111 protein-coding genes, 1 other RNA gene and 1 riboswitch (2 of these 113 only partly in view) are annotated in these 111,363 nt (G+C 65.5%); of the genes, 61 read left to right on the top strand and 51 right to left on the bottom strand.

Going from position 1 to position 111,363, the window contains the following annotated elements:
* From ettA to XH83_RS28800, 3 genes are all read left to right on the top strand, one after another.
* Positions 1–390: the end of an energy-dependent translational throttle protein EttA gene (ettA, locus tag XH83_RS28810; protein WP_194404007.1), read on the top strand. 1,260 nt of this gene lie to the left of the window's left edge; 390 of the gene's 1,650 nt are visible here — the last part of the coding sequence; its start codon lies beyond the left edge, outside the window; the stop codon is at positions 388–390.
* Between the two features lie 86 nt (positions 391–476).
* Positions 477–677 (top strand): hypothetical protein, encoded by a 201-nt coding sequence (locus XH83_RS28805; RefSeq protein ID WP_194404006.1) that lies wholly within the window; start codon positions 477–479, stop codon positions 675–677.
* Positions 678–718: 41 nt separating this feature from the next.
* On the top strand, positions 719–1,915 hold the full coding sequence (locus XH83_RS28800; protein ID WP_371746170.1) for a lytic murein transglycosylase: 1,197 nt from the start codon (positions 719–721) through the stop codon (positions 1,913–1,915).
* A gap of 92 nt (positions 1,916–2,007) precedes the next feature.
* Here the strand turns inward: XH83_RS28800 and XH83_RS28795 are convergent, their stop codons facing one another.
* Positions 2,008–2,289, bottom strand: a complete 282-nt coding sequence (locus XH83_RS28795; RefSeq protein WP_063201912.1) for a hypothetical protein — start codon at positions 2,287–2,289, stop codon at positions 2,008–2,010.
* A 226-nt stretch (positions 2,290–2,515) separates the two neighbouring features.
* Positions 2,516–2,839, bottom strand: a complete 324-nt coding sequence (locus tag XH83_RS28790; protein ID WP_194404005.1) for a hypothetical protein — start codon at positions 2,837–2,839, stop codon at positions 2,516–2,518.
* A gap of 133 nt (positions 2,840–2,972) precedes the next feature.
* On the opposite strand from XH83_RS28790, the gene XH83_RS28785 reads away from it, so the two are divergent.
* The 3 genes from XH83_RS28785 to bfr all read left to right on the top strand — a co-directional run bounded on the left by XH83_RS28785 (position 2,973) and on the right by bfr (position 4,331).
* Positions 2,973–3,275, top strand: a complete 303-nt coding sequence (locus tag XH83_RS28785) for a hypothetical protein (protein WP_194404004.1) — start codon at positions 2,973–2,975, stop codon at positions 3,273–3,275.
* A gap of 161 nt (positions 3,276–3,436) precedes the next feature.
* Positions 3,437–3,709, top strand: a complete 273-nt coding sequence (locus XH83_RS28780) for a bacterioferritin-associated ferredoxin (RefSeq protein WP_194404003.1) — start codon at positions 3,437–3,439, stop codon at positions 3,707–3,709.
* Between the two features lie 133 nt (positions 3,710–3,842).
* Positions 3,843–4,331 carry a bacterioferritin gene (bfr, locus tag XH83_RS28775; protein WP_024339472.1) on the top strand — a complete coding sequence of 163 codons (489 nt, stop codon included), beginning with the start codon at positions 3,843–3,845 and terminating at the stop codon, positions 4,329–4,331.
* A gap of 205 nt (positions 4,332–4,536) precedes the next feature.
* Here bfr and XH83_RS28770 read toward each other — a convergent pair whose 3' ends face one another.
* The 5 genes from XH83_RS28770 to XH83_RS28750 form a co-directional block, all read right to left on the bottom strand.
* Positions 4,537–5,139, bottom strand: coding sequence for an MSMEG_1061 family FMN-dependent PPOX-type flavoprotein (locus XH83_RS28770; protein WP_194404002.1), 603 nt, complete (start codon positions 5,137–5,139; stop codon positions 4,537–4,539).
* A gap of 50 nt (positions 5,140–5,189) precedes the next feature.
* On the bottom strand, positions 5,190–5,570 hold the full coding sequence (locus XH83_RS28765) for a DoxX family protein (RefSeq protein WP_246776345.1): 381 nt from the start codon (positions 5,568–5,570) through the stop codon (positions 5,190–5,192).
* A 75-nt stretch (positions 5,571–5,645) separates the two neighbouring features.
* Positions 5,646–5,999 carry a hypothetical protein gene (locus XH83_RS28760; protein WP_194404001.1) on the bottom strand — a complete coding sequence of 118 codons (354 nt, stop codon included), beginning with the start codon at positions 5,997–5,999 and terminating at the stop codon, positions 5,646–5,648.
* 149 nt (positions 6,000–6,148) lie between these two features.
* Positions 6,149–6,499, bottom strand: coding sequence for an MmcQ/YjbR family DNA-binding protein (locus tag XH83_RS28755; protein WP_194404000.1), 351 nt, complete (start codon positions 6,497–6,499; stop codon positions 6,149–6,151).
* Positions 6,500–6,517: 18 nt separating this feature from the next.
* Positions 6,518–7,594 carry an alpha/beta fold hydrolase gene (locus XH83_RS28750; RefSeq protein ID WP_194403999.1) on the bottom strand — a complete coding sequence of 359 codons (1,077 nt, stop codon included), beginning with the start codon at positions 7,592–7,594 and terminating at the stop codon, positions 6,518–6,520.
* A 129-nt stretch (positions 7,595–7,723) separates the two neighbouring features.
* Here XH83_RS28750 and XH83_RS28745 point away from each other — a divergent pair, with 129 nt between their 5' ends.
* Both XH83_RS28745 and XH83_RS28740 read left to right on the top strand, forming a co-directional pair.
* Positions 7,724–7,990, top strand: a complete 267-nt coding sequence (locus tag XH83_RS28745) for a DUF2277 domain-containing protein (RefSeq protein ID WP_194403998.1) — start codon at positions 7,724–7,726, stop codon at positions 7,988–7,990.
* A 98-nt stretch (positions 7,991–8,088) separates the two neighbouring features.
* Complete coding sequence (locus XH83_RS28740; protein ID WP_194403997.1) at positions 8,089–8,310, top strand: hypothetical protein; 222 nt, start codon at positions 8,089–8,091, stop codon at positions 8,308–8,310.
* 158 nt (positions 8,311–8,468) lie between these two features.
* Here XH83_RS28740 and XH83_RS28735 read toward each other — a convergent pair whose 3' ends face one another.
* From XH83_RS28735 to XH83_RS28725, 3 genes are all read right to left on the bottom strand, one after another.
* Positions 8,469–9,008 (bottom strand): collagen-like protein, encoded by a 540-nt coding sequence (locus tag XH83_RS28735; protein ID WP_194403996.1) that lies wholly within the window; start codon positions 9,006–9,008, stop codon positions 8,469–8,471.
* A gap of 67 nt (positions 9,009–9,075) precedes the next feature.
* Entirely contained in the window at positions 9,076–9,324 is a 249-nt protein-coding gene (locus XH83_RS28730) for a helix-turn-helix domain-containing protein (protein WP_128917339.1), read from the bottom strand.
* Positions 9,325–9,524: 200 nt separating this feature from the next.
* Entirely contained in the window at positions 9,525–10,292 is a 768-nt protein-coding gene (locus XH83_RS28725; RefSeq protein ID WP_194403995.1) for an SDR family NAD(P)-dependent oxidoreductase, read from the bottom strand.
* 111 nt (positions 10,293–10,403) lie between these two features.
* On the opposite strand from XH83_RS28725, the gene XH83_RS28720 reads away from it, so the two are divergent.
* On the top strand, positions 10,404–10,901 hold the full coding sequence (locus XH83_RS28720) for a J domain-containing protein (RefSeq protein ID WP_194403994.1): 498 nt from the start codon (positions 10,404–10,406) through the stop codon (positions 10,899–10,901).
* A 64-nt stretch (positions 10,902–10,965) separates the two neighbouring features.
* Here XH83_RS28720 and XH83_RS28715 read toward each other — a convergent pair whose 3' ends face one another.
* From XH83_RS28715 to XH83_RS28705, 3 genes are all read right to left on the bottom strand, one after another.
* Positions 10,966–11,217, bottom strand: a complete 252-nt coding sequence (locus XH83_RS28715) for a hypothetical protein (protein WP_194403993.1) — start codon at positions 11,215–11,217, stop codon at positions 10,966–10,968.
* Positions 11,218–11,457: 240 nt separating this feature from the next.
* Positions 11,458–11,718 (bottom strand): hypothetical protein, encoded by a 261-nt coding sequence (locus tag XH83_RS28710; protein WP_194403992.1) that lies wholly within the window; start codon positions 11,716–11,718, stop codon positions 11,458–11,460.
* A gap of 113 nt (positions 11,719–11,831) precedes the next feature.
* Entirely contained in the window at positions 11,832–12,218 is a 387-nt protein-coding gene (locus XH83_RS28705; protein ID WP_194403991.1) for a RidA family protein, read from the bottom strand.
* Positions 12,219–12,686: 468 nt separating this feature from the next.
* Here XH83_RS28705 and XH83_RS28700 point away from each other — a divergent pair, with 468 nt between their 5' ends.
* Positions 12,687–13,121: a hypothetical protein gene (locus tag XH83_RS28700; protein ID WP_194403990.1), complete on the top strand. Its 435-nt coding sequence runs from the start codon at positions 12,687–12,689 to the stop codon at positions 13,119–13,121.
* Between the two features lie 6 nt (positions 13,122–13,127).
* Here XH83_RS28700 and XH83_RS28695 read toward each other — a convergent pair whose 3' ends face one another.
* Both XH83_RS28695 and XH83_RS28690 read right to left on the bottom strand, forming a co-directional pair.
* Positions 13,128–13,778, bottom strand: coding sequence for a glutathione S-transferase family protein (locus XH83_RS28695; protein ID WP_194403989.1), 651 nt, complete (start codon positions 13,776–13,778; stop codon positions 13,128–13,130).
* 233 nt (positions 13,779–14,011) lie between these two features.
* Positions 14,012–14,527 carry a mismatch-specific DNA-glycosylase gene (locus XH83_RS28690; RefSeq protein ID WP_194403988.1) on the bottom strand — a complete coding sequence of 172 codons (516 nt, stop codon included), beginning with the start codon at positions 14,525–14,527 and terminating at the stop codon, positions 14,012–14,014.
* Between the two features lie 97 nt (positions 14,528–14,624).
* Here XH83_RS28690 and XH83_RS28685 point away from each other — a divergent pair, with 97 nt between their 5' ends.
* Entirely contained in the window at positions 14,625–15,110 is a 486-nt protein-coding gene (locus tag XH83_RS28685) for a DUF4262 domain-containing protein (RefSeq protein WP_194403987.1), read from the top strand.
* A gap of 81 nt (positions 15,111–15,191) precedes the next feature.
* Here XH83_RS28685 and thiC read toward each other — a convergent pair whose 3' ends face one another.
* The 6 genes from thiC to XH83_RS28655 all read right to left on the bottom strand — a co-directional run bounded on the left by thiC (position 15,192) and on the right by XH83_RS28655 (position 20,920).
* Positions 15,192–17,090, bottom strand: coding sequence for a phosphomethylpyrimidine synthase ThiC (thiC, locus tag XH83_RS28680; RefSeq protein ID WP_194403986.1), 1,899 nt, complete (start codon positions 17,088–17,090; stop codon positions 15,192–15,194).
* 182 nt (positions 17,091–17,272) lie between these two features.
* Positions 17,273–17,878, bottom strand: coding sequence for a thiamine phosphate synthase (locus XH83_RS28675; protein ID WP_194403985.1), 606 nt, complete (start codon positions 17,876–17,878; stop codon positions 17,273–17,275).
* Complete coding sequence (locus tag XH83_RS28670) at positions 17,865–18,647, bottom strand: thiazole synthase (protein WP_194403984.1); 783 nt, start codon at positions 18,645–18,647, stop codon at positions 17,865–17,867. Before XH83_RS28670 ends, XH83_RS28675 begins: the two co-directional genes overlap by 14 nt.
* Before the next feature lie 174 nt (positions 18,648–18,821).
* Positions 18,822–19,019, bottom strand: coding sequence for a sulfur carrier protein ThiS (gene thiS / locus XH83_RS28665; RefSeq protein WP_194403983.1), 198 nt, complete (start codon positions 19,017–19,019; stop codon positions 18,822–18,824).
* On the bottom strand, positions 19,010–20,032 hold the full coding sequence (locus XH83_RS28660; RefSeq protein WP_194403982.1) for an FAD-dependent oxidoreductase: 1,023 nt from the start codon (positions 20,030–20,032) through the stop codon (positions 19,010–19,012). Before XH83_RS28660 ends, thiS begins: the two co-directional genes overlap by 10 nt.
* A riboswitch (TPP riboswitch) is annotated at positions 20,020–20,160 on the bottom strand. It overlaps the preceding gene by 13 nt.
* Before the next feature lie 199 nt (positions 20,161–20,359).
* Complete coding sequence (locus tag XH83_RS28655) at positions 20,360–20,920, bottom strand: lytic transglycosylase domain-containing protein (RefSeq protein WP_194403981.1); 561 nt, start codon at positions 20,918–20,920, stop codon at positions 20,360–20,362.
* A 242-nt stretch (positions 20,921–21,162) separates the two neighbouring features.
* Between XH83_RS28655 and XH83_RS28650 the strand changes: the two genes are divergently transcribed.
* Positions 21,163–21,363 (top strand): hypothetical protein, encoded by a 201-nt coding sequence (locus tag XH83_RS28650; RefSeq protein WP_194403980.1) that lies wholly within the window; start codon positions 21,163–21,165, stop codon positions 21,361–21,363.
* A 9-nt stretch (positions 21,364–21,372) separates the two neighbouring features.
* Here the strand turns inward: XH83_RS28650 and XH83_RS28645 are convergent, their stop codons facing one another.
* Both XH83_RS28645 and XH83_RS28640 read right to left on the bottom strand, forming a co-directional pair.
* Positions 21,373–22,698, bottom strand: a complete 1,326-nt coding sequence (locus XH83_RS28645) for an ATP-binding protein (protein ID WP_194403979.1) — start codon at positions 22,696–22,698, stop codon at positions 21,373–21,375.
* A gap of 13 nt (positions 22,699–22,711) precedes the next feature.
* Complete coding sequence (locus tag XH83_RS28640) at positions 22,712–23,512, bottom strand: response regulator (RefSeq protein WP_194403978.1); 801 nt, start codon at positions 23,510–23,512, stop codon at positions 22,712–22,714.
* A gap of 180 nt (positions 23,513–23,692) precedes the next feature.
* Here XH83_RS28640 and XH83_RS28635 point away from each other — a divergent pair, with 180 nt between their 5' ends.
* On the top strand, positions 23,693–24,265 hold the full coding sequence (locus XH83_RS28635; RefSeq protein WP_194403977.1) for a hypothetical protein: 573 nt from the start codon (positions 23,693–23,695) through the stop codon (positions 24,263–24,265).
* Positions 24,266–24,492: 227 nt separating this feature from the next.
* Positions 24,493–25,017 carry a PRC-barrel domain-containing protein gene (locus tag XH83_RS28630; RefSeq protein WP_194403976.1) on the top strand — a complete coding sequence of 175 codons (525 nt, stop codon included), beginning with the start codon at positions 24,493–24,495 and terminating at the stop codon, positions 25,015–25,017.
* 111 nt (positions 25,018–25,128) lie between these two features.
* Here XH83_RS28630 and XH83_RS28625 read toward each other — a convergent pair whose 3' ends face one another.
* From XH83_RS28625 to XH83_RS28595, 7 genes are all read right to left on the bottom strand, one after another.
* The gene (locus XH83_RS28625) at positions 25,129–25,956 is read right to left on the bottom strand and encodes an ABC transporter permease (RefSeq protein ID WP_194403975.1); all 828 of its coding nucleotides are present in this window, start codon (positions 25,954–25,956) and stop codon (positions 25,129–25,131) included.
* Entirely contained in the window at positions 25,953–27,212 is a 1,260-nt protein-coding gene (locus XH83_RS28620; protein ID WP_194403974.1) for an ABC transporter permease, read from the bottom strand. Before XH83_RS28620 ends, XH83_RS28625 begins: the two co-directional genes overlap by 4 nt.
* A gap of 6 nt (positions 27,213–27,218) precedes the next feature.
* Positions 27,219–28,271: an ABC transporter substrate-binding protein gene (locus tag XH83_RS28615; RefSeq protein ID WP_194403973.1), complete on the bottom strand. Its 1,053-nt coding sequence runs from the start codon at positions 28,269–28,271 to the stop codon at positions 27,219–27,221.
* Between the two features lie 65 nt (positions 28,272–28,336).
* Positions 28,337–29,446, bottom strand: coding sequence for an ABC transporter ATP-binding protein (locus tag XH83_RS28610; protein ID WP_194403972.1), 1,110 nt, complete (start codon positions 29,444–29,446; stop codon positions 28,337–28,339).
* Between the two features lie 120 nt (positions 29,447–29,566).
* Positions 29,567–31,135, bottom strand: coding sequence for a DUF4403 family protein (locus XH83_RS28605; protein ID WP_194403971.1), 1,569 nt, complete (start codon positions 31,133–31,135; stop codon positions 29,567–29,569).
* Positions 31,136–31,224: 89 nt separating this feature from the next.
* On the bottom strand, positions 31,225–31,860 hold the full coding sequence (locus tag XH83_RS28600) for a DUF5074 domain-containing protein (protein WP_194403970.1): 636 nt from the start codon (positions 31,858–31,860) through the stop codon (positions 31,225–31,227).
* 30 nt (positions 31,861–31,890) lie between these two features.
* Positions 31,891–33,111, bottom strand: coding sequence for a helix-turn-helix domain-containing protein (locus XH83_RS28595; protein WP_194403969.1), 1,221 nt, complete (start codon positions 33,109–33,111; stop codon positions 31,891–31,893).
* A gap of 141 nt (positions 33,112–33,252) precedes the next feature.
* Between XH83_RS28595 and XH83_RS28590 the strand changes: the two genes are divergently transcribed.
* Positions 33,253–34,044 (top strand): DUF899 domain-containing protein, encoded by a 792-nt coding sequence (locus XH83_RS28590; protein WP_371746168.1) that lies wholly within the window; start codon positions 33,253–33,255, stop codon positions 34,042–34,044.
* Positions 34,037–34,330 carry a hypothetical protein gene (locus tag XH83_RS28585; protein WP_194403967.1) on the top strand — a complete coding sequence of 98 codons (294 nt, stop codon included), beginning with the start codon at positions 34,037–34,039 and terminating at the stop codon, positions 34,328–34,330. The genes XH83_RS28590 and XH83_RS28585 overlap by 8 nt, the downstream gene beginning before the upstream one ends.
* On the opposite strand, the gene XH83_RS28580 is transcribed toward XH83_RS28585, so the two are convergent.
* Positions 34,303–34,716 carry a cytochrome c family protein gene (locus tag XH83_RS28580; RefSeq protein ID WP_194403966.1) on the bottom strand — a complete coding sequence of 138 codons (414 nt, stop codon included), beginning with the start codon at positions 34,714–34,716 and terminating at the stop codon, positions 34,303–34,305. The two genes, XH83_RS28585 and XH83_RS28580, sit on opposite strands and share 28 nt — an antisense overlap.
* A 110-nt stretch (positions 34,717–34,826) precedes the next feature.
* A complete protein-coding gene (locus XH83_RS28575) occupies positions 34,827–35,534 on the bottom strand; it encodes a L,D-transpeptidase (protein ID WP_194403965.1) in 708 nt (235 codons plus the stop codon).
* Between the two features lie 274 nt (positions 35,535–35,808).
* On the opposite strand from XH83_RS28575, the gene XH83_RS28570 reads away from it, so the two are divergent.
* The 3 genes from XH83_RS28570 to XH83_RS28560 all read left to right on the top strand — a co-directional run bounded on the left by XH83_RS28570 (position 35,809) and on the right by XH83_RS28560 (position 38,363).
* On the top strand, positions 35,809–36,861 hold the full coding sequence (locus XH83_RS28570; RefSeq protein WP_194403964.1) for a glycosyltransferase family 1 protein: 1,053 nt from the start codon (positions 35,809–35,811) through the stop codon (positions 36,859–36,861).
* A 33-nt stretch (positions 36,862–36,894) separates the two neighbouring features.
* On the top strand, positions 36,895–37,584 hold the full coding sequence (locus XH83_RS28565) for a methyltransferase domain-containing protein (RefSeq protein WP_194403963.1): 690 nt from the start codon (positions 36,895–36,897) through the stop codon (positions 37,582–37,584).
* A 119-nt stretch (positions 37,585–37,703) separates the two neighbouring features.
* Positions 37,704–38,363, top strand: coding sequence for a hypothetical protein (locus XH83_RS28560; protein ID WP_194403962.1), 660 nt, complete (start codon positions 37,704–37,706; stop codon positions 38,361–38,363).
* A 170-nt stretch (positions 38,364–38,533) separates the two neighbouring features.
* Here the strand turns inward: XH83_RS28560 and XH83_RS28555 are convergent, their stop codons facing one another.
* Positions 38,534–40,198 carry an aminotransferase class III-fold pyridoxal phosphate-dependent enzyme gene (locus XH83_RS28555; RefSeq protein ID WP_194403961.1) on the bottom strand — a complete coding sequence of 555 codons (1,665 nt, stop codon included), beginning with the start codon at positions 40,196–40,198 and terminating at the stop codon, positions 38,534–38,536.
* Positions 40,199–40,233: 35 nt separating this feature from the next.
* Between XH83_RS28555 and asd the strand changes: the two genes are divergently transcribed.
* Both asd and XH83_RS28545 read left to right on the top strand, forming a co-directional pair.
* Complete coding sequence (gene asd / locus XH83_RS28550) at positions 40,234–41,097, top strand: archaetidylserine decarboxylase (protein ID WP_194403960.1); 864 nt, start codon at positions 40,234–40,236, stop codon at positions 41,095–41,097.
* A gap of 64 nt (positions 41,098–41,161) precedes the next feature.
* Positions 41,162–41,725, top strand: coding sequence for an NUDIX domain-containing protein (locus XH83_RS28545; RefSeq protein WP_194408430.1), 564 nt, complete (start codon positions 41,162–41,164; stop codon positions 41,723–41,725).
* Between the two features lie 130 nt (positions 41,726–41,855).
* On the opposite strand, the gene XH83_RS28540 is transcribed toward XH83_RS28545, so the two are convergent.
* Together XH83_RS28540 and XH83_RS28535 are read right to left on the bottom strand one after the other, a co-directional pair.
* Positions 41,856–43,310, bottom strand: coding sequence for a FecR domain-containing protein (locus XH83_RS28540; protein ID WP_194408429.1), 1,455 nt, complete (start codon positions 43,308–43,310; stop codon positions 41,856–41,858).
* 325 nt (positions 43,311–43,635) lie between these two features.
* On the bottom strand, positions 43,636–44,421 hold the full coding sequence (locus tag XH83_RS28535; RefSeq protein WP_194403959.1) for a DUF2147 domain-containing protein: 786 nt from the start codon (positions 44,419–44,421) through the stop codon (positions 43,636–43,638).
* A gap of 195 nt (positions 44,422–44,616) precedes the next feature.
* On the opposite strand from XH83_RS28535, the gene XH83_RS28530 reads away from it, so the two are divergent.
* From XH83_RS28530 to XH83_RS28500, 7 genes are all read left to right on the top strand, one after another.
* Entirely contained in the window at positions 44,617–45,492 is an 876-nt protein-coding gene (locus XH83_RS28530; protein WP_194403958.1) for a DUF2147 domain-containing protein, read from the top strand.
* Positions 45,493–45,845: 353 nt separating this feature from the next.
* The gene (locus XH83_RS28525; protein WP_194403957.1) at positions 45,846–47,060 is read left to right on the top strand and encodes an extensin family protein; all 1,215 of its coding nucleotides are present in this window, start codon (positions 45,846–45,848) and stop codon (positions 47,058–47,060) included.
* Between the two features lie 241 nt (positions 47,061–47,301).
* On the top strand, positions 47,302–48,600 hold the full coding sequence (locus tag XH83_RS28520; RefSeq protein ID WP_194403956.1) for a M20 family metallopeptidase: 1,299 nt from the start codon (positions 47,302–47,304) through the stop codon (positions 48,598–48,600).
* Positions 48,597–49,436, top strand: a complete 840-nt coding sequence (locus XH83_RS28515) for an ABC transporter permease (protein WP_194403955.1) — start codon at positions 48,597–48,599, stop codon at positions 49,434–49,436. The genes XH83_RS28520 and XH83_RS28515 overlap by 4 nt, the downstream gene beginning before the upstream one ends.
* A gap of 21 nt (positions 49,437–49,457) precedes the next feature.
* Positions 49,458–50,468: an aliphatic sulfonate ABC transporter substrate-binding protein gene (locus tag XH83_RS28510; RefSeq protein ID WP_194403954.1), complete on the top strand. Its 1,011-nt coding sequence runs from the start codon at positions 49,458–49,460 to the stop codon at positions 50,466–50,468.
* A gap of 49 nt (positions 50,469–50,517) precedes the next feature.
* Positions 50,518–51,873 (top strand): amidase family protein, encoded by a 1,356-nt coding sequence (locus tag XH83_RS28505; RefSeq protein ID WP_194403953.1) that lies wholly within the window; start codon positions 50,518–50,520, stop codon positions 51,871–51,873.
* 72 nt (positions 51,874–51,945) lie between these two features.
* Positions 51,946–52,674, top strand: a complete 729-nt coding sequence (locus XH83_RS28500; RefSeq protein WP_194403952.1) for a Crp/Fnr family transcriptional regulator — start codon at positions 51,946–51,948, stop codon at positions 52,672–52,674.
* A 6-nt stretch (positions 52,675–52,680) separates the two neighbouring features.
* On the opposite strand, the gene XH83_RS28495 is transcribed toward XH83_RS28500, so the two are convergent.
* Positions 52,681–53,022, bottom strand: a complete 342-nt coding sequence (locus XH83_RS28495; RefSeq protein WP_194403951.1) for a DUF6665 family protein — start codon at positions 53,020–53,022, stop codon at positions 52,681–52,683.
* Positions 53,023–53,065: 43 nt separating this feature from the next.
* Complete coding sequence (locus tag XH83_RS28490; protein ID WP_194403950.1) at positions 53,066–53,701, bottom strand: TetR/AcrR family transcriptional regulator; 636 nt, start codon at positions 53,699–53,701, stop codon at positions 53,066–53,068.
* Between the two features lie 197 nt (positions 53,702–53,898).
* Between XH83_RS28490 and XH83_RS28485 the strand changes: the two genes are divergently transcribed.
* The 5 genes from XH83_RS28485 (at position 53,899) to XH83_RS28465 (ending at position 61,863) form a co-directional block, all read left to right on the top strand.
* Positions 53,899–55,212 (top strand): HlyD family secretion protein, encoded by a 1,314-nt coding sequence (locus tag XH83_RS28485; RefSeq protein WP_194403949.1) that lies wholly within the window; start codon positions 53,899–53,901, stop codon positions 55,210–55,212.
* Between the two features lie 33 nt (positions 55,213–55,245).
* A complete protein-coding gene (locus tag XH83_RS28480; RefSeq protein WP_194403948.1) occupies positions 55,246–56,829 on the top strand; it encodes a DHA2 family efflux MFS transporter permease subunit in 1,584 nt (527 codons plus the stop codon).
* 413 nt (positions 56,830–57,242) lie between these two features.
* Complete coding sequence (locus XH83_RS28475; protein ID WP_194403947.1) at positions 57,243–59,042, top strand: ABC transporter ATP-binding protein; 1,800 nt, start codon at positions 57,243–57,245, stop codon at positions 59,040–59,042.
* A 68-nt stretch (positions 59,043–59,110) separates the two neighbouring features.
* A complete protein-coding gene (locus XH83_RS28470; protein ID WP_194403946.1) occupies positions 59,111–60,517 on the top strand; it encodes an MATE family efflux transporter in 1,407 nt (468 codons plus the stop codon).
* Between the two features lie 71 nt (positions 60,518–60,588).
* Positions 60,589–61,863 carry an O-antigen ligase gene (locus tag XH83_RS28465; RefSeq protein ID WP_194403945.1) on the top strand — a complete coding sequence of 425 codons (1,275 nt, stop codon included), beginning with the start codon at positions 60,589–60,591 and terminating at the stop codon, positions 61,861–61,863.
* Here XH83_RS28465 and XH83_RS28460 read toward each other — a convergent pair.
* Positions 61,860–62,603, bottom strand: a complete 744-nt coding sequence (locus XH83_RS28460) for a sulfite exporter TauE/SafE family protein (protein ID WP_194403944.1) — start codon at positions 62,601–62,603, stop codon at positions 61,860–61,862. The two genes, XH83_RS28465 and XH83_RS28460, sit on opposite strands and share 4 nt — an antisense overlap.
* Positions 62,604–62,821: 218 nt before the next feature.
* On the opposite strand from XH83_RS28460, the gene XH83_RS28455 reads away from it, so the two are divergent.
* Complete coding sequence (locus tag XH83_RS28455) at positions 62,822–63,088, top strand: hypothetical protein (protein WP_194403943.1); 267 nt, start codon at positions 62,822–62,824, stop codon at positions 63,086–63,088.
* A 97-nt stretch (positions 63,089–63,185) separates the two neighbouring features.
* Here XH83_RS28455 and XH83_RS28450 read toward each other — a convergent pair whose 3' ends face one another.
* Positions 63,186–64,556 carry a PLP-dependent aminotransferase family protein gene (locus tag XH83_RS28450; RefSeq protein WP_194403942.1) on the bottom strand — a complete coding sequence of 457 codons (1,371 nt, stop codon included), beginning with the start codon at positions 64,554–64,556 and terminating at the stop codon, positions 63,186–63,188.
* A 79-nt stretch (positions 64,557–64,635) separates the two neighbouring features.
* On the opposite strand from XH83_RS28450, the gene XH83_RS28445 reads away from it, so the two are divergent.
* Complete coding sequence (locus tag XH83_RS28445) at positions 64,636–65,076, top strand: DUF983 domain-containing protein (protein ID WP_194403941.1); 441 nt, start codon at positions 64,636–64,638, stop codon at positions 65,074–65,076.
* Positions 65,077–65,258: 182 nt separating this feature from the next.
* On the opposite strand, the gene rnpB is transcribed toward XH83_RS28445, so the two are convergent.
* Positions 65,259–65,684, bottom strand: an RNA gene (gene rnpB / locus XH83_RS28440) — RNase P RNA component class A.
* 149 nt (positions 65,685–65,833) lie between these two features.
* Here rnpB and XH83_RS28435 point away from each other — a divergent pair.
* Together XH83_RS28435 and XH83_RS28430 are read left to right on the top strand one after the other, a co-directional pair.
* Positions 65,834–66,187: a YciI family protein gene (locus XH83_RS28435; protein ID WP_194403940.1), complete on the top strand. Its 354-nt coding sequence runs from the start codon at positions 65,834–65,836 to the stop codon at positions 66,185–66,187.
* A gap of 22 nt (positions 66,188–66,209) precedes the next feature.
* Complete coding sequence (locus tag XH83_RS28430; protein WP_194403939.1) at positions 66,210–67,442, top strand: RNA polymerase sigma factor; 1,233 nt, start codon at positions 66,210–66,212, stop codon at positions 67,440–67,442.
* 171 nt (positions 67,443–67,613) lie between these two features.
* On the opposite strand, the gene XH83_RS28425 is transcribed toward XH83_RS28430, so the two are convergent.
* Positions 67,614–68,396: an N-acetylmuramoyl-L-alanine amidase gene (locus XH83_RS28425; RefSeq protein ID WP_194403938.1), complete on the bottom strand. Its 783-nt coding sequence runs from the start codon at positions 68,394–68,396 to the stop codon at positions 67,614–67,616.
* 554 nt (positions 68,397–68,950) lie between these two features.
* Here XH83_RS28425 and rsmH point away from each other — a divergent pair.
* From rsmH to ligA, 19 genes are all read left to right on the top strand, one after another.
* On the top strand, positions 68,951–69,940 hold the full coding sequence (rsmH, locus tag XH83_RS28420) for a 16S rRNA (cytosine(1402)-N(4))-methyltransferase RsmH (protein ID WP_194403937.1): 990 nt from the start codon (positions 68,951–68,953) through the stop codon (positions 69,938–69,940).
* A 3-nt stretch (positions 69,941–69,943) separates the two neighbouring features.
* A complete protein-coding gene (locus tag XH83_RS28415) occupies positions 69,944–70,336 on the top strand; it encodes a hypothetical protein (RefSeq protein WP_194403936.1) in 393 nt (130 codons plus the stop codon).
* The gene (locus XH83_RS28410) at positions 70,333–72,087 is read left to right on the top strand and encodes a penicillin-binding protein 2 (RefSeq protein WP_194403935.1); all 1,755 of its coding nucleotides are present in this window, start codon (positions 70,333–70,335) and stop codon (positions 72,085–72,087) included. Before XH83_RS28415 ends, XH83_RS28410 begins: the two co-directional genes overlap by 4 nt.
* Before the next feature lie 86 nt (positions 72,088–72,173).
* Positions 72,174–73,646, top strand: a complete 1,473-nt coding sequence (locus XH83_RS28405) for a UDP-N-acetylmuramoyl-L-alanyl-D-glutamate--2,6-diaminopimelate ligase (protein WP_194403934.1) — start codon at positions 72,174–72,176, stop codon at positions 73,644–73,646.
* Positions 73,643–75,022 carry a UDP-N-acetylmuramoyl-tripeptide--D-alanyl-D-alanine ligase gene (murF, locus tag XH83_RS28400; RefSeq protein WP_194403933.1) on the top strand — a complete coding sequence of 460 codons (1,380 nt, stop codon included), beginning with the start codon at positions 73,643–73,645 and terminating at the stop codon, positions 75,020–75,022. The genes XH83_RS28405 and murF overlap by 4 nt, the downstream gene beginning before the upstream one ends.
* A gap of 149 nt (positions 75,023–75,171) precedes the next feature.
* On the top strand, positions 75,172–76,275 hold the full coding sequence (gene mraY / locus XH83_RS28395) for a phospho-N-acetylmuramoyl-pentapeptide-transferase (RefSeq protein ID WP_194403932.1): 1,104 nt from the start codon (positions 75,172–75,174) through the stop codon (positions 76,273–76,275).
* Positions 76,276–76,282: 7 nt separating this feature from the next.
* Positions 76,283–77,680, top strand: a complete 1,398-nt coding sequence (murD, locus tag XH83_RS28390) for a UDP-N-acetylmuramoyl-L-alanine--D-glutamate ligase (protein WP_194403931.1) — start codon at positions 76,283–76,285, stop codon at positions 77,678–77,680.
* A 191-nt stretch (positions 77,681–77,871) separates the two neighbouring features.
* Positions 77,872–79,023 (top strand): putative lipid II flippase FtsW, encoded by a 1,152-nt coding sequence (ftsW, locus tag XH83_RS28385; protein WP_194403930.1) that lies wholly within the window; start codon positions 77,872–77,874, stop codon positions 79,021–79,023.
* A 172-nt stretch (positions 79,024–79,195) separates the two neighbouring features.
* Positions 79,196–80,296, top strand: a complete 1,101-nt coding sequence (gene murG, locus XH83_RS28380) for an undecaprenyldiphospho-muramoylpentapeptide beta-N-acetylglucosaminyltransferase (protein WP_194403929.1) — start codon at positions 79,196–79,198, stop codon at positions 80,294–80,296.
* Between the two features lie 124 nt (positions 80,297–80,420).
* Positions 80,421–81,824: a UDP-N-acetylmuramate--L-alanine ligase gene (gene murC / locus XH83_RS28375; RefSeq protein WP_194403928.1), complete on the top strand. Its 1,404-nt coding sequence runs from the start codon at positions 80,421–80,423 to the stop codon at positions 81,822–81,824.
* A gap of 4 nt (positions 81,825–81,828) precedes the next feature.
* Positions 81,829–82,749, top strand: coding sequence for a UDP-N-acetylmuramate dehydrogenase (murB, locus tag XH83_RS28370; protein WP_194403927.1), 921 nt, complete (start codon positions 81,829–81,831; stop codon positions 82,747–82,749).
* A 151-nt stretch (positions 82,750–82,900) separates the two neighbouring features.
* Complete coding sequence (locus XH83_RS28365) at positions 82,901–83,887, top strand: D-alanine--D-alanine ligase (RefSeq protein WP_194408428.1); 987 nt, start codon at positions 82,901–82,903, stop codon at positions 83,885–83,887.
* Between the two features lie 350 nt (positions 83,888–84,237).
* Positions 84,238–85,266 carry a cell division protein FtsQ/DivIB gene (locus tag XH83_RS28360; RefSeq protein ID WP_194403926.1) on the top strand — a complete coding sequence of 343 codons (1,029 nt, stop codon included), beginning with the start codon at positions 84,238–84,240 and terminating at the stop codon, positions 85,264–85,266.
* Positions 85,263–86,585, top strand: a complete 1,323-nt coding sequence (ftsA, locus tag XH83_RS28355; RefSeq protein WP_194403925.1) for a cell division protein FtsA — start codon at positions 85,263–85,265, stop codon at positions 86,583–86,585. The genes XH83_RS28360 and ftsA overlap by 4 nt, the downstream gene beginning before the upstream one ends.
* A 90-nt stretch (positions 86,586–86,675) precedes the next feature.
* Positions 86,676–88,478, top strand: coding sequence for a cell division protein FtsZ (gene ftsZ, locus XH83_RS28350; RefSeq protein WP_194403924.1), 1,803 nt, complete (start codon positions 86,676–86,678; stop codon positions 88,476–88,478).
* 364 nt (positions 88,479–88,842) lie between these two features.
* Positions 88,843–89,805, top strand: a complete 963-nt coding sequence (lpxC, locus tag XH83_RS28345; RefSeq protein WP_194403923.1) for a UDP-3-O-acyl-N-acetylglucosamine deacetylase — start codon at positions 88,843–88,845, stop codon at positions 89,803–89,805.
* A 245-nt stretch (positions 89,806–90,050) separates the two neighbouring features.
* A complete protein-coding gene (locus tag XH83_RS28340; protein WP_194403922.1) occupies positions 90,051–90,941 on the top strand; it encodes an outer membrane protein assembly factor BamD in 891 nt (296 codons plus the stop codon).
* Positions 90,942–90,954: 13 nt separating this feature from the next.
* Positions 90,955–92,625: a DNA repair protein RecN gene (gene recN, locus XH83_RS28335; RefSeq protein ID WP_194403921.1), complete on the top strand. Its 1,671-nt coding sequence runs from the start codon at positions 90,955–90,957 to the stop codon at positions 92,623–92,625.
* 196 nt (positions 92,626–92,821) lie between these two features.
* A complete protein-coding gene (gene ligA, locus XH83_RS28330) occupies positions 92,822–94,975 on the top strand; it encodes an NAD-dependent DNA ligase LigA (RefSeq protein ID WP_194403920.1) in 2,154 nt (717 codons plus the stop codon).
* A 161-nt stretch (positions 94,976–95,136) separates the two neighbouring features.
* Here ligA and XH83_RS28325 read toward each other — a convergent pair whose 3' ends face one another.
* Positions 95,137–96,411, bottom strand: coding sequence for a multidrug effflux MFS transporter (locus XH83_RS28325; protein WP_194403919.1), 1,275 nt, complete (start codon positions 96,409–96,411; stop codon positions 95,137–95,139).
* A 300-nt stretch (positions 96,412–96,711) separates the two neighbouring features.
* Complete coding sequence (locus tag XH83_RS28320; protein ID WP_194403918.1) at positions 96,712–98,541, bottom strand: aminopeptidase P family protein; 1,830 nt, start codon at positions 98,539–98,541, stop codon at positions 96,712–96,714.
* 185 nt (positions 98,542–98,726) lie between these two features.
* Here XH83_RS28320 and XH83_RS28315 point away from each other — a divergent pair, with 185 nt between their 5' ends.
* Positions 98,727–98,909, top strand: a complete 183-nt coding sequence (locus tag XH83_RS28315; RefSeq protein WP_194403917.1) for a hypothetical protein — start codon at positions 98,727–98,729, stop codon at positions 98,907–98,909.
* A gap of 17 nt (positions 98,910–98,926) precedes the next feature.
* Here the strand turns inward: XH83_RS28315 and XH83_RS28310 are convergent, their stop codons facing one another.
* Both XH83_RS28310 and XH83_RS28305 read right to left on the bottom strand, forming a co-directional pair.
* The gene (locus tag XH83_RS28310; protein WP_194403916.1) at positions 98,927–100,108 is read right to left on the bottom strand and encodes a hypothetical protein; all 1,182 of its coding nucleotides are present in this window, start codon (positions 100,106–100,108) and stop codon (positions 98,927–98,929) included.
* Positions 100,109–100,210: 102 nt separating this feature from the next.
* A complete protein-coding gene (locus XH83_RS28305; protein ID WP_194403915.1) occupies positions 100,211–101,104 on the bottom strand; it encodes a 50S ribosomal protein L11 methyltransferase in 894 nt (297 codons plus the stop codon).
* 163 nt (positions 101,105–101,267) lie between these two features.
* Here XH83_RS28305 and XH83_RS28300 point away from each other — a divergent pair, with 163 nt between their 5' ends.
* Entirely contained in the window at positions 101,268–101,423 is a 156-nt protein-coding gene (locus tag XH83_RS28300) for a Flp family type IVb pilin (protein ID WP_371746368.1), read from the top strand.
* A gap of 273 nt (positions 101,424–101,696) precedes the next feature.
* Here the strand turns inward: XH83_RS28300 and XH83_RS28295 are convergent, their stop codons facing one another.
* Positions 101,697–103,307: an NAD(P)/FAD-dependent oxidoreductase gene (locus XH83_RS28295; RefSeq protein WP_194403913.1), complete on the bottom strand. Its 1,611-nt coding sequence runs from the start codon at positions 103,305–103,307 to the stop codon at positions 101,697–101,699.
* A gap of 178 nt (positions 103,308–103,485) precedes the next feature.
* Here XH83_RS28295 and XH83_RS28290 point away from each other — a divergent pair, with 178 nt between their 5' ends.
* On the top strand, positions 103,486–105,765 hold the full coding sequence (locus XH83_RS28290) for a fused MFS/spermidine synthase (RefSeq protein ID WP_194403912.1): 2,280 nt from the start codon (positions 103,486–103,488) through the stop codon (positions 105,763–105,765).
* Between the two features lie 119 nt (positions 105,766–105,884).
* On the opposite strand, the gene XH83_RS28285 is transcribed toward XH83_RS28290, so the two are convergent.
* Positions 105,885–106,868 carry a glycerophosphodiester phosphodiesterase gene (locus tag XH83_RS28285; protein WP_194403911.1) on the bottom strand — a complete coding sequence of 328 codons (984 nt, stop codon included), beginning with the start codon at positions 106,866–106,868 and terminating at the stop codon, positions 105,885–105,887.
* Positions 106,869–106,930: 62 nt separating this feature from the next.
* Entirely contained in the window at positions 106,931–107,728 is a 798-nt protein-coding gene (locus XH83_RS28280) for a L,D-transpeptidase (RefSeq protein WP_194403910.1), read from the bottom strand.
* A gap of 315 nt (positions 107,729–108,043) precedes the next feature.
* Here XH83_RS28280 and XH83_RS28275 point away from each other — a divergent pair, with 315 nt between their 5' ends.
* Positions 108,044–108,367 carry a hypothetical protein gene (locus tag XH83_RS28275; protein WP_194403909.1) on the top strand — a complete coding sequence of 108 codons (324 nt, stop codon included), beginning with the start codon at positions 108,044–108,046 and terminating at the stop codon, positions 108,365–108,367.
* 53 nt (positions 108,368–108,420) lie between these two features.
* Here the strand turns inward: XH83_RS28275 and XH83_RS28270 are convergent, their stop codons facing one another.
* Positions 108,421–109,182, bottom strand: coding sequence for an ABC transporter permease (locus XH83_RS28270; protein ID WP_194403908.1), 762 nt, complete (start codon positions 109,180–109,182; stop codon positions 108,421–108,423).
* Positions 109,179–110,102 carry an ABC transporter ATP-binding protein gene (locus tag XH83_RS28265; protein WP_194403907.1) on the bottom strand — a complete coding sequence of 308 codons (924 nt, stop codon included), beginning with the start codon at positions 110,100–110,102 and terminating at the stop codon, positions 109,179–109,181. Before XH83_RS28265 ends, XH83_RS28270 begins: the two co-directional genes overlap by 4 nt.
* A 288-nt stretch (positions 110,103–110,390) precedes the next feature.
* Here XH83_RS28265 and XH83_RS28260 point away from each other — a divergent pair, with 288 nt between their 5' ends.
* Complete coding sequence (locus XH83_RS28260) at positions 110,391–111,110, top strand: hypothetical protein (protein WP_194403906.1); 720 nt, start codon at positions 110,391–110,393, stop codon at positions 111,108–111,110.
* Positions 111,111–111,198: 88 nt separating this feature from the next.
* On the opposite strand, the gene XH83_RS28255 is transcribed toward XH83_RS28260, so the two are convergent.
* Positions 111,199–111,363 carry the 3' end of an alpha/beta fold hydrolase gene (locus XH83_RS28255; RefSeq protein WP_194403905.1) on the bottom strand. 687 nt of this gene lie beyond the right edge of the window, so 165 of the gene's 852 nt are visible here — the last part of the coding sequence; its start codon lies off the right edge, out of view — the gene reads right to left on this strand; it ends in the stop codon at positions 111,199–111,201.

Below are 111,363 nucleotides of genomic sequence, written 5' to 3'. Positions count from 1 at the left end.
TATTGCTCCGCGTTCAACTTCAAGGGCGCCGACCAGCAGAAGAAGGTCGGCGCGCTCTCCGGCGGTGAGCGCAACCGCGTGCATCTCGCCAAGATGCTGAAGTCCGGCGCCAACGTCCTGCTGCTCGACGAGCCGACCAACGACCTCGACGTCGACACGCTGCGCGCGCTCGAAGAGGCGCTGGAGGATTTTGCCGGCTGCGCCGTCATCATCAGCCACGATCGCTGGTTCCTCGACCGTATCGCGACCCACATCCTGGCCTTCGAAGGCGACAGCCACGTCGAATGGTTCGAAGGCAACTTCCAGGACTACGAGAAGGACAAGATGCGCCGGCTCGGCCAGGACAGCATCATCCCGCACCGCGTGAAGTACAAGAAGCTGACGCGGTGATGGCTATTGGCGCCCGCGATTTGCCGCGGGCGCATCCCCGGCGGCCCAGCATTTTCATCCGATAGCCCCTGTGATAAGATGTCCGCATGGTCGAGCCTGACAGCATGGTTCTGGAGCTCTTGCGCCACATCCGCGCGGCGGTCGATGACGTGCGGGATGATATCCGCGAGATGAAGCAGCGCATCGGCAATCTGGAAAGCCAGTACGCGAACATGTCGAACCGGCTTGATCGCATGGATGTTCGCATCGAGCGGATTGAACGACGTCTCGATTTGGCTAACGCGTGAACGGACTGAGCCGACTGCTTGGGTGCGTCGTCGCTGCTCTATTGCTCGCGTCGATTCTCTGTCATTCCGCCCGCGCCGCCGACGCGGCCTTTACGCAATTCATCGCCTCGCTGTGGCCGGAAGCGCAGGCGGAAGGCGTCTCGCGCGCGGTGTTCGACGCGCAGACGCGCGGTCTCGAGCCTGATTACAAGCTGCCCGACCTGATCCTGCCCGGGCGCCCCGCGACCGGCGCGCCGTCGCAGGCCGAGTTCGTGCAGGTGCCTGCGGACTATGTCAGGGAGGCCTCGATCGCGCGGCTTGCTGGCGAGGGACAGCGGCTGCTGCAAAAATATCGCGCCGCGCTGAGCGAGATCGAAAAGAAGTCCGGCGTGCCGGCGACCGTGATGCTCGCGATCTGGGGCCGCGAGACCGATTACGGCCGCTACACCCTGCCTTACGATCTCGTCCGCGTGCTGGCGACGCAGGCCTATGTCGGACGCCGCAAGGATCAGTACCGCACCGAGTTCATCCTCGCGCTGAAAATCCTGGGCGAGGGCGTGGTGACGCGCAAGGACATGCGCTCGTCCTGGGCGGGCGCCACCGGGCTGACGCAATTCCTGCCGTCCGAATATTACAAGCACGGCGTCGATTTCGACGGCGACGGCCGCATCGACATCTGGCACTCGGTGCCGGATGCGCTGGCCTCGGCCGCGCAGCAGCTCGTCAACAAGGGCTGGCAGAGCGGCCTGCGCTGGGCCTATGAGGTGCAGGCGCCGGCCAAGGTCGATTGCAGCACAGGCGTGCCCGAGGTGACGAAGCCGATCGGCCAATGGCTGCGCGAGGGCTTCGTGCCGGTGCGCGGACAGAAGCTCAGCGCCGCCGAGCAGGCGCAGCCGGCTTCGCTGCTGCAGCCCGAGGGCATCTACGGCCCGTCATTCCTCACGACGAAGAACTATTTCGTCATCAAGGAATACAATTTCTCCGACCTCTATGTGCTGTTCGTCGGCCACCTTGCCGATCGCATGACGAGCCCGCTGCCGTTCGCAACGCCCTGGTCGGCCTCCAAGCAATTGCGCACCAAGGATGTCGAGACGATGCAGCGCGGCCTCACGCGGATCGGGCTCTACAAGGACAAGATCGACGGCAAGGCCGGCATGCAGACCCGCGCGGCGCTGGGCGCCTATCAGAAGTCGGCAGGCCTCAAGGTCGATTGCTGGCCGAGCGAAGAGGTGCTGCGTTCGATCCAGGCGGCGCGATAGCGGCTCGCGCTTCTCTGATCTCAAAGAAAAAGCCCGGCCGATGGTCTCGGCCGGGCTTCGATCGCGGCGCTGGCGAGCGCCATGCGATCAGATCAGTAGCAAACGCGAACCGGGCGAACGACCCAACCGTAGCCATCCCAATAACGCTGGCGCTGCCAGTAGCAGGGCGCGGGCGGCGGGGGCTCAGCGACGTAGACGGGGCCGCCATAGGCGGGACGGCTCGACGCGATGGCGCCGCCGACGATGGCGCCGCCGATCAGGCCGGCTGCGATGCCGGCGCCGACGCCGTCATGGGCCTTCGCGGACGGCGTGGCGGTCACCAGCGAACCGGCGACCGTCGCAACCGTGAGGGCGGCAACTAAAGTCTTCTTCATGCTCTTGGCTCTCCTGGGAGATGGGTTCCTCTTGTTAGAGGCGCCCGGGTTTCAAAGGTTCACGCACACGCTGAGGGAATTGGCCGTGCAGCTAGGAAGCGCGCAATTGGTCAACCCACGGTAAACGCACACGGAGCTGTGACGAGAAAAAGCGGTCTTTTTCAGGCCCCGAGATGAACGGCGCATCCGTAGTGAACCGGTCCACGCGAACCCTGCTTGCGGCGCCTCAGCCGCAGACTCTGACGCGGCGTACGCGCCAGCCATAGCCGTCCCAGAAGCGCTGCTTCTGCCAGACGCAGCCGCCGCCATAATAGCCGTCGGCGACGTAGCCGGGACCCGGCGCATAGTAGCGGCGCGGGTAATAGCCGGGTTCGTAATAGCCCGGGCCGGGTCCGTAATAATACGGAGACGCCAGCGCGCCGCCGACAATGGCGCCGCCGATGATCCCAGCCGCCACGCCTGCCGCGACACCGCGCTGGGCCTGGGCCGGTGTTACGGCCGCAACGGCCAGGGTGGCGACGGCCGCGACCGCCAGGAGCAACTTCTTCATTGGTTTGACCTTTCGCACAAACATGCTGGAACCCTTTGGGAGCAGAGTTCCATACTTCGTTTGAATGATCAATGAACGGCACCTTTGCCAGACCCGACCAATTCATGTGGACTGCGGCTCTGCCAGGGAGGCGATGATGGGCAACGCGATGATAAATGCACTGGTCGCTGCCGGAATCGTTTTTGCGATCGGCTATGGCTGGTTGACCCATCTCCAGAACCGCGGCCGGCGCTCGCGCGCCGGGGCTGGCGGCGACAGTGGAAGCAGCAGCACCGGCTCTGGAACCAGCGACGGCTTTTCGCTGGGGAGCTGGTTCTCAAGCGACAGTTCGGGCAGCTCGAACGACGGTGGCAGTTGCTCCAGCAACGATAGCGGCAGCAGTGGCGGTGATTGCGGAGGCAGCGGCGGCGACGGCGGGGGAGGCGGCGGCGATTAGATCCTCTCAAATCTTGATCCAGCGCAACGCCGTAATTTAGGGCCGTTCTAAGCTGCTTTCGGGCCAGTTTGGAATAGCTTCAAATACCGGTTTTTCCTTTTGCATCCGGCCGGCCCGTTAAATATCGATGATGACGCATCACCGAGGGGCCTGCTGCTTCCATGATCGTTTGTTCCTGTAACGTGCTGAGCGATGTCGACATCCGCGCCGCCGTCGCCGAGTCCGACGACGCCGTGCGCCACGCCAAACAAGTCTATGGATGCCTCGGCTGCAACGCCGAATGCGGCCGCTGTGCGCGAACGATCAAGACCATCATCGACGAAGCCCTTGGCCCCTGCGCCCAGTCCTGCTGTGCCGGCTGCCCGCACAGCCACACCGTGGCCGCCAACGACGAGACGGCGGAGCCCGCCCAGTTCGCCCTCGCGGCCTGCTAAAATCTTCCCTTCGGATTGGCTGCGCTTTTCCCCGGCTGCGTCCGCGTGGCCAGTTGCCCTCATCCGTAAACTGACTTAGAAGCGTTCTAAATTCGGTCGGGGCCGATTTGGAATGCAAGAGCTGGAGTGAACCATGCAGGGCGACGCAAAAGTTATCGACTATCTCAACAAGGCGCTGCGTCACGAACTGACTGCGATCAACCAGTACTGGCTGCACTACCGCTTCCTCGACAATTGGGGCCTGCTCGACATGGCCAAGGTCTGGCGCAAGGAGTCCATCGAGGAGATGGAGCATGCCGACAAGCTGACTGCGCGCATCCTGTTCCTCGACGGTTTCCCGAACATGCAGGTGCTCGATCCCCTGCGCATCGGCCAGAACGTCAAGGAGATCATCGAGTGCGATCTCGCCGCCGAGATGAGCGCGCGGGCGCTCTATCAGGAAGCGGCCACCTATTGCCACGGCGCCAAGGACTACGTCACGCGTGACCTGTTCGAGAAGCTGATGAGCGACGAGGAGCACCACATCGACTTCCTCGAAACCCAGCTCGACCTGATCGGCCGCATCGGCCTCGAGCTCTACACCCAGAAGCACGTCGGTGGGCTCGAGGGCGAGGGGCACTAAGCTCCGGCTTTCGCCGCATACTCCAGTGTCGTCCCCGCGAACGCGGGGATCTACACCGAGCGATCGATCTGCACGTGGCGGTGTTCGTACCGCCGGATAGGCTCTTCACTGCAAGTCCTCGCCAAACGCCTCTGCGGGGTTATGGGACCCGGCGTTCGCCCGGACGACACCGTGGCTGTTGCTCCACCGCTGAACTGAGCTTCAGCTACAACTGCGTCTTGTAGATTTCTTCCACGGTTTCCTGGCTGGCCGGCTCGCCGAGGCCGGTCTGGTCGTGAATGACCGTCACGATGCTCGGCATCACCGAGCGCTGCACCTTTTCCGACGACCACAGCTTCGAGCGCATCAGCGCCTTGCCGCAGTGGAAATAGACTTCGCTGACGGCAACGTTCAGCGCCGCGCGCGGCGGCTTGCCGAACTCCACCATGGAGGCAAGCAGATCCGGATCGGCCGACAGCGTGCCGCGACCGCCGACGCGCAGCGTCTCGTCGATCCCTGGGACGAAGAACAACAGCTGCACGAAGCCCGAGCCTTCGACGACGTTGCGGAAGCTGTCGATCCGGTTGTTGCCGGAGCGGTCGGGCATCAACAGCTGATTGGGGCCGGCGACGTGGACGAAGCCGATGCCGCCGCCGCGCGGCGAGGCATCGACGCTGCCGTCCGCTCCCGATGTCGCGAGCACGCAGAATGGCGACATCTCGATGAATTTCTTCGCGTGCGCGTCGATCGCGGGACGCGCCTTTGCGATCACGCGCGGGCTCGGCTTGGCATAGATGGTGGCGAGGTCTTCGGCGCAAAGCTGGGTCACGAAGGTCTCCTTGATTGACGTGCCGAGACTATCATTCTCCGGCCGCCCCGCTATCCCTTTTGTCGCCGCCATGGCCATGCGATCACGTCGGCGCAGTAGAGTGCCCACCAGATCAGCACGGGCTGAAGCGCCAGGCGCGGACCATGGTAAAGCCAGCTATTGGGGATGGGCGGAACGTCGATACCCTCCAGCGCGTGCTTGATGTTCGCAGGCCAAAGGCAAAGCGCATAGAGCGCGAGCGCCACGCCTGCCCACCAGCGCAGCGGCGTCATCAGCAATGCAATCGAGCCCGCAATCTCACAAATGCCGGTGACGAGAATGACCTCTATCGGGAAGGGAACCCAGGACGGCGCGATCGCGAGAAACTTGTCGGGGACGGCCAGATGCGCAAACCCCGCAGCGACGTAGAGTGCGGCAAGAGCGAAGCGCATCACCGCGCGCCTGCGGTCGGGTTCAGAAGCCATCGCTCGAACTACCACGCGCGGCACTGACGCGCCATCGCGCGGCTAGACCGCATCCGCCGGCACGAAGCAGCTGATGATGATGGCGCCACGGTGGTGGACGTACCACACCACGGCCTGGCCGACCGGATTGCCGCGGTCGCGGATGATGGCGCGGTCGGGCACCTCCATCCATTGTCCTTCGATCGGCACCCAATAGGCGCCGCCGCGCACATCATAGTCGGTGCGATGGCCGTCGGAGACGTCGCAGCAGGGCACGCCGTTCGGCGCGATGACGCTCTTGAACCAGGCGCGGATGTCGGGCGGGACGTGGTCGTATTGACCGTTGTCGAACCCGAGTGCGGCGCCGGTCAGCGCCGTCATCGCGATCAGCCAGACGCACAGTGCGAGCCTGTGCATGCGATCCCTCCTCGTCGTGGCCTGATCTTCGCGTGCGAGTCCTGCTCGCGTCGATTCCATCGTTGACGCGATTAAGCCCGAGCTATCGGCGCATTGCATGCCCAAATAATATGCGGCGCAGGGGGCGCCGCGCATGATGCGATGCGGTATCAGCTTCGCGATCGCGTCTCGATCGACGCGAGCAGCGATTTCGGTACAACGTTGCGCCAGGCCATATCAAGCGCGCTCCGCAACGTCGTCGGATCGATCTTCGCGAGTTTCACATTCGTGCTGCCGCTCTTGCCCCAGGCGCCAGGGACCGGACGAAACAGCTCCGGTTCGGCGTCGACGAGCATGGCCTGCTGGTCCGGCGTAAGCTTCACCATGCCCCATGTGTCATCGGGATAACCCAGCGTCGCGAACACGCGCTTGCCGATGCGGAAGTCGGCATGACCGTGATGTTCGCCCTCGATGACGCCGGGAAGCGCGAGTGCAGACTTGCGAAAGCGGGATTTCGACATGCCGTCTTGCTGCTCGCATTACATCGTCCGCTGCGGGGCGGTCTGCAACAATTGCCGGACCTGCTCGACGTAGAATTTGGCATTGCCCGTAGTGCCGTGGCCGCGCGTCTCGGTGCTTGCCGGGATGAGATACAGCTTGCCGTTCTTGACCCGCTTCATCGCTGCGTCGGTGATGCCAGTCTCCGGCGGATTGCGCTCGTCGTCGGCGGAATTGATCAGCAGCAGCGATGCTTCGATGGCTTCGAGTTTCTCGCCCGCATTGTAGTCGTGCGAGGACTCCCACTGGTAGACGAAGTCGTTGGCATCCGCCGTGATCGGCGTCGCCAGCCGGTCGTCGACCATCTTGTCGGCCTTGGCCGCGGTCGGCGCCTGCGCCTGATAAGCCAGTGTGCCGCCGATGCTGGCGATGCCGTAAGCGGTGGCTGCGTATTTCATCATGCGCGGCTGGCTGGTGTAGTTGCCGCCATTGTAGTCGGGATCGTTGCGGATGGTGTCGAGCATGATCCGCCGCATCATCCAATTGCGCGAGGCCATTTCGGTCGGCTGCGAGGCCATCGGGATCAGCGCGTCCATCGCCTTCGGATATTTCTCGCCCCACAGCCAGGTGTGCATGCCGCCCATCGAATTGCCGATGACGAGGCGGAGATGCTTGACGCCGAGGCCTTCCGTCACCAGGCGATATTGCGCCTCGACCATGTCGTCGTAATTGTATTTCGGGAAGCTGGTTTTCATTCCGTCCGACGGCTTCGATGATTTGCCGTGGCCGATCCCGTCGGGAATGATGATGTAATATTTGGAGGCGTCGAGCGGTTGCCCCGGGCCGAACAGCTCACCACCGAAGGAAGGCCCCAGCATGCCGGTGCCCGAGCCGCCCGTGCCATGCAGCACCAGCACCGGCTGGCCCGTGGGCTCGCCCACGGTGGTGTAATGCAGCTTCAGCTCCGGCATGGTCTCGCCGGTGTGGAACTTGAAGTCCTTGGCGATCCAGTCGCCTTGCTTGGGGGCCGGATGATCGGCGGCCGATATGGGTGTGGAGATGGCCGACATCGAAATCGACAGCAGAACGGCCGACAGCGCCGCGCAGAGCATCTTCATGTTGTTCTCCCCCGTTGCGGCTCATGGTCGGCGGCCGCGTTACGGCGGAACTTAGCAGAACTGCGAAGAAGGATGTAGGATTTCAGCTCCGCCGATCGTCTTCATGGAAACATCCGGAGAGAGGCCTGCATGTGCCGCAACATCAAGACGCTGTTCAACTTCGAGCCGCCGGCGACGGAGGATGAGATCCACGCCAGCGCGCTCCAGTTTGTGCGAAAATTGTCCGGCTTCAACAAGCCGTCGCAGGCCAACGAGGCGGCGTTCGACCGTGCCGTGGCGGAGGTTTCGGAGGCCGCGCGGAGACTCCTGAGCTCGCTGCACACCCATGCCCCGGCGCGCGACCGCGAGGTCGAGGCGGAGAGGGCCAAGGAACGCTCGCGGCTGCGCTTCGGCTAGCGATCGCTGACAAGCCCATTCCGTGATCTGGCTCACGGAAGAAAGCCTCCAGGTAAGCGATGGTGTTCGCCGGGGTTTTGACAGCCCGGAGCACGATCATGAACCGCCCCCTTCTTCCCCTGAAAGCAGGTGCCATTGTTTTCACGCTGCTATGGACGGCGTGGATGATGTGGTGGAGCGGCTCGTTCTCGAGCGCGAACGTGATCATCCTGGCGCTGTGCGGCGCGGCGGTCGGCTATCTCTGGTATCGCGCCATGCGCTGGCAGTTCGAGCGCATGGGCATGCTGCCGCACAAGGACGACGCGTCCGGTTCGTCTTGACCTGGCTGGTGTCCCGGACGCGGTGCGGCGGGAAGTGCCGCTCCGCAAAGCCGAGGCCCAAATGACCCGCACATCGCTTGGCGAGACGGGCCCTCGCTCAGCAGCGCAGCATTGCACGCCGCGCTGCGTCCAGGGCACTAAGCGCTCGGATGCGGCACTTAGTCCTTCTGGCCGTGCTTCTTCTTTTTCTTCTTCTTCCTGGGCCCGTCGCCTTCGCCGTCGTCGCTCTCGGTGTCGACGGTCGCTGCATCGGGCTCCTGCACGGCGGCCTCCAGCGCTTCGCGCTCGGCGGCTTCGCGCTCGCGCTGACGGCGCCGCTCGTCCCAGGCGTCGAACAGCTGATCGAGCCATGGCAGCACCTGTTCGATCGAGGGCAATTGACCGGCAGGTCCCGGCTCGCCGCGCGGGCCTTGCGGCCCCGCAGGTCCTTGCGGCCCCGCAGGTCCTTGCGGCCCTGCAGGACCCTGCACGCCGATGGCCCCGCGCGGGCCGGCCTCGCCTTGCTTGCCTTGCGGACCGGGCTTGCCCTGAGGTCCCGCCTTTCCGAGCGGCCCCGGCTTGCCCTGCGGACCCGGCTTGCCGCGCGCGCCGTCGGGGCCGCGCCGGCCCGGATGACCCTGCGGTCCCGGCCGTCCCGGCTCGCCCTGCCGTCCGCGCGGCCCTTGAGGTCCCTGCCGCCGTCCCTGATCGTCTGCCACGCCACTGCTCCCCTGTCACGGAAGCAAGCTACTTAGCGGCGTTTGACGACAGCAGCAATTCCGCGCGCTAATCCTGATAGGCGGGCACGTCGATGCCGGAGGCGGCGTAGAGCTTGATCTTGTTGCGCAGCGTGCGCACCGACAGGCCGAGCACGCGCGAGGCGCGCGTTCGGTTGCCGTCGCAGCGCGCCAGCGTCTGGAGCACGAGCTCGCGCTCGACCTCGTCGACGGTGGCGCCGATCAGAAGCGGAACGATCTGGTTAGGAGCAAGAAATTGCGCGCCCGGCTCGGACGCGGCGACATGAACAGTGGTCATCAACACACTCCCCGATCAACGCCCGCTTCCATCGTTGGAAGCGGATCGAGAACAAACGACCCCCAAGCCGTAGATCCACGGTGGTCGGGTTTGGTTAACGAAAGGTTAATTGGGGAGCATCGCACCAGATGACCTCGGGAATGCCGCGAAGCCGCCGCGATTGGCAGAAGATGCATATCAGTGCGGTCCGGTCTGCTCCCTCACACCGTCCGGTAGCCACCGTCCACCATCACGATCGTTCCCGTGACATAGGCCGACAGATCCGACGCGAGGAAGAGCGCGGGGCCGACGATATCCTCCGGTTTGCCGGTGCGCGCCAGCGGGGTGTGGTCGAGGAAGGCCTGCACCAGCGCCGGATTGGTGGCGCGCACATTGGCGTTGATGTTGGTCTCGATGAAGCCCGGCCCGATCGCGTTGACGCGCACGCCTTCCTTGCCGAGCTCAACCGCGAGCGCCTTGGTGAAGCCGAGCACGCCGTGCTTCGAGGTCGTATAGGCCGCCGAGCTCGGCGTGCGCAGATGCACGAAGGACTGGATCGAGCCGATATTGACGATGCGGCCCTTGCTCGCGCGCAAAGGCGCGAGGAAGGCCTGCGTCATGTTGAAGACGCCGTTGAGGTTGAGCGAGATGATGTCGTTCCAGTCCTTCGCCACCGTTTCGGCCTCCGCGGTGAAGGCGTTGCGGCGGGTGATGCCGGCATTGTTGACGAGGATCGAGACCTGCCCGACCTTGCCTTCGACCTGCTTTGCCAGCGCGAAGCAATCCTCGCGCCTGGTCACGTCGAGCGCAAAGCTCTCGGCCTTGCCACCCGCTTCTCGGATCTCCTGCGCGGCCTCCGCGACCGTGTCGGAATTGACGTCGAGCAGCACCACCCGCGCGCCCTCGCGCGCATAGCCGGCGGCGATCGCGCGGCCGATGCCGGAACCGGCCCCGGTGACGACGGCGATGTGGTTTGCGAGCAATGCCATGACATTTTCCTCCCGATTTCTTTTCGAAGTTTCACCAAACGCTAACTCGAAATTAAGGGGTCGGAAACGGCAGCCTTGGCATACTGATCTTGATTGCTAAACGTTGCACGCATGATGGAACGGCTCGACACTCGGCTGGACTCCTGGAAACTGGCTCTGGAACGCCTGCGGTCGGCGCAATCCGCCGACTTCGCCCAGGCGGGCCGGCTCGTGGCCGAGATCGCGCGGATGAGCGTCGACGTCACGCTGCGCCAGGCGGCGGAGCAGGCGCTGCCGGTGCTGCGCCAGGCGGTCGACAATGACGATGACGGCGTCACGCTGGCGGCGCAGCGCCGTCTCGGCGTGGTGCTCGAGGTCGTCCATGATTTGACCGCGCCGCGCTTCGGCCGCCGCAACGCCACGCCGAAGAAGCTCTCCAGCGAGGATCGCGCCCGCAAGATGCTCGGCCTGCCGCTCGCGGTGCAGCTCACCTGCGAGGACATCAACCAAGCCTATCGCCGCGCCGCCAAGGGCATGCATCCCGACCACGGCGGCAGCGCGCAAGCCTTCATCGACCTCGCCGCCGCGCGCGACGTCCTGATCCATCCCGGCGCGCACAAGGACGCGTGAAAAACAAAGCGGGCAAGGACGAGGTCTTCGTCCTTGCCCGGCTCTTCGTCCGCCGATCGAAATCCTACCAGGTGCAGTGGCCGTTCTTCAGCGCGGCATCCTTCGCCGCGAGGGCGTCGATGAAGGTCGGCATGCTCGCGCTGGCACGGTGATAGCCGGCCGGCCACGGCGTGGTCGGGATGCTCTCGTCCCAGATCTGGCAGAAGCCCGAGTCCTGCCAGCGGATCAGGTGATAGCTGGCCTGTGCAGGGCTCGCGGCGACGAACGCGGTGACGGCAAGACCGGCGGCAGCGCACAGCACGGAAATACGACGCATGATCAGCTCCTCAAATGAATGATGTGATGCGCCTCCCGGCAATGCGGGGAGGGCTTGTGCCGGACGCCTGTGGGTGATGCGCGCCGGACAAGATGTGAGTCATTCCACGCGCCGATCAGGTTCAAACATCGCGCGCGGGACCTGGCCGGTTTCGGCGGCAGAAAATGCGCAGGTCCCGCAAAAGAAAAGGGCGGACCGCTCGCGCGATCCGCCCTCGACATCCGTCTTGTCGCGTCAAGCCTAGAGCGTGCAGCGGCGCTCCGCGCGCATCTTGATCTGGAGGTCGGACGCCTGCTGGAAGGTCGGCATCGGCTTGCTGACGACCTTGTAGGTCGACACCCCGATCTGGAGAGGCTTGTACTGCAGGTCCTCGTTCCAGACCTGGCAGATGCCGGTGTTGTCCCAGCGGATCACGTAATAGCCGGCCTTGGCGGACGCGGGCACGGCGAACACGGAGGAAGCGATGCCGGCAACGGCACAGAGGGCGAGAACGCGACGCATGAAATATCTCCTGAAGGGAAGGTGAGAGGAAAACTGGTGCGGCAAAACAATGCTTCTGGCAAGCCGGGCGGCGGTCGATCACGGATATGTCAGCCGTCCCTCCGCCGTTCGAACTAGCCCTTCGCCAGCGAGGCCACCGCCTCGATCTCGATCAGCATCTTCGGATCGGGCAGGGCCTGCACCACGCACGTCGTGCGCGCCGGGTAAGGCGGCGGGCCGAAGGCGCCGGCATAGAGCGCATTCATGGCGGCGACGTCGGAGGGGCGGGTCAAGAGCACGTTGACCTTGGCGAGGTCGCGGATACCGGCGCCGGCCTCGTCCAGCACGCGCTTGATGTTGACGACGACATTGGCGAACTGCGCCTCGAAACCATCAGGCAGCGCGCCATGGGCGTCGAAGCCGGGAATGCCCGAGACGAACAGGAGATCGCCGACCCGCGTCGCAAAGGACAGCGGCGGCGCTTTCACGTGGGGCGGGGGTGCGAAATGCTGGATCGGCATGGGATCACCTCGCAAGGACGGTCGCTGATGCCACAAGCGTAGCGGCAGGTGAGAGGGCCTCAAAACAAAAAATGCAAAAACAACCCCATGCACAGTAGGGAGGGGACGGAAATCATTGAGCTTTTTGAAATTCGAAAAGAGCGAAATGATCGTCTGCTTCGTCGGGCAAAACAGGGGCATCATCGCATGCTGCGATTGGTCCGTGGTGCCGCCCCAAACTCCGCCGTCATGCCCCGGCTTGACCGGGGCATTCAGTACGCCGTGCCCTTTCGGCTCGACCATGACCGCCTCTGGATACTGGATCGCCCGGTCCGAGTGCGCAATTGCGCACTGGCCGGGCGATGACAGCTGAGTGCTCGGCGACGAGCGCGCCTCGCGCCTGATCCCATCATGTTGCCGCCCCCATCAATCAGATACATTCGCCGCGTCTGATTCGAATCCCCCTAAAGACAGCCCCCGGAGACCCCCATGAAGCTTGCATCCACCCTTCGCGCCGCGCTGGTCGCCATCGCGGCCCTGGCCGGACTTTCGACCGCGGCGCAGGCCGACAGCGGTTTCGTGACGCTGACGATCTACAAGGCGGGCTGGATCATCGGCGGCTCGGGCGGCAGCGGCGTGCTCAACTTCCGCGGCCGCAATTATGGGCTCTCGACCGGCGGGCTCGACTACGGCCTCGTCTTCGGCGGCTCCAAGACCGTGCTGCGCGGCCGCGTCAGCAACATCAACCGTCCCTCGGACGTCGCCGGGGTCTACGGCGCTGCCGGCGCGGGCCTTGCCGTGGGCGCCGGCGCCCGGGCCATCGTGCTGACCAACCAGAAGGGCGCGGTGCTGGAGCTGTCGGGCACGCAGGTCGGGTTGATGGCGAATGCCGATCTCAGCGGCCTTGCGATCACGATGCGGTAGGGACGGCTACGAGCGCGCCGTTGCGGTGAACACCGCAAGCTGCGCGTCGAACGCGCGGCGGAACGCGGGCCGTGCCTCGCCGCGCGCGACGTAAGCGGCGATGGCAGGATATTCATCGAGCAGGCCCGATGTGTTCAACCGCCGCAGCACCGTCACCATCATGAGATCGCCGGCGCTGAACGCGCCGTCGAGCCAGTCCGCACCACTGATGCGAGCGGACAATTCGCCGAGCCTGACGCGGACGCGATCCTGCAACATCGGCAGCCGCTCCGCGGACCAGCTCTTGTCGCGCTCGAAGAGCATCGCCATGGTGAGCTCGACGATCGGCGGCTCAATTGTGCTCAGCGCGGCGAACATCCACGCGATCGCGCGGGCGCGCGTATTGGCATCTTTAGACAGCAAGCCATCATGGCGCTCGGCGATGTGCAGCACGATTGCGCCGGACTCGAACAGCGCGAGATCGCCATCCTCATAGGTCGGAATCTGCCCGAACGGATGGAGCGCAAGATGCGCGGGCTCCTTCATCGCCTTGAACGACACGAGGCGGACGTCGTAGGGCTGACCGACCTCCTCGAACGCCCAGCGAACCCGCATGTCGCGGGCCTGGCCCTTGCCGCGGTCGGGGGAGTTTTCGAAGGCGGTGATGGTGGGGGGCATTGGAGGCTCCGGGGTGATCGTTTCCAGGACGAACGACGGATGCTGTCTCCGACAGACTGTGTGCGAAATATCGGTGGTGGCGTGCCCCGGACACAGTGCAGCGCGCTGCCCCTTGCGGCGCGATGCGCTGCAGAGCCGGGTCCCATGACGAACGCGTGCCGGAGCTTCTGGGTCCCGGGTCTGCGCTACGCTTGCCCGGGATACGAGAGCAGACGCAATCCGGCAGTCGCCGTTCAGGGGGCGCGACCAATCCACGCCCCCAGTTCGCGCCACGGCTCGATCGTCCAATGCCCGGACGCCGCGCCGGACGGCGAGGGAAGCACGAATATCTCCGGCAAGCTTCCGTCGCGCACCTGCCGCCCCAGCGCGATCGCAGCCGACGGCTTGCCATAAAACAAGCTCGCCGCCTTCTTGCTCGTGAACGCGATCGTTCGCGGCCGATACTTTTCGATCTTGGCTTTGAAGCCGGGTACGTCGATCGAAGCAGCCTCGATCTGGTGATCCATCCCGGCACCCGACTTGGACAGATCAGTGAAGCCGATCCCGAGCGCGATCAGCTCCGCGAACTCGCCTGGCTGATAGCGCCGCGGCGTGATTCCGGACTCATGGATCGCGCGCCAGAAGCGGTTGCCGGGATGCGCGTAGTAGTGCCCGAGCTCCGCCGAGCGCGTCGAGGCGGCGGTGCCGACGAAGACGAGGCGGAGGTTGGGACGGAGCTGGTCGGGAAGGCGGTGAATGATGTTGGACATCTTCGATGCAGCTATTGGCTTACTTCTTCCCTGAATCTGCCGTCGTTATTATCAGAGGCGTGTGAGCGCCGTGCGCCTCAGGCCGGCTGGAGGATTTATGCAAGACCAATTTGAGTGGCCCAAGCCGGAGCACGAGGCCGACAAGGTCATCCTGCGCAATGTCCGCAACCACGGCTGCCATATCACAGGCGTACCAGATGCCAATCCACCATTTGCATTTTCGATCGGTCTGTATCTGAACTACGGCCACCCCGAACTCCTTATCTTCGGTCAGAGCGCCCAGAACGCGCAGGCGATCATCAACCTGATCCGCGATCGGGCTGCGGCGGGAGATAAATTCGACGACGACAGTATCTCCGACGAACTGCTGGAGAACGGCTACAAGCTCGGATTCTGGCAAGTGCCGTTGGCGGCTTATCCTGATTACCTCGGCACTGCGGTCTGGTTCTACCGGAAATCGCGACTTGCGTTCCCCTGCCTGCAAGTCATTTGGCAGGACGTCAACAGGCGATTCCCTTGGGAGCCGGAATGCTCGGTCTCCGTGAAGGCGGATCAGCCATTGTTGAAGAAGACCGTTTCTTGAAGCGACGCTTCTGCAAGAAAGCCGGGCGAATGGCCCGGCTTTCTGAATGGAGCAGCTGAGTTTGGGCGAGCAGGAGGGCCCTCACAACACCCGATTACTCTCCTTCACCTTCTCCGCATCCAGATAAACGCTGCTCCCCATCTCCTTGAACTTCGCGCTCATCTTGGCCATGCCGTCTTCTGCCGTGCCCTGCATCGACATGCCGACGCTGTTCGGGTCGTTCAGCGTCGCCGCATAATCCCGCACGTCCTGCGTGATCTTCATCGAGCAGAACTTTGGGCCGCACATCGAGCAGAAATGGGCGACCTTGTGGGCTTCCTTCGGCAGGGTCTCGTCGTGGAAGTTCTTCGCGGTATCGGGATCGAGGCCGAGGTTGAACTGGTCGCTCCAGCGGAAGTCGAAACGGGCGCGGGAGAGGGCGTCGTCGCGCAGTTGCGCGGCGGGGTGGCCCTTGGCGAGGTCAGACGCGTGAGCCGCGATCTTGTAGGTGATGACGCCGGTCTTGACGTCGTTGCGATCGGGCAGGCCGAGATGCTCCTTCGGCGTGACGTAGCAGAGCATGGCGCAGCCGAACCAGCCGATCATGGCGGCCCCGATGCCTGACGTGATGTGGTCATAGCCCGGCGCGATGTCGGTGGTCAGGGGCCCAAGCGTGTAGAACGGAGCCTCGCCGCACTCCTTGAGCTGCTTGTCCATGTTGATCTTGATCTTGTGCATCGGCACGTGGCCGGGGCCCTCGATCATGACCTGGCAGCCCTTGTCCCACGCGATCTTGGTGAGCTCGCCGAGGGTTTCGAGCTCGGCAAACTGCGCGCGGTCGTTGGCGTCGGCGATCGAGCCCGGACGCAGGCCGTCGCCGAGCGAGAACGAGACGTCATACTTGCGCATGAGGTCGCAGATCTCGTCGAAATGCGTGTAGAGGAAGCTCTCCTTGTGATGCGCCAGGCACCACTTCGCCATGATCGAGCCGCCGCGGCTGACGATGCCGGTGACGCGGCTGGCGGTGAGGTGGATGTAGGACAGGCGCACGCCGGCGTGGATCGTAAAGTAGTCGACGCCCTGCTCGCACTGCTCGATCAGCGTGTCCTTGTAGAGCTCCCAGGTCAGCTTGACGGGATCGCCGTTGCACTTCTCCAGCGCCTGGTAGATCGGCACCGTGCCGATCGGCACCGGCGAGTTGCGCAGGATCCATTCGCGGGTGGTGTGGATGTTGCGGCCGGTCGAGAGGTCCATCACGGTGTCGGCGCCCCAGCGGATCGCCCACACCATCTTCTCGACCTCTTCCTCGACCGACGAGGTCACCGCGGAGTTGCCGATATTGGCGTTGATCTTGGTCAGGAAGTTGCGGCCGATGATCATCGGCTCGAGTTCGCTGTGGTTGATGTTGCAGGGAATGATGGCGCGGCCGCGCGCGATCTCGTCGCGCACGAACTCGGGCGTGATGAAGGCGGGGACCGCAGCGCCGAAGCTTTCGCCGTCGGCAAGGGCGGCTTCCGCGCGCTCGAGCTGCTGCTTGCGGCCGAGGTTTTCGCGGGCGGCGACGTAGATCATCTCCTTGGTGATGATGCCGGCGCGGGCGAATTCGAGCTGCGTGATCTTGTGGCCGTCGAGGCCGCGCAGCGGCTTGTGATAGGCCGAGAAGGCGCGCGCAGCCTTGTCGGTGGAGACGCTGCCATTGTCTTCCGGCTTGATCTGGCGGCCCTCATATTCCTCGACGCCGCCGCGCTCCAGAACCCATTGCTTGCGGCTGCGGGCAAGGCCGGCGTTGACGTCGATCGTGACGGAAGGATCGGTGTAGGGGCCGGAGGTGTCGTAGACCGGCAGGTTCGGCTCGCCGGCGCCTTCGGACAGGATGATCTCGCGCAGGGGCACGCGCAGATCGGGGGCGGCGTCAGGGGACGCGAAGATCTTTCGCGAGGAGGGAAGCGGGCCGGTGGTGACGGCGGGGACGGTTTTTTCGGGGTTGGAGCGGATGTTCATGGGATCCTCCGGTTAATTCGTTGATGTCGCTGCGCGAGGAGCGATTACAGCTGTCATCCCCGCGAAGGCGGGGATCCAGTACTCCGAGGCGGCGCGGCTGGAGCCGTGAAGCCGCGGTGTACTGGATCGCCCGGTCAAGCCGGGCGATGACAGTTGAGTTTGAGGCGAGAGCGGTGCGCACATCACGCCGCCTCCTTCAGGCCGAGCCATTGCCGCACCCGCGCATCGGGGTCGGCGTTCTGGGTGACGTCGGACACCACCGCGATCGAATCCGCGCCCGCGGCAAAGATCTCCGCAGCGTGCTCGAACTTGATGCCGCCGATGGCGACCAGCGGGATGGTGCCGATGCGCTTCTTCCATTCGGTGATCTTCGGAATGCCCTGCGGCTCGAAGCGCATCGACTTGAGCGTGGTGAAGAAGATCGGGCCGAGCGCGACGTAATCCGGCTTTGCCTTGAGCGCGGTTTCAAGCTCGGCATCGTCATGGGTTGAGATGCCGAGTGACAGGCCGGCCTCGCGGATCGCCTTGAGGTCGGCCTCTGCGAGATCCTCCTGGCCGAGATGCAGATATTTTGCGTCGGCGACGATCGCGGCGCGCCAATAATCGTTCACGACCAGCTTGGCTTGCGTGCCTTTCGTGATCGCCAGCGCGTCGGTGACCATCTGCAAGGCCTGCCCGTCATCGAGCTCCTTGGCGCGTAACTGAATGGTGCCGACGCCGAGTTTTGTGAGGCGCTCGACCCACGCAAGGCTGTCGACGACGGGATAGAAGCGATCAGGATACGGCATGCCAGAACGGGGTCCCAACGACAGGGGTGGAAGGGGAGGCGAAGTCGCGGGCGTTCATTAGCCCGGCCTCGTAAGCGGTGCGGCCGGCCTCGATACCCAAGCGGAAGGCCTTGGCCATCGCGACGGGATCGGCGGCCTTTGCGATCGCGGTGTTGAGCAGCACGGCATCATAGCCGAGCTCCAGCGCCTGCGCGGCGTGGCTGGGCGCGCCCAGGCCGGCGTCGACCACCAGGGTGATGTCGGGCAGGCGGTCGCGCAGCAGCTTCAGCGCATCGCGATTGGTGATGCCCTTCGCGCTGCCGATCGGCGCGGCCCATGGCATCACCACCTTGCAGCCGGCATCGACCAGGCGGTTGGCGACCGAGAGATCCTCGGTGCAATAGGGGAATACTTCAAAACCGTCCTTGACCAGGATGGTGGCGGCTTCGACCAGGCCAACGACGTCGGGCTGCAGCGTGTCGTTGTCGGCGATCACTTCGAGCTTGATCCAGCTCGTGCCGAACAATTCGCGCGCGAGTTTTGCGGTGGTCACCGCCTCGCGCACGGTGCGGCAGCCCGCGGTGTTCGGCAGCACGGTGACGTCGAGCTCGCGGATCAGGTTCCAGAACGCGTCGCCGCTCTTGCCGCCGGCGGATTCGCGCCGCAGCGACACCGTGACGATGTTCGAGCCGGAGGCGCGGATCGCGCTCTGCATGATCGCCGGCGAGGGATAGAGCGCGCTGCCGATGAGCAGGCGCGAGGCGAAGGTTTTGCCGTAGAAGGTCACCATGTCGAAGGTGTCTCCTTGAATGACGGTGCCAGCCCAAACGTATCTGTCATCCCCGCGAAGGCGGGGATCCAGTATGCCGCGGCAGTACGGCGGGAAACGTGAGGCCGCGGCGTACTGGATCGCCCGGTCAAGCCGGGCGATGACAGTGGAGTGTGGAGTGAGAGCATCATCACCTCACCCTCCCTGCCGTGGCGTGATGATCTCGATCTCGTCGCCGGCCTTCAGGCTCGTCTCGGCCCAGCGGCTTTTCGGCACGACGTCGTAGTTCAGCGCGATCGCGAAATGGGTGCCCTCGTAATCGAGCTCGGCGAGCAGCGCGTCGACGCTGGCCGCGGTCACGTCGCGCTGCTCACCGTTGACGATCAGACGCATTGCATCACCTCGTTGTCGATCTGGCCGCGCTCGACATAGTTGAGCGTCAGCTCGGCGAGCGCGGGGGCGATCAGGAAGCCGTGCCGGTAGAGCCCGTTGACGGTGATCCTGCGGCCGCGAATGCCGATGCGCGGCAGATTGTCGGGAAAAGCGGGACGAAGCCCCGAGCCGAATTCGACGATGCGGGCTTCGCCGAAGGCCGGATGCACCGCATAGGCGGCGCCGAGCAGCTCGAGCGCGGAGCGGACGCTGACGCCGGTGTCCTCGGCCTCGATCGAGGTCGCGCCCAGCATGAACAAATTGTTCTCGCGCGGGATCACGTAGAGCGGCCAGCGCGGATGCATCAGCCGCACTGGGCGCGCGAGCTGCACCTCGGCGGTCTCGATCAGGATCATCTCGCCCTTGACGCCGCGAAGCTCCGGCTCCTCGTCGCGGGCGCCGAGGCCGCGGCAGTCGATCACGATGCCGTCAGGGTCTTTTGCGAGATCGTCGACGGTGACGTCGCTTTCGAACTTGATGGTGCCGCCGGCGGCGCGGATGCGCTCGTGCAGCTGCGGCAGCACGCGGCGCGGCTCGACATGGCCCTCGGCCGGGAAGAACAGCGCGTCGCGGAAGCGGCCCTCCAGCGACGGCTCGAGCGCGGCGAGCCCGGCGGCGTCGAGCCGGCGGTGATCCTCGGTCATGCGGGCAAAGCGCTCGAAATCGTTGCGCTCGCGTGGATGGGCGACGACGAGCGAGCCGTTGAACGGCGTGTCGGGCAGCTCGCGCCGCCAGACGTCGAGCGAGCGCAGGCCGAGCCGGCTGATGATGGGTTCGGCGACCTCCGCCTCGCAATAGGGCGCGAGCATGCCGCCGGCCCAATGGCTGGTGGCGTCCGTCATCGCCTCGTCACCGCGCTCGTGCAAGGTCACGGCATGGCCGGCCTGCGCGAACAGCAGAGCCTGCCAGGCGCCCGCAATGCCTGCGCCGATGATGGATACCGGAGAATCCGGTCGCTTGGTCGTTTGCAACATCCCTGTCCCTTCGCCGGCATGACCCGGATCAGGTTCAAAGGGTCACCGCGGTCCTGGCAAGCCGGTTGATCGGCATTGCCCGTTTAGCGGTATCTCAGCTCCTCCTCGGAGCACCCCTCGGAACAGGTCTAATGTAGGACAGTGGGGCGGGGTGGTCAACGCGTGTTGGCCGGGAACCGCAGCGCTCGTGCCCCGGACGCGATGCAGTGCGCCGCCCCTTGGCGGCGTGATGCGTCGCTGAGCCGGGGCCCATTTGGCGGAGGAAGGGCTGGGTCCCGGCTCTGCGCAGCAGCGTTGCACGCTGCGGCGCGTCCGGGACACGGGGAGTTACCGCGAGGCCTGCGCCCGCGCGTTGCGCACGCGCTGGGCCAGCTTGCGGTGCGGCACATTGCCGAACATCGGCTGCGGATTGCCGTTCGGCTCCAGCCAAGGTTGACCCATAACCCCCTGGCCCATGGTCTCGCCCATGTTGGCGACCTGCACGGCCTCCTGACGCTGGCGCTTGGCGGCATAGTAATAGCCGCCGGCGAAATAACGCACGGCGCGGGCGTGGTCGCCATTGGCAGCGCGATAGGCGCCGGCGAGGTATTTCACGGCATAGGTGAGGTTGGTGTTGGGATCGCGCAGGCCCGCGGCATCGCCGGTGTAGCCGACGCCGCGCGCGGTCGCGAGCTTGATCTGCATCAGCCCGATGGTGCCGCCACGGCCGACGAGGTGGGGCTGATAACGGCTCTCGCGCATGATCACGCGATGCACCAGCGCTTCCGGCACGCCGTTGGCGCGGGCATGGGCCGCGACCATCTCGGCATATTCGGCTTCACCGGCGAAGGCCGCCTGCGGCAATGTCAGTCCGGCCACGAGCAGCACGGCAATGCGTAAAATCTTCATAAGATATCCCTGAGGCCCTCTCGGTGACCTGCGCCCGGCTGCCGATAGGCCTCCCGAACGCGGCGATGATGTGACCAAACGCCGCCGCTGACGATTTTGCGGCGCAGAGCCGCTGTTACGACTCAATGCCGGGCTAAGGGTTCCTTCAGGGCGGACGACCCCCACTCGCGGCAGCAAGGCTGTCTAGTCGCGCAAGCGCGCGAAAGCGAGTAGGAAGCGGCTAGCAAATCGGGAGAGGTGCCATGACAAAAGCAGTCCTCAGCGACACCCCCAGGCAAAACCCCTGTGCCCAGTGCGGCACGCCGATCCCGCGGCCCGACTGGATCGAGCCGGGCGAGGGGCGCGTCTCCTATCTCTGGACCTGCCACGCCTGCAACTATCGCTTCGAGGCGGTGGCGATCTTCGAGGAGGCGGCCGTCGAGCACCCGCCGCTCGCGGCGTAACGGGCGATCCTAAGCCGCAGCCAGGCGCGGCTGTTGCCACAGCGGCAATTGCATCCGCACGATCAGTCCGTGCGGTTCGCGGTCGTGCAGCGACAGCTCGCCGCCATGGGCGAGCGCGATGGCGCGCGCGATCGACAGGCCGAGCCCGAAGCCGGTGGACTCGTCCATGGTGCGCGCATCGTCGCCGCGCACGAACGGCTCCAGCATCTCCTGCTTGCGCGCGTCCGAAATGCCGGGGCCGTCGTCCTCGACGTCGATCACGAGCCTGCTGCCGGAGACGTCGAGGCGGATCGTCACCTCGGCGCCGAAGCGCACCGCGTTCTCGACGAGGTTGGTGACGCCGCGATGCAGATCGTCGGGCCGCGCGGCGGCGGTCGCGGAGGCCGGCCCGTCGTAATGCACGACATGGCCCATGTCGCCGAACTGGTCGGCGACGAGCTGCAGCGTGCTGGCGATATCGACCAGCGTCACGGCCTCGACCTTGCGGTCGTTGCGCAGCAGCGACAGTACGCTCTCCAGCATCGCGCGCATCTGGTCGAGGTCGATCAGCATGCGCTTGCGATTGGTTTCGTCCTCGATGAACTCGGCACGCAGGCGCAGCCGCGTGATCGGCGTGCGCAGATCGTGGCTGATCGCGGCCAGCATCCGGGTGCGGTCCGACATCAGGCGGGCGATCCGCTCGTGCATGCGGTTGAGCGCGCGCGCCACCGAGCGGATCTCTTCCGGGCCGCGCTCGGGCAGCGGCTCCGCCCCACCGTCCAGGCTGAAATTCTCGGCGGCCTTGGCGAAGGACGACAGGGGAGCTGCCAGCGCCCGCGCCGCCCACAGGCCGAGCACGGTGACGCAGATGAAGGCGCTCATCAGCGCCATCAGCCAGGGCGCGCCCCAGAACCATGGCCGCGGTCCGCCGTCGACATGCCCTGATATCAGGGTGCCGTCGGGCAACTCGACGCCGATGCGGGATTGGTTGCCGCCCGAGGCCAGCTGGACCGGCTTGTAGCCGCGCCCGAGATGACGGCGCATTGCACGCAGGTGCTGATTGTCGCTCTCCTCGACGCTTGCGGTGCCCGGGGCGAGCACTTCGATGCCGAGCTTGGGGAAGGCGCGCGCGAGATCGGCGACGAGGCGCGGTCGTTCGCCGGGCTCGGCAGAGCCGAGCAGCAGCGCGGCATCGGTCAATTGGTGCGCGCCGTCCGGCGGCGTGTCGGGGCGATCCGGCCGGCTGATCAGGAAGGCGGTGGTGACGACGAGATGCAGCGCGAGGGTCGACGCCAGCACCAGCGCGGCGATCTGCCCGCCGATCCCCTTGAGGTGGAAGAACCCGAACGGCTTCATCGTCGGCGTCCCCTTAATTGCTCAGGGGCGCCGCAACCGCTTCAATGCCTGCTGCCTGGGGGCTTGCCGCGGGAAGGCTTGTCGCTTGAGGATTTGCGACCTGGGTTCGCGGCGTGAACAGATAGCCGCCGGAGCGCACCGTCTTGATGAGCGTGGGATCGGCCGGGTTGGGCTCGATCTTGCGGCGGATGCGGCTGACCAGCACGTCGATGGAGCGCTCGAACGAGCCGGTGTTGCGCCCTTGCGTGAGGTCGAGCAGGCTGTCGCGCGACAGCACGCGGCCGGGCCGTTCGCAGAAGGTGCGCAACAGATCGAATTCGGCGCTGGTCACCGCGACGCGCGCGCCCTCCGGATTGCGCAATTCGCGCAGCCGCAGATCGATGTGCCAGCCCTCGAAGGTGAGCGTGGAGGCGCCCTCGATCGAGCTCGCCGCCTGCGCCGCAGCCTGGCGGCGCAGCACCGCGTTGATGCGGGCAAGCAGCTCGCGCGGGTTGAAGGGTTTTGGCAGATAATCGTCCGCGCCCATCTCCAGGCCGACGATGCGGTCGACGTCCTCGCCGCGCGCGGTCAGCATGATGATCGGCGTCTGCCCCTCGGCACGCACCTTGCGGCACAGGCTGAGACCGTCCTCGCCCGGCAGCATGACGTCGAGAATGATCAGGTCGATGCGGTGATCGGCCATGGCGCGCGACATCTCGCGGCCGTCGCTCACGGCGGTGACGTTGCAGGCGTTGTTGCGCAGGTACTTCGCAATCAACGTCCGGGTTTCGCGGTCGTCCTCGACGACCAGGATGTTGGGATTGGGAATGGCCATGCGCTTTGTTTGTCCAAGATTCGGGCCAAATGGCGAAGATTTTTGTTTCGGATTGCTTCTGTCCGGCGTCCCGCAACAGGCGGCAATCGTGTGCTCGCGGAGCAGCAAGGTCTCGTTAAGGCCGTTAACCATACCGTGGCGTGGACAGCAGCGAAACCCCGCAAAACCCACGGAGCCATCATGACCTCGATTTCGGCGGCTTCCGCCGGCAACATTCAGTCCCCGCTGCAGCGGCTGCAGCAGGAATTGCAATCGGAAGTGTCCGCCGGCACGGTCTCGTCGGCGGATCAGTCCGCGCTCTCGACGGCGCTGACCGACATCGACACGGCACTCCAGCAGAGCCGGTCGAGCGATGGGTCGAGCGGCACGCGCCCCTCCAAGGCGGACATGCAGTCGAAGATCGACGGCCTCATCTCGAACGAGGTGTCGAACGGGACGCTGACCTCGGACCAGGCCGAAGCGCTCAAGGGCGTGTTTCAGTCCGCCTTCGCGAGCGGTCCCGGCGGGGCGGGCGGCCCCGGTGGCGCAGGCGGGCCGCCGCCCGGTCCGCCGCCCGACGACAGCTCCTCGGATTCCTCGTCGTCCACGGACACGACCAGCAGCAGCTCCAGCGACCAGACCATTGCCGAGATCCTGCAGCAATTCCTCCAGGCGCTGCAGCAATCGCAATCGTCGACATCGTCCTACGGCGCCAACGGCGGCTCATCCGGCAGCTCCGGCTTCTCCGCGCTTCTGATCGACTACAAGAGCTGACCCCGAGCGACGCGGGTCGGCGCGGCTCCTCGCCGCGATCGTGCTTGACCCAGGGCGCATGATCGTCGGCGGGGAACCGTGCGTCGCAAAATGTTACTGAGTGACGCAGGAACACCCTTGTGGAGTTCTTGCACTCGCATCGCGCGACGAAATTGCCGCGCGCACGGAACTGCGCGTGATCAGCGCTGTTTTCTCCACACGAGTTTTTCGTTGAAGGAGATGACACAATGATGAAGACGATCGTCGCCGGCCTTGCCGGCACTGCACTGCTCACGACCGTTGCGTTCGCGCAGTCGCCGACCGCCACCACCGACAAGGCGGCGCCTGCGGCAACCACCGCCACGACGACCACCACGACCGCATCGGGACAGTGGCGTACGTCCAAGATGGACGGGTTGAAGGTCTACAACGAGGCCAACGAGAACATCGGCACGATCAACGACCTGCTGATGGACAAGAGCGGCGACATCAAGATTGCCGTGATCGGCGTCGGCGGCTTCCTCGGCATGGGCGAGCATCTGGTCGCCGTGCCCTACGAGAAGCTGAAGTTCGTCAACGAGGCCGTCGCCTACACCGGCACCGGCGCGAAGCCCGCCGCGACCACGACCACGGGCGCTGCGACCGGCACCGCCGACACCAAGCCCGCTGCGACCACGACGTCGTCCACCTCGAAATGGTATCCGGATCACGCCGTGTTCAATGCCAGCAAGGACGAGCTGAAGAACATGCCGGAGTTCAAGTATTCGGAGTAATGGGCTTCTAGCCATCTGAACGAAGCGCGCCCGGTTTTCACCGGGCGCGCTGTCGTGTCGTTTCTCTTACCTCGTCCCGCTTGCGGGGAGAGGACGAAGGAAGGAGTCCTTTCAACCACCACGCTTGAGCCGTTCGTTGCGACGGCGCAAGGCTTCCATGGTGGCGAGGAGGATGACCGAGACCGTGGTCAGAATCACCGCCGCTGCCGTGATGGTCGGGCTGATGTTCTCGCGGATGCCGCTGAACATCTCGCGCGGCAGGGTGCGCTGCTCGGGGCCGGCCATGAACAGCACGATCACCACCTCGTCGAAGCTGGTCGCAAAGGCGAACAGCGCGCCCGATGCGAGGCCGGGCAGGATCAGCGGCAGGATCACGCGGCGGAACGCTTGAAGCGGCGAGGCGCCGAGCGAGGCGGCGGCGCGCGCCAGATTGGTGTCGAAGCTTTGCAGCGTCGCGCCGACCGTGATCACCACGAACGGCGTTGCCAGCGCGGTGTGGGCCAGGATCAGGCCGAGATAGCTGCCGGTGAGGCCAATCGGCGCGAAGAAGAAATACAGGCCAACGGCGGTGATGACGCCGGGCACGACGACCGGCGACAGCACGAAAGCCAGAACCAGCGGTTTGAACCGGCTCTTCCACTGCGCCAGCCCCAGCGCTGCCAGCGTGCCGAGCACCATGGACAGCACGGTGGAGGCGACGCCGATGATCACGCTGTTCTTCAGCGAATTCATCCAGCGCGGCGAATTGATGAAATCGTCGTACCAGCGCAAGGACAGGCCGGGCAGCGGATAGGTGAGGTACGAGCTCGAACTGAAGGACAGCGGCATGATCGCAAGGATCGGCGCGATCAGGAAGATGAACACCAGCGTGGAGACCACGAGGGTCGTTGTCCACGCGATGCGCTGGCTGGGCGTGCGCAGGGAGGCATTGTCGCTCAATTCTTCATGCCTCCCGTGACCTGCTGGCCCTGCACCAGCTTGCCATAGACCAGCGCCAAGAGAATGGTGGCGAGCAGCAGCACCGCACCGAGTGCCGAAGCAAGGCCCCAATTGGCGGTCTCGGTGGTGTAGAGGGCGATGAAGTAGCTGATCATCTGATCGGCGGCGCCGCCGACGAGGGTCGGCGTAATGTAATAGCCGAGCGCCAGGATGAAGACGAGCAGGCTTCCTGCACTGACGCCGGGCAGGGTCTGCGGCAGGTAGATGCGCAGGAAGGCGGTGAGCGGCGGTGCGCCGAGCGAGGCGGCCGCCCGCATGTAAGCGGGCGAGATCGCCTTCATGCTGCTGTACAGCGGCAGGATCATGAACGGCAGCAGCACGTGGGTCATGGCCACGCAGACGCCGAAGCGATTGTAGATCAGGCGCAACGGCTCGTCGATGATGCCGAGCCAGTGCAGGCTGTCGTTGACGACGCCCTTGCTCTGCAGCAGCACGATCCAGGCGCAGGTGCGGACCAGAAGCGAGGTCCAGAACGGCAGCAGGACGAAGATCATCAGGAGGTTCGACCTGCCCGGCGGCAGCGTCGCCAGGAGGTAGGCGACGGGGAAGCCGAGGATGAGGCAGAGCGCGGTGACGCTGAGACTGATGACGAAGGTGCGCGCGAACAGGCTGCGGTAGATGGCCTGGTCCGGCGGGGCCGCGACGATCGCGCCGTCCACGTTTCGCGTCAGGTCGAGCGCGGCCAGAAGGTAGAAGCCCGTGATGGGGCCGCCGGCGTCCTTGATCGTCGTCCACGTCGCGCGTTCGCGCCAGGCCGGATTGATCTTGCTCAGAGTCTCCTTGGCCGTGCCGGGTTCGGGCGCTGTCTTGAGATTGCGTGAGGTGCTGGTCAGGATCGTGCGGAAACCGTTCAGCGCGTAGTTCAGCCGCTTGGCCGCGATGGCGATGGTCCCGGAGGCGCGCGCCGCCTGGACGTCGCTCGCCAGCGCCGCGTAGGCCTTCTCGTCCGGCAACTCCTTGCCGTCCCACTCGGCGAGAGCAGCTATGGTTTGAGGCAGAACCTGGCGCACCTCGCGGTCATCGACCGCGCGCCACAGCATGCCGGCGATGGGCCCGGCGAAAGTGAAGAGCAGGAAGACGAGAAGCGGCGCGACCAGCGCCAATGCCTTGACCTGATGTGCCCGCTCTGCACGCCTCAATCGGCGCTTGAGCCGAACTTCGGTCGACGCATCGGCACTGGTCGCGGACGCTGTCATGGGTGGCTACTTCGCCGCCCATTTGTTGAAGCGCTCGGTCAGGCGGTCGATGTTCTCGAGCCAGAACGCAACGTTGATCTCGACCGCGTTCTTGATGTTGTCGGGTGCGGTCGGCAGGTCCTTCAGGACGGCGGGCGCGAGCTTGCCGGCCGCGTCCTTGTTCGAGGTGCCGTAGGCGATCTGCTCCGACAGTTTCGACTGGTTCTCCGCCTTGCCGGCGAAGTCCAGGAACTTGTAGGCCGCCTCCTTGTTCGGGCTGCCCTTCAGGACGACCCAGCTGTCGAGGGTGAAGAGCGCGCCGTCCCACACCATGCCGAAATTCTTCTTCTCGTTCTTGTTCGCGGTGTCGATGCGGCCGTTGTAGACCGAGGTCATCACCACCTCGCCGGAGGCGAGCAGTTGCGGCGGCTGGGCGCCGGCCTTCCACCAGACGATGTCGCCCTTGATGGTGTCGAGCTTCATGAACGCGCGATCGACACCGTCGTCGGTCGCCAGCACCTGGTAGACGTCCTTCGGCGGGACGCCGTCGGCCATCAGCGCGATCTCCAGCGTCGTCTTCGGGCCCTGGCGCAAAGCGCGCTTGCCCGGGATCTTCTTTGTGTCGAAGAAGTCGGCCCAGCCCTTCGGGGCTTCCTTCAGCTTGTCCTTGTCGTAGCCGAGCACGAAGTCATAGAGGATGGCGCCGACGCCGCACGGGTTGACCGACGGCGGAATGTAGGCAGCCTCTCCGCCGATCTTGGTATAGTCCATCTTCTCGAACAGGCCTTCCTCGCAGCCGACCGCCAATTCGTCGCTCTCGACCTGGACGACGTCCCAGGTGGCGGCGCCGCCCTGCACCTTGGCGCGCAACACACCGACGCCGCCGTCCCAGGACTCGTCGTTCATGGCAATCCCGGTCGCCTTCTTGAACGGCTCGAAATAGACCTTCTTTTGGGCATCCTGATAGGCGCCGCCCCACGACACGACGGTGAGGTCACGCGCCTCTGCGACCGTCATCAGCGCAGCGCTGGCAACGAACGCCGCGGCGAAACCCAGAGCAATCGTCTTGCGCTTCATCATGGTCCTGGTTCCTTCTTCATGCGAGTTGCGTTGAGGTTGAGTATGTCAGGTCCGCTTGTGTTGGGTCAGACCGGATCGAGCGCCAGACAGTCCTCGGGGCGGAAGCTGACGAATACGCTTTCACCATGTCTCAGGCTGTCATGTGCGCCCGGCTGAAGCTTGACCATGAACTCGCCGTTGCCGGCGACGTCGAGCACGGCCAGCGCGTGATCGCCGAGATAGATGGTGTTCTGCACCCTCGCCGGCAGGCGGTTCGGTCCGTCGCAGGACGCGCCGTCCGGGACAATGGCGATCCGCTCCGGCCGGACCGACAGCGAGGTGGACGCGCCCGCGCCCTGGATGTTGACCGCCCGCGCGGTCACGGCGCCGCCACCGGCCAGCGCGACGCGGCAATAGTCATTCTCGACCGTCTCGACGGTGCCTGAAAGCACATTGTTCTCGCCGATGAAATGGGCCACGAAGCTGTTCACCGGATGCTCGTAAAGCGCGTCGGGCTTGTCGATCTGCTGCACGATGCCGTCGTTGAACACGGCGATGCGGTCCGACATGGTGAGCGCTTCGCTCTGATCGTGGGTGACGTAGACGATCGTGATGCCCATCTTCTCGTGCAGCTGCTTGATCTCCAGCTGCATCTGTTCGCGCAGGCGCTTGTCGAGCGCGCCGAGCGGCTCGTCCATCAGCACGAGTTGCGGGTTGAAAACCAGCGCGCGCGCCAGCGCCACGCGCTGCTGCTGCCCGCCGGACAGCTGTCCGGGCCGCCGCTGCGCCATGGCTTCCATCTTGATCATGCGCAATGCCGATTTGACGCGCTCCTGCGCTTCCGCCTTGCTCGTCTTGCGAACGGATAGCGGGAAGGCGATATTCTCGGCGATCGTCAGGTGCGGAAACAAGGCGTAATTCTGGAACACCATGCCGATGTCGCGCTTGTGCGGCGGCATGTTCTTGATCGGCCGCTCGCCGAGATAGATCTCGCCATGGGTCGGAACCTCGAAGCCGGCCAGCATCATCAGCGTGGTCGTCTTGCCCGAGCCCGACGGGCCGAGCAGGGTGATGAACTCGCCCTTCCTGATGTCGAGATCGAGGTTCTTCACCACGAGGTGCTCGCCATCATAGGTCTTCTGAATGCCGGAAAAGCGCACCAATGCCGGCGCGGGCGTCACCATGCCGGCTTCCATGTTGTCCTCGGCTTGCCGCTACAATGCTGTCAGCACCTCGTTCGAGGTTGCAAGGGGCAGCTTAGCATCCTCGGATGAGAATGCCAGCGGTGCGAGGGATGAAGAGGCGTGGGAGCCGCGCTACATCCCCGACAGCTTGCTCACATACACATTCAGCGAGCCGCCGGCTTCCGCGACCACGCGCAACGTTTTGGAATCGAAGGCGATGTCGGCCAGCGTCAGGCTGTCGATCTTGGCGTCGACCTTGAGGCCGTCCTCGCTCTTCTGGTAATCGGCGATGGCGGCGGCGATCTTCTCGCGGGCGTTGGCGGCGATCGGCTTCAGGTCGAGCGTTGCCCTCTGCAGCAGTGCCTGCTGCATCTGCGGCACGACGGCGCGCGCCGCGGCGCCGAGCAGGCCGAACGCCGCCTCGGATTCCACCGCGAGCTGGATGTCGGTGAGCCGCAGCGTCTGTTGCGCCTGGTCGAGCACCGGCCGGCCCCAGATGTGCACGGTCGCCTCGGCGCCGAGGCCGAGCCAGCTCTTCTTCTCCTTGGCGCGCACCAAGAGCGAGATCAGCAGCCGGTCGCCGGACGGGATCACGTTGGCGCTCTTCACGGTGACGTCGACCGGCCCGGAGCCGTCCTCGGGATAGGTGCGGCCGACCATCTGCGCGGTGATCAGCTTGTTGATCTCGGTGAACGGCACGTCGATGGGAACGCCGATGTTCACGCCGGTGCCGCTCGGCGGCACGATCGAGATCTTGTCGGGGAACGGACAGTCCGGCTTGGTCGGCGTCGAGGTGACGCGCGTCTCCGCTTCCAGGCCCATCAGCAGCGTCACCGCCTGCGCGTCGACGCGCGGCTGCGCGGCGATGGCGCGGATCGGCTTCATCTCCAGCCAGAGCGGCGGAAGCGCGGCCGAGGAGCCCGAGCCCTGCAGCGGGATCGAGCGGCACGCCTTGGCCCATTGCAGCTTCGCATTCTCGCGCAGGCTCGGATCGTTGCGGATGCGCTCGGAGACGATGTTGATCTGCTCGCCGACATTCTTGTCGATCAGCGGCTTGACCTGCGCCGGCACGTTGACCTTGGCGCCGGCGACGTTGACGTTGGTGTCGCCGAGATTGACCTGGGCGCCGAGATTGGGCTCGAGATGCCAGTTGGCCGCGAGCTTCGGGCGCGAGGTGATGACCACGTTGCCCTTGATCTCGGCGCTGGCGTTCAAATTCTTGATGTTGACGGCGCCGATCCGTTTCGCGGCGTCACCGCCGAGCACGCTGCCGAGAGCGTCACCGAGCGCGCCCGTGGCCTTCGCCGACAGCGAGCCCGTCACGTTCAGCTTGCCGGAGAGCGGCGTCGAGATCGTCAGCACGTCCTTGTCGCCCGCCGCTGCCATCGGCCCGCGCACGGCGGTCCAGCCGATGTCGGCGTTCTCCAGGATCTGCGAGACGGGGTTGTCGGCCTTGCCTGCGAAATTGCGCGGCGCGGCTTTCTCGGCCTGCTCGCGGATCGCCGCGATCGCGATCGCGACCGGCGCGATCACGATCGAGCTCTTCGCGACCGGTGGCAGCGGCGGCAATTGTGCGACCGGCGGCGCCGAATTCGTCGCGCGCGGCGCGAGCCAGTCCATCGCCTTCAAGCTGATGAAGAACGACGCCGCGAGCACTGCGACGGCGATCGTGATGGTCTTCAAGTTCAACGTTAGTCGCATCTATCCCCCAGGCCGCCCCGACGGGATTTTACAGGGCGAGCGAGGAGGGCGCTAGAGCGCAACGATGGGGTGGAATTGCGGCGAATGGGTTAACGGCGGGGCCGGCGGACTGCTCTCACATTGCCGCGAGGACCGCCACCGCAGAAGAAGCGGTCGCCGCCGTCCGACTCCAGGCCCGAGACCATGGTGCCCGCGGGCAGGTCGAGTTGCTCCAGCACCTTGCCCGTCTCAGGGTCGATCCGCCTGATGTCGCTGTCCTCGCCCTCCCAGGTGCCGTGCCAGAGCTCGCCGTCGACCCAGGTCACCCCGGTCACGAAGCGCTTGCTCTCGATGGTGCGAAGAACCTTGCCGGTTTCCGGATCGACCTGATGGATCTTACGCTCGCGGTATTGCCCGACCCAGAGCGAGCCCTCGGCCCAGGCGAGGCCGGAATCGCCGCCGCCGCCCGGCGCCGGAATCGTGCCGAGCACCTTGCCCGAGGCCGCATCGATCTTCTGGATGCGATCCTCGGCGATCTGGAACAGGTGCCTTCCGTCGAATGCCGTGCCGGCATGCGCGGCGACGTCGATGGAGCGCGCGACCTTGCCGCTCTCAGGATCGACCGCATTCAATCTGTCGCCGGATGCGAACCAGACATGGCTGCCGTCATAGCTGACGCCATGCACGGCCTCGACGCCCTCGAACGGCCCATACTCCCTGACGATCTCGGCGGCTGAACGCTTCATCTGCTCGCTCCCTGTGATGTGGCCTTGACGTTACGACTTCAGGAGCGGCGTGGGGAGTAACAAGCCTGTCGGGAAACCCGGAACGGGTGGCGTCATCCAGCGCCGCGCCCGGCCATGTCCGAAGCATTGCACCTTGTTCGCGCGTGCCAGCTCGTCGAGCGCCCGCTGCACCGTGCGCGCGCTCGTTCCGAGCGCCAGCGCGAGCGCCGAGCTCGACCAGGGCTCGCCGTCGGAGAGGAAGGCGAGGATGCTCGCGTGCTTTTCCTCGACGGGCCGCGCCAGCACGAGAACCTGTCGCGTCTTGCGCGGCGTCAGCGCAAAACCCTGCTTCGTCGCGGTCACATCGGCAAGTGGCGCGAGCTTGGTGCGGAGCCGCCCTATCTCGACGCGCAACCGCGCGCGATGCGATTCATCGAGATGCCTGGCACGAAACGCGTTCGCGATCAGCGTCTGCCGCGAGACGTCCGCGGGCCAGGCCTGCGCCAGGGCGCGGACGAGGGTGAACAGCACCGGCCTCGTGCCGAGCGGCACGACGGTGCCGCGCCTGCGAACCGAATGATGGAACGTGTCCACGACGAGCGCCTCGGATGTCTGGAGATCCTCGACCTCGGCAAGCAGCAATGGCCGCTCCTTGCCGCGCGTGATCAGCCGCGCCGCCGGCGCATCGAGCACGCGGCTCGCGCTTTCGACTTCGGCCGCGAGCGCGGGGATGCCGGCGAGCCTCGCGCCCCGCACTGCCAGGTCAAGCGCCGCGCGCGCGTCTTTCGTTCTGAGACGCCTGATGGCGATGCCGGCGACGACGAGCGCGCGGACGGCCTGCGATGCCGGCGGGAGCAGGGCGGCGCCGGGCTCAGCCAAAATGCGCTCGGCTTCGTCGAGACGCCCGACGAGGAGGAGGCGCCGGGCTTCGATGTGGCGCGCATGGGCGGCATTCACGAGATCGCCGTGGTGCTCGAGCGTCGCCCGTGCGGCGGCAAGAGTCCTCGCCGGCCAGCCGAGGTCGCGCGAGACCAGCGCGATCTCGGCTTCGGCCACTATGCATCTGGCGCGCGCCACCGCCTCGCGCGGGCCGAACGCGCGCGCAGCGCTGCGCAGCAGCGACTTGGCCTTGGCGAGGTCGCCGAGCTGCGCCATCGCGATGCCGCGCAGCGCCAGCGAGGGCGCGTCGTTGCGCAGCGCAACGCGGTTCAGGGCACCGAGCGGGTCGCCCGCCTCGAGCGCCCGTGCGGCGGCCGTGATCAGCGACTCCATTCAAATCCCGCCACACTTGTTACTCCCACCGCGCAACCGCGCGGTGCCAGAAATCGTTGCCAGCCGACGATGTGCGGTGAGGGGCGAGCGGTTCCGCGACCTGCAGGCCGATCGCCCGAATAAGAGATTTGGAGAGTCATGATGACATTAGCCCAGAACGAACCGAATAACGGACAGGCTGTGATGCAAACACCGCCGGTGGTGTCGCCGCAGGACTGGGAGGCAGCCCGTCAGCAACTGCTCGTGAAGGAAAAGGCGCATACCCGTGCCCGCGACGCCCTGGCCGCCGAGCGTCGGCGCATGCCCTGGATGGAAGTGGCCAAAACCTATGCGTTCGAGGGGCCCGGCGGCAAGCTCAGTCTCGCCGACCTGTTCCAGGGCCGGCGGCAGCTGATCGTCTACCGCGCGTTCTTCGAGCCGGGCGTGTTCGGCTGGCCGGATCACGCCTGCCGCGGCTGCTCCATGGTGGCCGATCAGGTCGCCCATGTCGCGCATCTGAATGCCCGCGACACCACGCTGGTGTTCGCCTCGCGCGCGCCGCAGGCCGACATCATCAGGCTGAAGCAGCGGATGGGCTGGACCATGCCATGGGTCACCGTAACAGACAGTTTCGATGCCGATTTCGGCGTCGACGAATGGCACGGCACCAACGTGTTCTACCGCGACGGGACGCGCATCTTCCGCACCTATTTCGTCAAGAGCCGCGGCGACGAGCAGATGGGTGGCACCTGGAACTATCTCGACATCACGCCGCTCGGCCGCCAGGAGCTCTGGGAAGACTCGCCGAAGGGCTATCCGCAGACGCCGACCTACAAATGGTGGAACTGGCACGACAGCTACACGGAAGGCGCCGCGCCCGACCAGAAGTGGGTCGAGATCTCTACCGCCGGCGAGAAGGCCTTTCGCGAGGAGGCTGCGCAAGGTCGTGACTAACCCCGCTAGCGCAACGGCCGGCGCCGGCCGCGACAGCATCGCGGCCGCACGCCACCTCGCCAGATGGCTGGCCCTGGCGGCAAGCCCGACCTTCGCGATCATGGCCGTGTTGACGGTTGTAATCGGTGAGGGCCCGGCGGACATGCTGTGCGGCGCCGGGCAGGGATTTCTGCTCGGCAGAATGGTGCCGATGTATCTCCTGATGAGTGCGTTTCACTCGGCGGCGTGGCTGAGGTGGATTGCGGAGCGGCGGCGTGGCTATTGCCCGCCTGCCGTCTGCAAGTAAGCCACGATCTTCCCGGCTTCCTCCGCCGACACGCCGCCATAAGGCTGCATCTTGTTGCCCGACACCACCTCGTCCGGCTTGAGCATGAAGCGCGTCAGCTTGTCCTGGTCCCAGGTGAAGCCGGCTTCCTTCATCGATGAGGAGTAGTTGTAGTCCGGCAGCGCGCCGGCCTTGCGCCCCACGATCTTGTTGAGGTTGGGGCCGAGGCGGTTGTCGCCTTCCTTCACCGAATGGCAGGTGCGGCAGGAATTGTTGAAGGCCTGCTGGGCGGCCTCGCCACTTGCGGGCTGCTGCGCGAGTGAGGCAGGCGCGAGCAGCGTCAGGGCGCCGGCGCAGACGAACGCGTGCAGCCATCGATAGGGCGAGGATTGCAGGCGTGAGTGCATTTGCGCCTCCGTGGAGCACCGCGCCGCAGCAAGCGCGTCGACGTGTCGAGGGCAAACGAAAGCGGCCCCGGTGGGTTCCGGGGCCGTTTGCGTCACAATGTCCTGCCGGTTCAGCGCGCTGCGGTTCCGAGCTCGGCGCGGCGCTCCGTCATCGGCAGCACCACGACCTTGGTGCCGACGTTGACGCGGGAGTAGAGGTCGGTGACGTCGTCATTGGTCATGCGGATGCAGCCGGACGAGACGCGCTTGCCGATGGTCTCGGGGGCGTTGGTGCCATGAATGCGGTAGATGGTGCCGCCGAGATACATGGCGCGCGCACCGAGCGGATTGCCGGGGCCGCCGGCCATGTGGCGCGGCAGATAGGGCTGGCGGGCGATCATCTCCGGCGGAGGCGTCCAGGCCGGCCACTCCGCCTTGCGGGTCACCGACTGGATGCCGGACCAGGTGAAGCCGTCGCGGCCGACACCGATGCCGTAGCGCAGCGCCTGACCGTTGCCGAGCACGTAATAGAGATAAGTGTTGGGGGTATCGATGATGATGGTGCCCGGCGCCTCGCGCGTTGCATAGGAAACGGTCTGGCGGCGGAAGCGGGCGGGCATCTCGACGGCGTCCTGATCCTCGGACGGCTCAGTCTGGTAAGTGGGCGCCTGGTAGGGCTGGAATGGCTGCGGCGCGGCCATCGGCGGCAGCGGCTGGAAGAACGGGAAGATCTGCACCGGTGCGGCCTTGGCGCTACCCCCGAATGCGATCGCCGAGACCGCGACTGCGCCGAAAGCAACGGCGCGCGAAAACGTCTTGAAAATATCCAGATTGAACATGTGATCGCCCCTGTTTGCTCGGTGATCTTGGCCACCGCGGCACCGTTGCGGTGCTCTGTTGCCTGGATCACTAACGGCAAAACGTTTCGGGACATTTGCGCGGAAAACCGAAAACGGTTTCACGGCGGAAAGGATTGTTTCATGACGGTTTCGTGGCTGGGGCCGCCCGTTAACGAACAAAACAGCCCGCGGACACTTCTATGACGTCACACGCCTGAAATATCCTTCGTTGATGGTCGATGCCTGAGAATCATCAAACTCTCGGGATTTTCCCATGCGGGTATTAATCGCGACCGACGCCTGGCATCCGCAGGTCAACGGCGTGGTCCGGACGCTGACCTCGCTGGCGAATGCGGCCAAGGCCCTCGAAGTCGAGATCGACTTTCTGACACCCGACGGCTTTCCGTCCTGGCCGCTGCCGACCTATCCGGGCCTGCGCATCGCGCTGCCGAGCGGCAAAGAGATCGCGCGCCGGATCGAGAAGGCGGCACCGGACGCGCTGCACATTGCGACCGAAGGGCCGATCGGCTGGGCCGCGCGGGCCTATTGCCGGCGCAACCGGCTCGCCTTCACCACCTCCTACACCACGCGCTTTCCGGAATACGTCTCGGTGCGGTCCGGCATGCCCGCCAGCGTCGGCTATGCCGTGCTGCGCCATTTCCACGATGCCGCCGCCATGACCATGGTGGCGACGCCGTCGCTGCGGCAGGAGCTGTCCGAGCGTGGCTTCAAGCGGCTCGGCTTCTGGACCCGCGGCGTCAACACCGAGCTGTTCCATCCCGACTCTCCGGCGAGGCTCGACCTGCCGGGTCCGATCTTCATGACCATGGGCCGCGTCGCGGTGGAGAAGAACCTCGAAGCGTTCCTCTCGCTCGACCTGCCCGGCACCAAGGTCGTCGTTGGCGACGGCCCGCAGAAGGCCGCGCTCGAAAGGAAATATCCCGATGCCGTGTTCCTCGGCGAGAAGAAGGGCGCCGATCTCACCGCGCATCTCGCCGCCGCCGACGTCTTCGTGTTTCCGAGCCTGACCGACACCTTCGGCGTGGTGCAGTTGGAGGCACTGGCCTGCGGCACGCCAGTGGCCGCATTTCCGGTCACGGGTCCGAAGGACGTCATCGCCGATCATCCGATCGGCGCGATCGATCACGATCTGCGCGCCGCGTGCCTGCGCGCGCTCGCCATGTCGCGCGAGACCTGTCGCAACTTCGCGCTGGAGCGTTCCTGGGAGAACAGCGCGCGCCAGTTCGTCGGCAACCTCACCTCACTTCAGCCCAGCCGCGTCTTGCGCGCTTCGCCCCGCATGGCGCGGCGGCCGGTGCGCGGTTGACCTTTCGTTAGAACCACAGCGAGAACCTCATCGATGGCTAAGATCATGAACCTTGACGGCACCCAGCAGCTCGACCTCACCCGCGGCACGGTCGAGCAGGCCTATGACCGCTGGGCGCCGGTCTACGACCTCGTGTTCGGCGGCGTGTTCGCCAAGGGCCGGCAGGCCGCGATCGCGGCCACCAACAAGATCGGCGGCCGCGTGCTCGAGGTCGGTGTCGGCACCGGCATCTCGCTGCCGCTCTACGCCCCGCACCTGCGCATCTTCGGCACCGACATTTCGGAAGCCATGCTCGACAAGGCGCGCCAGCGCGTTACCGAGGGCAAGCTGAAGAACGTCGAGGGCCTCGCGGTGATGGACGCCGAGAAGCTGGAATTCCCGGACAATTCCTTCGACGTCGTGATGGCGCAATATGTCGTCACCGCCGTGCCGAACCCGGAGAAGGCGCTCGACGAATTCGCCCGCGTGCTGCGCCCGGGCGGCGAGCTGATCATCCTCACCCGCGTCAGCGCGGACGCCGGCATGCGCCGGTTCATCGAACAGAAGCTGCAGCCGGTGGTGCGTCCGCTCGGCTTCCGCACCGCCGAGTTCGCCTGGTCGCGCTATGCGAAATGGCTGGCCGGCGCCAACGGAATCGAGCTCGCCGAACGTCGTTTGATTCCGCCGCTCGGTCATTTCTCGCTGGTGCGCTTCCGCAAGATCGACATCGCCAAGGCGGCGTGAGCTTACGCGTCGCGTGCGTCATCGCGCCGCTGCGTGCCGTCACATGACAGGATGATGTTGTCACACGGCGTACATCGAATCCGTTTAACCCCGTACCCGAAAGCATCTTGGGGAAGAGCATGATCAAGAATTATCTCGAGCAGCTGCGGATCCAGCGCTGGGACGACCATCGCTACTATCACCACAGCCGCATCAATCAGAGCCTGCACTTCGTCAGCGCGCTGAGCTTCCTCTTCGCCTATGTCTGGCTGTTCGTCGACCCTGTCGTCTCTGCGCTGGTCGGTTGGCTGGTCTCGATGACCTCGCGCCAGGCCGGTCACTTCTTCTTCGAGCCGCATACCTACGACCACATCAACCAGGCGACGCACGAGTACAAGGAAGAGATCAAGGTCGGCTACAATTTGCAGCGCAAGGTGGTGCTGATGGCGATCTGGGCGGCCTCGCCGCTGGTGCTGTTCCTCGACCCGACGCTGTTCGGCCTGTTCACGCCCTGGGCCAGCGCGACCGACTTCATGCGGCAGGTTGCAAAGATCTGGCTCGTGGTCGGCGGCGGTGGCCTCTTGTTCCGCACCGTGCACCTGTTCTTCATCCGCGACGTCGAGACCGGCCTCGTCTGGATGACCAAGATCCTGACCGATCCGTTCCACGATCTGATGCTCTACCGCAGTGCTCCGCTCGCCCTGATGCGCGGTGAGCTGATGGATCCCGGCCTGCACCTCAACCCCGAGCACACGCTGGGCCTCATCGGCGAGCCCACGCTCGAAGAGCAGCACGCCTGAGCGCGCTACGTACACAACACACTCCGATGTCTGATGGTTACGTCATGCCCGGCCTCGTGCCGGGCATCCACGTGCTGGGGGCTGCTTCGCCCCTCCCCGCGCGCGGTAGGGCAATCGCATATGGCGCACACAACCCCGCCGCATCGGCGGCAAGCCCGCGAAGTGTGGCCTCAGCGTCCAAAACGCTTGGCCAGCATCTCTTTCAGGATCTGCCGCTTGATAGTCTTGTTGGTGAGCACGCCGTCGTGCCACCAGAAGCCGTCGGCCTTCATCTTCCCGGCCGCGCGGACGAAGCGGTCGGCGACTTCGGTGAAATCGGCGTCGGTGTAGTTCAGGCTGAAGATCAGCCGGCCGGTGCCGACCCAGCTCAGCGCCAGGCCCTCGGCGCGCAAATAATATTGCAGCATCCAATTGTAGCGGGAGGGCGTCGTGTATTTCACCGTCCAGATCGACGAGAAGTTGGCGAACCGCACCGGCAGGTCGGCGTCCGTCATCATCTGGTTGAGCTTTTGGACGCGACCGTTCCAGGTTTCTTCCAGTCCATCATAAATGGCATGGAAGTTCGGGCTGGCGAGCCGGCTCAAAAACTCGTCCATTGCCGTCATGACGTAGGGATGCGAGTTGAAGGTGCCGCGGGCGAAGCAGATGTCGGCGGGACGGTCGTCGCGGAAGCGGCGCATCAGCTCGCGCTTGCCGCAGACCACGCCGACCGGCAGGCCGCCGGCGAGGCTCTTGCCGTAGGTCACCATGTCGGCGCGCACGCCGAAATATTCCTGGGCACCGCCGGCGGCGAGCCGGAAGCCGACGAAGACCTCGTCGAAGATCAGCACGATGCCGCGCTGGTCGCAGACCTCGCGCAGCTTCTTGAGCCATTCGGTGTAGGCCGCGCGATCGAAGTTGCCGCCGCGGGAGGAATCCACCAGCGAGGAATCGCCGGGCGCGTTGGCGTTGGGGTGCAGGCCTTGCAGCGGGTTGACCAGCACGCAGGCGATGTCCTTGCGCGTACGCAGCACGTGCAGCGTCTTCTCGGACATCTCGGCGAGGGTGTAAGTCTCGTGCGCGGCAATGGGATTGCCGACGCCCGGCTGCACGTCGCCCCACCAGCCGTGATAGGCGCCGGCAAAACGAACGAGATGCGTGCGCTTGGTATGGTAGCGCGCCAGCCGCACCGCCTGCATCACGGCCTCGGTGCCGGACATGTGGAACGAGACCTCGTCGAGGCCCGAGATGCGGCAGAGACGCTGGACATTGTCGAGGATCGCGGGATGGTAGGGGCCGAGCACCGGGCCGAGTGCATGCGCGCGCTTCTCGGCGCCCTCGATGCACTCCTTGTAGAAATCGTTGCCGAAGATGTTGACGCCGTAGGACCCCGTGAGATCGTAGGATGTGTTGCCGTCGACATCCGTGACGGTGACGCCGCGCGAGGACTCCACGAAGGTCGAGGTGCCCAGGTGCTCGCGGACCAGGCGCGAGAACTGGAACGGCACGCGATAGCTCTCGGTGAAATTCAGGTCGGAGATCTTGTCCGCCGCTTCCTTCGTCATCGCGCGGCCCTTCGGGTAGCGCTCGGCGTAGAGGGCGGCGAGACGAAAGAAGGCCTCCTTGCGCTGCGCGGCGATGTCCGCCGGCGCGCCGTCGCACGAGAAGATGTCGTTCTCTCCGTATTCGTAGAACGGGAGCAGCTTTGCCACCCGGCGCGACATCTTGGAGTGCCCGGCGAGCGAGCGATGCTTGGCGCGGGACAGTTCGATCCGCGCCTTCAGCTTCGGGAGGACGGCGGCAGCAGACGCTGCGGCGGCCACGGACATCGAGAGAATCGGGAGTGTCGTTTCCATGACAACAAGCGCTAATACTGTGAGCTGACAGATTCATGACAGTCAAAGCCCTCATCGCCTCTTTCACCCAGCAGGAAGACCTCAACTTTCTGTTGACCAACCGCATCCCGCGCGCCGCGCTGACCCGCTTCATGGGCAGGTTCTCCAAGATCGAGAATCCCCTCGTGCGGGACTTCTCGATCGCGCTGTGGAAGCTGTTCTCCGACCTCGATCTGTCCGAGGCGAAGAAGACCCACTTCAAGAGCCTGCACGATTGTTTTACCCGGGAGCTGAAGCCGGGCTTGCGCCCCTTTGATCCCGACCCCACCATTGTCGCCAGCCCCTCGGATGGCATTGTCGGCGCTCACGGCAGGATCGCGGACACCGAGCTGTTCCAGGTCAAGGGCGCGCCCTATTCGCTGCTCGACCTCGTCGGCGATTCCGCGCTGGTGGATCAGCACCGCAACGGCAGCTTCGTGACGCTGCGGCTGACGTCGAGCATGTATCATCGCTTCCATGCGCCCTTCGATGCGCATATCGAGCGCGTCACGCTGATCCACGGCGACGTCTGGAACGTCAATCCGATTGCGCTCAAGCGCGTCGAGCGCCTGTTCTGCAAGAACGAGCGCGCGGTGATCCGCACGCATTTGTCGACCGGCGAGGCCGTGACGCTGGTACCGGTCGCCGCGATCCTGGTCGCGAGCATCCGCCTGCACTTTCTCGATAGGGTGCTGAACGCGCAGACGCGCGGTCCGGTCAACTTCCCCTGCGACGTCAACGTGACCAAGGGCGAGGAACTCGGCTGGTTCGAACATGGCTCGACCATCATCATCCTCGCGCCGGGCGATTTCAGCTTCTGCGACGGCATCGCCGAGGGCACGCGCATCCGTGCCGGTGAGGCGCTGCTCAGAAGAAAGTAGCCTTCAATCTGCCGCTCCCGTCGCCTATATCGTCGGTGGGGACTATACGACGACGGATTTGATGATGGCGCGGGCGCCGGTGATGGCGGCGGGTGGTATCGTGCTGCGGCGTGGTTCGACACCGCTGATCGCGGTCGTGCGCCAGCGCAAGCGCAACGAGTGGGTCCTGCCCAAGGGCAAGCTCGACGACGGCGAGACGCCGAAGGAGGCGGCGCATCGCGAGGTGCTGGAAGAGACCGGCCACGACGTCGCCGTTCACGAATTTCTCGGCACGCTCGTCTACCAATCCGGCGGGCGCTCGAAGGTCGTGCATTTCTGGCGCATGGAAGCCGAGGGCGGTCCCGTCCGCAAGCTGATGAACGACATCAAGGCGGTCGACTGGCTCGCGTTGGACGACGCGATCGCGCGGCTGTCGCGCGAATATGAACGCGCGTTCCTGACCCAGATTGGCCCGATTGCGCTTGCGGCCGCGAGGCGCGCGCCGTCGCCGATACCCGAGCCGGTGCAATCGGCCGATGACATGGATGCAGCCTTCCAGGCGCTGACACCCGCCGAAGCCGCCTCCGTCCACGAGTTGCGCCACGGCCTGTTGCAGAAGGTGAAGGCCTGGCTGCGCGGCGAGGCGTGAGGTCACGCCGCGCTGCTGGCGCGCCTGGAGACCATCCGCAAGTCGATATGCCTGTGGAAGCGTGGGCTGACGGAGGAGGGACGAGTCCTCCTCAGCGCTATCGTGCGGAGGCGGGGCGCTGCCTCGAGGGTCACCGCCGCTCCTTCTCCTTCGGAGCGGATGCTGGTTTGCGCGGGGCCGCCGGGCGCTGCGCGGCGGGGGGGCGCTGCTGGAATCCGCCGGGGCGTTGCATGCCCGGTGGCTGAGCCGCAGGCGGCTGGCCCGATTGCATGCCGGTGCGCGGCAGTTGCGGCTGTGTCGCCGGCTGCTGTGGCGGCACGACTCCTCCGGGCTGAATCTGTCCGCCGCGTTGCGGCTGGGTTTGCGGCGTGCCGATCGGCGGTGTGCGCTGTCCGGCGCGCGGTGCTCCTGGACGTCCTGCGCCTTGCGGCTGGCCGGGCTGTTGCTGGCCTTGTTGCTGTTGGCCCTGACCCGCACGCGGTGTGCCCGGCTGCACGGCGCCACCTTGCTGGCCCGGCCGCTGCTGCGGCGGCTGCGCACCTTGCCGGCCCGGTGTGCCCGGCTGCTGCTGACCTGGACGGTTGTTCTGGCCCGGCTGGCCGTTCGGGCGCTGGGGCTGCTGTCCCGGAACGGTGGTCGCCGGACGCAATTGCTGTTTCTGCGGCGGCTGTGCCGGCCGCGGAATGCGGCTCTGGGCAGCCGGATTGGCGCGGCGGAAGTCGCGCTGCTCGGTGACGATCTGACGCCCCGTGGTCTGCGCCAGATGCACCTGGCTGACGAAGCCGCGGTCGCGCGCGATCTGCTGCGCGGGAATCGTGATCGGCACCGCCGCAAAGCGCATGCCGCCCGGGCCGGCAGCGCCAGGCCGGATCGCAAAGCCGCTCGCGCCTTGCGTCAGCGCGCCGAGCCGCGTGCCGCTGGTGCGGTCGTCGACGTCGATGTGGCCGACGCGGCCGTCGGCATCGGGATAGAGCTTGATGTTGACGTTGCGCGCGCTGCTCGCGGCCGCGCCTTCGGGCACGTCGACGACGCCGGTGGTGCCGCGGATGCCGAGCGTCGCTGTCGGCGTCGTGATCTTCATGTTGCCGGTCTTCGCCACGGCGGCCGCCACGAAGGCCACCGTGCCCTTGCCGATGTCGAAGATTCCGGAATTCTGCTTGCCGCCGTCCTCATAGACGTAATTGTCGATGGTGATCTTCGACGAGGCGGAGAGGTTGAACGTGGTGGCGTCGTTGAAGGTGATGCCGAGCGTGGAGTTCGACGAGGTCTGCACGACGTCGTTGAGGTAGATGTCGTCGCGCACGCGCAGCGGATAGGAGTTCTTGTCGCGGATCACGGTGGCGATCCCCGTGACGGCCGCGACGTTGCCGATCGGCTCGACGGTGGATTGCGTATCTGTCGAGGGAGCAGGCGAGGCTGAAGGCGTGGGGGAGGCGGAAGGGGCTGGGGAAGCCGCAGGCGCCGGCTCTGCCTGGGGCTGCGCCTGCGCGAGCTCGATTGCATCGGATGCATGCGTTGCGCCGCTGCCCGCCAGCGGCAATGCCAGCAGCGCAAGCGCGAACACGAAGCGGCGCCAGGCCAGCAATGATGTCACGAGGAAGTCCCGGTGAGAACGCGAGGCGAGATCGGCCGATATCAGCCGGAGGGACCTGAATGGCGGATGAACATGTGTCGCAGGGGTGAGGAGGCCAAATGGTGTGCGGTGCCAGCTTGGGGCTAAACCTCTCTACTCCGTTATGGCTAGGCTTGACCCGGCCATCCACGCCTTGCTTCGCGTCACTCGGAACGTGGATGCCCGGGACAAGCCCGGGCATGACGAAGATTTGTAGGTGTGGCGCGAGATCCTCAGGTGCGCAATTGCGCGCCATGGTTCGGTGCTTGGCATCGCCCCGGATGACGCGCTCCGCGTGTCAGCTCACGCGCTTCCAGGTCTGGCCGCCGCAGAACATGCCGCCGAAGGCGCAGCCCTGCACGCGCATCGCATTCGGGCCCTTCATCGCGATGGTCGAGTCGTAGTTGCGGCCGGAGTTGGGATCGTGAATGCGGCCGCTCCACTTCGCGCCCTCGGGCTTCATGTTAATCAGGATGCGCTCGTTGGTCTTCTCGGCGTAGCCGCACAGATTGGCGCCGCACTGCTCGACGCGGACATTGCCCTTGCCCTCTTCGGTCGCCCAGACGCCGATCGGCGAGTTCGCCGCGGCCACGGGCGCGGCGGCAACCGGGGCCGGAGCGGGCGCAACCGCGACCGGCGCGGGAGCAGCAACGGGAGCAGGCGCCGCGACGGGCGCGGGCTGCGTCGTCGTGTCGAGGGACGGCGCGGCGGCAACGGTCGGCGCGGGTGCGGCCGGAGCGACAACGGGCGCGGCCGGCGCGGTGGCCTGGACCGGCGCCTGCTGCACGGGCTGCTGCACCGGAGCCGGTGCGGGCTGCGCGGTCGTCGCCGGAGCCGGCGTGGTGTCGACGTCATCGTCCTTCGAGCCGCCGAGGCCCTTGAGGTTGATGTTGTTCAGCTTGATCGGCTTGTCCGACAGGCCCGGCGCGACGATGGTCACGCAATTGAGCGAGGCGCAGTTGCGCGGCGTCTCGATGCGGATGTGCTGGCCCTCGATCTGGAACGAGATCGTATTGCCGCCGGCATGGGCGGCGGCGGTCGACGCCAGGAAGAGTGCGGTGACGGCGATGGTGAGCTTGTTCATGACAACCTCCGAATTGGCGTTGGTCCCGAGATGGGGCTGAAGACGCTGGTGGATGAAGCGTGGTTCGACCCTACGCCGGACTGGCCGGGCGTTCTGTGATGGGGGTCACAACGGTGCGCGCCGCCTGGGTGAGGCAGCGCACATTCAGCCGCGGTTCCTTTGCGTAAGGTCGTCGCGATACTGAGGGAGACGGAGATGCAACGGCTTGCGACTTCGCTTGGCATAATGATCGCACTGCTGGCGATCGCGCCGGCGGCCGAGGCCGGCTCCTATTCGTTCTCGATTGGCGGCCACCGCTTCCGTGTCGAGGCGCCGCGCAATTGCCGATCTGCGTCCTGTGTCTCGGTGTCCTCGAATCGCAGCATCCGGCCGACAGAAGATGCCGGTGTGACATCGCCCCCCCCAGCGCCGGCTCCGGCCGCGCCGCCGGCCAATGTCGTCATTCCGGTCAGGCCGGCGACCGTGGTCGTGCCGTCACCGGTGCCGGCGGCTCCCGTCATGGCCGCGACGACGTCGCAACCCGTCGTGCTGCCGCCGGCGCCAAAACCCGAGGCGTCAAGACCCGAGGCGCCGAGCCCGCATCCGCCACGGGTTGAGCTGCCGCGCATCGATCCACCGAAGACCGTCATGCTCGATCCGCCGCGCATGGAGCCGCCGCCCGTTCCGAGCCCCGAGATCAAGCCGACCGCGGCGGCTGCGCAGCGCAACGACGACGAGCAGGCCTATACGCCGCTCGGCGAATGGGAGAGTGTCGGTGCCAAGGGCACAGTCCGCATCGAGCGCTGCGGGCCCGCATTGTGCGGCTACGCGCTGACCGAGGCTTTGAGCCGGGGCGAGAGCGTGCTCGTCAACATGAAGCCGAAATCGCACGACGCCTGGACCGGCAGCATCTACAGCCGCTCCAGCGGCAACACCTATTACGCGACGATGACGCTGAAGAGTCCCGGCAGGCTCCACGTCGAGGCCTGCGCGTTCTGGCGTTTCTGGTGCTCGGGCAACGACTGGACGCGCGTCGAGGCGCCGGAGGAGCAGTTGATCACCACGTCGCGGCAGTGGAGTGCACGGTCGTAATATTTGCGGCAGTCGCGCTGCTCCCCTCTCCCACAAGAGAAGGGAAGAGGCCGCCTGCGATGGGCTTAATAAACCGCTAGATCATGCCGAGCACGATGGCGCCGACGAAGGCCATGGCGAGGTACGCGGTGACTACGCTCAGTCTCCCGGCGAACGTCATGAGGTCGCTCCCACCCTGCGCGCTGCTTTGGCGCGCGAGCCGGTATGGTTAACAGAGAGTCTCGGCGCGAAAAAGTCAGCCTTGCTGTCGCTCGGTTCTGCCCGGGGTTCGGCATGCGTGAGCCGGTATGGTTAAAGAACACTGAAATCAACGTGTTGAAGAGTCTTTAAGTAAATTCATCGAACGTGCGTGCATGACGCGCGGAGTTCGTTTGTATCTCGTCGGCTCCATCGTCCTTGTTTCGCTAGCGGGTTGCGGACGCGGCTTCTTCCAGGCCGAACGTGAACCATGGCGGGCCGAGGCTGAGGCCGCATGCCTGAAATCGGGCGCGGTGAAAGAGGGGCCGGATCTGGTCCGGATCGACCCGATCTCGGGGCCCGGCCAGTGCGGCGCCGAGTTTCCGCTCAAGGTCGCCGCCCTCGGCGAAGCCTCAGGCACTTACGGCTTTGCCGACGAGGAACTGCGACCGCCGGGCAGCATCGGTGGCCAGCCACGTTGGCCGGTGGCGCAGCCGCGATCGAACTATCCGCAGAGCCAGAATTATCCGGCGTCCTCCACTCCGTCGCGCTCGAACTATCCCGAAACCGCGGTCCGCCAACCCAGCGGTTATGGCACCTCGACGGGGCCGATGTCGTTGAACGCGCCCGGCGTCGCGCCGGAGGAAGACGAGATCGATCTGCCGCCCGAGGGCACTGATGCCGCGGGGGCCTCGCGCTACATGAATGCGCCGAGCTATCCGGCTAGGCCGGCGAATCCCGCGCCTTATTCGCAGGCGCCCGCACAGCAGGCGCTGCCGCGTCTTGGTCCGGCGCAGGGCAATGGTGTCACAGCCGTCGGTCCTGTCGCGATCAAGCCGACCGCGACGCTGGCCTGTCCGATCGTGTCCGAGCTCGACCGCTGGCTCGCCGATACCGTGCAGCCTTCGTCGATGCGCTGGTTCGGCGTCCGCGTCGCCGAGATCAAGCAGATCTCCGCCTATTCCTGCCGCGGCATGAACGGTAACTCGCGTGCCCATATCTCCGAGCACGCCTTCGGCAATGCGCTCGATATTGCTGCCTTCGTGCTGGCCGACGGACGCCGCGTCACCGTGAAGGACGGCTGGCGCGGCATGCCGGAGGAGCAGGGATTCTTGCGCGACGTGCAGGCGGGCGCCTGCGCGCATTTCACCACGGTGCTGGCGCCGGGCTCCAACGTCTATCACTATGACCACATCCACGTGGACCTGATGCGCCGCGCCAGCCGCCGCCTGATCTGCCAGCCCGCCGCGGTCTCCGGCGAGGAAGTTGCCTCGCGTGCGCAGTCGCGCAGTCCCTATGCCAATGCGCGCGAGCCCTCCGTCACCGGTTCGCTCGGCGCGCGCAAGAGCATGGCGCGCAAGCGCGAGGAAGACGACTACGCCGACGATTAGACGTCCGCCGGAGCTGAAGCGGCCGTCAACGCGCTGCGGCTGGTCTGTTCAGCCGGCGCCGTGTCTTCAGCAAAGCGCTGCTGACGCGCAAAAATTTGCGCGGCCTCGATTCTAGACCAAATCATTGAATTGCAATCGCTATTCGTGTCCGAGCGGGCGTGGCCGGCAATTGGCACAGTCGGTGCAGTGAAGAGCCTGCAACGAAGCAGCGCAGCCGGCGCTGTGAGCCAGCGGACCCGTCATGCAGATGCCTGTCGCCCCGTCTTACTCCGATCTCGAGCGGCGCGTGCTGTCACGCATCACGGAGCAACGCTGGCTTGACCTTGCATCCGAACTGATCGGCACCGGTCAGCCGCGCTCCGGCAATCCGCTCGATCCCGACCTGCCGCCCGCCGAGGAGGAGGCGATCTCCATGCTGGTCGCCGGCAAGCTCGAAGCTCTCAGCATGGAGGTGACCAAGCACAGCGCGCAGCCGCACCGGCCCAATGTGCTCGGTGTGCTCAAAGGGCGTGAGGGCGCGCCGTCGTTGATCCTCAACGATCATCTCGACACCTATCCGGCGGTTGAGCCCGAGAAATGGCATATGACGGATTACGATCCGTTCAAGGCGACGCGCCATGGCGATCTGCTCTACGCGCGCGGGACGTCCGATACGCGCGGCAATCTCGCCGCTTCGCTGCTCGCGGTTCAGGCCCTGATCGAGGAGGGTGTGAAATTCGATGGCACGTTGATGTGCTGCTACACCGTCGACGAAGAGCGCAACGGCACCGAGGGCTCGATCTACATGCTCGACAAAGTCGGCCTCACTGCCGATTACGAGATCACGGCCGAGCCGACGGCCTGGGGCGATGTCAGCAAAGACTGGGGCATGAACCTCTCGGTGGCCAATTCGGGCCATTGCCTGATCGAGGTCACGGTCGAGGGCATCAAGTCGCACATCTGGCGGCCCGACATCAGCGTCAACGCCATCATGGAAGCGGCAAAATTGCTGCCGAAGCTGAAGGAGATGGCGTTCACGCATGTTCCGAGCACGTTCATGGGACACACGCCGCCCTGCTGCTCGGTGGTGCGCATCCGCGGCGGCCTGCCCGGCGAGATGCAGTTCTCGCCAGATGCCTGCACCATCACGCTCGCGGTGGTGGGCATCGTGCCGGGCATGACGCTCGCCAGCGTGATCTCCGACATCGAGGGGCTCGGCCAGCAGACATTTGCCGGGGTGAACGACGTCAAGGTTGCCGTCCGCCAGGTGCCCGGCTCGCTGTTCGTCAATGCGACCGAGCCGGTGCCGGTCGAGGAAGAACCGTGCCGCTCCCTGCGTGCGGTCTATCGCCGGCTGATGGGCCGCGAGCCCGGCGTCAATCGCAAGAACGCATTCAACGATACCATCCGTTTCCGTGAGGCCGGCATCAACGCGGTGACGTTCGGTCCGGGCGAGGATGGCTGGGCCGTCGACAACGAGAACATCTCGATCACCAAGTCGGTGATGGCGACGCGGATCTACGCGCTGACCATCATGCAGATCCTGGGAGTGCGTACATGAGCGTCGAGGCAAGCCCCATGGCGATTCCGATCTCGGCCGATCGTACGCGACGGGGCAATTTGCGGCTGCCGACAGTCTCCCGGTCGGTGTTGCTCTCGACGCTCACCGTCGCCGTGCTGCTGGCCGCATGGGTCGTCGTCACGGAGATGGGCTGGGCCAACGAGCTGTTCCTGCCGAAGCCGCAGGCGGTATGGGCCGCGTTCGTCAAGACCATGACGAAGGGCTATCAGGGCGCCACGCTGCTTCAGCATCTCGGCGCCAGCCTGTACCGCATCCTCACGGCCTTCGCGTTGGCGTGCCTCGTCGGCATTCCACTCGGCGTTCTCATGGGCGTTTCGCGCAATGCACGCGCGCTGCTCAACCCGTTGATTGAATTCTACCGGCCGCTGCCGCCGCTCGGGCTCTACACGCTGCTGGTGATGTGGCTCGGCATCGGCGAGAGCTCCAAACTGTCCTTGCTGTTCCTGGCGGGCCTGCCGGGCATCGTCATTTCGACGATCCAGGCCGTCACCAGCGTCGATCCGGTCTATGTGCGCGCCGCGCAATCCCTCGGTGCGACCCGCCGACACCTGCTCTTTCACGTCTATCTGCCAGCTGCGGGACCACTGATCCTCGCAGGCATGCGCATCTCGCTCGGCTTCACCTACACCGTCCTCGTCGCCGCCGAGATCGTTGCGGCCTCGGCCGGCATCGGCTGGATGATCTGGGATGCCGCGAAATTCCTACTGTCCGACGTCGTGATCATGGGCCTGATCGTGCTTGGCCTGACCGGCGTCGTGCTCGACCTGATGATGCGCGGCATCGCCAAATTGTTGATGCCTTGGGCGCGAACCTGATTTGATCGAGGAGAGATCGACATGATGAAGAGACTTGTTGCAACATTCGCACTTGCTACGCTGGCGCTCACGGTCGCCGCTCGCGCCGAGGAAAAGCCGGCCAAGGTAACCGTCGGTTATCTCAATCTGGTGAACGCGCAGCTCGTCACCAAGCATCTCGGCCTGCTCGCCAAGGAAATGCCGGGTGTCGACATCAAATACGTCAAGGTCGGCGGCGGCGGCGACATGCTGCGTGCGATCGCCGGCAACGACGTCGATTTCGGCGGCCTCGGCAATCCGCCGACGGCAATCGGTGCGACCCGGGCGCTGCCGATCAAGGGCATCCTGGTGATCAACATGCTCGACTATGTCGAGGCGATGGTGGTGCGCTCCGACAAGAACATCACGTCGCTCAAGGACCTCAAGGGCAAGACGGTCGCCGCGCCGTTCGGATCCACCACGCATTACCTGCTGCTGCAGGCGTTGAAGGACGATGGCGTCGACCCCGCCTCGATGAAGATCATCGATCTCGCGCCCTCGGACATCGCGGCAGCCTGGCTGCGCGGCGATATTGATGCCGCCTGGTTCTGGGAGCCGAACCTCGACAAGGCCGTCAAGAACGGCGGCAAGATCCTCGTCACCTCGGGCGAGATGGCCAAGCGCGGCTATCCGACCTGGGACATCGGCGTCGTCATGAACGCGTTCGCGGAAAAATATCCGTCCTATGTCGAGAAGTTCATCAAGGCCGAATGCGAGGGGATCGATTTCTGGCTGAAGAATCCGGAGAAGACGGCGCAGATCATCGCGGACGAGTTGTCTCTGCCGCTCGAGGATGCGACGCGCATGATGAAGGGCACGGGAATGGTCCCCTGCAACAAGCAGCTCACGGAGGAGTATCTCGGCACGTCCGCGAAGAAGGGCAAGTTCGTCGACACGCTGGTCTCGACCGCCGACTTCCTGGTGAAGCAGGAGCGTCTGCCGAAGCTGTTGCCGCGTGCCGACTTCGCGGCGTTCATCCAGCCCGCCTACCTGGAGAAGGTGGTTGGCCGCTGAGGCCGGTGCCGACGGGCTGGTCCCGCCGGCATATTCCCGCAGGATTGACATGGATATCTCACCCCGCCGTCTTCGTGCCGCCTATCGCAGCGGCGCGCTCAAGCCTTCCGATGTCGCCGCGCACGTGCTGTCGCGTCTGACGGACGCCGACCAGAGTGGCGTCTGGATCTCGACGGCGAATCCCGAAAGCGTGATGGCTGCCGCGCGCGCGGCAGATGCACGCATCGGCGAGATCGACACGCTGCCGCTCTACGGGCTGATCTTTTCGGTCAAGGACTGCATCGACGTCGCGGGCGAGCAGACCACTTCGGCTTGCCCCGAGTTCTCCCATGTCGCGACGGATACGAGCCCGGTGGTGGCAGATGCCATCGCCGCGGGCGCGATCTATGTCGGCAAGACCAACATGGACCAGTTCGCGACCGGCCTGGTCGGCGTGCGCTCGCCCTATGGCATCGCGCGCAACCCGCACAATCCGGATTACATTCCCGGTGGCTCCAGCTCGGGCGCGGCGGTGTCGGTGGCGACCGGCACGTCGTCCTTTGCGTTTGGCACCGATACCGGCGGATCGGGCAGGGTGCCGGCGTCCTATTGCGGCGTCACCGGCTTCAAGCCGGCGCCTGGCGCCTTCAGCCAGCGCGGCATGGTCTATGCGTGCCGGAGTTTCGATACGATCTCGCTCTACACCCGCGAGCCGCGGGACGGATACGACGTCTACCGCGCGCTGGCGCGTCGCGATGCCCACGACAGCTTCTCGCCGGTCGAGTTTGCCGGCTGGGCCGAGCAGGCGCCGCCAGCGCGGCCGCTTCGCCTCGCGACACCGCGTATCGATCAACTCAGATTCTTCGGCAATGCCGAGACGGAGGAGTTGTTCGGCGGTGCGCTTCGCAAGCTGCGGCGGCTCGACATGTCAGTCATGTCGGCTGATTTCTCTCCGTTCACCTCGATCAACGATCTGATGTTCTTCGGGCCGTTTCTCGCCGAGCGCGATGTCTCCGTCGGCGCGTTCCTCGACGCCAATCCGGATGCGGGCGTGAAGATCGTCCGCGATCTCGTCATCGGCAGTCGCAAGTTTTCCGCGGCCGATGCCTATCGCGCGATCTACGCGGTCAAGGAGGCGCAGTGCTCGCTGCGCGACTTCTGGGAGGCCCATGACGCGTTGGTGGTACCGACGGTCGGAACCGTGCTCAGCATCGACGACGTCGCGCGCAATCCTTTGGCTGCCAATTTCGACAACGGCTATTACACCAATTTCGCGAACCCGCTCGGGCTTGCCGCAATCGCGGTCCCGAATGCGGTGACCGGGGCGGGCGTGCCCTATGGCATCACCTTTCTGGCGCCGGCCGGCCGGGAGCGCCTGCTCGCTGACCTCGCCTGTGCATTCACGGGGGAGGCAGCGCAGCCTTGAGCATTTGCGCCGCGTTGCAATCCGAGCGGAGACCTCCTAGCCTTCGAGCCGTCACTCGGAGGGAGACCGTTGGTGGAGCCCAATCATGCGCATGAGGTGGCTGATGCGGGTGAGCCGCGCACCGAACAGCGAAGGGCCGGAGCCGGGCGTTACGTGCTGAAGGCGCTGGACAAGGCCGATCTCGACCTGGTGATGCGAACCGGCAGGCTCGGCGCCTACCAGAACCGCGACTATCTGCTGAGGGAGAACGAGCCCGCCAACGGCATTCACGTCATCCTGAGCGGCATCGTCGAAAGCACCCATGCCGGCACGCAGGGGCGCGAGCTGATGCTGGCGACCTGGGAGGCCGGCGACTTCGTCGGTGCGCCCTACATTCTCGGCGATCACCGCCATAGCTGGTCTGCTCGCGCGCTGGGCCGGGTCGAGGCGCTGCATCTCGACCAGGACGCGATCCGCAGGCTGATCGCCCAGTCGCCGTCGTTCGCGGTCGCGCTGATCGAATGTCTCGGCTTCAAGGGCGAGACCTATTCGATGCTGGCGCAGACGCTGGCCGGGCAGAAAGCGGCGGAACGGCTGGTGCTGCTGCTGGTCAAGCTATGCGAGAACGCGGCGCAGGACGAGAATAGCCCGATATCGCTCGGCCGCATCACACAGGCCAATCTGGCGCGCATGATCGGCGCGACGCGGCAATCGATCAGCCTGATCCTGAGTCGTCTCCAGGATGACGGTATCATCTCGACCGGCCCGACCAAGTTGGTCGTCAACGATCTCGCCGCGTTGAGGAAGCAGATCACGGACTAGCCAGCTCTATTTCGCTGAAGGCTTCAGCGGCGCCGGCGCCAGCCCCATACACAGTTGCACTTCGCTTGGAACGTTGTAGGTCCGCATGATGTGGCGGCTGTCGCGCAAGCCGGATGCCTCACGCTGCACCACGAACATCCACAGTGCCTGGCCGGCTTCCAGCACCAGCTTTCGCCTGGCCTGCTGCACCGAGGCTGCAATTTCCGTGGTGCCGTGCGCGGCGTCGAACTCGCGCAAACGCGCCAGTGCCTGTTCGAGCGTGCGGCCCATCCGTCCGAGCGCCGAGGCCTGTTCCTGGACGATCTCGTAATGGAGGATATCGACGGGCGGGCGAAGATCACGGGACATGATCGCAATATAATTCGGCCGGACCGGCCCGCGCAACGCGCGGCTACGTCGCCCGGTACGCCGCGAGGAACATCCGTGTCGCGCTGTCGACCACTTCGGTCATGCGCTGTTCCGACGGTGCGGGCGCGGCCTGGAAAACGAAGGGCAGGAAGAGCGAGGCCTTGCACAGTTCCATGAACTGCGAGGCCGCGAGATCGCAATCGTCGATCTTGAGATCGCCCGAGGCGACATGGGTCTTGAGATAGTCGGAGAGGCGATTGATGGTCTTGTCCAGCACCCGTGCATAATAGCGGCGGCCGACATCGGGCATGCGCTCGGCGATCGCCATCACGGTGCGGATCGCCGATCCGCCGCCGGGACGGCAGAGCAGGTGGATGTAGGCCTGCCCGAATTCCTTCAGCGTGGTCTCCGCATCGCGCGCGGGATCGAAGTTGAACACGACCTGGCCGTGCTGGAGCGCCTCCTGCTCGAGGATGGCTTCGAACAGCGCGCATTTGTCGGCGAAGTAAACGTAGAGCGTGCCCTTGGAAACCTGCGCCGCGCGCGCGATCTCGCCCATGCTGGCGCCGTCGAAGCCGAGATCCATGAACACCTTGCGGGCACCGTCCAGGATCTGGCGACGCTTGGAGCCGTCCTCCTCTTGGATGACGTGCAGACGGTCGCTGGCAGCTACAACCATTGGTTCAGGGTCTCGGAAGGTTTTTGAGTCGGGTCTGCGGCCATGAAACCCGAATAAAGGATTCTCGTCAGTAGGGTCCGGCCGGGATCATTATGTATATTGACCGAACCGTTCGGTCAATGGTATTTGGATCAGCGAAGGGGGACCGGGCCGCTTGCCGGCCGTCGCCTCGATCGCGCTTTTTTGGGGAGGCCTTGATGGCCGTATCGAGAGACCAGGCTGCGCGCGTCCTACGCCAGGAAGCGGTGGAGGAGCACGCGGGCGGTGACGCTGCGGCCGAGAACTCGGCCCCCCTTGCCGGGCAGCTGCGCGCGCATGTGGCCGAGGAAGCCAAGCGCCGCACCGCTGAGGCGCCGGAGAAGCCTGTGATCGACAAGCCGGCCGCGCCTGCGCCTGACGCATCCGCCGCCGGCGCTGCCAAATCCGGCAAGCGCAAGTTCGTCCTGATGGGCGTCGGTCTCGTGCTGGCGCTCGCCGCCGCGAGCTATGCCGGCTACTACACGCTGGTCGGCCGCTTCTACATCTCCACCGACGACGCCTATGTCCGCGCCAACAACACCATGCTGGGCGCGCGCGTTTCCGGTCATATCGCCGCGATCCTCGCCGGCGACAACATGCCCGTGAAAGCGGGCGACGTCGTCCTCCGTATCGACGAAGGCGATTACAAGATCGCGGTCGACGCCGCCGCGACCAGGATCGCGACCCAGCAGGCCACCATCGATCGCATCGGCCGCCAGGTCGCGGCACTCGACAGCCAGGTCGCGCAGGCCAGGGCACAGCTCGTCTCGGCCGAAGCGGGCCTCAAGCGCGCCGATCTCGACTATGAGCGCCAGCAGGCCCTGAGCAACAAGGGCTTTGCCTCGCGCGCCACCTTCGAGAGCTCGGAAGCCGGACGCGACCAGGGCGCCGCCGCGGTCAAGGCCGCGCAGGCCGCCTACGATGTCGCCGTCAGCAATGTCGATGTCGCCAAGGCGCAGCAGGCCGAAGCGCAGGCCCAGCTCGCCGAGCTCAAGACCACGCTCGCCAAGGCGGAGCGCGACCTCAGCTTCACCGCGGTGCGTGCGCCGGTTGGCGGCACGTTCTCCAATCGCCTGGTCAACGCCGGCGACTTCGTCGCGGTCGGCCAGCGCCTCGGCAACGTCGTGCCGCTGGACGACGTCTATATCGACGCCAATTTCAAGGAAACGCAGCTCAAGCGCATCCGTCCCGGCCAGCCCGTGACGATCAAGGTCGACGCCTACGGCATGCGCAAATTCTCCGGCGTGGTCGACAGCATCGCGGCGGGGGCGGGCTCGGTGTTCACGCTGCTGCCGCCCGACAACGCCACCGGCAACTTCACCAAGATCGTGCAGCGCGTGCCGGTCCGCATCCGCGTGCCGAAATCGGTGGCAAAGCAGAACCTGCTCCGTGCCGGCATGTCGGTCTATGCGACCGTCGACACCAACAAGGGCGCGGCCGACGCCGACAGCGAGGTCGATCTCGACGATCGCACGGCGATCCACCCGCAGTAAATCGCGATCCCAGCGCTGCGAGGTCGGACGACCATGGCCAACGCCACCACCGCTTCACCTGCCATGATGGCGGATCCTGCTTCGGAGCGCATCGCGCCGAAGCGGCTGTTCGCCTTCATCATCATGGTGTTCGGGATGTTCATGTCGATTCTGGACATCCAGATCGTCTCGGCGTCCCTCAGCGAGATCCAGGCCGGACTGTCGGCGAGCTCCAGCGAAGTCTCCTGGGTGCAGACCGCCTATCTGATCGCGGAGGTCATCGCCATTCCGTTGTCGGGATTCCTGTCGCGCGCCTTCGGCACGCGGCTGCTGTTCGCGATCTCGGCGGCCGGCTTCACCGCCTCGAGCCTGCTCTGCGGCTTTGCCACCACCATCGAGGAGATGATTCTCTGGCGCGCGCTGCAGGGATTTTTGGGCGCCGGCATGATCCCGACGGTGTTCGCCTCGGCCTATACCGTCTTCCCGCGATCGAAATTCCACATCGTCGGCCCCATCATCGGGCTTGTCGCGACCCTCGCTCCCACGATCGGCCCGACGGTCGGCGGCTACATCACCGACCTGATGTCGTGGAACTGGCTGTTTTTCATCAACGTCGTGCCCGGCATCGGCATCACCGTCGGCGTGTTGGCGCTGGTCGATTTCGACGAGCCGCATTTCGAGCTGCTCGACCGCTTCGACTGGTGGGGCCTGTTGTTCATGGCCGGCTTCCTCGGCGCGCTAGAATATGTGCTGGAGGAGGGGCCGCAATATGAGTGGATGCAGGACGCCTCGGTCGCGATCTGCGCGTGGATCTGCGGCATCTCGGCGATCGCCTTCTTCTGGCGCGTCTTCACGGCGGCCGAGCCGATCGTCAATTTGCGGACCTTCTCCAACCGCAATTTCGCGATCGGCTGCCTCTTGCAATTCTGCATCGGTATCGGCCTCTATGGCCTGACCTACATCTATCCGCGCTATCTCGCCGAAGTGCGCGGCTACAGCGCGCTGATGATCGGCGAGACCATGTTCGTCTCCGGCATCACCATGTTCCTGGTCGCGCCGCTGGTCGGCCGCCTCATGGTGAAGTTCGACATGCGCTACATGATCGCATTCGGCCTCGTCGTGTTCGCGATCGGCTCCTACCAGATGACGTGGATCACGCGCGACTACGATTTCTACGAGCTGCTGGTGCCGCAGATCCTGCGCGGCATCGGCATGATGTTCGCGATGGTGCCGACCAACAACATCGCGCTCGGTACGCTCGCGCCGGACAAGGTGAAGAACGCCTCGGGCCTGTTCAACCTGATGCGCAACCTCGGCGGCGCGGTCGGCCTCGCCGTCATCAACACCGTGCTCAACGACCGCACCGATCTGCACATCACGCGCCTGCAGGAGCGCGTGACCTGGGGCAACGCGACCGCGACCGAAACCCTGACCATGTTCATGCAGAAGTTCCAGGGGCTCGGCGATTCCACGCTGATGGCGATGAAGCAGCTCTCGCAGCTCGTGCACCGCCAAGCCGTGGTGATTAGCTTCGGCGACGCCTTCTTCATCCTGACGCTGTTCTATCTCGGCCTCAGCCTGCTGGTGACGCTGCTGAACAAGCCGGCCTCGTTGACCGGCGGCGGCGACGCGCACTGATCGCCATATGGTTGGTGAGCCACACATTCGGTGTCATCCGCCAGGGCAATGCGCTCCGCGCGACCTCCGCACCAAAATGCAACACTCATCCGTGATCTCACGCGAGCCCCGTTGCAAAACGCGGATTGCACATCTATAAAGCGCACCTCATTCAATCGAACCGGGAGGATTTGCATGATTTCGTCGCATTCGCAGATCGTACGCCCGCGCTCGATGATGTCGTCGATGATGTCCTGGCTCGGTATGTGCTCGACCTCCTAGAGGTCCTTTCCGCCAGCTTCGATTGGGTTTTGTGTCCCGATCGCTCCGCTTCCCAAGTCAAAATCAATCTTAGGTGACGCCGCCTCGGCCCTCGCGGCCGGTTTGCGTCCATCGATGGAGCCGGCCTGCCCCAGAGGCGGCTGGATGATGTCATGACCTCTCTGTCCAAGAAACCCGCCGCAATTCGCGTGGTGCTGCCCTTCGTATTTCGGCACTGGCTGAAGCAGCCGGCGCGCACGCTCGTCATCGTCGTCGGCCTGTTGGGGGCGACCGCCGCCGACCTGTTCATGCCGGTGTTCTCCGGACACCTGATCGATGCGCTGACGCGCGGCCCGTCCGATCTGGAGGCGCGCCACGCGGCGCTGGTGGCCTTCGGCGCGATCGTGGCGCTGGGCGCGGCCTCGATGATGCTGCGGCTCATCGGCCTTCAGGCCATCGTACCGTTCACGCTGAAGATCATGTCCGACCTGGCGCAGGATGCTTTCCTGCGCGTGCAGCGCTTCTCGACCGACTGGCACGCCAATTCCTTCGCCGGTTCCACGGTGCGCAAGGTCACCCGCGGCATGTGGGCGGTCGATCTGTTGAACGACACCATCCTGCTGGCCCTGCTGCCCTCGCTGGTGGTGCTGATCGGATCGATGATCCTGCTCGGCGTGCACTGGGCTTCGCTCGGCGCGGTGATCGCGCTCGGCGCGCTTGTCTATGTCACGATGACGGTGCTGTTCTCGACCCGCTACATCGCGCCGGCCGCGCGTGTCTCCAATGCCTGGGACACCAAGGTCGGCGGCACGCTGGCGGATGCGTTGACCTGCAATGCGGTGGTGAAATCCTTCGGCGCCGAGCTGCGCGAAGACGCACGGCTCGCCCGCGTCATCAACCGCTGGCGCGTGCGGGTGCGGCGGACCTGGTATCGCTACAACTACACCGCCATGGCGCAGCTCTCGCTGTTGCTGTGCCTGCGGGGGTCCGTGATCGGCGGTTCGGTGCTGCTGTGGATGTCCGGGCATGCCTCGCCCGGCGACGTCACCTATGTGCTCACCAGCTACTACGTCATCCACGCTTATCTGCGCGACGTCGGCATGCACATCAACAACCTCCAGCGCTCGGTCAACGACATGGAGGAGCTGGTGGCGATCCACGACGAGCCGATCGGAATTTCGGATGCCAGGAACGCGCGGCCGATCGCGATCGAGGGCGGCGAGATCGTGTTCGACGACGTCACGTTCCACTATGGCGGTCATCGCACGCCGCTGTACGACGGGCTCTCGGTGACGATCCGGGCCGGCGAACGCGTGGGCCTCGTCGGACGCTCCGGCTCCGGCAAGACCACCTTCGTCAAGCTGGTGCAGCGGCTCTACGACGTCAGCGGCGGCCGCGTGCTGATCGACGGGCAGGACATCGCGCTCGCCACGCAGCAATCGTTGCGCAGCCAGATCGCGATCGTGCAGCAGGACCCGATCCTGTTTCACCGCTCGCTCGCCGAGAACATCGCCTACGGCCGGCCAGGTGCCAGCCTCGAGGCGGTCGAGCAGGCGGCGCGGCTGGCGAACGCGCACGACTTCATCCTGCGTCTGCCGAAGGGCTACGGCACCCTGGTCGGCGAGCGCGGCGTGAAACTGTCGGGCGGCGAGCGGCAACGCGTGGCGCTGGCGCGTGCGTTCCTGGCGGATGCACCGGTGCTGATCCTGGACGAGGCGACCTCGAGCCTGGATTCGGAATCGGAGGCGCTGATCCAGCAGGCGATGGAGCGGTTGATGAAGGGCCGCACCTCGATCGTGATTGCGCACCGGCTGTCAACGGTGCGGAGCCTCGATCGAATCCTGGTGTTCGACCGCGGCGAGATCGTCGAGCAGGGCACGCATGCTCTGCTGGCGGGCAAGCCGGGCGGCATCTATCGCGGCCTGTTCGAGCGGCAGGTGGTTGAGCTCGGGCATATCGCGGCAGCGGAATGAGGCGTGCGGCAGCGGGGTGAAACGTCCCGCTGCCGCGGCGCCAGGGACTACGTCAAGGACCGAATGACATGAAAGACCTGACGAACGGCTCCATCGTGAGACACATCCTGGTCATGGCGCCGCCGATCATGGTCGGCATGGTCACGATCATGATCTGCCAGCTGGTCGATCTCTATTTCGTGTCGGGCCTGGGTGATGCGGCCGTCGCCGGCGTTGCCGCGGCCGGCAACGCCGGCTTCCTCGTCAACGGGCTGATGCAGGTGCTTGGCGTCGGCGCGGTGGCGCTGATCGCGCATGCCGTGGGACGCAAGGACCGGACGGATGCGAACCTGATCTTCAATCAGGCGATGATGCTGTCGGTGCTGTTCGGACTGTCGACCCTGGTTGCGGGTGCCGCGCTGTCGCGCGCCTATATGCATGCGATTGCCGCGGACCAGGCCACGATCGAGGCGGGGACCACTTACCTGCTGTGGTTCATGCCGGCGCTCGCGCTGCAGTTCGCGACGCAGGTGATGGGATCGGCGTTGCGTGCGACCGGTATTGTTCGTCCCGTCATGCTGGTGCAGACGTTCGCCGTAGCCATCAATATCGTCCTGGCGCCGGTTCTGATCACGGGCTGGGGCACCGGCCATGCGCTCGGGGTGGCCGGTGCGGGTCTGGCGAGCTCGATCGCGGTCGCCATCGGCGCGCTGATGCTGCTGGCCTATTTCCGCAAGGTCGAGCGCTACGTCGCGTTCAACGCAGCGCAGTGGCGTCCGCAACCGCGCCATCTGAAGCGCATTCTCAATGTCGGCCTGCCCGCCGGCGGCGAGTTCGCGATGATGTTCATCTTCATGGCGGTGGTCTATTACGTGCTGCGCGATTTCGGCGCGGCGGCGCAGGCCGGCTTCGGCATCGGGCAGCGCGTGCTCGGCCTGATCAACATGCCTGCGCTCGCGGTCGGGCTGGCGGCCGGGCCGATCGCCGGCCAGAACGTCGGCGCTGCCAACGCCGCGCGCGTGCGGGAAACCTTCGTCAAGGCGGCCTTGATCGTCACGACCGTGATGGCCGGCTTCATGATCCTTGCCCAGGTGAAGCCGGAGCTGCTGCTCGGCGGATTCTCGAACGACCGCGAGACCATGGAGATCGCCTATCTGTTTCTGCGGATCATCTCGCTCAACATGATCGCGCAGGGGCTGATCTTCACCTGCTCGAGCATGTTCCAGGCCCTCGGCAACACCAAGCCGGTGCTTTTGACCTCGGCGTCGCGCGTGTTCACCTACTCGCTGCCGGCGATCTGGCTCTCGACGCACCCGGGCTTTCGCATGGAGTACGTCTGGTACCTCTCGGTCGCGGCGACGATGTTGCAGGCGGGCTTGAGCCTGTGGCTGCTGCACCGCGAGCTCGCAAAGCGCTTGGCGCCGGCGCCGCTGGAGAAGGCTCCAGGGCCGGAGAGCCCCGAAGCCATTGCGCCTCTCGCCCGCGAGCCTGCGTAACGCGGCTTGTTCCATCCCGGCTGCTCCGGCTAATTTGCCGGACGGCGGGATGACGGGCTGCAGACGGGCCAATGACCGGAGCGACCAACGAGCAGCGGCGGGTGTCATGGCTCGCCGCGATCTGGGCGGCGCGCTACCGCACGCCGGCCCGCTTCGTCGCGCTGATCGCGCTGCTGCTGCCGTGGACCACGACCGGGCTGACCTTCGCGCTGATACCCTGGCTGATCGCGTTCGCGTTCCTCGATCTCCGCGCATTTCCGCGTTCGCTGCTTCGCCCGATCTGCCTGCTGCCGATCGCGCTGGTCGCGCTCGCCGGCTTGGGCATGCTCTGGTCGGATGCGCCATGGCCGGAGCGAATCCACGCCCTCGGACCGGCCGCGAAGCTGCTGGTCATCCCGCTTCTGATCTACCAGTTCGAGCGCTGGCCCTATGGCGGCTGGGTGTTTGCCGCGTTCCTGGCGTCCTGCACCGCCTTGATGCTCTATTCATTTGCCGTCGCCATCGACCCCGCGCTCTCGCTGAAGCTCTATCTGTCGCGTGGGCCCTACAAGGTCGAAAGCGGGATCGCGGTGCGCAACTATATCGACCAGAGCCAGGAATTCGCGCTCTGCGCGCTCGCGCTGGTCTATCCGGTCGTGTCGCTGCTGCGACAAGGTCGCTCACGCAGCGCGGCGTTGTTCGCAGGCCTCGCGGCCGGATTCCTCGCCAACATGATCTTCGTCGTGGTCTCGCGCACGGCGCTCGTGACGCTGCCGATCCTGGTTCTGCTCTTCGCGCTGCTGCATCTGCGCCTGCGTACGGCGCTGCTTGCCGCCGGCGCGATGGGACTGCTGGCCGTGCTGCTCTTTGTCGCGTCACCGCATCTGCGCATGACGGTTGCGAAGTTCCAGGCCGACTATGAGATGAGCGTGCAGGACAGTCAGGTCAGCGGCATGGGCTCGCGTCTGGAATATTGGCGGAAGTCCCTTGGCTTCATCGCCGATGCGCCGCTGATCGGCCATGGCACCGGATCGATCCGCGCCCTGTTCACAAGCGTGGCTGTCGATGCGGAGATGGATCCGCTGCGCGGGGAGATCGTCAGCAATCCGCACAACCAGACCCTCAGTGCGGCCGTGCAATGGGGTGTCGTTGGTGTGCTGATTCTCTACGCGCTCTGGCTTGCGCATCTCGCGCTGTTTCGCGGCGAGGGGCTCGCGTCCTGGATCGGCCTGCTGGTCGTGGTGCAGAACATGCTGACCTCGCTGTTCAACACCCATTTGTTCGACTTCACAGCGGGCTGGATCTACGTGCTCGGCGTCGGTGTCGCCGGCGGCATGGCGCTCGCCGCGAAGCGAAGGCAGAGCTAAAGCGCGCCGAGACTATTCCAGACGAGAGTGAGGCCCGACAGGAACAACAGGCCGAGCACGACATCGCCAAAATGCTTGTCGTTGAGGGCGTGATAGACGCGCGCGCCGGCCCAGGCGCCGATCAAGGTGCAGGGAAAGGCGACCAGTGCGAGCCAGACCACTTTGAGTTCGACGAGACCCGATGCGGCTTGCAGCACCAGCGCGGTGGCCAGCACCGTGAAATTGAATAGCTGGAAGATGCCGCGGCGCTCGTGCTTGTTCCAGCCGCGGATGTTGGCCCACAGGATCGGCAGCGGCCCTGACAAGCCGGCGAGGCCGCCAAGAATGCCGCCGGCAAAGCCGACCGCACCGTCGGCGATGCGGCCGCCGAACGTGACGGCGAGCGGCCTCTTGTTCAGATAGAGCGCCGTCGAGAAGATCAGAATCAGAACGCCGACGCTCAGCTTGAACACTTTGGGATCGGCCGAGGCGATCAGCATGGTCCCCAGCGGCACGCCGATCAGCCCTCCGATCAGGAAGGGCCAGACCAGCGAGAGATCGAAGCTCTTCCACATCGAGGGCAAGGTCGAGGTCTGCGCGATCACAGAGCAGATCAGCACCAGGGGTACCGCGAGCGAGGGCGGCAGCACGTAGAGCCAGATGCCGAGCGCCATCAACGCCGTGCCGAACCCTGCCAGCCCCGAAACGAAGCCCCCGGCAAGCGCGCCGAACAGCAGCAGGACATAGGTGAGCGTTTCCAACGGATTGTCCTCTTCGCGGTGGCGATCCCGAATAGTTGATCGCTCCGGCTCGCATAGCACGCTTGCTGCCGTGCAGGTCAATCCATGCTGCACGCAGGCGTGATCTGCGGCATCGGGCATTCGCGGAAGACGCGCCTACATGACGGTCGTACTTCAATTCGGGCCGCTATCTGGCGTGATCATCGGCTCGGCCCCGAACGCGATGATGGAGAATGACCATGACCCGCACCAAGATTGCCATTGCGGCAGCGCTAGTGTCGGCGACGGCGTTGATGCCGACAATGGCCCAGGCGCAGTTGTCCGAGCCTGCGGCCTATCAGGCCGCGCATCCCGACCGCGACGTGCTGAATGGCGGCCAGCTCACACCTGCCGCACGTGCGGCTCTTGGCCGGCAGGGAGCGCCCAATGATGCTTACGCGTCGCAGGCCTATCCGTCGCCCGCGGTGCCGGCCGTGCGCTCCGGCCATCGCCGTCATCGTCGATGAGCAAAAGCGCGATGAGGATGAATCGTCATCGCGCTTTAGGTTGTTGTTTGAGCATGTTCTTCTCGGAAAACCGCTGCGCACTTTTCCGGATCATGCTTTAGACGATCTGCCTGATGTCGGCGGGCTTGTGCAGCGCGCCGACCAGAATGCGCAGCGCTTCCGTCAATTCAGATCTGTTCCGGGCCGCCCCGAGCGAGACGCGCGCCGCATGCGGCGGTGTCCCGTCGACGGTGAAAGCATCGCCGGCGACCACCGCAAGTCCGTTCCGCAAGAGATGTGCGGCGACGTCGGGCCGGCCCTCGGGCAGTCGCAGCCACAGATGATGCGCGGCGGGCTTGGCCTGGAATTGGAAGCCCTTCAACGTGCGTTGCGCGAGCTGCTGACGGCCGACCGCTTCGCTGCGGATGGCGGCGATGATGCGATCCGCAATGCCGCTCTCGATCCAATGCGTCACCAATGCGACCATCAGCGGCGCCGGCATCTGCACGGTCGCCTGCAGGGCTGTGCGCATCTGCCGCTGCGTGTCGCCGTCCGGCGTCACCAGATAGGCAACGCGCAGCGCCGGCGCGATGCATTTCGACAGCGTGGTTGCAAGATACGTCCGTTCCGGAATGAGGTTCGCGATCGGCGAGGCCGAGCGGTCGAGCAGGCCGTAGGCGTCGTCCTCGATCAGGATCGTGTCGGCGTCGCGGATGATCTTTGCGATGGCGCGGCGCCGCTCCGGGGAAAGCGTCGCGGTGGTGGGATTGTGCAGCGTCGGAATGAGATAGACGGCCTTGGGCCGGTGCGCGCGGCAGGCCTTCGCCAGCGCATCTGGCAGGATGCCGCAATCATCCATGGCGACGCCGACGAGCTTGACGCCGAGCTGCACGGCCGCGGCCTTGATGCCGGGAAATGTCAGCGGCTCCGTCAGCACGATGTCGCCGGGCCGCGCAAGCTGTGCAAGCAGGTTGAACAGGATCGTCTGCGCGCCGGGAAAGATCACGAGCCTGTCGGCCTGTGCGTGCGGCACCCGTGAACGCATCCAGCGCGCGGCGACCTCGCGCTCATGCGCGCTGCCGCCGGGCGGCTGGTAGTTGAGATAGGCCGTCAGGCCCGATTGCGCGCGGATGAAATCCATCCCGGCGATGATGCGCTCGTCGAGCTGCGCCTCCAGCGGATGCGGCGGCACGTTCATCGACAGGTCGATCGCGACGGGATGCGGCAGGTCGACCGCGCGGCGCGCGCTGGTCTCAGACACGAACGAGCCCTGTCCGACCCGCGCCTCCATGATGCCGCGTCGCCGCGCTTCGGTATAGGCGCGCGTCACCGTGGTGAGGTCGATGCCGAGCGTCTTTGCCAGCGCGCGCTGCGTCGGCAATTGCTGGCCGCGCACCAGCCGGCCGGCGGCGATGTCGGCTTCCATGGCGTCGACGATGCGCTGGTAGCGCGGCCCTGAGAGCTCCGAGATTGTAGGAGTCCAATCCATGCAATTAAGGCCCATATCCTTTGAATGTATGGAGGCAAGATAATATTGTATGGATCGTTAGAAAGGAAGAGGTGTGGTCATGTCTGTCTCTCTGGCGAAGGTCTCTCTGGCAAAGGCGATGTGGCGTGGCTTTCGCGGCAGGTGCCCGAACTGTGGCGAGGGCCATCTGTTCGGCCGCTTCCTGAAGGTCGCCCACGAGTGCGATCATTGCGGAGAGGAGCTGTTCCACCAGCGCGCCGACGACTTCCCGGCCTATCTCGTGATGGTCGTGGTCGGCCATCTCGTGGTGCCGGCGATCCTCGCGGTCGAGACCGCCTATGCGCCGCCGGAGTGGCTCCAGCTCGCGGTGTGGCTGCCGGTGACGCTGTTCGCCTCGCTCGCATTGCTGCAGCCGACCAAGGGCGCCATCGTCGCTCTGCAATGGCAGCTCGGCATGCACGGATTCGAGGCGAGCAAGCTCCGGCGCGAAGCCGACGAGCTTGCGCCGGTGCTGGTGAAGGCGGACGCGCGCGCGGCGTAGTTCTCGCTGTCATTCCGGGGCTCGCGAAGCGGGACCCTGGAATCCATTCCTCGACTAACATTGCGGCCCGATGGATTCCGGGCTCGTGCTGCGCACGCCCCGGAATGACAGCGGTCGAATGGCTGCGCGTCAGCCCAAATGGTGAGGGGCCCGGCGCAGTCACGCCGAACCCCTCGTTGCAAGATATCAGCCGGCCTGTAAGCCGGGTTCTGTAAGGCACCGCCCGCTTGCGCGAACGATACGTGACGGCCATTCCTCTGGGACCATGTTTGCACACGGCCTCGAGCAACCTACCCGGACGGCGGGCCTGACATCGCCCCGCGGCGTTATCGCTTGCGCGAACAGCCCGCTACGCCGTCCCTATTCGGTTTTGCTCCCGGTGGGGTTTGCCATGCCGGCTCCGTTGCCGCAGCCGCGGTGCGCTCTTACCGCACCTTTTCACCCTTACCCCGCGAAGCCAAAGGCGAAGCGGGGCGGTTCGTTCTCTGTGGCACTTTCCCTGGGGTCGCCCCCGCCGGACGTTATCCGGCACCGCATGTCAAGGGAGCCCGGACTTTCCTCCCCGGCGGCCTTTCGACCCTTGCCGGAGCGGCCGTCCGGCCGACTGACCGGTAACGCATGGGGCATTTGCGATGGTTCCGTCAAGCCGGTATCGCCGCGCACGCGGCCTGCAAATAATTTATCCTGAAGATGTCGTCTGGAGTGGGCCCCGTTCGACTGGATGTCGGCGATCCAGCCGTGCAACAGGAGTTAAGCGATGCAGTATTTGCTGATGATCTACCAGAACGAAGCCGAGTACGCGAACATGCGTCCGGCGGCCGGCCAGCAGATGACGGCGGAATATCAGACCTTCACCCAGTCCATCATTCAGAGCGGCAATTTCAAGGCCGGCGACCGGCTCCAGCCGACCACGACCGCAACCACTGTGCGCGTGCGCGACGGCAAGGTGCTGACGACCGACGGTCCGTTCGCGGAAACGCGCGAGCAGCTCGGTGGCTATTATCTGATCGAGGCCAGGGATCTCGACGCTGCGATCGAGATCGCGGCGCGCATTCCGAGCGCGCGCATCGGCTCGATCGAGGTGCGGCCGATCTGGGTCTACGACAAGTGACGACTAGCCTGCGCGTCGGCGCATGACACCGTCCGAGATCGACAAAGTATTTCGCGACGAGGCGGGGCGGGCGCTGGCCACGCTGATCCGTCTCGTCGGCGATTTCGATCTTGCAGAGGATGCGTTGCAGGATGCCTTTGCGGTCGCGCTGGAGCGCTGGCCGGCGTGCAATATCCCGGACAATCCGCGCGCCTGGCTGGTCAACGTCGCCAAGCACAAGGCGATCGACCGGGTCCGCCGCCAGATTGCCTTCCGCGGCAAGCAGCAGGCGATCGTGCACGAGCTCGAGCTGAACGCGCAGGCGCCCGAGGAATTGCCGGCAATGCTCGACGACGACATGCTGCGGCTGATCTTCACGTGTTGCCATCCGGCGTTCGCGGCCGAAGTCCAGGTCGCGCTGACGCTGCGCACCGTCTGCGGGCTCTCGACCGCGCAGGTCGCGCGCGCCTTCCTTGTCGGCGAGGAGGCAATGGCGCAACGGCTGGTCCGCGCCAAGCAGAAGATCAGGCTCGCCGGCATCCCCTATGAGGTGCCCGAGCGCGACGCGCTGGCGCCGCGGCTCGATGGCGTGCTCGCCGTGATCTATCTGGTCTTCACGGAAGGTTATGTCGCCACCGAGGGCGCGGATCTGATGCGGCCCGATCTTGCGGCCGAGGCGATCCGGCTCGGCCGCTTGCTCGACCGGCTGATGCCGGATCGCGCCGGCATCAAGGGCCTGCTCGCCCTGATGCTGCTGCACGATGCGCGCCGCGCCGGGCGCGCGACGACGGCCGGCGATATCGTGCTGCTGGAAGAGCAGGACCGCATGTTGTGGGACCGCGCGCAGATCGAGCAGGGCCTGCGCCTGGTCGACGACGCGCTGCGTATCCCCGGCCGACCGCAAGCCTATGCCGTGCAGGCCGCGATCGCCGCGCTGCATGCGCGTGCGCCCAGCTTCGGGCAGACCGACTGGCCGCAGATCGCCGGGCTTTACGAGGTGTTGCTGCGCATCGGTCCGTCTCCCGTGATCGAGCTCAACCACGCTGCCGCCGTGTCGATGGTCGATGGACCGGCCCGCGCGCTCGATCTCGTCGAGGCGCTCAGTGCGCGCGGCGACCTGCGCGGCTATGAGCTGCTACCTGCAGTGCGCGCGGATCTGTTGCGAAGGTTGGGTCGCACCGAGGAAGCGCGCGAGGCGTATCGTGCGGCGACGGAGGCAACGCAGCTGGAGCCGCTGCGGCGGCTATATGCGCGACGGGTGAGGGAGATGGGGTAGGGCTCTCGTGCCCCGGACGCAGCGCAGCGTCACTTCGACGATGCACTGCAGAGCCGGGGCCCATTTCTCCGGAGCGAGCTCGCGTCGCCAACCGGGTCCCGGCTCTGCGCAGCAGCGCTAGGGCGCTGCAGCGCGTCCGGGACACGAGAGTGAACTATGTGGCCGTCGCCGCTACTTCGACGCGACCGGCGTCCCCTCTGCCGGCAGGCTCGCCAGCAGCGCTTGCAAGGTCGACAGCGTCGAATGGTCCGCGACGCCGTCGAGCCGTGCCGGGCGGAAATGACGTTGGAACGCTGTGACGACCTCCATGGTCGCAGCGTCGTATTTGCCTGATAGCGGCACGCCGTAGCCGTATCTGGCGAGCGCCTGCTGCAGGCTCAGCACCTCGTCGCTGATGGTGCCGAGCATCAGGGTCTCGCCGCGCACGACAGGAGCCGGCGTGACCCAATGGCCGACGCCGGAATTGGCCAGCGAGTGCCACGGAAACTTCTCGCCGGGGTCCTTCTTGCGCGCGGGCGCGACGTCGGAATGGCCGAGCACCCGGTGGGCCGGCACCTTGCGGCGAAGCATGATGCCGCGGCACAGCGCGATCACGGCGGCGATCTGGCGCAGCGGATACTCCGGATAGCCCCAGTCATGGCCGCGATTGATGATCTCGATGCCGATCGAGCAGGAATTGATGTCGTCTTCGCCGGCCCACGAGGAAACGCCGGCGTGCCAGGCGCGCTTGGTTTCGGACACGCATTGCACGATGCGGCCATCCTCCAGCACGACGTAATGCGCCGATACTTCCGTTCCGGCCGTGCACAGCCGCGCCAGCGCGCCCTCGACGTCGGGCATGCCGGTGTAGTGCAGCACGATCATGTCGGGCTGCCGGCCTTTGTTGCGCTCGCCGAAGTTCGGCGAGGGGATGATGTCGGAGACGATCGAGGAGTCCGGCTCGAACGTCCGCATGTTCGCCGCGGCCTTGGGAACCGGGAGAACGCGTTGACGCTTCGAATCAGATCCAGACGGCGTGGACGAACCGGACGGCGGCATAGACAACTCAGGTCGGACGAGAATGGGCAAGCCCTTCTCTTTACTATTCCTTTACCCTCCACCGCACGCAATCGCGCGGCGCGGTTAACGGATGCATTTTGGCGCATGTGTGTGGATGAAGCATCACCACGCCATCAGCTTTTCGACTTGTAGGCAGCCGAGCAACGCTTTCTTAACGCTAAGGGCCGTTACTGAGGGATGAAGAGCCGACCCGCGTCCGGAGGCGGCCAAAGCGTATTTTGGCTCGAAATCCCATGGCTGCCCGACAAATTCCACTGGCAACACTGGGTTTGCTGCCCGGAACGACCGGGCTCGGTAACCATGCCGGACGCGAGCTTTGTCGTGGAACCGCCGCGGCGCGGAATGATTCGAGGCGTTATGGGCTTGTCCGTCCCCGATCTCGCTTGGACGTCAAGCAAGGCCTTCGGCGGGCTTTGGGTCACAAGGCTTTGGATCACCAGGCTTGGCGCATGAGCTCCACTCCCCACATTCCCGTGCTCGGCCGCGAGGCCATCGATCATCTCGCGCCGCGTGCGGGCGGGATCTATGTCGATGCCACCTTCGGCGCGGGCGGCTATAGCCGCGCCATCCTCGACGTGCCTGGAACCCGCCTGATCGCGATCGACCGCGATCGAACTGCCATTGCCGGCGGCGCCGAACTGGTCGAACGTTCCGACGGCCGGCTGACGCTGGTCGAGGACCGCTTCTCCAATCTCGCCGATGTCTGCTCGGCCCAGGGCATCGACGCCGTGGATGGCGTCGTGATGGATGTCGGGGTGTCCTCGATGCAGCTCGACCAGGCCGGTCGCGGCTTCTCGTTCCGCCTCGACGGTCCGCTCGACATGCGGATGGGGCAGGTTGGGCCGACCGCGGCCGACGTGGTCGCGCATGCCTCCGAAGGCGATCTTGCCGACATCATCTATCTGTTCGGCGAGGAGCGGCAGTCGCGCCGCATCGCCCGCGCCATCGTTGCCGACCGGCAGGAGACGCCGTTCACGACCACGCGTGCGCTCGCCGATCTCATCGGCAGGATCGTGCGCTCCAAGCCCGGCGACATCCATCCGGCGACGCGGACGTTTCAGGCCTTGCGCATCTTCGTCAACGAGGAGCTCGAGGAGCTGCAGACCGCGCTGGCCGCCGCCGAGCGTGTGCTCAAGCCCGGTGGCCGCCTCGTCGTGGTCTCGTTCCATTCGCTGGAAGACCGCATCGTCAAGAATTTCTTCGCCGCGCGTTCGAAGACCGGCGGCGGCTCGCGGCATCTGCCGGAAGTCGCGCAGGTTCCGCCGAGCTTCCAGTTGTTGACGCGGCGGCCTGTGGTCGCCGGTGACGACGAAGTCGCGCATAATCCGCGGGCGCGTTCCGCAAAACTGCGCGCAGCCGAGCGCACCTCCGCGCCGGCGCCTCATAATGACGAGCCATCGTCCTGGCCGAAACTCTCCGACGTGATGAGGGGCGGCTAGCGCATGCGCATCATCCACCTCCTCGTCATCGGCGCGCTGATCTTCGCGGCGGCCTATGTCTACCGCATCAAGATGGACTCGACAGCGCGCGTCGAGAAGGTGCTGCGGCTGCATGCGGAGATCCGCGAGCAGCGCGACGCGATCGCGTCTCTGCGGTCCGAATGGGCCAGGCTCGATGCGCCGCACCGGCTGCAAGGCCTGTCCGATCGGCATCTGCAGCTCAAGCCGGTCAATGGCACCCAATACGATTCGCTGAAGAACCTGCCGGAGCGTCCGCCGCGGATGTTCAGGCCGGGCGAGCCCGATCCGATCGGGGCCATGCTGAACACGATCGAAGCCGCCAGCGATCCCGACACCGTGACGGGCTCCGTGCCTCAGCCCGAGGACAATCAATGAGCGCTGCGACTCCGGCCAAACCTGCAGAAAAGCCGACTGAGCCCTGGCGGCAGCGTCTGATCCGCAGCCTGCTCTACGGGCGCAACGTCGACCGCGCCGCGAAGGCGCGCGCGCGCGTCGGCCTCGCCATGCTCGCCTTCGCCTCGGTCTATGCCCTGATCGGCGGCCGGCTCGTGATGTTCGCGATCGGCGCCGATGCCCATGGCGCGCGCCGCGCCGCGGCGCAGGAGGTGGTGGCGACCGCGCGTCCCGACATCGTCGACCGCAACGGCGCGATCCTTGCCACCGACGTCAAGGCGGCGAGCCTGTTCGGCGAGCCGCGTCGCATCATCGACAAGGACGAGGCGATCGAGCTTCTCACCGCGACCGTGCCCGACCTCGACGAGGCCGAGGTGCGCGAGCGCCTGAGGACGCGCAAGGGCTTCGTCTGGCTCAAGCGCGAGGTCACGGCGAAGCAGCAGCAGGCCATCCACAAGCTCGGCATTCCCGGCATCGGCTTCCTGCGCGAGAACAAGCGCGTCTATCCGACCGGCAACGAGGTCGCCCACCTCATCGGTCTCGTCAACATCGACAACCAGGGCATCGCCGGCATGGAGAAGTGGCTCGACAATCAGGGCCTCGCCGATCTCCACCGCGCCGGCTTTGCCACCGACCGGCTGCAAAAGCCGATCGAGCTCTCGATCGACCTGCGCGTCGAGCACGCGCTGCGCGACGAGCTCTTGAAAGCCAAGGACAAGTTCCACGCCAAGGCAGCCTCCGGCATCATCTCGAACGTCAAGACCGGCGAGCTGGTGGCGATGGTCTCCCTGCCGGATTTCGACCCCAACAACCCGAAGGAAGCGCACGATCCTGATCGCATCAACCGCCTGACCACCGGCGTCTACGAGATGGGCTCCACCTTCAAGGCGTTCACGCTGGCGATGGCGCTCGATTCCGGCAAGATCAATTTGAACTCGTCGTGGGACGCGCGTGGAAACCTGCACTACGGCAAGTTCACCATCCACGACAGCCACCCGCTCGGACGTTTCATCAACACCAAGGAAGTGTTCACCTACTCGTCCAACATCGGCGCCGCACGGATCGCGCTCAGCCAGGGCGTGGAGGCACACAAGGCGTTCCTCGCCAAGATGGGCCAATTGACGCGGCTGCGCACCGAGCTGCCGGAGAGCGCGGCGCCGCTGGTGCCGCGGCGCTGGGGCGAGCTGAACACGGTCACCATCGCGTTCGGTCAGGGCATGTCGGTGGCGCCGCTGCAAGCGGTGATGGGCATCAATGCGCTGGTGAACGGCGGCTATCTGATTCCGCCGACCTTCATGAAGCGCAGCGAGTCCGAAGCCGCGGCGATCGCCAAGCGAGTCATCAAGACCGAGACCAGCGACAAGATGCGGTTCCTGATGCGGCTCAACGCCGAGATCGGCACCGCCAAGACCGCCGATATCAAGGGCTATTACGTCGGCGGCAAGACCGGCACGTCCGAAAAGGTCATCAACGGTCGCTACGCCAAGAAGCGCGTGCTCAACTCCTTCACGGCGATCATGCCTTGCGACGATCCCAAATATCAGATCCTGATCATGCTGGACGAGCCGCAGGCCATTCCTGAGACGAAGGGGTTCATCACCTCCGGCTGGAACGCTGTTCCAACCGGCGGCAAGGTGATCGAGCGGATCGCGCCGCTCCTGGGCGTCGAGCCGCGGTTCGACCTGCCGCCTGCGGAGCGCCTTATTCTTGCAGCATCCAGGACAACCCAGTAATCAACGGGGTAAGCTTTTCGCCGCGGCTGAGTCGGGATTTTCCACCCGTATTCGGCTTCCCGGCAGGGCATGTCGACTGGAAGACCATGAAGCTGCGCGACCTCCTGGGTCTGGATATTCTGGGCAATGATGCCGCGATCGAGCCCGCCATCGCCGCGCTCGATGTGACCGGCCTTGCGCTCGACAGCCGCGTCGTCAAGCCGGGTGATCTCTTCTTCGCGCTGGCGGGCAGCAAGACCGATGGCGCGCGCTTCATCGACGCCGCGATTGCCGCGGGCGCGGTCGCCGTCGTCGGCGACCATGCGCCGGATGGAGGCAAGGTGCCGTTCATCGCCGTCGCCAATCCGCGCCGTGCGCTGGCGCTGGCCGCCGCAAGCTTCTTCCCCGCCCAGCCGGCGACCATCGCGGCCGTGACCGGCACCAGCGGCAAGACCTCTGTTGCAGCCTTCACGCGCCAGATCTGGGAGCGGCTGGGGCATGTCTCCGCCAGCATCGGCACCATCGGTCTCGTCTCGCCCAAGCGCACGGTCTATGGCTCGCTGACGACGCCGGATCCGATCGCACTGCACCGGCAGATTGACGAGATCGCCCGCGAGGGCGTCAGCCATCTCGCCTTCGAGGCGTCGTCGCACGGGCTCGATCAATTCAGGCTCGATGGCGTGCGCGTCTCCGCCGGCGGCTTCACCAATCTCTCGCGCGACCACATGGATTATCATCCGACCGTCGCGCATTACCTTGCCGCGAAACTCCGCCTGTTCCGCGAGCTGGTGCCGCCCGGCGGCGCGGCGGTGATCTCGGCCGATCATGATTGCTCGGCGGAAGCGATCGACGCCGCGAAGGCGCGCGGCCTGCGCGTCATGGCGGTCGGTCGCAACGGCGACGGCGCAGGCGAGGGCATTCGTCTCGCGGACGCCAGGGTCGAAGGCTTCTCGCAAGTGCTCGGGCTCGAGCATCGCGGCAAGCGCTATGCGATCCGCCTGCCGCTGGTCGGGGAATTCCAGATCGAGAACGCGCTGGTGTCGGCGGGTCTTACGATCGGGACCGGCAGCGATGCGGCCAACGTGTTCGCAAGCCTTGAGCATCTCGAAGGCGCCAAGGGACGACTCGAGCTCGTCGGCGAGCGCAATGGCGCGCCGATCTTCGTCGATTACGCGCACAAGCCCGATGCGCTCGTGAAGGCACTGCAGGCGCTGCGTCCCTATGCCAGGCGCAGGCTGGTCGTCGTGTTCGGCGCCGGCGGCGACCGCGATGCCGGCAAGCGTCCGATCATGGGCGAGATCGCAGCCGAGAACGCTGACGGAATCATCATCACCGACGACAATCCGCGCAGCGAGAAGCCGGAAGCGATCCGCGCCGCGATCCTCGCTACCGCCAGGGGCGCCCGCGAAATCGGCGACCGTGCCGCTGCGATCCGCGCCGCGATCGAGGAATTGCAGGAGGGCGATGCGCTGCTCATCGCCGGCAAGGGCCACGAGACCGGGCAGATCGTCGGCGGAGAGGTTTTGCCCTTCAGTGATCACGAGGCGGTCGCCGCCGCATTAGCGTCGAGGGTTGCATGAGCGCGCCGATATGGACGGTTGCCGAAGTGGCGCGCGCGCTGGGCGCGGACGGATCGTTCCCCGACACTCCGATCGATTTCGTCACCCAGGATAGCCGCCTGGTGAAACCGGGCAGCCTGTTCGTCGCGCTATCAGGCACGCCGAGCGGCGGCTTCGTCTCGGCCTTTGCCAGCGCGCGAGACGGCTGGGAGTTCGCGGACAAGGCTGAGGCGTCCGGCGCGGTCGCGATGATCGTGCCGCATGAGATCGCCGGCATCCGCATTCCCCAGATCGTCGTCAAGGACACGCTGATCGACGGCCTCTGGGGCCTCGCACGCGCCGCGCGCGCGCGGTTCAACGGGCCGGTGATCGGGCTCACCGGCAGCGCGGGCAAGACCAGCACCAAGGAATTTCTGGCGGCCTATCCGAACGCCTATGCCAGCCCCTCCAGCTTCAACAATTTCTGGGGCGTGCCGCTGACGCTGTGCAATGCGCGCACCGATGCCAGCCTCTGGGTCGTCGAGATGGGCATGAACCAGAAAGGCGAGATCGCACGGCTCAGCGAATTGACGCGGCCGACGGTCGCGCTCGTCGTCAACGTCCAGCCGGTGCATCTGGAAAAGCTCGGCTCGCTCGAAGCCATCAGGCGCGAGAAGGTCTCGATTGCGCTCGGCCTGCCCGAGGACGGGGTGCTGGTGCTGCCCGCCGGGCTCAAGGCGTCGGAATGGAAGGGCAAGGTCGTCCGCTTCGGCGAGCACGCCGAGGTGCACGAGGTCGCGCACGCGCCGCACGGCGAGAGCTGGCAAATCGTGGCCATGATCGGCAAGAAGGAACTTGCCTTCAGCCTGACGCCGGGCGCGCCGCACCGCGTTCAGAATGCGCTGGCCGCGCTCGCCGCGATTCGTGCCGCCAATCTCGATGCGGCGACGCTCGCGATTAAGCTCGACCGGGTCGGCATCATGACCGGCCGCGGCGTCGAGCAGACGATCAGCGGCATCACCGTGATCGACGACAGTTTCAACGGCAATCCGGCCAGTGTCGCTGCCGCGCTGCAGAGCTTGCAGGCACGCAACATGACCGGCGGCCGCCGTATTGCGGTGCTCGGCGACATGCTGGAGCTGGGCGAAGACGCCCCGGACTATCACACTGCTCTTGCCAAGCACCTCGACGGCATCGACGGGGTCTACTGCGTCGGCCCTCTGATGCGGCACCTCTTTGAGGTGCTGCCGTCAGGCAAGGGTCTCGGCTGGCACGACGACCCCGCCACGCTGAAGCCGGTCGAGGTCGCGAGCCTGCTGCAGGCAGGCGATGTCGTGGTTGTCAAGGGCAGCAAGAAGATGTTCTGGGTCAACAAGTTTGTGCCGAGCCTGGTGGCCGCCTTGCAGGCAAAGGCGTAAACTGCTTGGAAGGCGCCGTTCCCGAATCCCATCCTTTGCGGCGCGAAGCCGTCCGGTTTCCCTGGGGGCGCGCGACCCATGATGAAGACCAGCGAATGCGCGTGAGCACGCCAAGATCGTGCGTGCAGAGGCGCCATAGGACCGTCTGAATGTTTTACTGGCTGATCGAGCTCTCCAATACATTTCCGGGCTTCGGTGCCGTTCGCACCTTCCTGAACGTCTTCCGCTACATCACTTTCCGCACCGGCGGCGCGGTGGTCACCGGTGCGCTGTTCGTGTTCCTGTTCGGGCCCTGGATCATCGATCATCTGCGTATCCGCCAAGGCAAGGGCCAGCCGATCCGGACCGACGGTCCGCAATCGCATCTCGCCAAGAAGGGAACGCCCACGATGGGCGGGCTGATGATCCTGTCCGGCCTCACCGTCGGTACCGTGCTGTGGGCCAATCCGCTCAACCCCTATGTCTGGATCGTGCTGGCGGTGACGCTCGGCTTCGGCTTCGTCGGCTTCTATGACGACTACCTCAAGGTGACCAAGCAGACCACGAGCGGGTTCGGCAGCAAGCTTCGCCTGCTGATCGAGGCGGCGATCGCGCTGGTGGCCTGCTACGCCCTGGTGCGGCTGAACCGCGATCCCGCGTCCACCGCGCTGACGATTCCTTTCCTGAAGGACACCGTGCTGCATTTCGGCTGGTTCTTCGTGATCTTCGGTGCCTTCGTCATCGTCGGCTCCGGCAACGCGGTGAACCTCACCGACGGTCTTGACGGCCTCGCCATCGTGCCCGTGATGATCGCGACCGCGAGCTTTGCGATGATCGCCTATCTCGCCGGCAACGCGGTGTTCGCCGAATATCTCCAGATCAAATATGTCGCCGGCACCGGCGAGCTCGCGGTGCTCTGCGGCGCGCTTCTAGGCGCCGGCCTCGGTTTTCTCTGGTTCAATGCGCCGCCGGCGTCGATCTTCATGGGCGACACCGGCTCGCTCGCGCTCGGCGGCATGCTGGGTGCCATCGCGGTCGCGGTGAAGCACGAGATCGTGCTCGCGGTGATCGGCGGCCTGTTCGTGCTGGAGGCGGTCTCCGTCATCGTGCAGGTGGTGTCGTTCAAGCTCACCGGAAAGCGCATCTTCCGCATGGCGCCGATCCATCACCATTTCGAGCAGCTCGGCTGGACCGAGCCGCAGATCGTGATCCGGTTCTGGATCATCTCGGTGATGCTGGCGCTGGCCGGCCTGTCGACGCTGAAGCTGCGGTGATCGCTCGATGATCCCCGTCACCTCTTTTGCCGGCAAGACCGTCGCGGTGTTCGGCCTCGGCGGCTCCGGGCTCGCCTCCTGCCACGCGCTAAAGGCCGGCGGCGCCGAGGTGGTCGCGGCTGACGACAACGCCGAGAACGTCGCCAAGGCTGCGCAGGCCGGCTTCATCACCGCGGATTTGCGCAACGTGTCCTGGGCGAACTTTGCGGCGCTCGTGCTCGCGCCCGGCGTGCCGTTGACCCATCCGGTCCCGCATTGGAGCGTGCTGAAGGCGCGCGAAGCCGGCGTCGAGGTGATCGGCGACATCGAGCTGTTCTGCCGCGAGCGGCGGCGCCATGCGCCGGATGCGCCGTTCGTCGCCATCACCGGGACCAACGGCAAGTCGACTACGACAGCGCTGATCGCGCACCTCACGAAGGTTGCCGGCTACGACACCCAGATGGGCGGCAATATCGGCACCGCGATCCTGTCGCTGGAGCCGCCGCGCATGGGCCGCGTCCACGTCATCGAGATGTCGTCCTACCAGATCGACCTCACGCCCTCGCTCGATCCCTCCGTCGGCATTTTGCTCAATGTCAGCGAAGACCATATCGATCGTCACGGCACCATCGCGCACTACGCCGCGGTGAAGGAGCGCCTCGTTGCGGGCGTGCAAGGAGGCGGCACCGCGATCGTCGGCGTCGACGACGGCTTTTGCCGCGACATCGCCGACCGGCTCGACCGCTCGGGCAAGAATGTGGTGCGCATCTCCGTCAAGAACCCGCTGGCGTCGGGCATCCATGTCGAGCACGGCAATATCGTGCGGACCGCGGGCGGTGCGCGCAACGAGATCGCCGCGCTCGGCGGCATCGGCTCGCTCCGCGGCTTGCACAACGCGCAGAACGCGGCCTGCGCGGCCGCAGCCGCGCTCGCGATGGGCATCGGCCTCGACGTGCTTCAGAATGGCCTGCGCAGCTTTCCGGGCCTCGCCCACCGCATGGAGCAGGTCGGCCGCCGCGGCAACGTGCTGTTCGTCAACGATTCCAAGGGCACCAATGCGGACGCCACCGCGCATGCGCTGTCGTCCTTTGCCGACATCTTCTGGATCGCCGGCGGCAAACCCAAGGCGGGCGGCATTACCAGCCTCACCGGCTATTTCCCGCGGATCCGCAAGGCCTATCTGATCGGCGAGGCCGCGCAGGAATTTTCCGGCACGCTTGGTAGTGTCGCGCACGAGATCAGCCAGACGCTGGACGTCGCCGTCGAGCACGCCGCGCGCGATGCGGAGGCATCAGGCCTCGCCGATGCCGTCGTGCTGCTCTCGCCAGCCTGTGCCTCCTTCGACCAGTATCGCAATTTCGAGATCCGCGGCACCAAGTTCCGCGAGCTGGTGCAGGCGCTGCCGGGCGTGAAGCCGGTGGTGTAGCGAGTTCTCGTGGGACGCGCGTGGCGCGAGCCGGACCCAGAAGCCGCTGGGCCCCGGCTCTGCAGCGCACCGCAATGGCGCTGCGCTGCGTCCGGGGCACGAGACTGTGCACAACTTCATCCACTTCCTTAACCCTGCGGTAACCAACCTCGGCGACCAATGGGCTGACCTCTGTCCGAAAGCGGCCGCCCATGCTCTCCCGTGAAGAACGCACCCCCTTTTCCGAGTGGTGGTGGACCGTCGACAAGCCGCTGATGGGTGCGATCCTGGCCTTGATGCTGACCGGCGTGATCCTGTCGCTGGCGGCGAGCCCGCCGGTCGCGACGCGCATCGGGCTCGATCCCTTCCACTTCTTCAGCCGCCACGTGCTGTTCCTGGTGCCGTCCTGCATCGTGCTGCTCGGGGTGTCCTTCCTGTCGCCGCGCGCGATCCGCCGTTCGGCCCTGATCATCTTCGCGGCGAGCATCATCCTGATCGTGCTGACGCTCGCGATCGGCCCTGAGGTGAAGGGCTCGCGACGCTGGATCACGCTGCTCGGCGTCAATATCCAGGCCTCCGAGATCGCCAAGCCGTCCTTCGTCGTCATCGCAGCCTGGTTGTTTGCGGAATCGACCAAGCGGCCGGAGATGCCTGCGACCACGATGGCGCTGGTGCTACTGTTGATGCTGGTCTCGCTGCTGGTGATGGAGCCGGATTTCGGCCAGACCATGCTGATCCTGATGGTGTGGGGCTCGCTGTTCTTCATCGCGGGCATGCGCATGATCTGGGTGTTCGGCCTCGCGGGCGCCGCGGCGGCCGGCCTGTTCAGCGCCTATCTGTTCGTGCCGCACGTCGCGGGCCGCATCAAGCGCTTCATGAACCCGGCCTCCGGCGACACCTTCCAGGTCGATACCGCCATGGAGGCCTTTTACAACGGCGGCTGGTTCGGCTTGGGGCCGGGCGAGGGCATCGCCAAGCGCAGCCTGCCGGACAGTCACACCGATTTCGTGTTCGCAGTCGCCGCGGAGGAGTTCGGCATCATCCTGTGCCTTGCGATGCTGACGCTGTTCGCCTTCGTCGTGATCCGCACGCTGTCGCGTGCCTATGCCAACGAGGACATGTTCTCGCGCTTCGCCGCCTCGGGACTTGCGATCCTGTTCGGCGTGCAGGCCGCAATCAACATGTCGGTCAACCTGCAGCTCATCCCTGCCAAGGGCATGACGCTGCCGTTCATCTCCTATGGCGGCTCCTCGATCGTGTCGCTGGCCTATGGCGTCGGCATGATGCTGGCCCTGACGCGGCTGCGCCCGCGCACCGAGGTCGAGGCCAGCGGCCACGCCGAGGCGATGCGGAGTTACGCGTAGTTGCACGTGTCCCGGACAAGCTCCGCGAAGCGGAGCGCAGAGCCGGGATCCAGAATGCTGCAACCAATGGGCCCCGGCTCAGCAGCGCACCACGCTGCGCCGCGCCCGGGGCACGAACACTTTCGTTGCCGCACTCGCAATGACGGAAAACTCCCTGTAAAACTCCGCTATCATGACCACGTCCCCCCTGATTCTTCTCGCCGCGGGCGGCACCGGCGGCCATCTGTTTCCGGCCGAGGCGCTCGGCGTCGAATTGATCCGGCGCGGTTATCGCGTCCGCCTCGTCACGGACGAGCGCGCGTTGCGCTATAGCGGGCTGTTCAGCAAGGACATGATCGACGTCGTGGCCAGCGAGACCGCGCGCGGCCGCAATCCGCTTCAGCTCGCCTATGCCGGGCTCACGCTCGTGGCCGGCACGCTGTCCGCTTACGGACTGATCAAGCGATTGAAGCCTGTCGCAGTCGTCGGCTTCGGCGGCTATCCGACGCTGCCGCCGTTGGTCGCGGCGAAATTCGCCGGCGTGCCCGGCATCATCCACGACGCCAACGCGGTGCTCGGCCGCGCCAACCGGTTCCTGTCGAGCCGCGTGCGCGCCATCGCGACGTCGTTGCCGGGCGTGCTCGACCGCGATCCCGCGCTGTCGGCCAAGACCACCACCGTCGGCACGCCAATGCGGCCGGCGGTGCTCGCTGCTGCCGCCGTGCCCTATGCTGCGCCCGAGGTGAACGGCCCGCTGCGTCTGCTCGTCGTCGGCGGCAGTCAGGGCGCGCGCATCATGGCCGACATCGTGCCTGGTGCGATCGAGCGGCTCGAGCCTGCGCTGTGGGGCCGGCTCGTTCTCACCCAGCAGGTGCGCGACGAGGACATGAGCCGCGTCCGAGCGGTCTACGACAGGCTCAAGATCAAGGTGGAGCTGGCGCCGTTCTTCACCGACTTGCCGGCCCGGCTCGCGTCAAATCATCTCGTGGTATCGCGCTCCGGCGCCGGCACGGTGGCCGAGCTCGCGGCAATCGGCCGGCCCTCGATCCTGGTGCCGCTGCCGGGCTCGATCGACCAGGACCAGTTCGCCAATGCCGGCGTGCTGGTCAAGGTGGATGGCGCGATCCGTATCCCGCAGACCGAGTTCACCTCCGACCGGTTGGCGTCCGAAATCTCCGCCTTCGCCGCCGAACCCGCGCGCCTCGCCGCCATGGCCGCAGCGGCCCGTGGCGCGGGCCGGCTCGATGCCGCCGAGCGGCTGGCCGATCTGGTGGTCAAGGTTGCGGGAATCTGACGCGAAAAAGCCCTTGTCTTCGCCTTCTAAAGCGAGGCATCCAGTAAGAAAGGCGCGCGGCTGATTTGGCCGTGACCTTCGCCAGATGCCGCCTGCGGAAGGCGGCGAGGTCAGGGAATAGAGCATGAGACTGCCGCGCGAGATCGGACCCATCCACTTCGTCGGGATCGGCGGGATCGGCATGAGCGGCATCGCCGAGGTGCTGGTCAATCTCGGCTATGCCGTGCAGGGGTCGGATGCCTCCGACAATTACAATCTTGACCGGCTGCGCAAGAAGGGCGCGAAGGTTTCGGTCGGCCACAAGGCCGAGAATGTCGACGGCGCCGAAGTCGTCGTGGTCTCCACCGCGATCAAGCGCGACAATCCGGAACTGATGGCGGCGCGCGAACGGCGCATTCCCGTGGTGCGCCGCGCCGAGATGCTGGCCGAGCTGATGCGGCTGAAGAGCTGCGTCGCGATCGCCGGCACCCACGGCAAGACCACGACGACGACGATGGTCGCAACGCTGCTGGATGCCGGCGGGCTCGATCCCACCGTGATCAACGGCGGCATCATCAACGCCTATGGCTCCAACGCGCGGCTGGGTGCCGGCGACTGGATGGTGGTGGAAGCCGACGAGAGCGACGGCACCTTCCTGAAGCTGCCGACCGATATCGCGATCGTCACCAATGTCGACCCCGAGCATCTCGATCACTTCAAGACCTTCGACGCCGTGCAGGACGCGTTCCGCCATTTCGTCGAGAACTTGCCATTCTATGGCTTCGCCGTGATGTGCATCGACCATCCCGTGGTGCAGACTCTTGTCGGCAAGATCGAGGATCGCCGCATCATCACCTATGGCGAGAACCCGCAGGCCGACGCGCGGCTGGTCGATCTCACCGCGGGCGGCGGCGGCTCGAAATTCAAGGTCGTGATCCGCGACCGCAAGGCCGGCACCACGCATGAGATCGCCGATCTCGCGCTGCCGATGCCGGGCCGGCACAATGCGTCGAACGCGACGGCAGCGATTGCGGTCGCGCATGCGCTCGGCGTCTCCGACGATGCGATCCGCAAGGCGATGGCCGACTTCGGCGGCGTCAAGCGCCGCTTCACCAAGACCGGCGAGTGGAACGGCGTCACCGTCATCGACGATTACGGCCATCACCCCGTGGAGATCGCGGCGGTGCTGAAAGCGGCACGCGATTCCTACACCGGCAAGGTGATCGCCGTGGTGCAGCCGCATCGCTACACCCGCCTGCAATCACTGTTCGAGGAATTCTGCACCTGCTTCAACGATGCGGACGCGGTTGTTGTCGCCGACGTCTATGCCGCCGGCGAAGCGCCCATCGACGGCATCGACCGCGACCATTTCGTGGAAGGCCTGCGCGCCCATGGGCATCGCGAGGTGGTGCCGCTGCCGGCGGCACCGGAGCTCGCGGGCATCGTCAAGCGGCTCGCGAAGTCCGGCGATCTCGTCGTGTGTTTAGGGGCCGGCAACATCACGCAATGGGCGTATGCCTTGCCGGATCAGTTGAAGGCGCTGGGGTAGGGTGGTGAGCTTCCCCGACATCACGCCCGCTCTCAAAGCCGCGATGCCGCAACTTCGCGGCCGGCTGCTCGCCAACCAGTCGCTGGCCGAGCTGACCTGGTTTCGCGTCGGCGGTCCGGCGCAGGTGCTGTTCACGCCGGCGAATGAGGACGATCTCGCTTACTTCCTGGCGCGTCTTGCGCCCGACATCCCCGTCTATGTCGTCGGCGTCGGCTCCAACCTCATCGTGCGCGACGGCGGCATTTCCGGCGTCGTGATCCGCCTGGCGCCGCGCGCCTTCGGGGAGGCGAGCGCGAGCGGCGACGTCGTGACCGCCGGCGCGGCAGCGCTCGACAAGCGCGTGGCGGAGGTGGCCGCCTCCGCCAATATCGGCGGGCTCGAATTCTACTTCGGCATTCCCGGCACCATCGGCGGCGCGCTGCGGATGAATGCGGGCGCCAATGGCGGCGAGACCAAGGACGTACTGATCGAGGCGCGCGGCGTCGGGCGCGACGGTACCAAGCACGTCTTCTCCAATGCCGACATGAAGTTCGTCTATCGCAATAGCGGCGTCGATCCCTCCATCATCTTCACCTCCGCGCGTTTTCGCGGCGAGATCAGGGATGCGGAGACAATCCGCGCGCGGATGGCGGAGGTGCAGAGCCATCGCGAGACAGCGCAGCCGATCCGCGAGAAGACCGGCGGCTCGACCTTCAAGAATCCGCCCGGTCATTCCGCCTGGAAGCTGGTCGACGCCGCCGGCTGTCGTGGCCTGCGCGTCGGCGGTGCGCAGGTCTCGGAGATGCACTGCAACTTCCTGATCAACAACGGCGATGCCACCGCGCACGATATCGAGACGCTGGGCGAGACCGTACGCGAACGCGTGAAGGCGAATTCCGGGATTGAGCTACACTGGGAAATCAAGCGGATCGGGATTCCCGCGTGAGTGTCGTTCCGGGGCTCGCGAAGCGAGAACCGGAATCCATCGGACGGCAGAAACGATGGGGAAATGGATTCTCAGGTGCGCAATTGCGCACCATAGTTCGCGACTTCGTCGCGCCCCGGAATGACGAACGGAGAGATTGCAGACCATGACCATGCGCATCACCATCCTCTTCGGCGGCTCCAACCGCGAGCGTCTCGTCTCGGTCGCCTCGGCGCAGGCGCTGCATCAGGCGCTACCCGAGGCTGATCTCTGGTGGTGGGACGTCGAGGACAAGGTGCATGTCGTGCAGTCCAAGCAGCTGCTCGAGCACGCCCGTCCCTTCGAGGACGAGTTCAAGCCGGGCACGCGTGGCATTCCCTTGGAGCAGGCGCTCGACCAGGCCAAGGCCGAGAATCGCGTGCTGGTGCTCGGCTTGCATGGCGGGCGTGCCGAGAACGGCGAATTGCAGGTGATGTGCGAGGCGCGCGGCGTGCCCTTCACCGGATCGGGCTCGGCCTCCTCGCATCTGGCCTTCGACAAGATCGCGGCCAAGCATTTCGCCGCGCTCGGCGGCGTGGCATCGCCGCCGAACGTTGCGCTCGACGACATCGACGAAGCCTTCGCCGAATACGGAAGACTGATCGCAAAGCCGGCGCGCGACGGCTCGAGCTACGGTCTGATCTTCGTCAACGCCAAGCAGGATCTCGTCGCCGTCCGTAGCGCGGCCAAGCACGAAGAGTATGTCATCGAGCCCTACATCGCCGGCATCGAGGCGACCTGCGGTGTGCTGGAGCGTGCCGATGGCTCGATCATCGCGCTGCCGCCGATCGAGATCATTCCGGGCGAGGGCAGCTTCGACTACGCCGCGAAATATCTGCTGAAGTCGACCCAGGAGATCTGCCCCGGCCGTTTCGCGCCCGAGATCACCGCCGCGCTGAAGGCGCAGGCGATGCTGGCGCATCGCGCGATGTCCTGCAGCGGCTACTCCCGGTCGGACTTCATCGTCTCGGACAAGGGCCTCGTCTATCTCGAGACCAACACGCTGCCCGGGCTGACCAAGTCCTCGCTCTACCCCAAGGCGCTGAAAGCCGAAGGCATCGCCTTCGTCGACTTCCTGCGCGGCCTGGTGGAGCTCGCGGGGCGGGCCGTGCGGAAATAATTAGGACTGGTTAACGGCCAAATGGGCGAAACGGGCCGGTTTGGGGTCCAAAACCGGTAAAATGCCGGACATCGCGGCATAAATGCCTCACACACCGGGGCAAAATGCGCCGGACGTTAACGAACTTTACCTTTTGTTTACCAGGACGTCCGAAGGTTAACGCTGGCGGCGCATATGGCGCTTTGGCTGCCGGCGCGTGAGCTGTCGCGGGTGATGTCACCTCCAGCGAACGCTTTGAAGGGGAGAGGTTTTCTTCTGCTGAAGACCAGCACCCGGCCCGGCATGTTCAAGACGTCATGTTCGCCAGGATCCGCGCGATGTCGCGGACTAACTGTTGACGAGCTCGTGCAATGGATGGAGCAGGAAGCCTCACCCGGTCTCTTTTCAGATCGCTGAGGCCCCAAGCTGACCTGAAGGCGGCCGCTGTCGGAGCGGTCGTGCTTCTGCGCGAGTGGCTGCAGGACAAGCACGCCGGGGCGCGCGCCGCCGCCAAGGACAGGATCAAGACCAGGGCGAAGGCCAAGGCCGCAGTCGAGCGCGAGCCGCCACCGCGCGTGGTCGCGCTGGTCGAGCGTTATTTGCCGCGCCGGGTCGGGATCAGCATGACCGTGCTGCTGCTGATCGGCAGCACCGGCTTCGGCATCGTCAAGGGCGGCCATCTCCAGGATTTCGTCACCGCGGTCAGCGATGCCCGCAACGCGCTGGCCAATTCCGCCGGGTTCCGCATCACTTCGGTCGTGATCAACGGCCGCAAGCAGCTCACCCAGGACGAGATCCTGGCGATCGGCGGCGTCAGCGGCCGTTCCTCGCTGCTGTTCCTCGACGCTGACGCTGTGCGCGACAAGCTCAAGGCCAATCCCTGGATCGCCGATGCGACCGTGCTGAAGCTCTATCCGGGCCAGCTCATGATCGAGCTGACCGAGCGCAAGGCGTTCGCGCTATGGCAGGAGGCCGGCCGGCTTTCGGTCATCGCCGATGACGGCGCGGTGCTCGAGCCCTACGTCTCGCGCCGCTTCCTGTCGTTGCCGCTCGTGGTCGGCAAGGGCGCCGAGACCCAGGCCCGCGATTTCCTCGCGCTGCTGGCGCGCTATCCGCAGGTCAATTCCGTGACGAAAGCTGCGATCTATGTCGGCGAGCGGCGCTGGAATCTGAGGCTGAAGGACGGCCTCGACATTCGCCTGCCCGAGCAGGACATCGGCAACGCGCTCGCGATGCTGTCCAAGCTCGACAAGGAGGACAGGCTGTTCTCCCGCGATATCGTCGCCGTCGACATGCGCCTGCCCGATCGCCTGGTGGTGCAGCTGTCCGAGGACGCCGCCAAGGCGCGCGAAGATCTGTTCAAGGACAAGAAGAAAAAGAAGGCCGGGGATTCCGCATGACCGGTCTCGATCGCACCCAGACGCCGAAGACGCGCCCGATGCCGCACAAGCGCGGCGGCCTCGTCGCCTGCCTCGACATCGGCACCAGCAAGATCGCCTGCATGATCGCGCGGCTGAAGCCGTCGGCGCCGAGCGAGGCTCTGCGCGGCCGGACCCATGCGGTGGAATTGATCGGATACAGCCAGATCCAGTCGCGTGGCATGAAGGCCGGCGCGGTGATCGATCTCGGCGAATGCGAGCAGGCCGTGCGCCAGGCCGTCGCGCTCGCGGAGAAGATGGCCAAGGTGCGGGTCGAGTCCGTGCTGCTTTCGGTCTCTGGCGGCCGGCTGTCCGGCCAGCTGGTGGAAGCTGCCGCCGACATCCGTGGTGGTGCCGTGACGCAGGCCGATGTCAGCCGCGTCACTTCCACCGGCATGCGCCACGCCACCGGCGAAGGCCGCACCGTGCTGCACGCGCTGCCGGTCGGCTACACGCTCGATGGCGTCAAGGGCATCCGCGATCCCCGTGGCATGGTCGCCCATCAATTCGGCGTCGACATGAACGTCGTCACCTGCGACGCCACCGTGGCGCGGAACCTGATGCTGGCGGTCGAGCGCTGCCACATCAATGTCGAAGCCATGGCGGCGAGCCCCTATGTCGCCGGGTTGTCGGTGCTGACCGACGACGAGGCCGATCTCGGCGCCGCCGTCGTCGAGATGGGCGCCGGCACCACCACGATTGCCGTTTATTCAGGCGGCCGTTTCGTGCATGCGGCGGGTTTTGCGGTCGGCGGGCAACACATCACGATGGATCTCGCACGCGGACTCTCCGCGACCATTGCCGATGCCGAGCGAATCAAGACGTTATACGGCACCGTCATCACCGGCGGATCGGACTCGCGTGAGCTGATGTCTGTGCCGACGGCCGGTGACGAGCAGGATCTGCCGCAGATCGTCTCCCGCGCCACCATCGCCAACATCGTCAAGCACCGTGCCGAGGAAGTCTTCGAAATGGTTCGGGACAAGCTGAAGGATTCGCCCTTCGCCTCGGAGCCCAACGGCCGCGTCGTGCTCTCGGGCGGAGCCTCGCAGCTCACCGGCCTCGTCGAACTCGGCACCCAGATTCTCGGCCGGCCCGTGCGGGTCGGACGTCCGCTCGGCTTCGGCCGGCTGCCCAACGAGGCGAAGAACGCCGCGTTCGCGGTGCCGGCCGGACTTCTCGTCTACCCGCAATATGTTCACCTCGAACATGTCGAACCGCGGCATACGCGGCAGCAGGTCAAGACAGGGACCGGCGGTTATTTCGGAAAGGTCGGACGATGGCTACGCGAGGGCTTCTGATGACTCCTGTCCGCAATTATCGATTTTCACCAACTCCCGCGGCCACCGGCCGGGGCGAACCCACGCGCGCGTGATCGAGAGGCAGCAACCATGACCATCAGCATCAACGTTCCTGATATTCACGAACTGAAGCCCCGGATCACCGTGTTCGGCGTCGGTGGCGCCGGTGGCAACGCCGTCAACAACATGATCACGGCCGGCCTTCAGGGCGTCGACTTCGTGGTCGCCAATACCGACGCGCAGGCGCTGACGATGTCGAAGGCGCAGCGCATCGTGCAGATGGGCACGGTGGTCACGCAGGGCCTCGGCGCAGGTTCGCAGCCGAACGTCGGCGCCACCGCGGCGGAAGAGGTGATCGACGAGCTGCGCGACCATCTCTCCGGCGCCAACATGGTGTTCGTCACCGCCGGCATGGGCGGCGGCACCGGCACGGGTGCTGCTCCCGTGATCGCCAGGATCGCGCGCGACATGGGCATCCTCACCGTCGGCGTCGTGACCAAGCCGTTCCACTTCGAAGGCGCCCGCCGCATGCGCACGGCGGAAGCCGGTATCGCCGAGCTGCATAAAGTGGTCGATACCCTGCTGATCATCCCGAACCAGAACCTGTTCCGGGTCGCCAACGAGAAGACCACCTTCGCCGACGCCTTCGCGATGGCCGACCAGGTGCTGTACTCCGGCGTTGCCTGCATCACCGATCTGATGGTCAAGGAAGGCCTGATCAATCTCGACTTCGCCGACGTGAGAGCGGTGATGAAGGAGATGGGCAAGGCGATGATGGGCACCGGCGAGGCCTCCGGCGACAAGCGCGCGCTGACCGCCGCTGAAGCCGCGATCGCCAACCCGCTGATCGACGACTCTTCGATGAAGGGCGCCAAGGGCCTCCTCATCTCCATCACCGGCGGCAAGGACCTCACTCTGTTCGAGGTCGACGAAGCCGCGACCCGCATCCGCGAGGAAGTCGACCAGGACGCCAACATCATCGTCGGCGCGACCTTCGACGAAGCGCTCGACGGCCTGATCCGCGTCTCCGTCGTCGCCACCGGCATCGAGCAGGCCGCGATCGCCCGCAACAGCCAGGCCACCTCCGCTCCCGTCGCGAACGCGGCGCCGCAGGCCCAGCAGGCGCCCGCGGCTCCGGCCGCAGCCGCCGAGAGCCGTCTCGCCGATTTGACCGCGCGCCTCCGCGCCGACAATCAGCGCATGGCCGAGCGCGCCCAGAAGCTGGAAGCGCAGATGCCGGCTGCAAGCCAGGCTCCGGTCGCTGCCGCGCCGATGGCGCCCCGTCCGAACGTCGAGCGCGCCGCGCTCGCCGCCATCGCGGCTGCCGTTGCGGACGTTCCGCAGGCGCCGGCGCCGATGCAGACCTACGGCGACGTCACCGTGCGCCCGATCGCCCAGAAGCCGACCCTGTTTCCGGAGCCCGAGCAGGCCCCGCTCGCGATGCAGGAGCCGATGACGCCCGAGACCTTCATCCCGCCGCAGGCCGAGCGCCCGGTCCGTGCGCCCAGGATGCCGCGCATCGACGAGCTGCCGATGCCGGCCCAGGCCGAGCTTCGCCAGGCTCGCGGTGAGGTCGAGGAGGAGACGCCGCCGAAGAGCCGCCTGTCGCTGCTCCAGCGCCTCGCCAATGTCGGCCTCGGCCGTCGTGACGAAGAGAGCGAGCCGCCGGTCGCAACCCGCACCGCCGGTCCCGCAATGCCGCCGCTGCCTGAGCGCCGGCCGCAGAAGACCGTGGCGCAGCAGATCGCATCGAGCGAGCCGGTATCGGAGTATGCCCGCCGTCCCGCGCCCCAGGGCCTGGACATGCATGGCCGTCCCGCGCCTGTTGCGCCGGCGCCACAGGGTGACGACCATCTTGATATCCCGGCCTTCCTGCGGCGGCAGGCGACCTGAGGATTGTTACAATAAGGCAGACGAAAAAAGGTCCCGGCAACAAGCTTGCCGGGACCTTTCCTTTTGTCCCGTGCATACCCGGATTGCGCAGTCAAACAACTGATTTTAAATCATTAATTACGAGTTCGGGTGTTCGGTAGAATTGCCGGAAGCGGCCCAAAAGCTCGGTGCAATTTGGTTAAGCCTTGGCGCGAATACGGCGGGTTTGGGGTAACAATCGGTAAAAAAGCGTGAGTTGGCGCTGTTTGAGGCAGTGACTATGGTTTGGCGTGACTTGGGGATACGGATTCGCAGGGGTGCCGGCACTAGCCGGCCAAGTGGGTCTCGTATAAGTCGCAATGGGTCGTAGTGGGGCGGGTTCCTGATGAAATTTAGCCGGCAAACAACGCTTCGTGCGCAAGCCTCGGTGGCAGGCGTGGGCGTTCATTCCGGTCTTCCCGTCACTCTCACGCTTGGGCCTGCGCCTGTCGACGCGGGTTTTATTTTTGTCCGCACGGGCCTTGAGGGAAGTGACCGCGAAGTTCAGGCGACCGCCGGACAAGTGGTCGCGACGGATCTCGCGACCGTGCTGGGTGACAGCGAGGGTCCGCTCGTTTCCACCGCCGAGCACGTGCTTGCTGCACTGCGGGGCATGGGCGTGGACAACGCCACTATCGAGGTCGACGGTCCCGAAGTGCCGATCATGGACGGCAGCGCCGCGGCCTTCGTTGCGGCGATCGATCAGGCCGGCATTGTCACCCAACCCGCGCAACGCCGCTTCATCCAGGTTTTGAAATCCATTTCGGTCGCTATCGGCGACTCCTTTGGCGAATTGCGGCCCTATGCCGACGGCTTCCGCGCTGAAGTTGAGATCGATTTCGCCAATCCCGTGATTGGCCGGCAGAGCTACACGCTGGAGCTGGTGCCGGAGCGGTTCCGCCGCGAGGTCGCTCGCGCCCGGACCTTCGGTCTGATGTGCGATCAGGCGCGGCTCTGGGCCGCGGGCTACGGTCGCGGTGCCTCCTTCGGCAACACCGTGGTGTTCGACGAGGAACGCCTCCTCAATCCCGAAGGCCTGCGCTACGCCGACGAATGCGCCCGCCACAAGGTGCTGGACGTGATCGGCGATCTCGCGCTGGCCGGCCTGCCGCTGCTTGGCGCCTACCGCTCGGTGCGCGGCGGCCACAAGCTGAACCACGCCGTCCTGACCGCCTTGCTGGCCGACCGTACCGCCTGGCGGGTGGTCGAGGGCGAGGCGGCCCGCCGGACCACGCGTCCCGTGGGCGAAGTCGGTCGCGGTATCGTCGGCGGCCGGGTCGCTGCGGCCTACGGGCCGGACGTGTCCTGAACAGAGCTGGTGTCGCGGCCCTCTGGCAGCGGCTTACCCCGGGAAACTCCTGGTAACCATGATCAGCTAGCATTGCGGCAAGTTCGCCTTAATCCGGGCGGAATGCCTGCCTATCCGGTTGGTTAAAGATCGCTTTTCGGATCCATCGGCGTGGTCGCATGGCAGGCACCACGAACACATTTCGCGCCCATGACGGGGTTCATGGGCTGGCGGGCACCGCTCACAGGGCGTCAGGGCTTAAACTCATGTCGGCACAGCGTACGACGCGCGGATATTTCTCGGTCTCTTTGCGAGCCCGTGGGCTGCTTCAGGCTGTCACCTTCATCCTTCTCGCGCTGCCGCTCGCCGGCTGCGGCACCGGCTCGCTCTGGGACAAGTTCACCGCCAAGGACGACACCTTCGTCGAGGAGCCCGCCGACAAGATCTACAATGAGGGCCTGTACCTCATGAACGAGAAGAAGGACATGAAGGCGGCGAATAAGAAGTTCGAAGAGGTCGACCGCCAGCATCCTTATTCCGAGTGGGCCCGCAAATCGCTGCTGATGTCCGCCTATGCGTCCTATCAGGGCGGAGACTATGACGGCTGCATCGGCGCGGCCACCCGCTACGTCACGCTGCATCCCGGCAGCCCGGACGCGGCCTACGCGCAATATCTGATCGCCGCCTCCCATTACGACCAGATCCCGGACGTCAGCCGCGACCAGGCCCGTACCGAGAAGGCGATCGCCGCGCTGGAAGAAGTAGTGCGCAAATATCCGAACTCGGAATATGCCACCTCGGCCAAGGCCAAGATCGAGGGCGCGCGCGACCAGCTCGCCGGCAAGGAAATGAATACCGGCCGCTATTACGCGCAGAAGCGCGACTACACAGCCGCCATCAACCGCTACAAGACCGTCGTCACGCAGTATCAGACCACCCGCCATGTCGAGGAGGCGCTGTACCGGCTGACCGAAGCCTATATGGCGATCGGCATCGTCGGCGAGGCACAGACCGCGGCGGCCGTGCTTGGCCACAATTTTCCTGACAGCCGCTGGTACAAGGACGCCTATAATCTTGTAAAATCTGGCGGTCTCGAGCCGAGCGAGAATCAGGGGTCCTGGATCAGCAAGACCTTCAAGAAGATGGGCCTCGGCTAGGAAATTTGGTTCCATGCTGGCGCGTCTATCGATCCGTGACATCGTCCTGATCGAACGGCTCGATATCGAATTCGCGACGGGCCTTGCGGTTTTGACCGGCGAGACCGGTGCGGGCAAATCCATCCTGCTCGATGCGTTCGCGTTGGCGCTCGGCGGCCGCGGCGATGCCGGCCTCGTGCGTCACGGCGCGGAGCAGGGGCAGGTCACCGCCGTGTTCGATGTCCCCAAGAATCACCCTGCGGCGAAGATCCTTGCCGAAAACGGTCTGGACGATACCGGCGAGATGATCCTGCGCCGCGTGCAGCTCGCCGACGGCCGCACCCGCGCCTTCATCAACGACCAGTCGATCAGTGTGCAGACGCTGAAGGCGGTCGGCGCCGCCCTGGTCGAGATCCATGGCCAGCACGACGAGCGCGCGCTGGTCGATGCCGCCACCCATCGCCGCCTGCTCGACGCCTTCGCGGGCCTGGAGAAGGACGTCGCCGCGGTCGAGACGCTCTGGGACGCACGCCGGACCGCCAACACCGCGCTGGAGGAGCATCGCGCCGGCATGGAGCGCGCCGCGCGCGAGGCCGACTATCTGCGCCACGCCTCGGCCGAGCTGAAGCAGCTCGCGCCCAAGGACGGCGAGGAGACCTCGCTCGCCCAGCGCCGCACCACCATGATGCAGGGCGAGAAGATCGCCTCCGATCTGCGCGAGGCGCAGGAGGCGGTCGGCGGCCACCATTCGCCGGTGGCGGCTTTGTCGGCCGCGGTACGCCGGCTGGAGCGCCGAGGCGTCAATTCGCCGGCTCTGGTCGAGCCTGCCGTAAGGGCGATCGACGCCGCGATCAACGCGCTGGAGGAGGCCGACCAGCATCTCCAGGCCGCGCTGGCCGCAACCGATTTCGACCCGGCCGAGCTCGAGCGCATCGAGGAACGGCTGTTCGCATTGCGCGCCGCCTCGCGCAAATACTCGACGCCGGTCGACGGCCTTGCAGCGCTCGCCGCCAAATATGCCGCCGACGTTGTGCTGATCGATGCCGGTGCCTCGCGCCTGAAGAAGCTGGAGCAGGCCGCCATCGAGGCCGACGCACACTATGCTGCGGCCGCCAAGAAGCTGTCGGCGGCGCGACAGAAATCGGCCGAGAAGCTCAACAAGGCCGTCAATGCCGAGCTCGCGCCGCTCAAGCTCGAACGCGCCAAGTTCATGACCCAGGTCGCGACCGACGAGGCCGCGCCGGGCCCGCAGGGCTTTGATCGGGTCGAGTTCTGGGTGCAGACCAATCCGGGCACCAAGCCCGGGCCGATGATGAAGGTCGCCTCCGGCGGCGAGCTGTCGCGCTTCCTGCTCGCGCTCAAGGTCGTGCTGTCCGATCGCGGCTCGGCACCGACGCTGGTGTTCGACGAGATCGACACGGGTGTTGGCGGCGCGGTCGCCGACGCCATCGGCGGGCGCCTGGCGCGGCTCGCCGGCAAGGTCCAGGTGATGGCCGTGACCCACGCCCCGCAGGTCGCCGCCCGGGCCGACCAGCACCTGCTCATCTCCAAGGACGCCCTCGACAAGGGCAAGCGCGTCGCCACCCGCGTCAACGCGCTGGCCGCCGACCACCGCCGCGAGGAAATCGCCCGCATGCTGGCGGGGGCCGAGATCACGGCCGAGGCGCGGGCGGCCGCGGAACGGCTGCTCAAGGCGGCGAGCTAGGTTCGTGTCCCGGACGCGGTGCGGCGCGCAGTGCCGCTCCGCAGAGCCGGGATCCAGAGCGTTGCCAGGTGGCCTCGGCTCTGCAGCGCACCGCACCGGACGATGCTGCGCTTCGCCGGGAACGTTGCGCTGCGTGCGAAGCACGAGATTTCCACACGCCTTTACCCTGCCGCCCGCTCTGTCGTATCCAAGCATCATGGCCAGAGCAGCAAAATCCAAAGCAAAACCGCTTCGCGACGTCGCCGATCTCACCAAGGCCCAGGCCAAGGTCGAGCACATGCGGCTGTCGCTCGAGATCGAGGGGCACAACGAGCGCTACTATCAAGAGGACGCGCCCTCCGTCACCGACGCCGAATACGACGCGTTGCGCCAGCGCTTCAACGCCATCGAGAAGCGGTTTCCGGAATTCGTCACGGCGGACTCGCCCTCGCAGAAGGTCGGCGCGGCGCCGTCCGGCCGCTTCAAGAAGGTCCGGCATTCCGTTCCGATGCTGTCGCTCGACAACGCCTTTGCCGAAGAGGACGTGCGCGACTTCGTCGGCCGCATCGTGCGGTTCCTCAAGCTCGGCGACGACGAGGTCAATTTCTCCGCCGAGCCGAAGATCGACGGCCTGTCGATGTCGCTGCGCTACGAGGGCGGCGAGCTCGTTACCGCGGCGACGCGCGGCGACGGCGCGGTGGGCGAGGATGTTACCGCCAACATTCGTACTCTCGAAGACGTGCCGCAGAAGCTGAAGGGCCGCAACGTCCCCGACATCTGCGAGGTCCGCGGCGAGGTCTACATGACCAAGAAGGCGTTTCTGGCGCTCAATGAGCGGCAGAAGGCGGCGGGCGATACCATCTTCGCCAATCCGCGCAATTCGGCCGCGGGCTCGCTCCGGCAGAAGGACCCGACGATCACGGCCTCGCGTCCCCTCGGCTTTTTCGCCTATGCCTGGGGCGAGATGAGCGCGATGCCGGAAGAGACGCAGACCGGCATGATCCATTGGTTCGAGCGCTGTGGCTTCAAGACCAATCCGCTGACCAAGCTCTGTCACTCGGTCGAGGAGTTGGTCGCGTTCCACCAGAGCATCGAGGAAGAGCGCGCCGAGCTCGACTACGATATCGATGGTGTCGTCTACAAGGTCGACCGCATCGACTGGCAGGAGCGGCTGGGCTTCGTCTCGCGCACGCCGCGCTGGGGCATCGCGCACAAATTCCCGGCGGAGCGTGCCATGACTGTGCTGCGCGACATCGAGATCCAGGTCGGACGCACCGGCTCGTTCACGCCGGTCGGCAAGCTCGAACCGGTCGGCGTCGGCGGCGTGATCGTGCAGAACGTCACGCTGCACAACGAGGACTACATCAAGGGCATCGGCAACAAGGGCGAAGTACTGCGCGAGGGTCGCGATATCAGGATCGGCGACACCGTCGTGATCCAGCGCGCCGGCGACGTCATTCCGCAGATCGTCGACGTCGTGCTCGACAAGCGGCCGAAGAGTGCCAAGGAGTTTTCCTTCCCGAAGAAATGCCCATGCCCGCTGCACACCGACGTCGTGCGCGGAGAGACGGCCGCCGGCGAAGAGGAATCCCGCGCCCGGTGCAGCGGCGAGTTCGCCTGTCCCTATCAGAAGATCGAGCACTTGAAGCTGTTCGTGTCGCGGCGCGCCTTCGATATCGACGGTCTCGGCGAAAAGCAGTTGCAGTATTTCTTCGATGAAGGCTGGGTCAAGGAGCCCGCCGACATCTTCACGCTGGAGAAGCGCAATTCCAAGCTCAAGCTCGAGGAGATCGAGGGCTACGGTGCGACTTCGGTACGCAATCTGTTCGCAGCCATCGAGAGCCGGCGCAAGATCGCGCTGGAGCGCTTCGTCTATGCGCTCGGCATGCGCCATGTCGGCGAGACCACCGCGCTGGCGCTGGCGCGCGGCTACGGCTCCTGGGATGCCTTCCACGACGCCTGCCTGAAGGTCGCCGACGGCGACGAGGAGGCGATGGCCGACATGGACGCGCTGGACCAGATCGGCGACACCGTGATCAAGAGCATCGCCGATTATTTCGGCGAGAGCCACAATCGCGGCATCGTCGAACGGCTGACCAAGGAGGTCGAGATCGTCGACGCCGAGAAGCCGAAGAGCAATTCGCCCGTCGCCGGCAAGACCGTGGTGTTCACGGGATCGCTGGAGAAGATGACCCGCGACGAGGCCAAGGCCACCGCTGAGCGGCTGGGCGCAAAGGTGTCGGGCTCGGTGTCGAAGAAGACCGATCTCGTCGTCGCCGGCCCCGGCGCGGGCTCGAAGCTCGCGGAGGCCAACAAGCACGGCGTCAAGGTGCTGACCGAGGACGAGTGGCTGAAGCTGATCGGGGAGTGAGGGGTCTTTCCTTCTCCCCCTGTGGGAGAAGGTGGCGCGAAGCGCCGGATGAGGGGTTCTATCCCCGAGTCAAACTTTGAGAGAGGCCGTTTGGAGAGAGACCCCTCATCCGGCGCGCTGCGCGCGCCACCTTCTCCCCCAAGGGGAGAAGGAAGAAAGAGTCACATGATCCCGCTCTCTTCCTCCTCCGCCTGCTCGATCATCGTCTCGCTCACCACCACCTCGCGGCGGGGGACGATGAAGATCATCATGCAGGCACAGAGCAGCGAGACGGCGAGGACGGCCGCGGTCAGTGGCAGCGTCGTGGCTGAATGGCCGCCGAGATAGGCGCCGAATTGCGACATCAGCGCGCCGATCCCCTGTTGCAGAAAGCCCATGGCGCCCGACGCGGCGCCGGCGGCTTCGGGGCGGATGCTGATGGCGCCGGCGGCGGAATTCGACATCACGAAGGCATTGCCGACCATCACGATCATCTGCGTGCCGAACAGCCAGCTTGGCGCCTCGTTCCAGCCGGTGAAGCTCCACACCAGGTTCAGCAGGCTGCCGGCGAGCTGGAGCGCGAGCCCGAACCAGATCAGCTTTTCCAGCGAATGCCGCGGCGCAAAGCGCACGCAGAGCAGATTGCCGACGAGAAATGCAAATCCCGTTGTCGCGAACCAGGCGCCGTATTCGGCGCTGGTTCGGCCCATCTGCGTCACCACGACGTAGGGGCCGCCGCCCGCGAAGGTGAAGATGATCTGCGAGGCCAGCACCTGGCACATCACATAGCCGACGAAGGCGCGGTTTTTGATCAGAATGCCGACGTCGCCGCGGAAGCCGCTGCCGGCCGCGCGGCTGCGGCGCGTCTCGGGCAGCGCGATTGCGATCCCGACGGCGACGATGATCGCGGCGATGGTGATGGCGTAGAAGATCGCGCGCCAGCCGAACGCGGTCTCGATCAGGCCGCCGGTGAGCGGAGAGACCATCTGTCCGATCATCAGCGCCGCGACCACGAGGCTGATCATCGAGGCGACGCGGTCGCGCTCATAGATGTCGCGGATGATGGCGCGGCTCACCACCATGCCGGCGGCGCCGCCCAAGGCTTGAAAGAAGCGGGCTGCGATCAGCTGCGGCAGGGTTTCAGCAAAGATGCAGGCGACGCTCGCCACGACCATCAGCGCCAGCCCTCCGAGCAGCACCGGGCGCCGGCCGAACCGGTCGGACAGCGGCCCCATGATCAGCTGCGACAGCGCGATGCCGACCATGTAGAGCGACACCGTCATCTGTGCGATGGAGATGTCGCTGCCGAAATTCGCCGCCAGCACCGGCAGTGCCGGAACCAGGATGTAGAGCGAGATCGGCGCAATCCCGGTCATCACGACCAGCAACAGCAGCACCCCGCGCGAGGTCGCAAGGTTGGTTGCCGCTTTCGGCGGCTTGCTGATCATGCCGTGCATGCGGGCCCATCTCGTTGCAATCGAATCGACTGTAGCGCGCTCGCGCAAGACCGATATCGGCGTTTCGGAATGCGGCTATACGGATTCCGGGAGGGTTGTAATTGCAGCGTGATGGCGACCGATTGGGCGCATTGCTAGTGCCAAAAGTTCTGTGTCATTCCCCGCGAAAGCGGGGAATCCAGTGCGCTGCGGCTTATCCGGATACGTTTGCTGTCTCTGGAATACTGGATGCCCCACCTTCGCGGGGCATGACAGCTATCGTTTGGGGAGAGCGTTGCGCTAATCGCGTGGCGGTATGCGCTACGCCTTCAGCTCCGCCGTCGCCTGATCGAGCCAGCCCCGGGTCGCCTCGTCCAGCGCCGGCCGCACCTCGGCTCGGACGCGCGCGTGATAGGCGTTGAGCCAGTCGAGCTCGTCCTTGCTCAGCATCGCGACATCGATCAGCCGGCGGTCGATCGGTGCGAGCGTCAGCGTCTCGAACGCGTTCATCGGCTTTTCGGCGCCCTTGATGTCGGCGGCGACGACGAGTTCTAGGTTCTCGATGCGGATGCCGAAACCGTCGGTCTTGTAATAGCCGGGCTCGTTGGAGAGGATCATGCCGCGCTTCAGCGGCGTGGTGCCGAGCTTCGAAATCCGCGCCGGCCCTTCGTGAACCGAGAGATAGCTGCCGACGCCGTGGCCAGTGCCGTGCTCGAAATCGACGCCGGCGGCCCAGAGATATTGCCGCGCCAGCGTGTCGAGCTGCGCGCCCGTGGTGCCGTCGGGGAAGATCGCGCGTGCGATCGCGATATGGCCCCGCAGCACGCGTGTGAAGCGGTCGCGCATCTCGTAGGTCGGCTCGCCGACGGCCATGGTACGCGTGACGTCCGTGGTGCCGTCCTCGTACTGCGCGCCGGAATCGATCAGCAGGAGGTCGCCGGACGCGATCCGCCGGTTGCTCTTGCGCGTGACGCGGTAATGCACGATGGCGCCGTTCGGGCCGGTGCCGGAGATGGTCGGAAACGACACGTCCTTCAGTGCGCCGGTGTCGCGGCGGAACGTCTCCAGCGCCTCGACCGCGTCGATCTCGGTGAGCTTGCCGCCTGGCGCTTCCCGGTCGACCCAAGCCAGGAAACGCGCCAGCGCCACGGCGTCGCGCACGTGGGCCGTCTTCGTGCCCTTGATCTCGATCGGGTTCTTGACGGCCTTGAGCAGCGCAATCGGATCGCTGCCGCGCAGCGGTTTGCCGCCCGCGGCCGCGATCAGCCGGCTGAGCGCGTCGGCCGCGGTGGCGCCGTCGAGCGCGATCGACCCGCCGCCCTTGGCGAGCGCCATCAGCGTCGGCGCCATCGCATCGGGCTCGCGCACGTCGGCGGACTGCTCGAGATGGTCGCGCGTGAGGTTTGAGAGCTTGCGGCTATCGATGAAGATGGTGGGACGTCCGTCTTTCGGTACCAGCGCGTAGGACAGCGGCAGCGGCGTATGGGCGACGTCGGCGCCGCGGATGTTGAAGGTCCAGGCGACCGCGTGGCTGTCGGACAGCACCAGCGCGTCGACGCCGAGTTTGCCGATCTCGCTTCTGATCTGCGTCAGCTTCTCGGCTTCCGTGACGCCGGCATGCTGGGGTCCGTGCACGGCGACGGGGGCGAGCGGTGGCTGCGGGCGGTCCTGCCAGATCGCGTCGATCGGATTGCTGTCGACCGCGACCAGCTCGGCACCGGCCTTGGCGCAGGCGGCGGACAGGCGCTCGGCTGCCGCAAAAGTGTGCAGCCACGGATCGAATCCGAGGCGGTCCCCGGCTTTCAGATGCGCCGACACCCAGCTCTCCGGTGGCGGATCGATCAGCGATTCCACGGCCCAGGCCTTTGCATCGACCTGCTTGGCCGCCTGCAGCGTGTAGCGGCCGTCGACGAACAGCGCGGCCTCCTGGGCCAGAACCACCGCGAATCCCGCCGACCCTGTAAATCCGGTCAGCCAGGCCAGCCGTTCTTCCGACGGCGGCACATATTCGTTCTGCTGCTGATCGGCGCGCGGAACGACGAAGCCGGCGAGCTTGCGACGGGCGAGTTCTTCGCGAAGTGCCGCCAGCCGCGCCGCCAATGCGACGCCGGCCTCCGGCTCCTCGAATGTCTGGAAGTGTGCTTCGAACATGGTGGATCACTTTAGGATCATGGGGATCAGTCCGCAATCTCGTCGCATTTGCGTCGCATCTGGCATGGACTGTGCTTGAATGGTTCCATTCGAATGAGTGGAGTAAAGGATGCGGCTGCCGCGCTTCGTCCGGATGACAGGGACATTCTAGCAGGTGGTTCATCTCAACGACGAGGGGACACGTGATGCCAGCGTTCTCGTTTGAAAAGATATCGCCGCCGGCGCGCCGCGGCGTTGCCGCGGCGGCACCGCAGAAGCCGCGCAGCGTCATCAACCAGATGATCGACCGGATCGCCGAGCGCCGCGCCAAGCGCGCTGCCGTGAAATCCAAGAAAAGTCAGCCGATCGGTTCTTCATCTGGTGGTTGAGGTTGTGCCGGCGCGCGTCAACCGCTTTGCTTAGGCGCCGGAGATGAGAAGGCAGAAGCCAACCTGTCCAGGAATGAAAAGAGAAGATCGACACTATAGCCCGCCAAAAACGCCAGCGCTAAGGGCGAAAGAGATTGCAATATTCCGGCTGTTTCAGTGGATTTCGATTCTGAAGTGAACCAGGCGATGGAAAAGCCCGCCACCGCGCCCAAGTAATATCGAAGCTCGTAACGCACAATCGAGTCGCGTGAGAAGGTGTAGCTCCTGACTTCGTCCGCGATCATTCGCACGATGTAGGCGCTTGCGCCGAGCGCGCCGTATAAGATCGGCAAGACGTACTTCAGCAGGGCAGTAAGAACGATTTGAGCCGTTTGAATTTGCTCCGCATTTCCTGGGGTAAAGACCCAAAGAAAGTGATCAGTCTCTTTGATTTCGTCCGCGCGACGTTCTCCGTCCTTTGTGGTTGCCAAGCTCGACTCTGGAAGGGGTGCGCTTTCGCTCTTTGGAATGAGCACCAATTTCAGGACGTTCCAGTTCCTCAATACCTCGAAGTCTGCCCAAGCGCTTATCTTTTCCTGCCATAGCAGGCTGTCCCAGCGGTCAAATACTTGATCCGCTAGAACCTTCTTTGCGGCATAGTCTGGATCCTTGTCGTTCAGAGCTCTCGCCGCTGCCCCCTCTTTGCTGCCCTGCTCGGCGAGGGTTTCGAGTCGTCCCCTGATTTCCTTCAGATCTGTGCAGATCGTGGCGCCCACGAGCCAATAGATTTGAAATACAAGGAGTGCAACGAGCGTGACCATCGTTCGAATTCGATAGCTGCTCGCCGCTCGTGCGGCGGCGCTCTTTCCGTCGGCGGAATTCGTTGACTTGATCGTTTCCAAGGTGACTGGAGAGATAGCCTTGGAAATCGCAGACGCCGCGGTCCAGAAAGTGGCTTCTTGCTCAGGCGTGATTGAATTTCCCGCGCTATGCGCCAGAATGATGGCCTGTACGTCGGCGCTGTTCAACGAAGTGCCGGTCCGTGAGGCATACGCCAATAGTTGCGCGGCATCGTCGATGGCAAGCCTTACGATCTCATCGTACTTCTTGTTGTTGGCGCTGGTATCTGCTCCGCTCGGCGTCGGAGAGCGTCTCGACCAAATGAAAAGCGATGCAACGACTACCGCTCCAATCGCCAGCAATATGATGCTCTGGGTCATCCGCGATCACCCTGAAAATGGCAGAATTCAAATCAATTTGAAGCGTAATGTACCTCATCATTCGGCTTGCGCAACTAGAGCTAGAAGGTGGGCGCGGTACGACTAGGTTCTGTAAGTGCGTCGCAACAACAGACTGCTCCACCCCTCGATTCGCAGATGCTTCAGCGGCACGAGCCCGCGCGCGCGATAGGCGGCGATCACGGCGGGGGCCTGGTGCGTCAGCAGGCCGGAGAGGATGACGCGTCCGCCGGGCGCGAGATGCCGCGCCATCGGGCCCGCCAATTGCCGCAAGGGGTTGGCAAGGATGTTGGCCAGCACCAGGTCGAACGGACCGGCCCGTCCGAAATCCGGCGCGGCGAATCCGGTGGCGCGGATCACCCGCACATGGGTGCCAGCTTCATTCAGCATCGCATTTTCGGCTGCCACCCGCACCGACGGCGGGTCGATGTCGGAGGCGAGCACGTGGCGATGCAGCGCTTTCGCCGCGGCAATGGCCAGCACGCCGGTCCCGGTGCCGAGGTCGAGCAGGTTCCTCGGACGGGAACTCTTCAGGACATGGTCAAGCAGCAGTAAACAGCCGCGCGTCGTGCCGTGGTGGCCCGTGCCGAAGGCGAGCGCCGCCTCGATCTCGATGGCGAGCTTGTTCGGCGCCACCCGGTCGCGGTCGTGGCTGCCGTGCACGACGAAACGGCCGGCCGGCACCGGGACCAGGTCTTCCAGGCTGGCCTTGACCCAGTCCTTCGCCTCGATCGTGTCGAAGACAAGCGTCGCTGCAATCTCATTTCCTGCTGAATTTACAATGAGTTGGCGCAGCCAAGCCTGATCGGGCGCCTCGGCGAAATGAAGCGTGACGTCCCATTGTCCGTCCGGCCGCTCGAACGCCGCGACCGCGGCGTCGCCCTCGAAAAACACCTCGGTGAGCACGTCGACGACGCGCCTCGGGTCGGCCTCGCTGCCGATCGAAAAGCTGGCGCGATGGGTTGGAGAAGGCTGCATTCAGGGTTCCATTGGGTTCAATTTTTGGAACTTTTGTCGGCGATTTTCCGCGAAAGTTGCGGTTCCCGGGTTAACCGGGTCGAAGGTCGCGCCCCGTACATTTTCGGATGTCGAATTCAGACAGCGCAATTTGAAATTGAAACGGAGGCGAGTCTTGAAGAACATGATTTGGAAGTTCTGGTCGGATGAGTCCGGTGCAACGGCGATCGAATACGGTCTGATTGCCGCGGGCATCGCCCTGGCGATCATCACCGTGGTGAACAGCCTGGGTAGCACCATGAACGACAAGTTCACGTCGATTAACACCTCCTTGAAGTAAATTCCGCCTCCATTTCCCAGCGGGGCTGTTTTTCTTCTGAGGCTATTCCTGATCACCGCCCGCGAGGGGAATTCCCCCTTGCGGGCGATGTCGTTTTTGGCCAGCGCTTTCGATGACTCACAGGTTGTCCGCTGCTTATCCGGGACGCTATCCACCCGCTTTTCCCGCAATTGTTCCTGCGCTCTTCCACCGTGCTTCCCCAGGCTCGTCATGAGGTTCTGGCCCACGCATCCGCAGCCTCTCCACAGCGCCGCCAACAGGCTGTCCACAGGCCTATCCACGGCTTCCGAACAGCGATCGGTGATCCCTCAGGATCGCCTGCGCCGCATTGTGGCCGGGCGCACCGGTGACGCCGCCGCCGGGATGGGCGCCGGAGCCGCAATGGTAGAGGCCCTTCAACGGTCCACGATAATCGGCATGGCCCAGCATCGGCCGTGCCGAGAACAGCTGATTCAAAGTCAGCGCGCCGTGGAAGATGTCGCCGCCGAGAAGTCCGAACTGCCGTTCGAGGTCAAGCGGGGACAGGACCTGGCGGCCCAGCACGCTCGCCGCAAAACCCGGCGCGTAGCTATCCACCGTCGCGATCATGAGATCGGCGACCTCGTCGCGATGGTCATCCCACGATTTTCCATCCGGAAGCTCCGGCGCGACGTGCTGGCAGAACAGGCTCGCGACATGCCGTCCCGCGGGCGCCAGCGTGTCGTCGAGCGTGGAGGGGATCAGCATCTCGACGACGGGCGAGCGGCTCCAGCCTTCCGCCCGCGCGTCGAGATAGGCGCGGTCCATATAGTCGAGGCTCGGCGCCAGGATGATGCCGGACGAGAGATGGTCGCCTTCGCCCGGCAGCGCCGTGAAGGAGGGCAGGCGATCCAGCGCCACGTTCATGCGGAAGGTGCCGGAGCCGTTCTTCCAGTGCCGGATACGGGCGAGGAAGTCCGCAGGCAGGGCCTCGGCTGCGATCAGACGCGAGTAGAGCAGCTTTGGATTGACGTTGGCCGCGACATATTTCGCGCGGATCGTCTCGCCGTTCTCCAGCACGATGCCGACCGCGCGGTCGCGCTCGACGATCACCTCGCGCACGCCGGCATCCGTGTCGATCACGACGCCGCGCTCGCGCGCCGCGCGCGCCATCGCCTGCGTGATCGCGCCCATGCCGCCGATGGCGTGACCCCAGACACCCTTCTTGCCGTTCACCTCGCCGAAGGCGTGATGCAGCATCACATAGGCCGAGCCGGCGGCGTAGGGGCTGGCATAGTTGCCGACGATGGCATCGAACCCGAACAGCGCCTTGACCAGATCATGCTCGAAGCGCTCGTCCAGCATCTCGCCGGCCGAGCGGGTGAAGAGATCGAGCAGGCTGCGGCTCTGCTCCAGCGTGAGGCCGCGCAGGATATTGGCAGTCTTCCAGGCGTTGACGCCTTCGCGGATGGCCGCGGTGCCAAAGCCGTCGACGAGGTTCGGCGGCGCCCGCAGCACGAACTGCCTGAGCACGTCGGCGATGTCTTCCAGCTCGCGTGAAAACCCGTCGAGCGCGCCTGCGTCATGCGCACTCAACCGCTCGACCGATGCCTTCGTCCGGCCCTCGCCGGTGAGGAGATAGCTGCCGTCGGGCGCGGGCAGGAAGTTCTGGGCACGCCGTTCGACGATGCGCAGGCCCTGTTCAGTGAGCTTGAGATCGCGGATCACCTGCGGATTGAGCAGGCTCACGGTATAGGCCGCGACCGAATTGCGGAATCCCGGGTGAAACTCCTCCGTGACCGCGGCACCCCCGACGACCTTGCGGCGCTCGACCACGCGCACGCGTAGGCCCGCCATCGCGAGATAGGCCGCGCAGGTGAGGCCGTTATGGCCAGCGCCGATGATGACGACGTCGGTTTCGGTCATGAGAGATTCAAATTGTTCCACCGTCATTCCGGGATGGTCCGAAGGACCAGACCCGGAATGACATCTCTATATCAAGCAATCCTCGCTGCAACATCACGCGCCCCTTTATTGCCCGTTCAGGCGCCTTGTGCTCCATTGCGCGCGTCCGGCGCCCGCCGGGTCTTGAGCCGGAGCTTCCATGGATTCGATCGTGCAACCCGCCGCCACGGAGCAGCCGTCCGCCTCGCGCAACCGGCTGCTGCTGACGGTCTACACCGCTGCGATCTTCGTCAGCGCGCTGCTGCTGTTCTCGGTGCAGCCGCTGTTCACGAAGATGGTGCTGCCGCGGCTCGGCGGCTCGCCGGCGGTGTGGTCGGTGGCGATGGTGTTCTTTCAGTCGCTGCTGCTGGCGGGCTATGCCTATGCGCATCTGTTGATGCAGGCGAGGAGCCGCGTCGTTCCGGTGGCCGTGCATCTGGTGCTGCTGATCGCGGCCTTTGCCACGCTGCCTCTCGGTATCGCCTCGGCCTATGGCGAGCCGCCGGCGTCCGGTTATGCGTTCTGGCTGCTCGGCCTGTTCGTGGTCTCGATCGGCCTGCCGTTCTTTGCGCTCGCCGCCAACAATCCGCTGTTGCAGGCCTGGTTCGTCCGCACCGGCCATCCGGCCGGACATGATCCCTATTTCCTCTATGCCTCCTCCAACATCGGCAGCTTCCTCGCGCTGCTGTCCTATCCGTTCCTGCTGGAGCCGGCGTTCACACTGCACATGCAGAACCGGCTCTGGACTGCCGGTTATGGCGTCCTGATTCTCTTGATCGCCGCCTGCGGTGCGCTGTTGTTGCGCTCGCCGAAGCTGGCGGTGGTCGACCCGAAAACCGAGGACATCAATGCGCCAGCGCCGGCGTTCCTGACGCGGCTGCGCTGGATCTTCCTGGCCGCGGTGCCGTCGGGTCTGCTCATCGCCGTCACCGCGCACATCTCGACCGACGTTGCGGCGGCGCCGCTGCTGTGGGTGCTGCCGCTGTCGCTGTATCTGCTCACCTGGGTCGTGGTGTTCCAGTCGCGGCCGCTGCTGCCGCACAAATGGATGCTGATGCTGCAGCCGGTCGCGATCGCAGGCGTCGTCGTTCTGCTCGCCTTCGGCGGCGAGCAGAATCTGCTGCTGACGCTCGGCGGCCATCAATTGTGCTTCTTCGTCATCGCCATGGCCTGCCACGGCGAGCTGGCACGGACCCGCCCCGCAGCCAAATATCTCACCGGCTTCTATGTCGCGCTGTCGTTCGGCGGCATGGTCGGCGGGCTTTTTGCCGGCCTCGTCGCGCCCTTCACCTTCTCCTGGATCGCCGAATATCCGATCCTGGTCGCGCTTGCTGCGCTGTGCCGGCCGGCCGCAAACGAGCGGTTTGCCGGTGTCGTCAAATGGTATTGGCTGGGGCTCGCCGCGCTTGCGATCGCGCTCGTCGCGCCGTCATACGCCACCGGGAATCTGTCGACCTGGTTCGAGGATCACCGCGTCTGGGTCGCTGGCGGCGTCGGCGTGCTTGCCGCGCTGCTTGCGCTGGCGCTCAATGCCGGACGCTGGAAGATCTTTGCCACCGTCGTGCTCGCGCTGGCGTTGATCCGCGTCTATCCCGCGGACGAGGGCCGCGTCACGACGGTGCGCAGCTTCTTCGGCGTGCACAAGATCGTGGTGACGCCCGGCGGCTATTTCCATGTGCTGATGCACGGCACCACCATCCACGGCGCCGAACGCTTCCGCAATAATGACGGCACGCCGGTCGCGGGCCGCCCCGAGCCGATCACCTATTACCACAAGGACGGCGGCATCGGTCAGGCCGTCAGCGCGATCCGCGAACGCAAGGGCACGCCGCTCAAGGTCGCCGCGATCGGCGTCGGCTCCGGCACGCTCGCGTGTGCCGCAGTGCCTGGCGAGGACTGGAAATTCTTCGAGATCGACCAGTCGATGGTGGATGCGGCGCGTGACCCCAAGAATTTCCGCTACATCTCGAGCTGCATGCCGGACATGAAGCCGGTGATCGGCGATGCGCGGCTCACCTTTGCCAAGGAGCCCGACGGCGCCTACGACCTCATCATCGTCGATGCCTATTCGTCGGATGCGATCCCGATTCATCTCGCCACCGAAGAGGCGATGAAGATCTATAAGGACAAGCTCGCGCCGCATGGCGCCGTGGTGATGCACGTCTCCAACCGGCATCTCGATCTCGAGACCGTCGTGGTCGGCATTGCGGATGCCAACGATCTCAAGAGCTGGGTCTTCAACGAGGATTCCGGGCGGGATGGTGACTACATCTTCTCCACCGACGTCGTCATCTCCGCGCGGGAGGAAGCAGATATCGGCCGGCTTGCCTCATCCAAGTCCTGGGAGCAGACCGAAGCCGACGACAGGGTGCGGGTCTGGACGGACGACTATTCCAACATCCTGGGCGCGCTGTACCGGCGCTTGCGGGACGGGGAATAGGGCCACTTCGTAACTTCGTAGCCCGGATGGAGCGAAGCGTAATCCGGGGCCGCTCGTGCGTGGTGGGCACTTCTCCCGGATTGCGCTTCGCTCCATCCGGGCTACAAGGCGAGAGGCTTCTACGGCTCGACCGGCGTCCCCGCCGGCAGCGCAATTCCCTTCTCGCCCGCCACCTGTCGCAGCAGATCCGGGCGATCCGAGATGATCCCGTCGACGCCGAGCTCGATCATCCGCGCCATGTCCTCACGCTTGTTGACCGTCCACACCACCACGCGCAATCCGAGCGCTCGAGCTTCGGAAACGAGCGCAGCGGTGACATCGCCGAAATAGGGCGACCAGATCGCGCCGCCTGCTGCCTTGATCGTCCGCGGCAGCGAGCCGCCGTGATCGGCCGGGCTGAAGCCAGCGGTCCAGTTCGTCGCCTTGTCCAGCGCCACCGTCTGCCCCGAGCCGCGCTGGAGCGTCAGGTACACCGTCGGGATCTTCGGTGCCTGCTGCTGGACGAGCTGCAAGGTCCTCCAGTCGAAGGACTGGATCATGACCCTGTCGGAAAACGCCTCGGACCGGATCAGCCCAAGCAGCTTCGTGACAAAGGCTTGCGGATCGAGCGTGTCGTCCGGATGGTTCGGGTCGATCTTGGTCTCGATGTTGAATCGCACCCGCGCGTTGCCGGATTTCCGCACCAGCGCGAACAGCTCGCCCAGCGTCGGAATGCGCGTCCCCGGCATGGCGCGCTGGTCGGGGAATTGCTTCGCATAGTTGCTGTCCGGCCGGATCTGGCCGACGTCGTAGGTCTTGACCTCCTCCAGCCGCAGCTTCACGAAAGGCGTGCCGGGCGCGGGAATATACGCGCCGTCGGCGTTGCGCGTGAGATCAGGATTGAGCCCGCGCTCATGCGACACGATGATCTCGCCGTCCGCGGTCACGCCGGCGTCGAGCTCCAGCGTGTCGACGCCCATCGACAACGCGTTGGCGAAGGCCGGCAGGGTGTTTTCCGGCAACAGCGCCCGCCCGCCGCGATGCGCCTCGAGATCAAACGCCATGGCCCGCCCCATGATCAGAACTGAGAGCACGGTCAGAATCGTCGTGGCACGTGACGGCATGGTGCCTCGAATAGCTATCGCTTATTAGCGCTGACCACCGACGGCGGGGAGAAGCGACCGCTTCAATTCTGGTAGTAATAGCCGCGCGGCTGATAAACCTGCCGGGGTTGCGGCTGATAATAATACCCCTGCTGGCCGTAGCCCTGATTGTAATATTGCTGCGGCTGCTGCTGATAGACCTGCGCGTCATAGAGCGGGCGGGTGGCCGAACGCGGCGCCGGATAGCGCGCGCCGGTGTCGCTGCCGTCCGCGGGATAGATGTAGTTGTCGTCCTGCGGCATGTAGCGGCGCGCGGGCTGCGCCGGCGGCGTCAGGTTCACGGGATCGCCTGTGGTAGCGACTTGCTCTTCGACGGGCTGCTGGGGAGCGCGGGCCACCGCAGCATTGGCGCGGCCGCGCGGATTGCGCGCCAGCGCCACCTGGGCCGAGCCGGTCAGCGTCACCGTGGTGTTGAGCACGCCCTGCTGCTGCACCAGCGCATAGAGCGTCGAGGCGTTCTGGCGCGACAGCCGGACGCAACCATGGGAGGCGGGCGAGCCGAGACGGCCGACGGAATCCGTGCCGTGGATGGCGTGACCGACCTTGGTGAAGAAGATCGCGTGCGGCATCGGCGCGTCGTCGAACTCCTTGGAGTAGTGATCCTCTTCCATGCGGAAGGTGCGGAACGCGCCGTTCGGCGTCTCGCGCGAGGGGATGCCGGTCGACACCGGCCAGTGATAGCGCGCGACGCCGTCGACCGCGACGGTCATCTGCTGATTGTCCTTGTCGACGGTGATCTCGACCTTGGCCTGCGCGGTGCCCGCGCTCAAAAGCATCAGGGAGGTGAAAGCAATGAAAAATGAACGCATCTGGAAACGCATTTGAATCCTGGCCTCCGGCCTCTTCTCGCTAGCCGCCGCGGCTCTCCGTCCCCGGCGTGCAATATGCCTGCAATCCGGCTTTCGTTCCAGCGGCCTGCTTCAGCCATCGTTAACGTGACGTCGGGCGTAAGCAAGGCCGCTTTGTGCCGCGCGGCTGCCGGCGCTGCTGACATTTTCGCGAGCTGACGCGCGCTCACAACGCCGACAATTCGTCACAAAGGCGCAACCATCCGGCTGCCCCGGGCGTTGAGCACCACCACCCTCGACAGGCGGCGTCCGCCGCCGCTACCTCTTTTATTTCCCCTGGGGTCGAACATGAACAAAGCCCGTATCTCCGCCGCAGCGCTCCCGGCCGGCTTGCCCGTCCGCCTGCTGTTCGCCGCAGCCAGCCTGCTTGCGCTGTTGGCCTTGCCGCACGCCGGCCACGCTCAGGGCATCGTGCGCGGTGCGCAGGAAGGCTCCTATGAAGGCAACCGGATTGCCGGTCCCGTTGGAGGCGTGGTTGGTGGCGCAGTCGGGGCCGGTGTTGGAGGCGCCGTGGGCGCGGTGGAGGGCGTGTTCGGCATTCCCCACCGTCATTACCGCCACCGCTGCCGCGGATATTACGACGGGTATCACCACTTCCACTGTTACAGGTGACTGCCGCCGAAGTCATTCCGGGGCGCACGCATCGCATGCCCCGGAACGACAGATCAATTCTTCAGCCGATAACCCGTGCGGAAGATCCACCAGATCACGACCAGGCAGATCACCAGGAACGCCAGCGTCATGCCGATACTGACGGAGATGCTGACGTCCGCGATCTCGTAAAAGCTCCAGCGGAAGCCGGAGATCAGATAGACGACCGGGTTGAGCAGCGCCACCGTGCGCCAGGTGGGCGGCAGCATGTCGATGGAATAGAAGCTGCCGCCGAGGAAGGTCAGCGGCGTCACCACCAGCATCGGGATCATCTGCAGCTTCTCGAAGCCGTCGGCCCAGATGCCGATGATGAAGCCGAACAGGCTGAACGTCACCGCCGTCAGCACCAGGAAGGCCAGCATCCAGATGGGATGATGGATATGCAGCGGCACGAACAGCCCGGCTGTGGCCAGGATGATCAGGCCCAGAATGATCGACTTGGTCGCGGCGGCGCCGACATAGCCCAGCACGATCTCGAAGTAGGAAATCGGTGCCGACAGGATCTCGTAGATCGTGCCGGTGAACTTCGGGAAGTAGATGCCGAACGAGGCGTTGGCGATGCTCTGCGTCAGCACGGAGAGCATGATCAGGCCCGGCACGATGAAGGTGCCGTAGCTGACGCCCTCGACCTGGCTGATGCGCGAGCCGATCGCGGCGCCGAACACCACGAAATACAGCGAGGTGGAAACCACCGGCGAGACGATGCTTTGCAGCAGCGTGCGCCAGGTGCGCGCCATTTCGAACAAATAGATGGCGCGGATGGCGCGGTGATTCATGACGTCCTCACGAGGTCGACGAAGATGTCCTCGAGCGACGATTGCGTCGTGTCGAGATCGTTGAAGCGGATGCCGGCGGTGCGGAGATCGCCGAGCAGGCTGGTGATGCCGGTGCGCTCGCCCTTGGTGTCGTAGTCGTAGACCAGCGTTGCGCCGTTGTCGCAGAGCTCGAGCTCGTAATGATGAAGGCTTTCCGGCAGTGCGGCGATCTTGCCCTGCAGATGCAGCGTCAGCCGCTTCTTGCCGAGCTTCTGCATCAAGGTCGCCTTGTCCTCGACCAGCACGATCTCGCCCTTGTTGATGACGCCGATGCGGTCGGCCATCTCCTCGGCTTCCTCGATGTAATGCGTGGTGAGGATGATGGTGACGCCGGATTGCTGAAGCGTGCGCACGACCTCCCACATGCCCTTGCGCAGCTCGACGTCGACGCCGGCGGTGGGCTCGTCCAGGAACAGGATCTGCGGCTCGTGCGATAGCGCCTTGGCGATCATCACGCGGCGCTTCATGCCGCCGGAGAGCGTGATGATCTTGTTGTCCTTCTTGTCCCACAGCGAGAGGTCCTTCAGCACCTTCTCGATATGCGCAGGGTTCTTCGGCTTGCCGAACAGTCCGCGGGAGAAGCTCACCGTCGCCCACACGCTCTCGAAAGCATCGGTGTGCAATTCCTGCGGCACAAGGCCGATCAGCGAGCGTGCCTTGCGGTAGGAGGTCTGGATGTCCCCGCCACCGACCAGGACGCGTCCCTCGCTCGGATTGGCGATGCCGCAGATGATGGAGATCAGCGTGGTCTTGCCCGCGCCGTTCGGGCCGAGCAGCGCGAAGATTTCGCCACGCTTGATATCGAGATTGACGTTCTTGAGCGCCTTGAAGCCGGACCCATAGGTCTTCGACAAATTGGCGACGGAAATGATGGAGGACATGATGGCCGCGAGGATGAGGGGCAAGGGCTGGGGAGGGGGAGGCTGGCCTCTGCCGGGAGGGCGGGTCAGCGGAGCCCTGAGATAGGAATGCCATTGCCCGGCCGCAATCGGCTGGAGAAAAATGGTCTCAAAACAGGCTCTTCGGTGGCAGGTTCCAGGCAAGTGTTGCGCGATGGTCACGGGCTGTGGCTAAGATTGCCGTTCACGCGGCTCTTTGTTGCGTCTGCGAGCAGGCCATGGCTACGATTCCGGCCAATCGCAAAGCGTATGTCCCCAGGGAAAACATCGATGAGACCGAACGGCCGTCACACCGCCGGCGCCAGCCAATTGTCCGCCCTCCGCGTCTGGGCGATGGGCCTGCTCCTGCTGTCAGCTGTTGCCATGAGCCCTGTTTCCGCCAACGCGGCACCGAGCCAGGCCCAGGCCGCGACCACGCATGTCTACCTGCTCCGCGGCGTGCTCAACATCTTCTCGCTCGGGCTCGACACGATCGGCGCCCGGCTGCAGGCACAAGGCGTCCCGGTCACCGTCGCCAACTTCGTGTCCTGGTCCTCGCTCGCCGACGAAGCCGCGACCGCCTACAAGGCCGGCCGCCTCAAGACCATCATCCTGGTCGGCCATTCCTCCGGCGCCACGGCGCTGCCCGACATGATCGCCAAGCTCAACCAGCTCGGCGTGCCCGTGAAGCTCGCGATCGGTCTCGACTCCGTGTTCAAGACCAGGCTCTCGACCGGCGCGGAGCGCTACATCAACATCTATATCGGCGACGGTCCCGGTGAGCCGGTGCGGGCCGCGCAGGGCCTGCGCGGCAAGCTCGACAATGTCGACGTGCGCGGCACCGGCGTCGGCCACATCTCGATCGACAAGAACGAAGCGATCCAGCGCCGCGTCATCGCCGAGATCGACGCCGCCATCATGCGCTCGCGCGCTCCGGCAGCCCCGATCGCCGAACGCGGCGCACCGCGGCAGGCCCGTTCGGCGGCGGCGACGGCCCCAGCAAGGAACTGAGCGGTTCTGCGCGACGGATTTCGTCGCGCATGACTAGCTCGATAATGCCGACACGCGCGAAGCTATCGCGCGGTCGTGCCTACCGCCGTCATTTCAAGAATGCACGGATGCTCTCCGCGATCTCCTTCGCATGCGTCTCCAGCGCAAAATGGCCGGTGTCGAAGAACTGCACCACCGCGTTGGGATTGTCGCGCTTGAACGCCTCGGCGCCGGGCGGAATGAAGAAGGGATCGTTTCTGCCCCACACCGCCAG

This window comes from Bradyrhizobium sp. CCBAU 53351 (genome assembly GCF_015291745.1).
Classification (GTDB): domain Bacteria; phylum Pseudomonadota; class Alphaproteobacteria; order Rhizobiales; family Xanthobacteraceae; genus Bradyrhizobium.
This window is presented reverse-complemented; position numbering and strand designations above follow the sequence as displayed.

Bases quoted from the DNA above. Each gene is read 5' to 3' on its own strand.
- XH83_RS28805 (WP_194404006.1), top strand. From the start codon at position 477: ATGGTCGAGCCTGACAGCATGGTTCTGGAGCTCTTGCGCCACATCCGC.
- XH83_RS28795 (WP_063201912.1), bottom strand. From the start codon at position 2,289: ATGAAGAAGACTTTAGTTGCCGCCCTCACGGTTGCGACGGTCGCCGGT.
- XH83_RS28790 (WP_194404005.1), bottom strand. From the start codon at position 2,839: ATGAAGAAGTTGCTCCTGGCGGTCGCGGCCGTCGCCACCCTGGCCGTT.
- XH83_RS28785 (WP_194404004.1), top strand. From the start codon at position 2,973: ATGATGGGCAACGCGATGATAAATGCACTGGTCGCTGCCGGAATCGTT.
- XH83_RS28780 (WP_194404003.1), top strand. From the start codon at position 3,437: ATGATCGTTTGTTCCTGTAACGTGCTGAGCGATGTCGACATCCGCGCC.
- bfr (WP_024339472.1), top strand. From the start codon at position 3,843: ATGCAGGGCGACGCAAAAGTTATCGACTATCTCAACAAGGCGCTGCGT.
- XH83_RS28765 (WP_246776345.1), bottom strand. From the start codon at position 5,570: ATGCGCTTCGCTCTTGCCGCACTCTACGTCGCTGCGGGGTTTGCGCAT.
- XH83_RS28760 (WP_194404001.1), bottom strand. From the start codon at position 5,999: ATGCACAGGCTCGCACTGTGCGTCTGGCTGATCGCGATGACGGCGCTG.
- XH83_RS28755 (WP_194404000.1), bottom strand. From the start codon at position 6,499: ATGTCGAAATCCCGCTTTCGCAAGTCTGCACTCGCGCTTCCCGGCGTC.
- XH83_RS28750 (WP_194403999.1), bottom strand. From the start codon at position 7,594: ATGAAGATGCTCTGCGCGGCGCTGTCGGCCGTTCTGCTGTCGATTTCG.
- XH83_RS28745 (WP_194403998.1), top strand. From the start codon at position 7,724: ATGTGCCGCAACATCAAGACGCTGTTCAACTTCGAGCCGCCGGCGACG.
- XH83_RS28740 (WP_194403997.1), top strand. From the start codon at position 8,089: ATGAACCGCCCCCTTCTTCCCCTGAAAGCAGGTGCCATTGTTTTCACG.
- XH83_RS28730 (WP_128917339.1), bottom strand. From the start codon at position 9,324: ATGACCACTGTTCATGTCGCCGCGTCCGAGCCGGGCGCGCAATTTCTT.
- XH83_RS28725 (WP_194403995.1), bottom strand. From the start codon at position 10,292: ATGGCATTGCTCGCAAACCACATCGCCGTCGTCACCGGGGCCGGTTCC.
- XH83_RS28720 (WP_194403994.1), top strand. From the start codon at position 10,404: ATGATGGAACGGCTCGACACTCGGCTGGACTCCTGGAAACTGGCTCTG.
- XH83_RS28715 (WP_194403993.1), bottom strand. From the start codon at position 11,217: ATGCGTCGTATTTCCGTGCTGTGCGCTGCCGCCGGTCTTGCCGTCACC.
- XH83_RS28710 (WP_194403992.1), bottom strand. From the start codon at position 11,718: ATGCGTCGCGTTCTCGCCCTCTGTGCCGTTGCCGGCATCGCTTCCTCC.
- XH83_RS28705 (WP_194403991.1), bottom strand. From the start codon at position 12,218: ATGCCGATCCAGCATTTCGCACCCCCGCCCCACGTGAAAGCGCCGCCG.
- XH83_RS28700 (WP_194403990.1), top strand. From the start codon at position 12,687: ATGAAGCTTGCATCCACCCTTCGCGCCGCGCTGGTCGCCATCGCGGCC.
- XH83_RS28695 (WP_194403989.1), bottom strand. From the start codon at position 13,778: ATGCCCCCCACCATCACCGCCTTCGAAAACTCCCCCGACCGCGGCAAG.
- XH83_RS28690 (WP_194403988.1), bottom strand. From the start codon at position 14,527: ATGTCCAACATCATTCACCGCCTTCCCGACCAGCTCCGTCCCAACCTC.
- XH83_RS28685 (WP_194403987.1), top strand. From the start codon at position 14,625: ATGCAAGACCAATTTGAGTGGCCCAAGCCGGAGCACGAGGCCGACAAG.
- thiC (WP_194403986.1), bottom strand. From the start codon at position 17,090: ATGAACATCCGCTCCAACCCCGAAAAAACCGTCCCCGCCGTCACCACC.
- XH83_RS28675 (WP_194403985.1), bottom strand. From the start codon at position 17,878: ATGCCGTATCCTGATCGCTTCTATCCCGTCGTCGACAGCCTTGCGTGG.
- XH83_RS28670 (WP_194403984.1), bottom strand. From the start codon at position 18,647: ATGGTGACCTTCTACGGCAAAACCTTCGCCTCGCGCCTGCTCATCGGC.
- thiS (WP_194403983.1), bottom strand. From the start codon at position 19,019: ATGCGTCTGATCGTCAACGGTGAGCAGCGCGACGTGACCGCGGCCAGC.
- XH83_RS28660 (WP_194403982.1), bottom strand. From the start codon at position 20,032: ATGTTGCAAACGACCAAGCGACCGGATTCTCCGGTATCCATCATCGGC.
- XH83_RS28655 (WP_194403981.1), bottom strand. From the start codon at position 20,920: ATGAAGATTTTACGCATTGCCGTGCTGCTCGTGGCCGGACTGACATTG.
- XH83_RS28650 (WP_194403980.1), top strand. From the start codon at position 21,163: ATGACAAAAGCAGTCCTCAGCGACACCCCCAGGCAAAACCCCTGTGCC.
- XH83_RS28645 (WP_194403979.1), bottom strand. From the start codon at position 22,698: ATGAAGCCGTTCGGGTTCTTCCACCTCAAGGGGATCGGCGGGCAGATC.
- XH83_RS28640 (WP_194403978.1), bottom strand. From the start codon at position 23,512: ATGGCCATTCCCAATCCCAACATCCTGGTCGTCGAGGACGACCGCGAA.
- XH83_RS28635 (WP_194403977.1), top strand. From the start codon at position 23,693: ATGACCTCGATTTCGGCGGCTTCCGCCGGCAACATTCAGTCCCCGCTG.
- XH83_RS28630 (WP_194403976.1), top strand. From the start codon at position 24,493: ATGATGAAGACGATCGTCGCCGGCCTTGCCGGCACTGCACTGCTCACG.
- XH83_RS28620 (WP_194403974.1), bottom strand. From the start codon at position 27,212: ATGACAGCGTCCGCGACCAGTGCCGATGCGTCGACCGAAGTTCGGCTC.
- XH83_RS28615 (WP_194403973.1), bottom strand. From the start codon at position 28,271: ATGATGAAGCGCAAGACGATTGCTCTGGGTTTCGCCGCGGCGTTCGTT.
- XH83_RS28610 (WP_194403972.1), bottom strand. From the start codon at position 29,446: ATGGAAGCCGGCATGGTGACGCCCGCGCCGGCATTGGTGCGCTTTTCC.
- XH83_RS28605 (WP_194403971.1), bottom strand. From the start codon at position 31,135: ATGCGACTAACGTTGAACTTGAAGACCATCACGATCGCCGTCGCAGTG.
- XH83_RS28600 (WP_194403970.1), bottom strand. From the start codon at position 31,860: ATGAAGCGTTCAGCCGCCGAGATCGTCAGGGAGTATGGGCCGTTCGAG.
- XH83_RS28595 (WP_194403969.1), bottom strand. From the start codon at position 33,111: ATGGAGTCGCTGATCACGGCCGCCGCACGGGCGCTCGAGGCGGGCGAC.
- XH83_RS28590 (WP_371746168.1), top strand. From the start codon at position 33,253: ATGACATTAGCCCAGAACGAACCGAATAACGGACAGGCTGTGATGCAA.
- XH83_RS28580 (WP_194403966.1), bottom strand. From the start codon at position 34,716: ATGCACTCACGCCTGCAATCCTCGCCCTATCGATGGCTGCACGCGTTC.
- XH83_RS28575 (WP_194403965.1), bottom strand. From the start codon at position 35,534: ATGTTCAATCTGGATATTTTCAAGACGTTTTCGCGCGCCGTTGCTTTC.
- XH83_RS28570 (WP_194403964.1), top strand. From the start codon at position 35,809: ATGCGGGTATTAATCGCGACCGACGCCTGGCATCCGCAGGTCAACGGC.
- XH83_RS28565 (WP_194403963.1), top strand. From the start codon at position 36,895: ATGGCTAAGATCATGAACCTTGACGGCACCCAGCAGCTCGACCTCACC.
- XH83_RS28560 (WP_194403962.1), top strand. From the start codon at position 37,704: ATGATCAAGAATTATCTCGAGCAGCTGCGGATCCAGCGCTGGGACGAC.
- XH83_RS28555 (WP_194403961.1), bottom strand. From the start codon at position 40,198: ATGGAAACGACACTCCCGATTCTCTCGATGTCCGTGGCCGCCGCAGCG.
- asd (WP_194403960.1), top strand. From the start codon at position 40,234: ATGACAGTCAAAGCCCTCATCGCCTCTTTCACCCAGCAGGAAGACCTC.
- XH83_RS28545 (WP_194408430.1), top strand. From the start codon at position 41,162: ATGGCGCGGGCGCCGGTGATGGCGGCGGGTGGTATCGTGCTGCGGCGT.
- XH83_RS28535 (WP_194403959.1), bottom strand. From the start codon at position 44,421: ATGAACAAGCTCACCATCGCCGTCACCGCACTCTTCCTGGCGTCGACC.
- XH83_RS28530 (WP_194403958.1), top strand. From the start codon at position 44,617: ATGCAACGGCTTGCGACTTCGCTTGGCATAATGATCGCACTGCTGGCG.
- XH83_RS28525 (WP_194403957.1), top strand. From the start codon at position 45,846: ATGACGCGCGGAGTTCGTTTGTATCTCGTCGGCTCCATCGTCCTTGTT.
- XH83_RS28520 (WP_194403956.1), top strand. From the start codon at position 47,302: ATGCAGATGCCTGTCGCCCCGTCTTACTCCGATCTCGAGCGGCGCGTG.
- XH83_RS28515 (WP_194403955.1), top strand. From the start codon at position 48,597: ATGAGCGTCGAGGCAAGCCCCATGGCGATTCCGATCTCGGCCGATCGT.
- XH83_RS28510 (WP_194403954.1), top strand. From the start codon at position 49,458: ATGATGAAGAGACTTGTTGCAACATTCGCACTTGCTACGCTGGCGCTC.
- XH83_RS28505 (WP_194403953.1), top strand. From the start codon at position 50,518: ATGGATATCTCACCCCGCCGTCTTCGTGCCGCCTATCGCAGCGGCGCG.
- XH83_RS28495 (WP_194403951.1), bottom strand. From the start codon at position 53,022: ATGTCCCGTGATCTTCGCCCGCCCGTCGATATCCTCCATTACGAGATC.
- XH83_RS28490 (WP_194403950.1), bottom strand. From the start codon at position 53,701: ATGGTTGTAGCTGCCAGCGACCGTCTGCACGTCATCCAAGAGGAGGAC.
- XH83_RS28485 (WP_194403949.1), top strand. From the start codon at position 53,899: ATGGCCGTATCGAGAGACCAGGCTGCGCGCGTCCTACGCCAGGAAGCG.
- XH83_RS28480 (WP_194403948.1), top strand. From the start codon at position 55,246: ATGGCCAACGCCACCACCGCTTCACCTGCCATGATGGCGGATCCTGCT.
- XH83_RS28475 (WP_194403947.1), top strand. From the start codon at position 57,243: ATGACCTCTCTGTCCAAGAAACCCGCCGCAATTCGCGTGGTGCTGCCC.
- XH83_RS28470 (WP_194403946.1), top strand. From the start codon at position 59,111: ATGAAAGACCTGACGAACGGCTCCATCGTGAGACACATCCTGGTCATG.
- XH83_RS28465 (WP_194403945.1), top strand. From the start codon at position 60,589: ATGACCGGAGCGACCAACGAGCAGCGGCGGGTGTCATGGCTCGCCGCG.
- XH83_RS28455 (WP_194403943.1), top strand. From the start codon at position 62,822: ATGACCCGCACCAAGATTGCCATTGCGGCAGCGCTAGTGTCGGCGACG.
- XH83_RS28450 (WP_194403942.1), bottom strand. From the start codon at position 64,556: ATGGATTGGACTCCTACAATCTCGGAGCTCTCAGGGCCGCGCTACCAG.
- XH83_RS28445 (WP_194403941.1), top strand. From the start codon at position 64,636: ATGTCTGTCTCTCTGGCGAAGGTCTCTCTGGCAAAGGCGATGTGGCGT.
- XH83_RS28435 (WP_194403940.1), top strand. From the start codon at position 65,834: ATGCAGTATTTGCTGATGATCTACCAGAACGAAGCCGAGTACGCGAAC.
- XH83_RS28430 (WP_194403939.1), top strand. From the start codon at position 66,210: ATGACACCGTCCGAGATCGACAAAGTATTTCGCGACGAGGCGGGGCGG.
- XH83_RS28425 (WP_194403938.1), bottom strand. From the start codon at position 68,396: ATGCGGACGTTCGAGCCGGACTCCTCGATCGTCTCCGACATCATCCCC.
- rsmH (WP_194403937.1), top strand. From the start codon at position 68,951: ATGAGCTCCACTCCCCACATTCCCGTGCTCGGCCGCGAGGCCATCGAT.
- XH83_RS28415 (WP_194403936.1), top strand. From the start codon at position 69,944: ATGCGCATCATCCACCTCCTCGTCATCGGCGCGCTGATCTTCGCGGCG.
- XH83_RS28410 (WP_194403935.1), top strand. From the start codon at position 70,333: ATGAGCGCTGCGACTCCGGCCAAACCTGCAGAAAAGCCGACTGAGCCC.
- XH83_RS28405 (WP_194403934.1), top strand. From the start codon at position 72,174: ATGAAGCTGCGCGACCTCCTGGGTCTGGATATTCTGGGCAATGATGCC.
- murF (WP_194403933.1), top strand. From the start codon at position 73,643: ATGAGCGCGCCGATATGGACGGTTGCCGAAGTGGCGCGCGCGCTGGGC.
- mraY (WP_194403932.1), top strand. From the start codon at position 75,172: ATGTTTTACTGGCTGATCGAGCTCTCCAATACATTTCCGGGCTTCGGT.
- murD (WP_194403931.1), top strand. From the start codon at position 76,283: ATGATCCCCGTCACCTCTTTTGCCGGCAAGACCGTCGCGGTGTTCGGC.
- ftsW (WP_194403930.1), top strand. From the start codon at position 77,872: ATGCTCTCCCGTGAAGAACGCACCCCCTTTTCCGAGTGGTGGTGGACC.
- murG (WP_194403929.1), top strand. From the start codon at position 79,196: ATGACCACGTCCCCCCTGATTCTTCTCGCCGCGGGCGGCACCGGCGGC.
- murC (WP_194403928.1), top strand. From the start codon at position 80,421: ATGAGACTGCCGCGCGAGATCGGACCCATCCACTTCGTCGGGATCGGC.
- XH83_RS28365 (WP_194408428.1), top strand. From the start codon at position 82,901: ATGCGCATCACCATCCTCTTCGGCGGCTCCAACCGCGAGCGTCTCGTC.
- XH83_RS28360 (WP_194403926.1), top strand. From the start codon at position 84,238: ATGGATGGAGCAGGAAGCCTCACCCGGTCTCTTTTCAGATCGCTGAGG.
- ftsA (WP_194403925.1), top strand. From the start codon at position 85,263: ATGACCGGTCTCGATCGCACCCAGACGCCGAAGACGCGCCCGATGCCG.
- ftsZ (WP_194403924.1), top strand. From the start codon at position 86,676: ATGACCATCAGCATCAACGTTCCTGATATTCACGAACTGAAGCCCCGG.
- lpxC (WP_194403923.1), top strand. From the start codon at position 88,843: ATGAAATTTAGCCGGCAAACAACGCTTCGTGCGCAAGCCTCGGTGGCA.
- XH83_RS28340 (WP_194403922.1), top strand. From the start codon at position 90,051: ATGTCGGCACAGCGTACGACGCGCGGATATTTCTCGGTCTCTTTGCGA.
- recN (WP_194403921.1), top strand. From the start codon at position 90,955: ATGCTGGCGCGTCTATCGATCCGTGACATCGTCCTGATCGAACGGCTC.
- ligA (WP_194403920.1), top strand. From the start codon at position 92,822: ATGGCCAGAGCAGCAAAATCCAAAGCAAAACCGCTTCGCGACGTCGCC.
- XH83_RS28325 (WP_194403919.1), bottom strand. From the start codon at position 96,411: ATGCACGGCATGATCAGCAAGCCGCCGAAAGCGGCAACCAACCTTGCG.
- XH83_RS28320 (WP_194403918.1), bottom strand. From the start codon at position 98,541: ATGTTCGAAGCACACTTCCAGACATTCGAGGAGCCGGAGGCCGGCGTC.
- XH83_RS28315 (WP_194403917.1), top strand. From the start codon at position 98,727: ATGCCAGCGTTCTCGTTTGAAAAGATATCGCCGCCGGCGCGCCGCGGC.
- XH83_RS28310 (WP_194403916.1), bottom strand. From the start codon at position 100,108: ATGACCCAGAGCATCATATTGCTGGCGATTGGAGCGGTAGTCGTTGCA.
- XH83_RS28305 (WP_194403915.1), bottom strand. From the start codon at position 101,104: ATGCAGCCTTCTCCAACCCATCGCGCCAGCTTTTCGATCGGCAGCGAG.
- XH83_RS28300 (WP_371746368.1), top strand. From the start codon at position 101,268: ATGATTTGGAAGTTCTGGTCGGATGAGTCCGGTGCAACGGCGATCGAA.
- XH83_RS28295 (WP_194403913.1), bottom strand. From the start codon at position 103,307: ATGACCGAAACCGACGTCGTCATCATCGGCGCTGGCCATAACGGCCTC.
- XH83_RS28290 (WP_194403912.1), top strand. From the start codon at position 103,486: ATGGATTCGATCGTGCAACCCGCCGCCACGGAGCAGCCGTCCGCCTCG.
- XH83_RS28285 (WP_194403911.1), bottom strand. From the start codon at position 106,868: ATGCCGTCACGTGCCACGACGATTCTGACCGTGCTCTCAGTTCTGATC.
- XH83_RS28280 (WP_194403910.1), bottom strand. From the start codon at position 107,728: ATGCGTTTCCAGATGCGTTCATTTTTCATTGCTTTCACCTCCCTGATG.
- XH83_RS28275 (WP_194403909.1), top strand. From the start codon at position 108,044: ATGAACAAAGCCCGTATCTCCGCCGCAGCGCTCCCGGCCGGCTTGCCC.
- XH83_RS28270 (WP_194403908.1), bottom strand. From the start codon at position 109,182: ATGAATCACCGCGCCATCCGCGCCATCTATTTGTTCGAAATGGCGCGC.
- XH83_RS28265 (WP_194403907.1), bottom strand. From the start codon at position 110,102: ATGTCCTCCATCATTTCCGTCGCCAATTTGTCGAAGACCTATGGGTCC.
- XH83_RS28260 (WP_194403906.1), top strand. From the start codon at position 110,391: ATGAGACCGAACGGCCGTCACACCGCCGGCGCCAGCCAATTGTCCGCC.